The organism is Alteromonas sp. K632G (assembly GCF_017653625.1).
In the GTDB taxonomy this organism is placed as follows: domain Bacteria; phylum Pseudomonadota; class Gammaproteobacteria; order Enterobacterales; family Alteromonadaceae; genus Alteromonas; species Alteromonas naphthalenivorans.
Window position 1 is genome coordinate 1 of the sequence record NZ_JAGGDM010000002.1, and the last position, 115,343, is coordinate 115,343.

Annotated in this window: 104 protein-coding genes and 2 pseudogenes (1 of these 106 running past the window's edge); 35 read left to right on the forward strand and 71 right to left on the reverse strand. The window is 43.7% G+C overall.

Going from position 1 to position 115,343, the window contains the following annotated elements; all coding sequences use genetic code 11:
* Positions 1-77: 77 nt before the first annotated feature.
* Positions 78-2,204, forward strand: a pseudogene (locus J5X92_RS02665) (TonB-dependent receptor); the annotation flags it as partial.
* Positions 2,205-2,312: 108 nt separating this feature from the next.
* Here J5X92_RS02665 and J5X92_RS02670 read toward each other — a convergent pair.
* The 6 genes from J5X92_RS02670 to J5X92_RS02695 form a co-directional block, all read right to left on the reverse strand.
* Positions 2,313-4,166 (reverse strand): ATP-binding cassette domain-containing protein, encoded by a 1,854-nt coding sequence (locus J5X92_RS02670; protein WP_244360142.1) that lies wholly within the window; start codon positions 4,164-4,166, stop codon positions 2,313-2,315.
* The gene (locus J5X92_RS02675; protein ID WP_126873866.1) at positions 4,163-5,803 is read right to left on the reverse strand and encodes an ATP-binding cassette domain-containing protein; all 1,641 of its coding nucleotides are present in this window, start codon (positions 5,801-5,803) and stop codon (positions 4,163-4,165) included. Before J5X92_RS02675 ends, J5X92_RS02670 begins: the two co-directional genes overlap by 4 nt.
* Positions 5,804-5,931: 128 nt before the next feature.
* Positions 5,932-6,045: a cytochrome bd-I oxidase subunit CydX gene (cydX, locus tag J5X92_RS02680; RefSeq protein WP_013786436.1), complete on the reverse strand. Its 114-nt coding sequence runs from the start codon at positions 6,043-6,045 to the stop codon at positions 5,932-5,934.
* A gap of 10 nt (positions 6,046-6,055) precedes the next feature.
* Positions 6,056-7,192, reverse strand: a complete 1,137-nt coding sequence (gene cydB / locus J5X92_RS02685) for a cytochrome d ubiquinol oxidase subunit II (protein WP_013786437.1) — start codon at positions 7,190-7,192, stop codon at positions 6,056-6,058.
* Positions 7,189-8,769, reverse strand: coding sequence for a cytochrome ubiquinol oxidase subunit I (locus tag J5X92_RS02690; RefSeq protein ID WP_208804533.1), 1,581 nt, complete (start codon positions 8,767-8,769; stop codon positions 7,189-7,191). Before J5X92_RS02690 ends, cydB begins: the two co-directional genes overlap by 4 nt.
* Before the next feature lie 449 nt (positions 8,770-9,218).
* Positions 9,219-9,857: a DUF3365 domain-containing protein gene (locus J5X92_RS02695; RefSeq protein ID WP_013786440.1), complete on the reverse strand. Its 639-nt coding sequence runs from the start codon at positions 9,855-9,857 to the stop codon at positions 9,219-9,221.
* A 176-nt stretch (positions 9,858-10,033) separates the two neighbouring features.
* On the opposite strand from J5X92_RS02695, the gene J5X92_RS02700 reads away from it, so the two are divergent.
* The 3 genes from J5X92_RS02700 to J5X92_RS02710 all read left to right on the forward strand — a co-directional run bounded on the left by J5X92_RS02700 (position 10,034) and on the right by J5X92_RS02710 (position 13,979).
* Entirely contained in the window at positions 10,034-11,299 is a 1,266-nt protein-coding gene (locus J5X92_RS02700; RefSeq protein WP_041453156.1) for a sigma-54-dependent Fis family transcriptional regulator, read from the forward strand.
* Between the two features lie 86 nt (positions 11,300-11,385).
* On the forward strand, positions 11,386-11,808 hold the full coding sequence (locus tag J5X92_RS02705) for a hypothetical protein (protein WP_232363159.1): 423 nt from the start codon (positions 11,386-11,388) through the stop codon (positions 11,806-11,808).
* Between the two features lie 77 nt (positions 11,809-11,885).
* On the forward strand, positions 11,886-13,979 hold the full coding sequence (locus tag J5X92_RS02710; RefSeq protein WP_013786443.1) for a TonB-dependent receptor: 2,094 nt from the start codon (positions 11,886-11,888) through the stop codon (positions 13,977-13,979).
* 139 nt (positions 13,980-14,118) lie between these two features.
* On the opposite strand, the gene J5X92_RS02715 is transcribed toward J5X92_RS02710, so the two are convergent.
* Positions 14,119-14,889: a sulfite exporter TauE/SafE family protein gene (locus J5X92_RS02715; protein WP_013786444.1), complete on the reverse strand. Its 771-nt coding sequence runs from the start codon at positions 14,887-14,889 to the stop codon at positions 14,119-14,121.
* A gap of 255 nt (positions 14,890-15,144) precedes the next feature.
* Between J5X92_RS02715 and J5X92_RS02720 the strand changes: the two genes are divergently transcribed.
* Positions 15,145-16,974, forward strand: coding sequence for a DUF4105 domain-containing protein (locus J5X92_RS02720; RefSeq protein WP_013786445.1), 1,830 nt, complete (start codon positions 15,145-15,147; stop codon positions 16,972-16,974).
* Positions 16,975-16,996: 22 nt separating this feature from the next.
* Positions 16,997-17,443: a DUF3015 family protein gene (locus tag J5X92_RS02725; RefSeq protein ID WP_013786446.1), complete on the forward strand. Its 447-nt coding sequence runs from the start codon at positions 16,997-16,999 to the stop codon at positions 17,441-17,443.
* Between the two features lie 121 nt (positions 17,444-17,564).
* On the opposite strand, the gene yeiP is transcribed toward J5X92_RS02725, so the two are convergent.
* The 8 genes from yeiP to J5X92_RS02765 form a co-directional block, all read right to left on the reverse strand.
* The gene (gene yeiP / locus J5X92_RS02730; protein WP_013786447.1) at positions 17,565-18,131 is read right to left on the reverse strand and encodes an elongation factor P-like protein YeiP; all 567 of its coding nucleotides are present in this window, start codon (positions 18,129-18,131) and stop codon (positions 17,565-17,567) included.
* A 99-nt stretch (positions 18,132-18,230) separates the two neighbouring features.
* Positions 18,231-18,626: an MmcQ/YjbR family DNA-binding protein gene (locus J5X92_RS02735; RefSeq protein WP_013786448.1), complete on the reverse strand. Its 396-nt coding sequence runs from the start codon at positions 18,624-18,626 to the stop codon at positions 18,231-18,233.
* A gap of 16 nt (positions 18,627-18,642) precedes the next feature.
* Positions 18,643-19,149, reverse strand: a complete 507-nt coding sequence (locus J5X92_RS02740) for an AAA family ATPase (protein WP_208804534.1) — start codon at positions 19,147-19,149, stop codon at positions 18,643-18,645.
* Between the two features lie 33 nt (positions 19,150-19,182).
* Positions 19,183-19,776: a GNAT family protein gene (locus tag J5X92_RS02745; RefSeq protein WP_126874032.1), complete on the reverse strand. Its 594-nt coding sequence runs from the start codon at positions 19,774-19,776 to the stop codon at positions 19,183-19,185.
* 39 nt (positions 19,777-19,815) lie between these two features.
* Positions 19,816-19,974, reverse strand: a complete 159-nt coding sequence (locus tag J5X92_RS02750) for a hypothetical protein (protein WP_013786451.1) — start codon at positions 19,972-19,974, stop codon at positions 19,816-19,818.
* 78 nt (positions 19,975-20,052) lie between these two features.
* Complete coding sequence (locus J5X92_RS02755; RefSeq protein ID WP_126874031.1) at positions 20,053-21,192, reverse strand: VCBS repeat-containing protein; 1,140 nt, start codon at positions 21,190-21,192, stop codon at positions 20,053-20,055.
* Between the two features lie 64 nt (positions 21,193-21,256).
* Complete coding sequence (locus J5X92_RS02760) at positions 21,257-23,026, reverse strand: DUF885 domain-containing protein (RefSeq protein WP_208804535.1); 1,770 nt, start codon at positions 23,024-23,026, stop codon at positions 21,257-21,259.
* Entirely contained in the window at positions 22,998-23,156 is a 159-nt protein-coding gene (locus tag J5X92_RS02765; RefSeq protein WP_208804536.1) for a hypothetical protein, read from the reverse strand. Before J5X92_RS02765 ends, J5X92_RS02760 begins: the two co-directional genes overlap by 29 nt.
* A gap of 307 nt (positions 23,157-23,463) precedes the next feature.
* Between J5X92_RS02765 and J5X92_RS02770 the strand changes: the two genes are divergently transcribed.
* The 3 genes from J5X92_RS02770 (at position 23,464) to J5X92_RS02780 (ending at position 25,441) form a co-directional block, all read left to right on the forward strand.
* Complete coding sequence (locus J5X92_RS02770) at positions 23,464-23,961, forward strand: hypothetical protein (RefSeq protein WP_208804538.1); 498 nt, start codon at positions 23,464-23,466, stop codon at positions 23,959-23,961.
* Positions 23,962-24,049: 88 nt separating this feature from the next.
* Positions 24,050-24,439, forward strand: coding sequence for a DUF4440 domain-containing protein (locus J5X92_RS02775; protein ID WP_013786455.1), 390 nt, complete (start codon positions 24,050-24,052; stop codon positions 24,437-24,439).
* Between the two features lie 171 nt (positions 24,440-24,610).
* Positions 24,611-25,441, forward strand: coding sequence for an HAD family acid phosphatase (locus tag J5X92_RS02780; RefSeq protein WP_013786456.1), 831 nt, complete (start codon positions 24,611-24,613; stop codon positions 25,439-25,441).
* A gap of 70 nt (positions 25,442-25,511) precedes the next feature.
* Here J5X92_RS02780 and J5X92_RS02785 read toward each other — a convergent pair whose 3' ends face one another.
* The 5 genes from J5X92_RS02785 to J5X92_RS21205 form a co-directional block, all read right to left on the reverse strand.
* Positions 25,512-25,730, reverse strand: coding sequence for a DUF2892 domain-containing protein (locus J5X92_RS02785; protein ID WP_013786457.1), 219 nt, complete (start codon positions 25,728-25,730; stop codon positions 25,512-25,514).
* Positions 25,731-25,804: 74 nt separating this feature from the next.
* Entirely contained in the window at positions 25,805-27,313 is a 1,509-nt protein-coding gene (locus tag J5X92_RS02790) for a hypothetical protein (RefSeq protein WP_013786458.1), read from the reverse strand.
* Between the two features lie 5 nt (positions 27,314-27,318).
* Positions 27,319-28,233, reverse strand: coding sequence for an outer membrane lipoprotein-sorting protein (locus tag J5X92_RS02795; RefSeq protein ID WP_013786459.1), 915 nt, complete (start codon positions 28,231-28,233; stop codon positions 27,319-27,321).
* 1 nt (position 28,234) lies between these two features.
* On the reverse strand, positions 28,235-30,820 hold the full coding sequence (locus tag J5X92_RS02800; protein WP_208804539.1) for an MMPL family transporter: 2,586 nt from the start codon (positions 30,818-30,820) through the stop codon (positions 28,235-28,237).
* Between the two features lie 687 nt (positions 30,821-31,507).
* Positions 31,508-31,639, reverse strand: a complete 132-nt coding sequence (locus J5X92_RS21205) for a hypothetical protein (protein ID WP_256771023.1) — start codon at positions 31,637-31,639, stop codon at positions 31,508-31,510.
* A gap of 512 nt (positions 31,640-32,151) precedes the next feature.
* On the opposite strand from J5X92_RS21205, the gene J5X92_RS02805 reads away from it, so the two are divergent.
* Both J5X92_RS02805 and J5X92_RS02810 read left to right on the forward strand, forming a co-directional pair.
* Complete coding sequence (locus J5X92_RS02805) at positions 32,152-32,931, forward strand: siderophore-interacting protein (RefSeq protein WP_208804540.1); 780 nt, start codon at positions 32,152-32,154, stop codon at positions 32,929-32,931.
* A gap of 196 nt (positions 32,932-33,127) precedes the next feature.
* Positions 33,128-33,319, forward strand: coding sequence for a CsbD family protein (locus J5X92_RS02810; protein WP_126874026.1), 192 nt, complete (start codon positions 33,128-33,130; stop codon positions 33,317-33,319).
* A gap of 107 nt (positions 33,320-33,426) precedes the next feature.
* Here J5X92_RS02810 and J5X92_RS02815 read toward each other — a convergent pair whose 3' ends face one another.
* Genes J5X92_RS02815 through J5X92_RS02825 form a run of 3 tightly spaced genes read right to left on the reverse strand, consistent with a single transcriptional unit; the run spans position 33,427 to position 35,277 of the window.
* On the reverse strand, positions 33,427-33,954 hold the full coding sequence (locus J5X92_RS02815; RefSeq protein WP_126874025.1) for a hypothetical protein: 528 nt from the start codon (positions 33,952-33,954) through the stop codon (positions 33,427-33,429).
* A complete protein-coding gene (locus J5X92_RS02820) occupies positions 33,944-34,792 on the reverse strand; it encodes an anti-sigma factor (RefSeq protein ID WP_208804541.1) in 849 nt (282 codons plus the stop codon). Before J5X92_RS02820 ends, J5X92_RS02815 begins: the two co-directional genes overlap by 11 nt.
* Positions 34,789-35,277, reverse strand: a complete 489-nt coding sequence (locus J5X92_RS02825; RefSeq protein ID WP_013786467.1) for an RNA polymerase sigma factor — start codon at positions 35,275-35,277, stop codon at positions 34,789-34,791. The genes J5X92_RS02820 and J5X92_RS02825 overlap by 4 nt, the downstream gene beginning before the upstream one ends.
* 390 nt (positions 35,278-35,667) lie before the next feature.
* On the opposite strand from J5X92_RS02825, the gene J5X92_RS21365 reads away from it, so the two are divergent.
* Positions 35,668-36,885, forward strand: a complete 1,218-nt coding sequence (locus tag J5X92_RS21365; RefSeq protein ID WP_208804542.1) for a S8 family serine peptidase — start codon at positions 35,668-35,670, stop codon at positions 36,883-36,885.
* A gap of 29 nt (positions 36,886-36,914) precedes the next feature.
* Here J5X92_RS21365 and J5X92_RS02835 read toward each other — a convergent pair whose 3' ends face one another.
* The 4 genes from J5X92_RS02835 to arfB all read right to left on the reverse strand — a co-directional run bounded on the left by J5X92_RS02835 (position 36,915) and on the right by arfB (position 40,144).
* Positions 36,915-37,919, reverse strand: coding sequence for a hypothetical protein (locus J5X92_RS02835; RefSeq protein ID WP_013786469.1), 1,005 nt, complete (start codon positions 37,917-37,919; stop codon positions 36,915-36,917).
* Between the two features lie 161 nt (positions 37,920-38,080).
* On the reverse strand, positions 38,081-38,728 hold the full coding sequence (locus tag J5X92_RS02840; protein WP_126874022.1) for a hypothetical protein: 648 nt from the start codon (positions 38,726-38,728) through the stop codon (positions 38,081-38,083).
* 174 nt (positions 38,729-38,902) lie between these two features.
* Positions 38,903-39,580 (reverse strand): hypothetical protein, encoded by a 678-nt coding sequence (locus J5X92_RS02845; protein WP_013786471.1) that lies wholly within the window; start codon positions 39,578-39,580, stop codon positions 38,903-38,905.
* A gap of 150 nt (positions 39,581-39,730) precedes the next feature.
* The gene (gene arfB, locus J5X92_RS02850) at positions 39,731-40,144 is read right to left on the reverse strand and encodes an alternative ribosome rescue aminoacyl-tRNA hydrolase ArfB (RefSeq protein WP_126874021.1); all 414 of its coding nucleotides are present in this window, start codon (positions 40,142-40,144) and stop codon (positions 39,731-39,733) included.
* A 138-nt stretch (positions 40,145-40,282) separates the two neighbouring features.
* Here arfB and J5X92_RS02855 point away from each other — a divergent pair, with 138 nt between their 5' ends.
* A complete protein-coding gene (locus tag J5X92_RS02855; protein ID WP_208804543.1) occupies positions 40,283-41,239 on the forward strand; it encodes an alpha/beta hydrolase in 957 nt (318 codons plus the stop codon).
* Positions 41,240-41,281: 42 nt separating this feature from the next.
* Here J5X92_RS02855 and J5X92_RS02860 read toward each other — a convergent pair whose 3' ends face one another.
* From J5X92_RS02860 to J5X92_RS02875, 4 genes are all read right to left on the reverse strand, one after another.
* Entirely contained in the window at positions 41,282-41,707 is a 426-nt protein-coding gene (locus tag J5X92_RS02860; RefSeq protein ID WP_129740366.1) for a hypothetical protein, read from the reverse strand.
* Between the two features lie 86 nt (positions 41,708-41,793).
* On the reverse strand, positions 41,794-42,243 hold the full coding sequence (locus J5X92_RS02865; protein ID WP_013786475.1) for a hypothetical protein: 450 nt from the start codon (positions 42,241-42,243) through the stop codon (positions 41,794-41,796).
* Between the two features lie 183 nt (positions 42,244-42,426).
* A complete protein-coding gene (locus J5X92_RS02870) occupies positions 42,427-42,990 on the reverse strand; it encodes a CBS domain-containing protein (RefSeq protein WP_013786476.1) in 564 nt (187 codons plus the stop codon).
* A 52-nt stretch (positions 42,991-43,042) separates the two neighbouring features.
* Positions 43,043-43,336 (reverse strand): hypothetical protein, encoded by a 294-nt coding sequence (locus J5X92_RS02875; RefSeq protein ID WP_013786477.1) that lies wholly within the window; start codon positions 43,334-43,336, stop codon positions 43,043-43,045.
* Positions 43,337-43,598: 262 nt separating this feature from the next.
* On the opposite strand from J5X92_RS02875, the gene J5X92_RS02880 reads away from it, so the two are divergent.
* Together J5X92_RS02880 and J5X92_RS02885 are read left to right on the forward strand one after the other, a co-directional pair.
* Entirely contained in the window at positions 43,599-44,126 is a 528-nt protein-coding gene (locus J5X92_RS02880) for a cytochrome b (RefSeq protein ID WP_208804544.1), read from the forward strand.
* Between the two features lie 22 nt (positions 44,127-44,148).
* Positions 44,149-44,727, forward strand: a complete 579-nt coding sequence (locus J5X92_RS02885; RefSeq protein ID WP_126874018.1) for a YceI family protein — start codon at positions 44,149-44,151, stop codon at positions 44,725-44,727.
* Positions 44,728-44,824: 97 nt separating this feature from the next.
* Here J5X92_RS02885 and J5X92_RS02890 read toward each other — a convergent pair whose 3' ends face one another.
* On the reverse strand, positions 44,825-46,117 hold the full coding sequence (locus J5X92_RS02890; protein ID WP_208804545.1) for an NAD(P)/FAD-dependent oxidoreductase: 1,293 nt from the start codon (positions 46,115-46,117) through the stop codon (positions 44,825-44,827).
* A gap of 246 nt (positions 46,118-46,363) precedes the next feature.
* Entirely contained in the window at positions 46,364-48,469 is a 2,106-nt protein-coding gene (locus J5X92_RS02895; protein WP_208804547.1) for a TonB-dependent receptor, read from the reverse strand.
* Between the two features lie 366 nt (positions 48,470-48,835).
* On the opposite strand from J5X92_RS02895, the gene J5X92_RS02900 reads away from it, so the two are divergent.
* A complete protein-coding gene (locus J5X92_RS02900; RefSeq protein ID WP_208804549.1) occupies positions 48,836-49,279 on the forward strand; it encodes a DUF2721 domain-containing protein in 444 nt (147 codons plus the stop codon).
* A gap of 134 nt (positions 49,280-49,413) precedes the next feature.
* On the opposite strand, the gene J5X92_RS02905 is transcribed toward J5X92_RS02900, so the two are convergent.
* The gene (locus J5X92_RS02905) at positions 49,414-50,421 is read right to left on the reverse strand and encodes a 5'-methylthioadenosine/S-adenosylhomocysteine nucleosidase (protein WP_208804551.1); all 1,008 of its coding nucleotides are present in this window, start codon (positions 50,419-50,421) and stop codon (positions 49,414-49,416) included.
* Between the two features lie 361 nt (positions 50,422-50,782).
* Between J5X92_RS02905 and J5X92_RS02910 the strand changes: the two genes are divergently transcribed.
* Positions 50,783-51,667 (forward strand): LysR family transcriptional regulator, encoded by an 885-nt coding sequence (locus tag J5X92_RS02910; RefSeq protein WP_013786484.1) that lies wholly within the window; start codon positions 50,783-50,785, stop codon positions 51,665-51,667.
* Between the two features lie 105 nt (positions 51,668-51,772).
* Here the strand turns inward: J5X92_RS02910 and J5X92_RS02915 are convergent, their stop codons facing one another.
* The gene (locus tag J5X92_RS02915; RefSeq protein ID WP_126874014.1) at positions 51,773-53,128 is read right to left on the reverse strand and encodes an outer membrane protein transport protein; all 1,356 of its coding nucleotides are present in this window, start codon (positions 53,126-53,128) and stop codon (positions 51,773-51,775) included.
* A 335-nt stretch (positions 53,129-53,463) separates the two neighbouring features.
* On the opposite strand from J5X92_RS02915, the gene J5X92_RS02920 reads away from it, so the two are divergent.
* A complete protein-coding gene (locus J5X92_RS02920) occupies positions 53,464-54,462 on the forward strand; it encodes an NADP-dependent oxidoreductase (protein WP_013786487.1) in 999 nt (332 codons plus the stop codon).
* A 23-nt stretch (positions 54,463-54,485) separates the two neighbouring features.
* Here the strand turns inward: J5X92_RS02920 and J5X92_RS02925 are convergent, their stop codons facing one another.
* From J5X92_RS02925 to J5X92_RS02935, 3 genes are read right to left on the reverse strand one after another with little or no spacing between them, the layout of a single operon-like run.
* Positions 54,486-55,574 (reverse strand): diguanylate cyclase, encoded by a 1,089-nt coding sequence (locus tag J5X92_RS02925; protein WP_208804553.1) that lies wholly within the window; start codon positions 55,572-55,574, stop codon positions 54,486-54,488.
* 47 nt (positions 55,575-55,621) lie between these two features.
* A complete protein-coding gene (locus J5X92_RS02930) occupies positions 55,622-57,523 on the reverse strand; it encodes an ATP-binding protein (RefSeq protein ID WP_208804555.1) in 1,902 nt (633 codons plus the stop codon).
* Between the two features lie 19 nt (positions 57,524-57,542).
* Positions 57,543-58,565: an ABC transporter substrate binding protein gene (locus J5X92_RS02935; RefSeq protein WP_208804557.1), complete on the reverse strand. Its 1,023-nt coding sequence runs from the start codon at positions 58,563-58,565 to the stop codon at positions 57,543-57,545.
* A gap of 407 nt (positions 58,566-58,972) precedes the next feature.
* Between J5X92_RS02935 and J5X92_RS02940 the strand changes: the two genes are divergently transcribed.
* Entirely contained in the window at positions 58,973-59,488 is a 516-nt protein-coding gene (locus J5X92_RS02940) for a cupin domain-containing protein (protein WP_201299285.1), read from the forward strand.
* Positions 59,489-59,599: 111 nt separating this feature from the next.
* Here J5X92_RS02940 and J5X92_RS02945 read toward each other — a convergent pair whose 3' ends face one another.
* From J5X92_RS02945 to J5X92_RS02960, 4 genes are all read right to left on the reverse strand, one after another.
* A complete protein-coding gene (locus tag J5X92_RS02945; protein ID WP_208804558.1) occupies positions 59,600-60,592 on the reverse strand; it encodes an LLM class flavin-dependent oxidoreductase in 993 nt (330 codons plus the stop codon).
* A gap of 95 nt (positions 60,593-60,687) precedes the next feature.
* Complete coding sequence (locus tag J5X92_RS02950; protein WP_208804561.1) at positions 60,688-62,025, reverse strand: serine hydrolase domain-containing protein; 1,338 nt, start codon at positions 62,023-62,025, stop codon at positions 60,688-60,690.
* Positions 62,026-62,168: 143 nt separating this feature from the next.
* Positions 62,169-63,404 carry an ABC transporter permease gene (locus tag J5X92_RS02955; protein ID WP_208804563.1) on the reverse strand — a complete coding sequence of 412 codons (1,236 nt, stop codon included), beginning with the start codon at positions 63,402-63,404 and terminating at the stop codon, positions 62,169-62,171.
* A complete protein-coding gene (locus tag J5X92_RS02960; protein WP_208804565.1) occupies positions 63,404-64,162 on the reverse strand; it encodes an ABC transporter ATP-binding protein in 759 nt (252 codons plus the stop codon). Before J5X92_RS02960 ends, J5X92_RS02955 begins: the two co-directional genes overlap by 1 nt.
* A gap of 204 nt (positions 64,163-64,366) precedes the next feature.
* Here J5X92_RS02960 and J5X92_RS02965 point away from each other — a divergent pair, with 204 nt between their 5' ends.
* The 3 genes from J5X92_RS02965 to J5X92_RS02975 are packed head-to-tail and all read left to right on the forward strand — an operon-like array spanning position 64,367 to position 66,184.
* Entirely contained in the window at positions 64,367-64,954 is a 588-nt protein-coding gene (locus J5X92_RS02965) for a DUF3299 domain-containing protein (RefSeq protein WP_013786495.1), read from the forward strand.
* A 3-nt stretch (positions 64,955-64,957) separates the two neighbouring features.
* Positions 64,958-65,413 (forward strand): hypothetical protein, encoded by a 456-nt coding sequence (locus J5X92_RS02970; protein WP_129740379.1) that lies wholly within the window; start codon positions 64,958-64,960, stop codon positions 65,411-65,413.
* A gap of 15 nt (positions 65,414-65,428) precedes the next feature.
* Positions 65,429-66,184: a DUF3299 domain-containing protein gene (locus J5X92_RS02975; RefSeq protein WP_208804567.1), complete on the forward strand. Its 756-nt coding sequence runs from the start codon at positions 65,429-65,431 to the stop codon at positions 66,182-66,184.
* Positions 66,185-66,304: 120 nt separating this feature from the next.
* Here J5X92_RS02975 and J5X92_RS02980 read toward each other — a convergent pair whose 3' ends face one another.
* The 3 genes from J5X92_RS02980 to J5X92_RS02990 are packed head-to-tail and all read right to left on the reverse strand — an operon-like array spanning position 66,305 to position 68,534.
* Positions 66,305-67,441 carry a GTP-binding protein gene (locus J5X92_RS02980; RefSeq protein ID WP_126874007.1) on the reverse strand — a complete coding sequence of 379 codons (1,137 nt, stop codon included), beginning with the start codon at positions 67,439-67,441 and terminating at the stop codon, positions 66,305-66,307.
* A 21-nt stretch (positions 67,442-67,462) separates the two neighbouring features.
* Positions 67,463-67,882 (reverse strand): MerC domain-containing protein, encoded by a 420-nt coding sequence (locus tag J5X92_RS02985; RefSeq protein WP_126874006.1) that lies wholly within the window; start codon positions 67,880-67,882, stop codon positions 67,463-67,465.
* A gap of 40 nt (positions 67,883-67,922) precedes the next feature.
* Positions 67,923-68,534 (reverse strand): DUF2796 domain-containing protein, encoded by a 612-nt coding sequence (locus tag J5X92_RS02990; RefSeq protein WP_208804569.1) that lies wholly within the window; start codon positions 68,532-68,534, stop codon positions 67,923-67,925.
* A 238-nt stretch (positions 68,535-68,772) separates the two neighbouring features.
* On the opposite strand from J5X92_RS02990, the gene J5X92_RS02995 reads away from it, so the two are divergent.
* The 3 genes from J5X92_RS02995 (at position 68,773) to J5X92_RS03005 (ending at position 73,930) form a co-directional block, all read left to right on the forward strand.
* Complete coding sequence (locus J5X92_RS02995; protein WP_208804571.1) at positions 68,773-71,241, forward strand: TonB-dependent receptor; 2,469 nt, start codon at positions 68,773-68,775, stop codon at positions 71,239-71,241.
* A 319-nt stretch (positions 71,242-71,560) separates the two neighbouring features.
* Positions 71,561-73,066 carry a carboxypeptidase gene (locus J5X92_RS03000; protein ID WP_244360145.1) on the forward strand — a complete coding sequence of 502 codons (1,506 nt, stop codon included), beginning with the start codon at positions 71,561-71,563 and terminating at the stop codon, positions 73,064-73,066.
* A gap of 183 nt (positions 73,067-73,249) precedes the next feature.
* Positions 73,250-73,930 (forward strand): hypothetical protein, encoded by a 681-nt coding sequence (locus J5X92_RS03005; protein ID WP_208804575.1) that lies wholly within the window; start codon positions 73,250-73,252, stop codon positions 73,928-73,930.
* Between the two features lie 35 nt (positions 73,931-73,965).
* Here the strand turns inward: J5X92_RS03005 and J5X92_RS03010 are convergent, their stop codons facing one another.
* From J5X92_RS03010 to glmU, 11 genes and pseudogenes are all read right to left on the reverse strand, one after another.
* On the reverse strand, positions 73,966-74,637 hold the full coding sequence (locus tag J5X92_RS03010; RefSeq protein ID WP_208804577.1) for a hypothetical protein: 672 nt from the start codon (positions 74,635-74,637) through the stop codon (positions 73,966-73,968).
* Positions 74,638-74,842: 205 nt separating this feature from the next.
* Positions 74,843-75,157: pseudogene (locus J5X92_RS03015) on the reverse strand (transposase); the annotation flags it as partial.
* Between the two features lie 159 nt (positions 75,158-75,316).
* Entirely contained in the window at positions 75,317-75,613 is a 297-nt protein-coding gene (locus J5X92_RS03020; protein ID WP_208804579.1) for a hypothetical protein, read from the reverse strand.
* Positions 75,614-75,707: 94 nt separating this feature from the next.
* The gene (locus J5X92_RS03025) at positions 75,708-79,007 is read right to left on the reverse strand and encodes an HsdR family type I site-specific deoxyribonuclease (RefSeq protein WP_208804581.1); all 3,300 of its coding nucleotides are present in this window, start codon (positions 79,005-79,007) and stop codon (positions 75,708-75,710) included.
* Positions 79,008-79,014: 7 nt separating this feature from the next.
* Positions 79,015-81,117: a hypothetical protein gene (locus J5X92_RS03030; protein ID WP_208804583.1), complete on the reverse strand. Its 2,103-nt coding sequence runs from the start codon at positions 81,115-81,117 to the stop codon at positions 79,015-79,017.
* Entirely contained in the window at positions 81,107-81,625 is a 519-nt protein-coding gene (locus tag J5X92_RS03035; RefSeq protein ID WP_244360147.1) for an abortive infection family protein, read from the reverse strand. Before J5X92_RS03035 ends, J5X92_RS03030 begins: the two co-directional genes overlap by 11 nt.
* A gap of 163 nt (positions 81,626-81,788) precedes the next feature.
* Positions 81,789-83,222, reverse strand: coding sequence for a restriction endonuclease subunit S (locus J5X92_RS03040; RefSeq protein ID WP_208804586.1), 1,434 nt, complete (start codon positions 83,220-83,222; stop codon positions 81,789-81,791).
* Positions 83,212-84,804, reverse strand: coding sequence for a class I SAM-dependent DNA methyltransferase (locus tag J5X92_RS03045; RefSeq protein WP_208804587.1), 1,593 nt, complete (start codon positions 84,802-84,804; stop codon positions 83,212-83,214). The genes J5X92_RS03040 and J5X92_RS03045 overlap by 11 nt, the downstream gene beginning before the upstream one ends.
* Positions 84,805-85,051: 247 nt before the next feature.
* Positions 85,052-86,884, reverse strand: a complete 1,833-nt coding sequence (gene glmS, locus J5X92_RS03050) for a glutamine--fructose-6-phosphate transaminase (isomerizing) (RefSeq protein WP_208804588.1) — start codon at positions 86,882-86,884, stop codon at positions 85,052-85,054.
* A gap of 2 nt (positions 86,885-86,886) precedes the next feature.
* Positions 86,887-87,666, reverse strand: coding sequence for a DeoR family transcriptional regulator (locus tag J5X92_RS03055; RefSeq protein WP_126874000.1), 780 nt, complete (start codon positions 87,664-87,666; stop codon positions 86,887-86,889).
* A gap of 245 nt (positions 87,667-87,911) precedes the next feature.
* Complete coding sequence (glmU, locus tag J5X92_RS03060; RefSeq protein ID WP_126873999.1) at positions 87,912-89,270, reverse strand: bifunctional UDP-N-acetylglucosamine diphosphorylase/glucosamine-1-phosphate N-acetyltransferase GlmU; 1,359 nt, start codon at positions 89,268-89,270, stop codon at positions 87,912-87,914.
* A gap of 200 nt (positions 89,271-89,470) precedes the next feature.
* Here glmU and J5X92_RS03065 point away from each other — a divergent pair, with 200 nt between their 5' ends.
* A complete protein-coding gene (locus tag J5X92_RS03065) occupies positions 89,471-90,892 on the forward strand; it encodes a diguanylate cyclase (RefSeq protein ID WP_126873998.1) in 1,422 nt (473 codons plus the stop codon).
* A gap of 155 nt (positions 90,893-91,047) precedes the next feature.
* On the opposite strand, the gene J5X92_RS03070 is transcribed toward J5X92_RS03065, so the two are convergent.
* Genes J5X92_RS03070 through J5X92_RS03080 form a run of 3 tightly spaced genes read right to left on the reverse strand, consistent with a single transcriptional unit; the run spans position 91,048 to position 93,865 of the window.
* Positions 91,048-91,938: a DMT family transporter gene (locus J5X92_RS03070; protein WP_013786511.1), complete on the reverse strand. Its 891-nt coding sequence runs from the start codon at positions 91,936-91,938 to the stop codon at positions 91,048-91,050.
* Positions 91,929-92,414 (reverse strand): methylated-DNA--[protein]-cysteine S-methyltransferase, encoded by a 486-nt coding sequence (locus J5X92_RS03075; RefSeq protein WP_126873997.1) that lies wholly within the window; start codon positions 92,412-92,414, stop codon positions 91,929-91,931. The genes J5X92_RS03070 and J5X92_RS03075 overlap by 10 nt, the downstream gene beginning before the upstream one ends.
* A 38-nt stretch (positions 92,415-92,452) precedes the next feature.
* Positions 92,453-93,865 carry an Ada metal-binding domain-containing protein gene (locus tag J5X92_RS03080; protein ID WP_208804589.1) on the reverse strand — a complete coding sequence of 471 codons (1,413 nt, stop codon included), beginning with the start codon at positions 93,863-93,865 and terminating at the stop codon, positions 92,453-92,455.
* A 206-nt stretch (positions 93,866-94,071) separates the two neighbouring features.
* Between J5X92_RS03080 and J5X92_RS03085 the strand changes: the two genes are divergently transcribed.
* Positions 94,072-95,220 carry a serine hydrolase domain-containing protein gene (locus J5X92_RS03085; RefSeq protein ID WP_208804590.1) on the forward strand — a complete coding sequence of 383 codons (1,149 nt, stop codon included), beginning with the start codon at positions 94,072-94,074 and terminating at the stop codon, positions 95,218-95,220.
* An 85-nt stretch (positions 95,221-95,305) separates the two neighbouring features.
* On the opposite strand, the gene speA is transcribed toward J5X92_RS03085, so the two are convergent.
* From speA to J5X92_RS03110, 5 genes are all read right to left on the reverse strand, one after another.
* A complete protein-coding gene (gene speA / locus J5X92_RS03090; RefSeq protein WP_013786515.1) occupies positions 95,306-97,216 on the reverse strand; it encodes a biosynthetic arginine decarboxylase in 1,911 nt (636 codons plus the stop codon).
* A 125-nt stretch (positions 97,217-97,341) separates the two neighbouring features.
* The gene (locus J5X92_RS03095; RefSeq protein ID WP_208804591.1) at positions 97,342-97,782 is read right to left on the reverse strand and encodes an arginine decarboxylase; all 441 of its coding nucleotides are present in this window, start codon (positions 97,780-97,782) and stop codon (positions 97,342-97,344) included.
* A gap of 240 nt (positions 97,783-98,022) precedes the next feature.
* Positions 98,023-99,411 (reverse strand): NAD(P)(+) transhydrogenase (Re/Si-specific) subunit beta, encoded by a 1,389-nt coding sequence (locus J5X92_RS03100; RefSeq protein ID WP_013786517.1) that lies wholly within the window; start codon positions 99,409-99,411, stop codon positions 98,023-98,025.
* Between the two features lie 11 nt (positions 99,412-99,422).
* Entirely contained in the window at positions 99,423-99,707 is a 285-nt protein-coding gene (locus J5X92_RS03105) for an NAD(P) transhydrogenase subunit alpha (protein WP_013786518.1), read from the reverse strand.
* A gap of 2 nt (positions 99,708-99,709) precedes the next feature.
* A complete protein-coding gene (locus J5X92_RS03110; RefSeq protein WP_208804593.1) occupies positions 99,710-100,867 on the reverse strand; it encodes an NAD(P) transhydrogenase subunit alpha in 1,158 nt (385 codons plus the stop codon).
* A 441-nt stretch (positions 100,868-101,308) separates the two neighbouring features.
* Here J5X92_RS03110 and J5X92_RS03115 point away from each other — a divergent pair, with 441 nt between their 5' ends.
* Both J5X92_RS03115 and J5X92_RS03120 read left to right on the forward strand, forming a co-directional pair.
* The gene (locus J5X92_RS03115; protein ID WP_129740398.1) at positions 101,309-101,485 is read left to right on the forward strand and encodes a DUF6435 family protein; all 177 of its coding nucleotides are present in this window, start codon (positions 101,309-101,311) and stop codon (positions 101,483-101,485) included.
* A gap of 109 nt (positions 101,486-101,594) precedes the next feature.
* Positions 101,595-102,293, forward strand: coding sequence for a hypothetical protein (locus tag J5X92_RS03120; RefSeq protein ID WP_208804595.1), 699 nt, complete (start codon positions 101,595-101,597; stop codon positions 102,291-102,293).
* A 41-nt stretch (positions 102,294-102,334) separates the two neighbouring features.
* On the opposite strand, the gene ppiC is transcribed toward J5X92_RS03120, so the two are convergent.
* Positions 102,335-102,613 (reverse strand): peptidylprolyl isomerase PpiC, encoded by a 279-nt coding sequence (gene ppiC, locus J5X92_RS03125; RefSeq protein WP_129740400.1) that lies wholly within the window; start codon positions 102,611-102,613, stop codon positions 102,335-102,337.
* Positions 102,614-102,981: 368 nt separating this feature from the next.
* On the opposite strand from ppiC, the gene J5X92_RS03130 reads away from it, so the two are divergent.
* Positions 102,982-103,170 carry a hypothetical protein gene (locus J5X92_RS03130; RefSeq protein ID WP_208804597.1) on the forward strand — a complete coding sequence of 63 codons (189 nt, stop codon included), beginning with the start codon at positions 102,982-102,984 and terminating at the stop codon, positions 103,168-103,170.
* A gap of 79 nt (positions 103,171-103,249) precedes the next feature.
* On the opposite strand, the gene J5X92_RS03135 is transcribed toward J5X92_RS03130, so the two are convergent.
* Positions 103,250-105,190 (reverse strand): EAL domain-containing protein, encoded by a 1,941-nt coding sequence (locus tag J5X92_RS03135; RefSeq protein ID WP_208804599.1) that lies wholly within the window; start codon positions 105,188-105,190, stop codon positions 103,250-103,252.
* A 334-nt stretch (positions 105,191-105,524) separates the two neighbouring features.
* Here J5X92_RS03135 and J5X92_RS03140 point away from each other — a divergent pair, with 334 nt between their 5' ends.
* Positions 105,525-106,598, forward strand: coding sequence for a hypothetical protein (locus tag J5X92_RS03140; protein WP_208804601.1), 1,074 nt, complete (start codon positions 105,525-105,527; stop codon positions 106,596-106,598).
* Between the two features lie 632 nt (positions 106,599-107,230).
* Here J5X92_RS03140 and J5X92_RS03145 read toward each other — a convergent pair.
* The 5 genes from J5X92_RS03145 to J5X92_RS03165 all read right to left on the reverse strand — a co-directional run bounded on the left by J5X92_RS03145 (position 107,231) and on the right by J5X92_RS03165 (position 111,438).
* Positions 107,231-107,716, reverse strand: coding sequence for a PD-(D/E)XK nuclease superfamily protein (locus J5X92_RS03145; RefSeq protein ID WP_126874094.1), 486 nt, complete (start codon positions 107,714-107,716; stop codon positions 107,231-107,233).
* 9 nt (positions 107,717-107,725) lie between these two features.
* Positions 107,726-108,499: a site-specific DNA-methyltransferase gene (locus tag J5X92_RS03150; RefSeq protein ID WP_208804603.1), complete on the reverse strand. Its 774-nt coding sequence runs from the start codon at positions 108,497-108,499 to the stop codon at positions 107,726-107,728.
* A 217-nt stretch (positions 108,500-108,716) separates the two neighbouring features.
* Complete coding sequence (gene groL / locus J5X92_RS03155) at positions 108,717-110,357, reverse strand: chaperonin GroEL (protein WP_208804604.1); 1,641 nt, start codon at positions 110,355-110,357, stop codon at positions 108,717-108,719.
* A gap of 40 nt (positions 110,358-110,397) precedes the next feature.
* Positions 110,398-110,688 (reverse strand): co-chaperone GroES, encoded by a 291-nt coding sequence (locus J5X92_RS03160; RefSeq protein WP_013786601.1) that lies wholly within the window; start codon positions 110,686-110,688, stop codon positions 110,398-110,400.
* Between the two features lie 219 nt (positions 110,689-110,907).
* Entirely contained in the window at positions 110,908-111,438 is a 531-nt protein-coding gene (locus J5X92_RS03165) for an FxsA family protein (RefSeq protein WP_159533995.1), read from the reverse strand.
* 201 nt (positions 111,439-111,639) lie between these two features.
* Between J5X92_RS03165 and J5X92_RS03170 the strand changes: the two genes are divergently transcribed.
* From J5X92_RS03170 to accB, 4 genes are all read left to right on the forward strand, one after another.
* Positions 111,640-113,538 (forward strand): protein-disulfide reductase DsbD, encoded by a 1,899-nt coding sequence (locus J5X92_RS03170; RefSeq protein WP_208804606.1) that lies wholly within the window; start codon positions 111,640-111,642, stop codon positions 113,536-113,538.
* 224 nt (positions 113,539-113,762) lie between these two features.
* Positions 113,763-114,419 (forward strand): M23 family metallopeptidase, encoded by a 657-nt coding sequence (locus J5X92_RS21370; RefSeq protein WP_348272380.1) that lies wholly within the window; start codon positions 113,763-113,765, stop codon positions 114,417-114,419.
* Positions 114,420-114,705: 286 nt separating this feature from the next.
* Positions 114,706-115,146 carry a type II 3-dehydroquinate dehydratase gene (gene aroQ, locus J5X92_RS03180; protein ID WP_208804610.1) on the forward strand — a complete coding sequence of 147 codons (441 nt, stop codon included), beginning with the start codon at positions 114,706-114,708 and terminating at the stop codon, positions 115,144-115,146.
* A 14-nt stretch (positions 115,147-115,160) separates the two neighbouring features.
* Positions 115,161-115,343: the 5' end (the start) of an acetyl-CoA carboxylase biotin carboxyl carrier protein gene (accB, locus tag J5X92_RS03185; RefSeq protein ID WP_208804612.1), read on the forward strand. The gene runs 285 nt beyond the window's last position; 183 of the gene's 468 nt are visible here — the first part of the coding sequence; it begins with the start codon at positions 115,161-115,163; its stop codon lies beyond the right edge, outside the window.

Below are 115,343 nucleotides of genomic sequence, written 5' to 3' on the forward strand. Positions count from 1 at the left end.
GAAGCGTAGAGCTAAATCCGGAGAATAAAAAAGAAGCAGCTTAACAGCTCAGGCGACAACTACCTTGAAAAACGCCGGTACCATCGGTCAGTTTCCGAAAAGGTAACACCACTCGGAACTCCGCCATTACCGTTCGTGGTATTGGGACTATTTCATTTAGTGTGGCTGCTGAGCCGAGTGTCTCTACAGTAGTAGACGGCGTTGTGTTAGGCCGTGCCGGTCAAGCGTTTGTTGACTTATATGACCTTGAGCGCATTGAAGTATTACGTGGCCCGCAGGGTACCTTGTTTGGTAAAAATGCGTCTGCCGGTGTGGTTAACATTACTACTAAACGCCCTTCTGATGAATTTGAAGGCACTGCGGAAGTATCCTTGTTTCAAGACAATGAATACCGTTTAAAAACCAGTGTATCTGGTGCGTTAAACGATAATGTAAACGGTAGCCTAACCGTACTTAAATCACAGTTCGACGGCTATATTAAAAACGTTTATAACAATGAAATGACCAACGGCTACGATAAAGAAGGCGTTCGTGCCATGCTTGATATGGAAGCGGGTAACGACACTGATGTGCTTTTCATCTTTGAAAACGTGAAATCTGATGATAGCTGTTGTGCCGATTTAGAACTTTCACCAAGTGGTCGTCACCCTGATTCTGAAGCACTACCTAACAGTACTGGTACTGGTGACTTAGATTTAGAACAGCGCCTTATTGATCATGACTTTGAAACTCGCACATTAGATGAAACCACAGGTTTCTCAATGCAAGTTGACACCATGTTTGGTGACCATCAGTTCACTTCAATCACGGCTTACCGCGATTGGGACAATACAGAATTCCGTGAAGGTGACTTCACCTCAACTGCGGGCACCCGTCCTTTCCCTGTGTTTGGCGAACCGTTTCAGTTACATGATATTGGCGCACAAAACTGGAAGCAAACGTCACAAGAATTCCGCATAGCATCGCCTGTGGGTGAGGCATTCGATTATCAAGTGGGTGCGTTCTGGTGGACACAAAAATCTGAACGTAACTTTACCCGTGATGCAAGTTGTCAAAATAACGATTTACAATTCCCTAAGGCTATCAGCGCTTACTTAACTGACACCTTAGGTATAGCTGATCCAACTGACGATCAAGTTAACCAGTTTATTGCTGATGAAGGTCTTAGCTGTAATTCAAACGATATTGTTAGCGCAACCGCTTACATGGAAACGCAGTTTGATAACTGGGCATTATTTGCTGATGGTAAATACCATATTAATGACGACTTGCGTCTGCTATTCGGTATTCGTTATACCGATGATGAAGTTAGCTACTCACATAACCGAAGCAGTAATGACCAATACAGCCGTACTGGTGTAGGTGTACGTAGCTTCGATACTGACTACAGCGGCAAGACTGACGAAACTAATGTATCAGGCAAGTTGGGTGTGCAGTATGACTTAACTGATAACAGCATGACTTATTTCACCTTCTCACAAGGCTACAAAGGCCCTGCGTTTAACGTGTTCTACAACATGTCAGACACAGATACCTTGCCTATTGGTGAAGAAACATCGGATGCTTACGAGCTAGGTTATAAGTACGCTAGCCGCAGCGTAATCTTTAACGCTGCTATTTTCAGAACGGATATCGATGGTTTTCAAGCAAATAACTCAGAGTTACTTGATTCAGTTACTATCACTCGCTTAACCAATGCAGGGTCGGTCACCACACAGGGTTTCGAGTTTGATTTCATGTGGCAAGCAACAGATAACCTCTCGTTAACTGGTGGTTTATCGAAAGTAGATGCTGAAGTAGATGAGTTCTTATGCCCAGTTAGTGACCCAACCTGTACTGGTAGTTCAGGCGCTGACTTGCCTTTCTCTCCAGACCTAAAATACTCTGTAACCGGTGAGTACATTTGGGAAATGGACAACATGGATATCATTTTAAACGGCTCGTACGTTTACACTGATGAAATGTTCGTGGGTGCACCTGGTGCATTTGCCGCCGAAAACGACCCGGCAGTATTACCTGACTACGCTATTGTGAATGCAAGCTTTGCGTTTTCGTTCCAAGATGATGACTACCGCATCAGCCTTATCGGTAAGAACTTAACTGACGAAAGCTATGTAACCACCTACAGCGGCGATAACTTCCGTTATCAAATCCCTCGTGATGCAGACCGTTACTTCGGTGTGCAGCTACGCGCTAAGTTCTAAAAACAAGTTATACATGTGTGTTTAAGGCGCCTATATGGCGCCTTTTTTGTTCGCTTTTCACCCTTTGGGCCCAGTTATTAAGAGTGTGCATACCTTTCAACTGGGGTCTTATTTCCTTCGCGGCTTAAAACCAAAAGCCGTGTTGCGCTCGTGGTGTTGCAGCTCTGCCAAAGCCTGTTGCTGCTGTTCACTAGGCGTTAGCGTCGTGCAATTCGGCGACGTTACCTGCCATCCACCTTCGCCAACCGTGTTTTGGTGGGCATGATCTATTTGGTTATGACTTAGTTGGTTGTGTCTTGGTTGGCTATAACTTAGCTGGGTGCCATTTAGTTGAGTATGAAGACTGGGGGGAGATTTACTCTGATAACCTTTTTCATCAAGCGAGAAGGTTGTATTAGGTTGAAGGGCCGCAGGAACAACATGGGTAGCAACAATGACTAACCGCGAATGCGCACTCTCATTAATGACCTCTGCGACGCGCTGCTGTGCTTCGTAGTCTAGCCCTTCAAAAGGCTCATCAATTAACAACACATCGGGCATCGCTAGTAAGGCTCTGGCCAATGCTAAACGCTTACCTTCACCGCCAGATAACGCCCTTCCTCCTTTACCAACCCATTCAGCCAAGGTAGTAAGGTGCTGCAAACCAACCCGGGCTAAAACATTGTGCATAGCATCTTCGCTTATTCCAGACGCTGCCGGATCTAAATTGAGTTTAATAGTACCGGCCAAAATGATGGGTTGCTGTTCAACATAAATCCATTTTTCTAGCATGCCTTGCGGGGTGGCAACATTGTCTATAGAGCGTCGACCTTCAAAAGGAAGGAGCCCGCATATTGCTTGTAGTACGCTCGACTTACCGCACCCCGAATAGCCTTTAATCACATTCAGCCCTAATGCCTCAAACTGCATATTGACCGCTGGTAGGTTTCTTTCTTTAGCGATAAAACCCGTTAAAGAAAGTGACATGCTGGGTTTATGGGCATTTAGTAAGGGCAAAGGCTGGGTGTGCATTGCGTGTAGCTCTGCCTTGCTATGTCGCCACTTAGCAAGCTTCACGACACTGCTGAAAGTGGCGCTCGCCCAGTCCGGCGCAGCCAACAGCACCATTGGCGTAATGAGTGCTAGCGGAACAAAATAGGCTGCCGTATTGGCAGTCAAAACAACCAGCGCCACTAAAGTGAACACGCCACCTTGGAACAGCCACATAGCTTTAGACACTAGCGCCTGCTCTTTTAGTTGTGCATCTTGTACGCGCTGAGTAGAGGGTGCATTAAACAAGCCCTTTACCGTTTTTGACTTAAGGTGCCATAAACTACTTGCTTGAAAAAACGTCGCGCTTTGTTGCCGAAATTCAAGCTCTGCCTCAGCCGAACTAGCCACAGCTTTCAGTCCGTAAACCGCAGTAACAACGCTAATTACCAACCACACTATGGCTAGGGCTATGAAAAAACCATAACCTGGCACATTAATGAAATACCCCGTGAGCAACAAGCCTGTCATTAGCAGCATAACTGAGGCTAATGGAGAAACCCACGCAATAAAAGCTGAGGCAAGTTGCTCAGTGTGGTTCGCGAGCGCTTCAACTGTCCATGCTTTGCTTTCAAGGCGTTTTGCCGCTAATTGCTCAAACACAGCTAACCGTGCTTTGGCAATTCGGGTTAATAAATCCTTGTGTCCTAGCCACATGGTGGTGTAACCAGAAGCGATACGAAGTAGTGCGAGCCCACGAATCACCACCGCAGGGATCACGTAGTTAAACCCTAAAGGAGCTATTGCGCTAATGGCAATAAACCAAGATGAAATGATAAGAATACTCAAACCCGCTATACCATGAAGCAAGGCTAAGCCCAGCGCGCCATACGCAGCCATTGATGTCTGCCCGGTGAGTGACGAAGACGCTTTTGATGTAGCTATACCTTGCGCAGATACAGCAGGCTTTATAGATTTGGGGGTAGATTTCATTTCACGGTTACTTCGCCATCTGCAATACGCCAATGGGTGTCAAACCAATGCGCAGGCAATAATTTATGCGACGCCCAAATAACGGTTTTGTCTTGTGTGACGCGAGCAATAAGTTGTGAAAGACGGTGGTGCTGCTCATCGGGGATATGCGCAGTGGGCTCATCTAACAACCAAATATCAGGGTTTCTTAACAGTCCGCGAGCTAACGCAAGCCGCTGCGCTTCGCCACCAGAGAGGCTGGGATACTCGGTCATCAAGGTATCTAGGCCATTAGGCAGCGACGAAAGCCAATCCGCTAACTCAACTGAATTTAGCACCTCGCACAACGCACTATCGCTATAGTGGGCATCCAGTAAAAGGTTGTCTCTCACACTGCCAGGTAAAACAACTGGGGTTTGACTCACCCATACATAGCTTCCGTCAAAGCTTTGGGAAGCTTTACGCTGACCCGCTAGGGCCTCAAGCAATACCGTTTTACCGCTACCAGAAACGCCGTTTAGGCGAATATGCTCTCCTAAAGCAACCTTCAGGTGTTCGGCTTTAAGCAAGTTAGACACTCGAAAATCTTGCGCATCAAACCCCACAAACGGTTTGTTCTTCATTTCGCCTTTAGTCACTTCTCTTTCCTGGGCAGGCGCATTGTCGTTCAACGTAGTAAATAAGGGAAATAAACACTCGCTGGCCGCTTCAGCTTCAGCTTTTTGGTGATAAACCTGCCCGAGCTTTTTCATTTCGCTCAAAATCAGTGGCACAGAAAGCAACACCCAAAGCCCTTGCTGTAAGGAAATTTCAGGCCCCAAGTTAAGCTCGCCGAGCAGTGAAAAACCAATAAATACCGCAACTAAGGCTACCGATAAAGTGGCAAAAAAATCCAATACTGACGATGATAAAAATGCGACGCCTACCACCCGCATGGTGCGCTTGTTAAGTTGTTCACTGGCGTTATTAAGTAACCGCATTTGCGTGTTGTGTGCACGATAACTCGCCATTAAAGGCAGTGCATTGAGTCTATCGGTAAATAACCCGCCAAGCCGCTCAAGTGCCACAAAATGCTTGCGATGTAAGCTCGCGGCACCTTTCCCGACAATGACCATAAACAAAGGAACAATCGGCAGGGCTACAGCTAACCCCATACCTATGACAGGGTTTACGTAAAAAATAACCACTAGCGCCATCAATGGGACAAGCACAGCAACATATTGCTGTACGCGGTAATCGAAAGCCCAGTTGGCGATAGCGCGAATATGCTTCACCCAAAGTGTTTGCCAGTAAAAAAGGGAATGTTGACGAATGAGGGCGTGCTGTTGCTCGGCGAAGATAAGTTGTAAGTTTTGCTCCATAGCCTGCATTAACTGGCTTTTGTATGACAACGTTAGCGTGTTCACTAACCCTTGAACTATCCAACAAATAAACAGCGCAACGCATAAACCTTTAATATGAAACAGGCTTGCTCTATGAGTATCGACCACCCATTCGTGCATGGCATGAGCGAAAAAATAGAAAGCGACAATCAGTGAAAAAAGAGACAGACACTTGACTAAAGTAATTATTAAAACCCGTCTGCGCACGCCAAGCTTGTGCGTATTATCGAGTTGATTAAACTTAGCTTGAAATGTCTGCCTGTCTAACTTTATCATTGACTTTATCGCACTGCCTATCTTTTAAAATAGCGGGTTAAAATAACTGATTAAGTAAAGACAACGAGCCTTGAAAACACAAGGTCGTTGCCTTTTACGTTTTATATTACGCTATGAATATTAATCAGTTATTCGGCGTCTTCTGGACGGTCCATGTCTTCGGTAGACTCAAGCCACATGGCATTTAAAATACCGAATGAACATGCTAGCAGTACGCCGAGGATCCAAGTGAAATACCACATATGCTACTCCTTAATAAATAGTGTGAGATTGATCTAAGTCGCTATTTTTGACTCGGCCACGCATTACATAATAGCCATAGGCGGTATAGCACAAGATGATAGGCACAAAGATACAAGCCACAATGAACATGATATTTAGAGTTAAATGACTAGAGGTGGCATCCCATACCGTAAGACTAGCTTCTGGCATAGTGATACTGGGCATTAAGAACGGGAACATTGAGAAGCCCGCAGTTAAAATAACGCCAGTAATCAGTAGTGCACTTGAAACAAATGCCATCCCTGCATTCCCTTTGCGAGAAAACATGGCACATGCAAGCCCTGCTACCACACCTAATACAGGTGCAAGCATCATCCATGGATATCGTGAGTAGTTCGTCATCCATGCACCCGCTTCAATAGCGACTTCTTTTTTCATTGGATTTGAGGTGGCTAAGGTATCTACGGTAGAGGTAATGACAAAACCATCTAACCCAAAGGCTACCCACGCACCGGCAATCAAAAACAAGGCTACTGCCACTAGGCTTAATATAAACGACGTTACACGTGCTCTAGATTCAATGAAACCATCCGTTTTCATTTGTAACCAGGTAGCGCCGTGATTCAGTAAGATAGCCACTGACAATAATCCAGATACAAGCGCAAATGGAGTAAGCAAACCAAAGAAAGAGCCGGTGTACGTTGATTTAAGTGTGTTGTCGAATTCAAACGGCACACCTAATAACAAGTTACCAAAGGCCACGCCAAAAATAAGCGCAGGAATGAAACCACCAGCAAACAATGCCCAATCCCATGCTTTTCGCCACTGAGCATTTGGCAGTTTACTGCGATAATCAAATCCAATTGGACGCATCCAAAGCGCAATTAGCGTTAGCGCTAGGGCTAAGTAAAACCCTGAGAAAGCAGTAGCATAAATCATCGGCCAGGCTGCAAAAATGGCACCACCTGCCGTAATAAACCACACTTGATTTCCATCCCAATGCGGCCCAATGGTATTAATCATTACGCGACGTTCTTTGTCTGTTTTACCAATAATGGTCAGCAGTGAACCTACACCTAAATCGAACCCATCTGTTACTGCGAAACCAATCAATAGCACACCAATAAGGCACCACCAGGCTACGCGAAGAAATTCATAATCAATCATGCGTTTGCTCCTTTTGCATCAAAGTCGATTAGGTCGTCATCTTCATCACTATGATTATCTTCAGGCGGTACTGGCCCTTTTTTGGCGAACTTCTTCATCAAGTAAAAAGCAACAATGAACATTACAGTGTAAAACGCTGAGTAGGCGACTAACGTAGTAACAATGTCAGAAATAGACAAATTAGACGTTGATGCATGCACTGGCAGAATCTCTGCAATGGACCAAGGCTGGCGACCAAACTCAGCCACAAACCAACCGGCTTCACACGCAACCCAAGGCAGCGGCAAGCTATACAATGATGCTTTCAACAACCAGCGAGGCTGCGTAATTTTATGTTGAGTGCTGTAATAGAAGGCAGCCAAGAATACGGCTAGCATAATAAAGCCTGATACCACCATTAATCGGAAACTCCAAAATAAGGGGGCGACTTTAGGAATACTGTAATCTACTGCTTTTTTTAAGGCCGCTTCAGAAGGCTGTGTGACATCATCCGTAAATGGCTCTAATAACATGGCATAGCCCATATTATCTTTATGTGCGTCAAACAGGGCTTGTTCGTCTGCAGAAGCCGTTCCATCTCGAACACTATCGAGCAAACCGTACGCTTTAATACCATCAAGAATACGTAAGCGGTTTTCTGCTTTAATATCTTTTAAGCCTTTCACTTCCTCGGTAAGTGAACGAGTAGCAATAATGCCCATCGCCCAAGGAATTTGAAGTGCGTATTCGGTTTCCTCTTTTTCATCATTAGGAATACCAAATACGGTAAAAGGCGCAGGTGCTGGGTGGGTCTCATATTCCGCTTCAACCGCAGCCAATTTCACTTTTTGCACTTCACCTAATTCGTAACCACTTTCGTCACCAAGCACAATCACTGACAAGGTAGCCGCTAGGCCGAAGCTAGCCGCAATAGCGAAAGAACGACGGGCAAATGCGATATGCTTGTGGTTAAGTAGGTAATAACTAGAAATAGCCAATACAAACATGGCACCTGTTACGTAGCCCGCTGAGACGGTATGCACAAACTTTACTTGCGCGACAGGATTGAAGATAACCTCGGCAAAACTTGTCATTTCCATGCGCATGGCTTCAAAGTTAAATTCTGCGCCTACAGGGTATTGCATCCAACCATTGGCAATGAGTATCCATAGAGCTGAGAAGTTAGAACCAATAGCCACCAACCAAGTGGTCATTAAGTGTCTTCCCTTCGACATTTTATCCCAGCCGAAGAAGAACAATCCAACGAAAGTCGATTCTAGGAAGAACGCCATCAGACCTTCAATAGCCAGCGGTGCCCCAAAAATATCCCCTACATAGTGAGAATAGTAGGACCAATTCATACCGAACTGAAACTCCATAGTGAGGCCGGTAGCCACACCAATGGCGAAGTTAATACCAAACAACTTGCCCCAAAACTGAGTCATTTGTTTGTAAATTTCTTTGCCTGTCATCACATAAACGGATTCCATAATGGCAAGCATGAAACTCAACCCTAAGGTTAAGGGCACAAATATAAAGTGGAACATCGCAGTTAGCGCAAATTGCCACCGCGATAGCTCGACTAACGTATCGCTCATGGGTTTTCTCCCTAGTTAAAAAACAGTACGGCAAGCCGCTAAAATTCTTTTAAATCAATAACCTTAAAAATAAGGCCGCACCGTAAGACTTGTACTTCTGACGGAGGTTTAGCAAGCTTTGCGCCAGCTATGGCACGATTGCCCATCACCACCTGTATTCCCTACCATGCGGCGCAATTATTCCACTAAGTCGAACCAGCCGCGTTGATCCATCTCAAACAAGATGAGAGGAAATTGCGCCAAAAATGACAATTCCCGCCATTTTTGACAAATAAAAATTAAATGAAGTAATAGGTCAAAAAATCTGAAAGTGGAGGGTTTGCAAAAAGCACTGGAAAGGAATTAGGTGAATAGAAATAAGTAAAGAGAGTAAGAAGAAATAAGCGAGAGGCGATAGAGATGCAACTGAGCCAGTAAAGGCCCGTTGCATCTTCTAAATAAAGAAATGGCTATTCGGGTGAATAGGTAAGCGTGAAAGCCCCTCTTAAACTGCCCGGCGCTAAACCCGTGGCGGTATCTTCAGGGTATTTCTCTTTAATAATATCTAACACTGCTGGGGCCACGTTATTGCCATGACAGGCTGTACATACTTGCCCCGTAACAATCGCTGACATATAGCGCAATTCACCTGTTTCTTCATTCCACTGTGATGCCTCTAGCGGCATAGGCAATTGCTTAGATAAGGCATCTGCAAACTCGTGCAATTGGGTTTCTTCCCATGCATCTGGTTGGTTGTCTTGGTTACGCACTTGCAGCGCGGTGCGCCCTACCGTCCAACCATCCTTCTTGAGCGCTTCTGCAATAGGCCCAGCAGCCACATAGCACTCTTCTACCCCTGCTTCCAAACCACCTTTTGAAATAGCTTGCTGAAGCCTCGACTTTAACGCGCCCCCTAGTGCTTTGGCATTGCTACGTGCTTGATTTAGCTTATCTTCGGGGCCTGCCAGGGTGGTTTCAGTTGCGTGTTGTGTAGCTATGCTGTCTTGCGGCTGCGGCATTTCAGCCGCTAGCGCGGTTGATAGTACGATTAATAGTGAAGCAGATAAAAAGAACCCACTTATCACAACAGCCGTTAATCTCGTTTTCATATTCTTTTCCTCAATGGGGAGCATTACCTACCAAGATACGTACAAGGCTCGTGCCAATGTGATACCTTAAACCTAGATTAATTACCTTATGGGTGTAGGTTGTATCTATACCGCATGCGCACCCACCCCGTATCGCTAGGTGAAGCTGTTACATGAATATCTCGATTGTTCAGGCAATGATAGATGCCATCGATAAACCCGCTATTTTCATTAATCATCAGTATGTAATAGAGGCGGTTAACCAGCCTTATCGCAATACCTACCCTGTGGATATTATTCCGGGTAAAAGTCAGTGTTTTAAGGTGTCACACGGTAATACTAAGCCTTGTGATCAATGCGGTGAAAGCTGCCCTATTCAGCAATGCAAAGACACCGGCCGGACTGCAAGTGTGGTTCACATTCACACCACAAAAAGCGGTCAAAGCTATTGTGATATTCTCATGCGGCCGGTTCACGACGCTAATGGCGACCTGCTTGGTTACTTAGAAATATTAGATAAACTCGCGTTTGCATCAAATTACCCTACCAAGGGTAAAATGATAGGTGAGTCTGCCGCCTTTAAAGCCATGCTGAATAAAATTAATCGGGCCGCAAAATCCGATATAGCCGTGTTGCTTCAAGGCGAAACGGGCACAGGTAAAGAGCTGGTTTCTCATGCCCTGCACACCAGTAGCCACCGCGCTGAAAAACCTTTTGTGGTAATAGAGTGTACGGGGTTAGCTGATACGCTTTTTGAATCGGAGTTATTCGGCTACGAGAAAGGCGCTTTTACTGGCGCGCAATCAAACAAAAAAGGATTAGTTGATGCCGCCCAAGGCGGAACGCTATTTTTTGATGAAATTGGCGATGTGCCTCTTACCATGCAGGTGAAGTTACTACGGTTGTTTGAAACTCAAACCTACCGCCCAGTTGGAAGCGTGCAAGTAAAAAAAGCCGATTTCCGTTTAGTATGCGCTAGCCATAAAGACTTAAAATCCTTAGTGGAAAAAGGTGAATTCAGACAAGATCTTTACTACCGTATTGCAGGTTTCCCCATACACCTTCCGCCACTTCGTGAGCGTCAAAGCGACATTGAATTGCTGTGCAGCCACATGTTGCACGAACTGCCTTCGAAAAAGCGTTTACACAAATCCACTATTGAAATGCTAACCAACTATACCTACCCAGGTAACATTCGAGAGCTTAAAAATATTGTGGAACAAGCGTACTTGTTGGCAGATGAAAATGTAATTTACCCAACCGATTTGCCCGAGCTAGTTAGCGAACCCACTGTCCACACAAATGAAAGAGTCCTCACTCTGGAAGCTGCTGAAGCTAAGTACCTTGAAAAGGTAGTGGCAAAGCACGAAGGCAGTATAGACACTCTTGCCAATGCACTAGGTGTCAGCCAGCGGACGTTATATCGTAAGCTTCAATCGCTAGGGTTAAAGGTTAAGGGTTAAATAGCTCGCAGTAAAAACCCTTTCAACATCCTATTTTTAACGTATTATTAGATAAGTTCCGGTAGAAATAGAATACTGCTTTGCCATTGAAGTCATTATTTACACTGCTAGTATGCCTAACCCTGCTTTTGCAAAATGCGATGGCATTGGGGCTTGCGGCTGTTTCAATGGAAAAGGCCCAGCAATTTACTACCCAGTTTAACGACAGCAACAACGATATAGAACTTATCTGTACCGGTAATACCATGCGCTGGATATCATTAAGCGCGACTGAACATGCCGGTGAGTTTGTTTATGTTAGTGTCGATATTAGCAAAATACCGGTAGAACATATCGACTGTACCAATAGCCTACTTTCTGATTTACCCAACGCGGTAAAGTCACCTGAGTTTTCACTTCCCTTAATAACCTTTGTTAGTTATAACAACCTTGCTACTGCCATTGCACAGCGGCCCTATACCGCATACGCCTACGCGGCTCCGCTGTCACGCGCTCCACCCCTTTCATAGTTTTCCCATAACACTTTATTTATAACGCGCTTTTATCAGCGTTATCGCTGACGTTGTTTAATTAAAATGGACTAATTATGAAAAAAACAGCCATTGCACTAGCAGTATGTACTGCTGGCTTTTCCCCTTTTTTGTATGCTCAAGACACCGCTTCAACAGAAGTGATTACCGTTATTGGCGAGCCGCTCACCCTCACTAATAATGCGCCGGTTTCGGCCTCTACTAATACCGAAGCTGACTATGGCGATCAACTCGCTGCCCTTCCTGGCGTAACTATTTCACGAAACGGCCCCGTAACCGGGTTAATTCAATACCGTGGCCTTTATGGTGATAGAGTCGGCGTGACTATTGATGGTGTAGATATTGCGGTCGCAGGCCCTAACGCTATGGATTCCCCGCTTTCACATGTGTTACCTGAACCCGGCCTTCAGGCCGTGCTGTATCGCGGAATAGTACCGGTAAGTGCAGGGGTTGAAACCTTAGGCGGTAAACTAGACATTCGTGCCGACGCTCAGCACTTGTTTGCACAAGCTAATGGCCTGCAGTTTAATGCCAGCGCCGGTGCGTTTTCTCCCGGCGATGCACAGCAGTACCAAGCCAATGCATTTTATGGCACAGACAATGGCTTTTTTAGCGGCGCATTTACCCACCAGCAACGTGACGAGCGCGAGGCTGCCTCTAACGATGCAGGCTCAAACATAACTATCCCTAATTCTCAGTACCAAAGAAACGGCGGTAAACTTCGTGCAGGCTATAGTTGGGGCAAGCATAGCCTAGATGTCAGCTACCAAACACTGAACACTAACAATAGCGGTACTGCGGCTCTTGCCATGGATATTACGTCTATAGATGCGGCGTGGTATCGCTTAGGTTATCAATACCAAGCCGATGATGAGCGTATGTTAAAAGTCAGCGTGTTTGGAAATAGCAACCAACACGCCATGGACAATTTTTCTCAACGCGCGGTTTCGATGGCCAGCACGGCAAGACAAAACGATGCCGATTCCGTTGCACAAGGAATAGAGGCAAGCTACATCACCCCAGCCCTTAATGGTGAACTTGAAGTAGGCTTTAGTCATTTACACAGTCGAAATAGCTCTGTTATCACCAACCCGAATAACAGCGCATTTTATATCAATAACTTTAGCGATATTACCCGCGATACTTACAGTGGTTTTACCGAATGGCATAGAAAAACCGACACCGCTGATTACCTGCTGGGCCTTCGTTATACCCAAATTGATATGGACGCTGATGCAATAGACTCTAACATGGTAATGATGAACGATGCGGTGGCCACACTAGCGTCTAACTTCAACACCGCCGAACGTAGTGAAACCTACAATATGCTAGATGCGGCAGCGACTATTCAAATACCCGTAAGCGAAACGGTGACAGTCTTTACGGGTATCTCCCAAAAGAACCGCGCGCCTAATTATTATGAACGTTACACCTGGTTACCATTAGGCATTACAGGCGGCATGGCAGACGGGTTCAATTACATTGGTAACCTTGAACTCGATAACGAAACTGCGCGTCAAATTGAGTTTGGTGTTACTTACAGCAAAAATGACTGGACCGTTTCACCACGACTTTATTATCAAGACATAGAAGACTATATTACTGGCACCCCGAGCAGCAATGCAGCTGCGGTTATGTTCTCGACCATGATGGGGTCTGATACACCGTTTCAATGGACGAATACCGACGCAGTTATTAAAGGCCTAGACGTTACGATTAACGGTAAGCTATCTGACAACCTGCTTCTAACGTCTACAGCAAGTTTGAGCCATGGTAATAGAGACGATATAGACGACGGGTTATTTCGCATTGCCCCTGAGCAATTAACTACCCGTATTGAGTGGCAAAGCGAGCTTATGCAATCGCCGCTTATGTTGTCAGTTACGTCTCATTTAGTGGGTGCACAGAATCATACCTCTGCCCTACAAAATGAAAGCAGTACATCAGGTTACGGACTTATACATTTGGGCGCACGCTGGCAACTTACTCAAGCCTTTAGCGTGTCGGTACAGCTTCAAAATGCGCTTGATAAGTACTATACCGCTCATACCGCAGGTGTTAACCGCGTATCAGATGCCGATATTGCGGTAGGAGATAAACTGCCTGGGACTGGCAGAGAATGGCAGATCTCAGCGAGCTATCGCTTTTAGCGACCACTATTCACTGGCCCACTCCCAAAGCGAGCCAACATGTAAATTACGATAAAAAAGGTAAAGTGATAGGCGAAGATATTCGCCTATCACGCTTTCGTTGAGTAATTCATAGGCAAACAACATCGAACAAGCTGACCTACACTAAATCAGACACTGCCTGCACAATTAAGCGGATTGCTAATAAGGTAACGATAACCTTAAACAGCACGAGAAATTTATCGGCTGGAATCTTCTTGAGTACTTTTAGCCCCACGTAAGTCCCCACTGCGCCACTTATAATCATGGCAAAAATTAATCCTAGCCATTGAAAAAAGGAGAATCCTACAAAGGTAAACACAAACGCTTTTAACCCATGTTGAAAGGTAAGGCACGAGGCCATGGTGGCGGTTATCTGCATTTTATTGTAATTGTTCCGATGCACAAACGCGGCAACTAGCGGCCCCGTAGCCCCCACAAACATAGAGATTAACGTGGTGACCAGCCCCGCTAGACTTCGCCCAGCGGGCTGCATTTCCTGCGCTTTTGGTTTGCTGCCCCACACCAAAAATAAGATAAAACCCGCTACAGCAAATTGGATTACGACTAAGGGCAATTGCACGACTATAAACGTAGCCAGCACCGCCCCCAACAACGCCCCAAACGAAAAGAACTTCACCATAGACCAATCAACATAACGAAAGGTCATTAGTGCTCGGTTGCCGTTTGAACCTAACTGTACCAACCCATGCACAGGAATAAGTGCAGATACTGGCAAGCTTCCCGCCATTACCGCAATAAGCAACACGCCACCGCCAATACCAAAGGTGGCGGTTATCAAGGACGTCATCGTAGAGGTTGCTATTAGCACTGCGGCGGTAGTTAACGAGATAGCGCCATCAGCGGTTAGCCAATAAGTAACGAGATCCAATTACAGCCCTCCTTTTTTAATTTATTGATTTTTAGTTTCCCTCAAGCACAAACGAGGTGAAAGAAAATGGTTTTAACCTCACCTTTTTGAAGCGAAATTTAAGGCACCTAGTAGCAATTAGTAACAAATTATCTGTAATTGGAACTTGTATATACCCTGCAGCGAAGGCATATTCTGCAATCTTCATTGCGCAACGAAACGGTTTATTTTACGTCGTTGTCGCGAATTTAAATGGATTTAGTCTAGGAAGTTGCGTTGTATTCCTTTTTCACCCGCTGTTGCATAGTATTTTTGTGTACCGTAACGCTAGTTTACGCTAACGATGCGTCTCAACATATAAATAACCTAGCATCACACAAGGTGTGGAAGCAGCTATTACATGCTGAGCAAACCGCAGTAACGCTACACCACAATGGCAGTAACTTCTATTTAGCAGAAAATGGCTTTGAAAATCCACTTTCGGAACTTGAAGCGACTATTCATGCCTTCTCACAAAACCCAAAAAGCCAGTGTCAATTTCCCGCACGTAAACGTTTTATAGAAAAACAGTTACCCACACTTAGCTTCCCTGACGTGGCATGTCCAAAGTATGAAGATTATTTAGATGCTTTTTCTACCCACAGCGCCAGCCTTATTTTTGCTTCAGGCTACTTAGGTAACCCCGCGTCGATGTTTGGTCATGTATTTTTAAAGTTTAATGGCGAATCAGAAGACGGCTTACTCGATAACACCTTCTCTTATGGGGCTAAAGTACCCGATAACGAAAACAAGTTGGTTTACATCACTAAAGGCATATTGGGTGGCTATCAAGGTAAGTTCTCTAACCAGCAATACCACCATCATCATTTAACTTATAGCGAAACCGAGCTTCGCGATATGTGGGAATATAAACTTGCCCTATCCCAAGACGATATTCAATTTCTACTTGCCCATTTATGGGAGCTAGAAAATGCCACAATGACCTATTACTTCTTTGAGCAAAACTGTGCCTACCAATTAGCAAAGTTACTCAGCTTAGTTTTCGATGAATCTCTGATTGCCCCCAATAAGGTGTGGGTGATGCCATTTGATTTAGTGGTAATGATGCAACGCCATCAAACTAGCCGTACAATGTTTAATGACGTTATCTACCATGGTTCACGTCAGCAAACACTTTATGATCGCTGGCAACAATTAACCAGCAAGGAACAGCAAACCTTACTGCAAATTCTAGAAAGTGCGCCTAAAGACACGCAACAGCAACTTGCTGCTTTAGGTGACGCATCGGCGATACGGGTTATCGATACCCTTTACGACTACTTTGCGTTTATTGAACAAAAAGAAGACGACCTCACCACTATACAACAAGCACAAAAGCGGCAAGCCATGATAAAACGGTTTGGTATGGCACCCGTTAAACCAAACTGGAAAAGCATAGATAGACGCCCTCCTCATGAAGCACAAGATACCACGCGTATTGGTCTTGGTTTATACGACACACCATCAGGCGACGTGGCGGGGGAGTTGAACTTTAGGGCCAATTATTACGATCTGCTCACGCTGAATGCGGGGCGAATTCCTTACTCTGAGCTAACCACCTTTAATCTTCGTCTTCGTTACCTAGAGGGTGAAGAGTTAGCAGTAAGAGAGTTTACGCCAGTACGAATTATTAACCTTAATGCGTCTGAATCTGGATTGCCACTTGATAGCAATTGGGCTTGGAAACTGGCCTTTGGCTACAGAGAACAGGCTAACAACTGTACCCACTGCGGCGCAGGTTATATCGACAGTTTTATTGGGAAGTCTTGGGCCTTTCGTCACAACCTTGTAGGTTATGCCGCGCTCAGCACTTCTATTACCAGCTCTAATCTGAATGGCGGCTTTATCGCTGTGGGTTCAGAAGTGGGAGGCGTAGCACATGTTACGTCTGAAATAGCAATGTCATTGGCAGTAGGACAACAATGGTTTGTGAACCAGCCATCGAAGGATCAACATTACCTCTCTATTACCGCGCGATATTCAATTAATCAGCGCTGGGATGTGAGAGCCAATATTGATAACAAGCATGGTACTGACTTCGGCTTGCTCATTTCACATTATTACTAATAACAATCAGAGGAATATAACAATGTTTAAAAAACTAACGCTTGCTGCACTTCTTACGACTACTGCCATTGCTGGAAACGTATCGGCTGACGACAACATCAACCCGTGGAAACACTGTGGTATTGGCGCGGCTATTTTTGATGACAATGGCACAGCTGCTGCCATTTCAAACATCATTTGGGATTTAGGTACGACTGCGGTTTCTTCAAAAGTATCATCTGCTGATTCTTGTGAAGGTAAAATGGCTACTGCGGCGGTATTCATTCAAAATAACTTTAACAACATTATTGAAGAAACTAGCCAAGGTTCAGGCGCACACCTAACGGCAATGCTTGATATTTTAGAAGTAAACGAAGCGGCACGTGCTGATGTTGTTACTGCTGTTCGTGCTGAAATGGCACTATCAGTTGCAGCAAACGAAGCAACTAGCCCAGAAGCTTTCTACAACGCTGTTGTAGCAAACATCTAGTTATATAGGCAGTGGCGAAATGACCGCTTGCGGGAATGCCACTGTCGCATAGCGGTGATATAGCAATAATAAACGAGGGCGCAATGCGCCCTCGTTTTTTTAAATCGTACTTAAATAAATATTACGCGCGACTTTGGAATTTACGCTCTTCGGTATTTACCTTTATCCACTCGCCAGTACTGATGTACTCAGGCACTTGAACCACTAGCCCCGTCGATAACGTAGCAGGCTTAGTCCGCGAGGTTGCAGACGCACCTTTAATAGAAGGGTCGGTTTCAGTTACCTCTAGTTCTACACTCATTGGTAAATCTAGCGCCACTGGCACATCGCTTACAATTAACACCTGAATAGACTCAGTCTTTTCGTTAATAAATAAGGCTTCGTCAGCAATGCTTTCTTTGTTTAGGTGGTACGGCGTGTAATCTTCGTTATCGAGGAATACATACTCGTCGCCATCTATGTAAGAAAACATCACTGGGCGACGCACTAAATCAGCCATTTCTAGCATGTCTGAATCTTTGAAGGTTTCATCAAACTTAGCGCCGCTAACCACGTCGTACATACGCATGCGATAAATACTACCACCCGCGCGGCCCTGAGGTACTGAACGTTCGATATCTCTCACAATACACGTTTTACCACCATAAACGATGGTGTGATTCTTTTTAATTTCACTTGCCTTTGGCATGGTCTTACCCTGTTATTAATGGCCTTTAACGATTGGCGGGCCATGTTAAATTATCGCCCTATCTTCCGGTAATTGAGTGTTATAGTCAAAGCTATAAGATTAACTCAACCCTAGTTCCTTTTGTTTTTTCTTAGTAAGTCCTAGCGACACTAATTTATAAGACTCGTGTAAGTAGTAGCTCAACTCTTCGTTGAGTGCTTCTACACTTTGTTCAAATTCAATTTTAGGTTGAGTTTCATCGCCGCCAAATTGCTGGATCCATTTCATGCCCCGAGACGCAAAATAAGGCGCGGGGCGATACCCGGGTTTCTCGCTCAAAAAATGGTAATTAAGCTCTGAGGTTTTGAAAATAAAAGCGGGTTCACCGTTTTTGCCTAAACCGCCTATGGCAAATACTTTACCGCCCACCTTCCATACATGGGAGTTATTCCATTGCATTACATAAGTTGTAGCCTTTAAGCCACCACAAAACTGATTAAACTCGTCGTAGGTCACTGTGCTTCGCTATCTTTCATTGTCTTTCACTGTGGCTGTTTGAGGTGTACATGGTTTTGGTTCCCTCAAAACTATCGTACAAGACTTGATGACTTTGCTTGGAAAAGGTATCCGTTCTATTTTCATAGTCCTTTATCCAGTCTATCAACATATCTAAATTCGCATCTTGCGCTTGCTTAGACGCATACTTATGAGGTTCCCATGGGCGAGCCTTAGCATTTTCTACACAAAGGTTAATGGGTAGATTTAAGAAGATGAGCTCATCGGCATGAGGCAAGACTTCAGCGAGCAAATCGGAATAGCAACCCTCAATAACCCACGATGTATTTTTAGATAAGAAAGTTTCAATAAGCACCTTTGATTCGCTGATAGGCAAACGACTAGGTGGGCTAGAGGTCGCATTTGAGGGCGCCCAGGCCACCGAGTCCAAATCTAAATGAGCGATGTGGTGCCCCTTTACCAAATTCTTAGCCAGGGTAGACTTTCCTGAACCTGAGTTTCCAAAAACGACAATTTTTGTCATGACTCACCTTGTTATTAGCGCTATCACGTGGCTCTATTGTCGAAAACTTGCCAACTTGTACACTAAGTTATTTTTTACCGCCGCCCATTCAGAATTAATAATGGAAAATACCACTGTGTCTCTAAACGAACCATCTGGTAGACGTTGATGCTGCCTAAGTACCCCATCCTGTTTTGCGCCAAGACGAGCAATTGCCTTACGCGATTCAAGATTGTGCCAGTGAGTTCTAAACTCAACAGCAATAACGTCAAGCACCTCGAATGCATGGTTCAGTAGCGCTAATTTACATTCCGTGTTTACCGACGAGCGCTGATGACTTTTTGCATACCAGGTATAACCAATTTCTACTCGCTTGTTTGCATAATCTAGATTGCAAAAACGGGTACTGCCGATCACTTTCCCACTTAGTTTTTCAACCACCACGAAGGGTTGGGACAAGCCATCTTTTTGCTGCTGCAATGCCAGAGAAATATAAGTGTCAATAGCGTCTGGTCGTGGCACCGAAGTAAACCAGAGCTCCCATAGTTTTCCATCACTCGCAGCGTCTGCCAAATCATCAGCATGTTCTTCCCGCAAAGGCACCAGCACGACTGATCCGGCATCAAGTTCATTTTCTGGTAAAAACATTGTATATCCTGCTTCCTTTTCAGTTTAACTAAACTAGCGTTAGCATTGTTTTTTAGGTCTTTTGGCCACTTTAAGCAAAGGCATAGGACCAACGAGCATCGTCGGGTCCATTTGAAAATCTAGGTCGATAATTTCCCAGCCCTGCGAACCAAGTGAATTCAGGTACTTTTCAACATCTTCGACAGTAAGCTCTGTCAAAATATCCCTTTTATTAGCGCACGAATATTATTTCTGACGCTGTTGATTACTTAAAAGCTACACTAAATAACTCAACGCCTACAAGTCATTGCTACTAACATACACAGCAGCCCGTTTACTGTCACCATCTCCAATGACAAAATCACTTTTACCATCTTGATTTATATCGAGAATGGCAAGGCTCCAGGGGTTTGAAATTTGAGGGTGCTTGAAACTGATAGACTTAAATGACGACTTAGTTCCCAATATTGCAAGCACTTCACCTGACCAACTGCTGATTAACGCATCATCAATTCCGTCATCATTTATATCGCCCGTGGCAATTTGTTTAGCGCCTGCTGAAGCGCTAATTTCTGATTTAGCGACTTTTAGAAAATTACCGCGACCATCGCCGAGCATAATGGTAATCATACTTTCATTTGTCGCTACAATGACATCTTGGTTTCCGTCGCCATTCATATCAGCAAGTTCAATAGCAAAGGGCGATTCCGGTTGGGCTAACTTGCTTAAAGAAAAGCGCATTTGCTTATCGCCAGTATTTACCAATACGCCAATATCTCGCTGATTTGGAGTAACCATATCTTCAAAACCATCGTTATTGATGTCGCCAACAGCAAACCCTCGGTATGGGTCTCCACCTGCGTTAATAACCTTACCAGGCGTTTTAAATCTTCCTGCACTTAAGCCTTTTAGTACCAGAAGTCCATTGTGGCTTCTGTTATCTACAATTAAATCTGGCGTTTCATCACCATCAATGTCACTCAATTTCACAACGTGGGGATGAGGCTTTACGTTAATATTTAAGGGGGAATGCGGCGGCTCGACAAAGGTTCCATCCCCCTTGCCAAAGAGCACAGTAATGTACGAAGTTTCATGATTGGCAACAACCACATCAACGTGTCCGTCTGCGTTTATATCTGATATCGCTAACCCAGAAGGGCTATCCCCTGCAGCAAAAATTCCGCCGCGGTTTAGGGTACCCTTCCCGTCTGAAAGGTAAGTGATAATATTATTATCAGACGCGTTCGCGATTATCACATCTTGGTTGTCATCAGCGTTAATATCCGACGCGATAATCGATGGTTGCCCAGCCCCTACTTCAATAATGGACGATGTGTATTTTATGCTATCTATTTCAATAGTCTCTGCTGACGCGTAAACGTCAACTAAGCCAATAGTTATCAAAAGGAAATAACTTGTAGAAGTTAATACATTCATGTTTCACCTACAGATATTTATACCGCCGATCGCAGAGAAGAAGTAGGGCATTGTCCTTCTGCTATTATTGTTTAGTGTTGATGTATTGCTCTACCCGCTTTTCTAACGCGTCCAAAGGCAATGCGCCAGCACCCAGTACGCTTGAATGGAAGTCGCGAATATCGAAGTTATCACCTATCTGCGCTTGCGCTTTTTCACGTAATTCCAGTATTTTTAGCATACCCATTTTGTATGAAAGCGCCTGCCCTGGATTTACAAAATAACGCTCTACTTCCGTTTCAATGTCTTGTGGTGATAAAGGCGTGTTGGTAGCAAAGTATTCTATGGCTTGTTCTCGCGACCAGCGTTTGTAGTGAATACCGGTATCGGTCACTAGGCGAACCGCTCGCCAAAGCTCATTCTGCAAACGGCCAAAATTATGCAATGGGTTTTTATAAAAGCCCATCTCGAACGCTAATTGTTCTGCATACAAGGCCCAACCTTCTATATAAGCCCCTACACCTAAATACTTCCTAAAGCGCGGCAGCCCTTCTAGTTCTTGTGCCTGGGCAATTTGAAAATGATGGCCGGGCACGCCTTCATGATAAGTTATCGCTTTGAACACATACTTTTGAACCCCTGTCATATCAGCCAAATTAGCATAGTAAATACCAGGACGGCTTCCATCTAAACTGGGACGATTATAAAACGCAATAGACGTAGAGTTCTCACGCCAAGGCTCTACTCTACGTACTTCTAAATCCGCTTTTGGCAGAGTATGGAAATATTGATCGGCAACGGCAAAGATTTCACTGGTTTGCGCTTTTGCATCAGCCAAAAACGCCGCTCGACCCTCGTCGTTATTGGCATAAAAATTATTTGGGTCGGTGCGTATGAATTCAAAAAAAGCTTGTAGTGTTCCCGTAAACTCAACCTCATCCATTATCTGCTGCATCTGTTGATGAATACGTGCAACTTCATTTAAACCAATCACATGAATTTCTTCTGGTGACAACGCTAATGTGGTTTCAGCTTTTACTCGATTCGCGTAATAAGCATCGCCGTTAGGCAACGACCAAACACCATCATTGTTAGCTTGTAATGGCTTTTGTTGTTTCAACGTGGCGAGTAAGCTGCTGTAGCCTCTTTTAAATGGCCCTTTAAGCGCGCTACTAGCCTCTTCAAGCAATGCATTTTCTTTTGATTCTTCTAAATGCAGTGCGGCTAACTTTTCTTTGAAGTCTGCATACAAGGGGTGAAGCTTGCTACTACTCGTAACCGGGGCATCTAAAGGTGCACCGGTTAACATAGCACTCACGTCGTTGATCATTGAATCAAACGAAAATGCAGGCGGTAACACACCAAAGGCTGCCCGGTCTTTCATTCTCGCTACAATATCGTCCATGAGCGATTCAAAACCTACAAGCCTATTTATATACGCCTGTGCACCAGCTTCATTCACAATACGGTGATTATTTTTAAGCAAGGTAATGGCTGAAGTGTATTGACCTCTAAACTGATCAACCACATAACTTTGCTTACGAAAGGCTGCATTTTCAATTTCGTTAGTTAGCTCTCGCTTAAACAAATCAAAATTCAATTTACCTTCGTCGCTTAAGTCACTGCGGTCGAATTCGGCAGTTAATTTAGCCAGATCGGCCTTTGTGTTTTCTAACTGCTTTTGAGCAAACGCATCAGACGTGTCACTCCACGTAGATTGCGCGCCATTGTTAATACCTAGGTAAGATTGGAGATTTGGGCTTTGTGCCACCAACCTATCAAAACGCGCCTCTATAAACGCGACAAGTCGCTTATCTTCTTGCTGTTTAACGCTTTCTGGCTTCCTGCTGTGCATGCTTAGGCGCATCTTCAGGTGCGGGATTGCAGCCACTTAATAAAGTAGTACTTAAGCCTACTGCACATACAGCAAATGCCACCGCACTTTTAGGAAGGGCTTTTGTAACGCTACATTTTCTTACCCGCATTCGTTTCTCTCCTAAAGCATCTATATTTGTTATTTTTTAATTTCATCTACGACATTAAAACAAACCGATTCGAATGGGTAACAATTTTACATATTGCTAAAACTTGGAAGCGGAGCGCGCCCTTCCAGACATTCACAGACTTACCGATTATTACCGCACGAACTCAATATAGATGGTGTGCAAGGGCTATCGGAACCCTCCACAGCATGGATGCTGTGCCGAAGTAGCTAGCTATGTTAAGTTTCAGCGTGAGGGTGGAGCGCATGCCTTATGACCCTCTGCCGCAAGGATGCGGCAGCGGAGCCCCTTGGAACATTTACGGGCTTGCCGATTACTACCGTACGAACTCAGTATAGATGGTGTGCAAGGGCTATCGGAACCCTCCACAGCATGGATGCTGTGGCGAAGTAGCCAGCTATGTTTCAGAGTGAGGGTGGAGAGCGAGTCTCATACCCTCTGCCGCAAGGATGCGGCAGCGGAGCCCCTTGGAACATTTACGGGCTTGCCGATTACTACCGTACGAACTCAGTATAGATGGTGTGCAAGGGCTATCGGAACCCTCCACAGCATGGATGCTGTGGCGGAGCGCCCATGGATGGGTTTACCGCGCGTTTCGATTGCCCTAGCACATCATCTGTTAAGCGATGAGAATCTACCCCACAAAGTCATTGACTTTTTATTCGGCAAATTAAATACTGCGGTTATGACATTACGCACATTGCTGTTTTCAGCACCGCGCCAAGGTTTGGCGTTAAACTCAATTATCCTCCTCGCTATTATTATTAATAATTGGCGGGAAAGTTAGTGCGTACGTAAAACATCACTAAAACCCGCCGCCAAGGCGGGTTTTTCTTAAGTCTGTCTTCGCGGTAAAAACAAACGAGACGACAGCCATGAACAACATCACTCAGTTATTAGCCCGTTTGCATAACGCGGTAAACGAAAACGATCCAGCTTCGGTTAGCGCCTGCTATGGCGATAATGCCAAGGTGGTATCTACGCCGCTAAAAGGCACAGCCCAGCACGATTGTGTTAGCGCACTACAAACTTTCCAACGCAAATACATGCCGGAGCATATCGTTACCACCGGCGATGAAATTGTAATTGAAGCGGGTGATGTGGCGTTAGTAATCGCTAAGCTTTACCTAGTGCCAAAAGCCGCTCCCCACACATTACCTTGCGACGGCAAACGAGCGGTGTATGTGATGCAGCGAAACGACAGCGGTGAATGGCGATGCATTATCGATAACTTCTTTGGCACCGATTTACTCGACTTTGCCTGAGACTTTGCAGAAGCATTAGGCCCGGCGCTAGTTAGTTTTATCAGTAATACGACAAAGTGAGGCTCGGGCAAGTTACCTTTATTTTGAAGCCGGAACGTTTTGTGTCAAAGTAACGCATCAAAATTTTCATTGGCGAAGATAAACCGTTACCGCCAAGCAAGGACTATAAACATGTTTACCACTGCTTCGACTTCTCTTAAGACCGCACTGCGACCTATTGCCGTGTCTTGTTTGGCGCTAAGCGCGCTATCAGCCTGTGTTACTACCCCACAGGCTGACACCAGCGTAGCGGACGCTGCGCCAGAAGCGTCTTTTTCTTTATCTAACGCTGTGAAATACCAACGCCAGAGTAAAGAGTATCCACTTCTTAGCGCCTATGTTTATAAGCAAGCTACCGCCGCACTGCCTGCAACCTTTGAAAATCAGCAAACGCCTGCCGTAATCGTGCTAGATGTAGATGAAACCGTGCTAGATAACAGCCTTTATCAAGAAGAGCGTGAGTCAAAAGGCTTGGGGTATTCAAGCGAAAGCTGGAACGCATGGATAAAAAGGGAAGAAGCCACGTTAGTTCCCGGTGTAGATAAGTTTCTAACAACCGTGATTGAAAGAGGTGGAAAAATTGCCCTTATTACTAACCGCGATAAAACCTTAGACAGCCACACGTGGAATAACTTGCTCGCCATGGGCTTGCCGCTTACACCAAGCAACACCTGTATTATGGGCAGATTACCTGCCGACAAAGAGGCCGTTGATCATAAGTACATTGTGAACGATAAAGACCGCCGTCGTAATGCCGTAAAGCAAGGCTCGCCAGCTTGCTCGCTCACGAATGACACGGCAAGTGAGGGTTGGAACAAACCGCATAATATTATTATGCAAATTGGCGATAATATTGAAGATTTTCAAGGGGTAACGCAGGAAGATGCTTATCTGCCAGCGATACTGCCTGAAGTCGGCACTAGCTTGTTTATTTTGCCTAACCCTATGTATGGTTCTTGGTAAGCGTAGCTAGCCATCAACGCTTAAGCCTAACTAGTGCCTTCGCGAATATTTAAATTCGCTTATCGTTAAACTAGTTTTGCTGTTGAGCCAGCTCTCTTTCGCTTTTTAGCCCCAATACCTTTTTAAAAAAAAGTGTGGCGGGGCAAAAGCCGGTAAAGCTTTGCTGAAATAAGTTGGCGCCAATAAACACCGTAAACCATACAAAGTTTGGGTGAACCCATACGGTTAACACAACCGACAACAACACCATGAAGCCCGCAAAAGCGGTCAATGCTTTTTCCTGAGACATTATCATTTCCTCTTAAATAATCGCACCCAGTTAATTTGTACAAAATTTACGACTACATTTGTTTGCTGCGCAAACTAATAAAAATACCTAAACGCAAAATAGACGTTACTGGCATCTTCGAATTGAGCAAAGAAAGTATGTGTTTCTTCGCCGCTAAATAGGTTTACTCCGCCTCGAACCTGCCATTTATCAGTCGGCGAATAGCTGGCGCTAGCTTTCAAATAACCATCATTATCCGTAGGTGAATAAAATAGAAAGCTATTGATAGTGAGGGTTTGTCGCCACGCCTGCCATGTAATACGACCTGTAACCCAATGGCGATACGCTTCTTGCTCATATTCTGGGTAGAGTGAATGAGTCAATAGTGAATCATGATGTTGAATGGCTTCGGTATACCACTGCACAGCGCCGGTTACATTAGCCATCACTTCTTGGCTGTAACCCAGTAAGAAGCGGCTCTGGGAATTACTCACAGATGGATCAGTACCTTCACTATCTTCCACACTCCGGTAATACGCATACTCTGCATTTGCAATCCCTTTACCCAATGGCATAACGACGCTGGCGCCAATGGCATTTAAGCGGCTATAACGCGGCGCACCCAATTCATCTACGGCGGTGGGTTGCTTGGTATAACCTCGATATCCGTATAACGCAGCCTCAATACTCCCAATCGAGCTGCTAAATGTGCGATGCGCCCGCAACGCCACTTCACTACCACTAGGCGTATTCTCATTACTTACGGTATACGCTGGCGCGATATTTTCATCGGCTTGGGGGCTAAAAAAGGAAAAGACTTCTCCTGTAATACCGATATCAGGTTCAAATTCTGGTGTCACCACAACATCTATATTTATGGCCTCCCAATACCCAGATAACTTAATAGAAGCACTGGGCGCTTTTAAATACTCATCATCACGGCCAGAAAAAAATGACTGATAATCTTTTGGGAAAAGATCGTTTAGAAAGACATAATCACCTGTTCCCCAAGTGAGTACTTGCTGCCCAATTTTCAGGTCAAAAGCATTGCCCCATTGGCCCAAAGCAGCAAGATTGCCTTGCCATGCTAGCTCACGTATCTGAAATTCTCGTTGATGTTTAACGCCGTCGTACCACGCATCGCCCCGAAAACTAAGTTTCGATGCTGCTAGCGCGTAATCAGCGCGTAGTTGCACTCTTGCATCTCGTAAGGTGCTGCTAGCATCAATGGCAGCGTCAGTAGCTACTCGGTTTCCTGCCGCTAACTCGACAAATCCACTTAAGGTGTAAGCGGTAGCGCTATTGTCCTGCTCGCCCCAGTCTTCGCTATCCCAATTATCGTCACTCCAACCTTCGTTGCCCCAGCTGTTATCATCCCACCCTTCATTTTCCAAACTATCGTCACTAGCAGGCTCGGGGTTGTCGATTTGTTCAGTTTTAGCGGGTACATCTTGTGCAATTTCATTCTGGAGTGCTTGTGAATACACCGGAGTTGAAACACTTATTCCCAGCAGCACTATTGCAAGTAGCGCTATTCCCGGTAGCCCGACCTCAAAAAGTGCGCTAACAAAGTATTTCCCTGAAAAAAGCTGTGCTGCCCGCATCACGATTACTCCACAAACTCTCGTGGTGGCACTCGCAAGCTACGTTCGCTAAACACGCTGTCTGGCAACGCAATATCGTACTGAATACCGCGAAATTCCATTAAGGTATAACCCCCTGATGCTAAATCAGACACCTTGCTTCGTACTACCGTTGGGTACCCTTGAACTGTGTCTACTGATACCGCTTCAACTCGGCGGTAATTATCATCTCCTTTGAAAAAGTTGATTAGCGTGGGCAAGTAGGTTTGCTTGTCTATCTCTACGACATAATGAGAGAACTCTACGCTACCGGCGCTTTTAGGCGTTGCGCGTAACACATAGTGGGTATCGGTGGTATTTTGCATAGTGAAGTTGTCTTCTGACACTGCACGGCCCGACACATCTTCATAAAAAAAGTGTGAACCGACAAACGAGGTGCGTTTATCGCCAGCGGCAATGCGCTTTACTAAATCAAGGGCCGGTAAATACAACCAACGATCATCATCGGTATCAATGTTGGTGTGCTTTTCAACTCTAAACACCGTGCCTTTTACTTCGGTTGGGCGGCTGAAAAACACCAGCATTTTTTGGTCGCCGCTTTCAGTACCTTCATTGTTTAGCACGTCTTTACGCAAAATCGTGAACTGACGCATTTGTTTACGCCCTTGACTATCTACGATGATCATTCGCGCCATTGATTTACCGTCATTGCCTGCGTAATAGGCGGCCTTTTCTGACTTCGCAATAATACTCGCCACGTCTTCTTGCGCATTCGCGGTAACGGGAGTCACCGCGGCAAAAGAAAAGCAAAGTAGCAACATACTCGTTAACCAAACACGAACACTCGAGTTGGAGGTTTTAGTGTTGATGTGAGTATTAGCGCGTGCCATACCAGAGAAAACGCGATTAACATTTGTGATGTGAAGCATTGAATTACGCATATTAAGCTCCTTTAAAAACCCAACGTTTTAAAAATACCATGGCCGCGGGTAAGACCAACAAAGTCACCAAGGCAGAAACCGCCATGATACTCGCCAAGAAAACACCCACCGTTATGTAAGGCACTAACGGCGCTAGCAGTAAAGGGGTGAAGCCCAGTGCTATCACCAACGCATTTCGCGTTATTGCACTGGCAGGCTCATCGAACATAGCGTCTAAGGTGTCTGGCACACTACCCGTTTCCTTATAGATTTCACGCGCCCTAGCAAGGAAGTGAATAGCGAAATCCACAGATAACCCCAAGGTAAGCGCCGAAAGTACAGCAATAGGCATGTCGTAGTCTTTACCCACAATGCCAATAAGCCCGTAAATAAAGGTAATCGTGATGGTAAGGGGAAGCATAGCGAGCACGCCAAAAACTAAAGAACGGAACAGTAGTACCATCATCACAAATACAATGACAAAGGCGCTAAGCAAGCTTTCCAACATGCCTGTTACCATATTTTCTTGCCACACCACATTTAAGTAGGCTTTACCTGCCCAGTCGTAGCTTAGCCCTTCTGGTAGTGGGTTATTAGCAAAGTAATCTTCAACAAGCGAAATGACATTCGTCATATCTTGGTTGTCACCGCTGGTTAGCTGTAGCCAAATCAGCGTTTGGCGATAATCCGGCGTGACAAAATGCCACAGGTCTTGAGGACGGTGGGAAGACTGATATTGCATTAGGGTTTGTGCCACGCCTCGGTTGTTGGTGGGCAATGCGTAGTCTACCTCATTACCTGAGCGCAACTCACGATTCACCACTTTGACTACATCAACCAAAGACTGTGATTTACCAATTAAAGGTTGAGTATCTAGGTACGCTTGTAACTTCTCAATATGCGCAAGTACTGCGGGCTGTTGGAAGGTATTGGCATTCCCATTCGCGGCATCAACGACTTGCAATAAGTTGTCTAACGCGGTTAGTTCATCATCGTCGAGATTGCTAAATAGCGCATCATCAATACGCATGGCAAGTTCCGACATTTTGTTAGCATCGTCGCTCTGGTTTATCGACACCTGAGTTTGCTCAACCCATTCATCTAAACTTGATGGTAAATTTGCCTCATTTAATACCTTGATAGCATCAATGCTTTTATTGGTATCTGTAATGACCAAATAAGCATTGTACGTGCCCGCAAACTCTGCATTTAAGGCCCTGTCTGCCACCCTTATTTCATGGTCTTGTTTAAACCAACGCACAGGGTTGTCGTTGATATTAATTTGCGTAATTCCCCACGCTGATACTAGGGTAATTGCACCAAATACAGCAATAATCAGCGCTCTGTGGTTTAGCGCGATGTAGCGTAGTTTAGTAACGGTACGTTTTAGTAACGTGGTACTGCCTTCATTATTATCTGCTTCTTCATTTTGATGTAGCGCGACTTGAAGTTTGCTTAATGCCGCGGGCGACATACGGGAAATATAAGCAGGGATAAACGTAAGAGTAATCAAAAATGCCAATAAAATGCCAAAGCCAATATAAGCACCAAAGATCTGCACGGGCGGTATAGGGGTTAGCATTAAAGAGAAAAAGCCTGCTGATGAAGTGAGTGAGGTAAACAGCATGGGCTTAAACAGGTGCTCAACCACGTGAGTGATCACCTTACCTGCATTTTCACCTGGCTTATAACGGTCGGAAAATTCAGACAATATGTGTACTGAGTCGACTACCGCGATTGGCATGAGAAAAATAGCAATCATGGATGACATAATGTGCACAGTGAATCCCATGCCAATGAGAGCACCCATGGTAATGATAACTGTAGCCATCGCCACTATCATGGGCGCAGTAATAAGCGACCAATTTCTGAAAAATAAGAACAGAAGAATAAAAATCATGGCACCAGCCGCAGGTGCAGCGATAGCCATTTGCACAAACATTTCTACCCCAAACTGATCTTCAGCAACAGGTAAGCCTGTGATGTGCCATTGGCCTGCCGTGTCAACATTCGTTAAATAAGCGCGAATATCTTGGGCAATGCGATAACTTTCATTCTTGTCGGCAATAGGGATATAAATAGCAGCAGCGTTACCTGAAGACGCAGCCAGTGTGTCGTACAGTAACGGCAGCCTTTCGATAGATTTTTGTAGTTCAGCACTTGCGCTTGCGGTTTCAGGTGGGCTGGCCATTAACCATGAAAACTCAAGACTACCGTCACTACCCTGCTTAATGTTGTCTACCGTTGAAAACGACATGACGTCCTGGCTAATAACACCCTCTATGTCCAATACATGGTCAGTCACTTGGTGAATGGCTGCTAAGGTGTCTGGCGTGTATATACCGCTTGTGGCCTCGTCGCTTTTGGCACCCTTTTCCGGCACCACCAAACCAACCACTATCGCATCGTGCATGGAAAAGGTTTGCTTTACCTCATTATGAAAGGTACGAGAGTGATGAGATTCCGCCAGCATGTTTTCAGGATCGGTATCAATCTGAATTAACCGCATTTGAAAAGCGGCAAATGCCGTTATCACGGCGAGAAAAAAATACACCCATCGCCCTTTGTGCGTGCTTACATGCAAAAGCATATCAATTGCTAATTTCATATCAAAAACCTTAATATATTAGATTTTTATTATATTACAATTTGTGCGTTAAACAAGCATATTTTCAAGCAAGGTTACCGTGATTGTCATTGCGTATGTGCATGTCGGTAAGAAACGACACGGCAGTAGGAAAAAATTTCCCACCCATATTTTTTAACATACGCCTAATTAATGCCAAACGTTTTAAATTTAGAATAAAATAGATTTATATCAATAATTTACCATTATATTTAAACAGCTCTAAGTTTTGGCACAAGTTTGGCATTAATTAGACTAACGGATAACAACAGACGTAAACATGATGCTAGGAAGGCATACCGTTACCACGAAGGTAACCATGATATTACAGACTTTATCTGCGCAGGCTGACAACATTGGACGTAAAAGGAAATTCGTCGGCCAAGGATGCAAGGATTGATAGCAAGGTTAACGTCGCTCTGTTGTTTATCGGAAAGTTAAATACGTTTAACGCCAACACGGATGTTGAAAAAGGATGCGTCTTGATGACGAGCAAGGTTGACATTGATGTCGACAAAGCAATCCCCACGGAGTGGTTGATTTGCTTAAAGGAGTTGTTGACGTGAATGACCGATTATCTGTTTTTGCGCCAGTTGAGTGTGATGGCGACTTGGATTAAGTCGTAAAGGCCTGCAGGATGCAGAGTTGCAAACGCTATTTTCGCGATTGTTACTGGATGCCCACATCACTGGCACAGACATTGATGTCCATGTGCAACAAAGGATTGTAACCTATTTGGCTCTGTTGACTCGGCATTATGCCTTCAGCAATGGCCATATCGAGGAACACTAGTAATGTCATCGATATTATTAGTGTGCTGTCACCCGACAGCGTGCCTCTCCCCTCTAAGGCCCTTCCCGGCCTTTTATATACCTCTGATTTTAGCCCGCCTTTGGCGGGCATTTTTTTGCTTGTTAGTTTATTTTTTTTCCTTTTCTTTTAAACCCTTTCCTTTCTTTTTAAACCACTAAACCGATGATAAAAGAGGCCCTGAAAATCACGCTTTTAAAAACTTTTTATTTATTTTTATATTTTGCTGAACTTTTCTTTATTCCACCGCTCTTACTAATACATGGAGTCATTTAGTGTGTTGGCTTTGTGAAGTGTAAATGTGTTTTCCAAGTTATGTTGTGTTTTTCTTAAGGGGCTCTTTAGCCCCTTTCTTTTTGCCTATAAAAAACTTCCTCTTTTCCGTATTACGACCTACTTTTCTAAAAACCAGAATTATTAGCTAGATTTCATCCCAATCTTAGAAATGGAAATGAGAACTATTATCAAATAAGCTATATCCACTGTCGTATTTGGAGAAAATCATGTCTAAACCCGCACCTCGTGTTGTTGAAGTTATCGAGTCTTTCCGTATAACACCAAACATGCAACGTATTGTCCTTGGCGGCGCTACATTAGAAGACTTTCCAGACACTCGCCCTGGCGCTTACGTTAAGTTACTTTTTGATTTAAATGGTGACCCTGTCGTTCAGCCTGCCAAAGATAAACCCGTTGCTATGCGTACCTACACGATAAACAGCTTCGATAGACAAAAAGCACAAATGTCCATTGATATGGTAGTGCATGCAAAAGATGGAGTAACTGGCCCCGCCGCCGCATGGGCGCTAAGCGCAAAAGAAGGTGACAAGCTAACTATTGCAGGCCCTGGTAGCAGTAAAGCGTTAGCAGAGAATTATGACTGGGTACTTTTCGCAGGCGACATGACAGCGCTGCCCAGTAATAGAAACTATTTACAAGCACTTCCTAGCCATACTAAAGGCATTGCAGTTATAGCTATTGAACATGAAACCGATGCTACCACGTTAGAAAAGCCTGAAGGCGTATCGATTCAGTGGGTATCTAAAAAAGAAGCAACATTGTCTGACGCCTTGCAGCGTATTGACTGGCAACAAGGAACCCCTGCTGTATGGGTTGCCTGTGAATTTTCTCAAATGAGAAAAATTCGTTCGTGGCTTAAGGACGAAAAAGAGGTACCCCACAGCCAAGTGTACATTAGCAGCTATTGGCGTGAAGGGCGCAGTGAAGATCAGCATAAGATAGATAAGCGCCAAGATGTTGAAGCCTTTGCACAACAACTTGCCTAACTAGGGCGCGCTGAAACATAAAACCCTGTATGACTTTCAGCGCCCTGTAAATAATGCAGGGCATTGACAATAGCACCTTCTTCTAAAACAGTAAAAACCTCTATTTTTCATAATGTTAATCTTTGGAATGGGGATTGCTACTTATTAAGTGCAGTTCACAATAACCACTCGGTTATTCTTTTTAAAGGAGCAACATATGAACAATGATCGTATCGAAGGCAACTGGAAAGAAATGAAAGGTAAGGTACAACAGCAATGGGGTAAACTTACCGATGATGACCTAGACGTAATAGATGGTCGTCGTGAAGAATTAGTAGGTAAAATTCAGCAAGCATACGGCAAGAGCCGTGAAGAAGCCGAAAAAGAAGTGGATAACCATTTCAACTAGGCACTTTACCTAAGCCTTAACGGCTTGCAGCACAAAAAAAGCCCCATTCGGGGCTTTTTTTATACATAACACAACCTAACCTTTAGGGCTAAGCACCTTGTAAGTGCTTAAGGTGAAGATTCCGTATCAGGTTTTAAGTTGTTGCTAATTTCTCTTGCATCAAAACTGGTGGCCGACGTGGGCCGTGTACCTTTTCCCATCTCAATATTCAAAATACTTTCGATTTCGCTCTTTTGCGAACCACCTACGAAAATGCCAGATTCAAACTGGGTTGTAGGATGATAAGACGTTCTACAAGTAATAACGCCACATTCAGTTACCCGCGCATAGCGTTGGCTGAAGCCAACCTGAGGTGATGTTTGTACGCGCTCTTTATCTACCATGGTTTCCCGATCGGTTACTACAAACCAATCATACCCTTTCAGTAAGGTCAGCTCCGCTGAACGGTACATGGCATAGTCCATAGCCTTACTCTTATCAGACCCTCTACCTTTGAAGTGAACGCGGTATTGGGTTTCACTTAATTTACTTTCGGTATACCCAAAACCACCATTAGATGCCTGTCGATAATCGGGTTGACTCGCGCACCCCGCCATTAGCATTACTGCTAGAAACGCTATAAATTTAGTTTTCATAAACGACTCCTTCGGCAGTCTTAGACTGCCATCCATGATTAATAGCTTGCTGCTCTTGTTCTCTGTTTAATGGCGTCGATACCATTAACAAATCTATCTCTTCATCAAGTACTTTATTGGCACTTGCCGTTTGATACTCACTTTTGTTGCGACCCGCTGTCATCAGCTTACTCGCGTGAAGTTGCCAAATGCCTTGTTCATTTTTACACGCAATCATGATATTCAGTTCATCTTCACCTTGTATCTGCGCTTGTCTGCACAACTGTGATTGTTTATTCATAAACGACAGTTGTGGCACTATCTCCATGCCCGCATCGGTTACCATCATCTCACCCGTTAGATTATTATCGAGGGCTGTAGATACATTCGCCCAATGGTTATTCGTTGACGAAGTGCCAGCAGGATCTAGGGGGTCTGTATACTCTGATTGCATCAAGGTTAACCCTGCCACTAACGCCACTCCAGCCGCTAACGATAAAGGGAATTTCCACTTCCCACTACGTTTAGCGTCTTGGGCTTTGCGATTAAACGAAGTAACGTTGCTTGGCATCCTCTCACTTGCCTGGCTTGCACTTACATGGTCTGAGTCGAAATCTGCTTGCTCAAGATAGGCTTCTGAGGTCGCATCATCTGCAAGTAATGCCACTACGCTATTAGGTAAAGGTTTTTGCGTTGCAGCATCAGCCGCTGCTTTCACCATCATGTCTACCTGCGCTAAAGACGCTAAGCGGTCTGACAGTGCAAGATCACTGGCAATAGCAGTTCTGACATGTTCCATGTCGTCATCGCTAAGTTCTGCGTCTAAAAATGCACAAAGCATTTCGTCAGATATTGTCATAACACCACCTCTTGTTGTGGGTTTAGCATATTACTGAGTTTGCTTCTTGCCCTAGCAAGTCTGCTCATAATAGTCCCAGCAGGCACCTCAAGTACCTCTGAAGCATCTGCGTAGCTCATTCCTTGTATAGCAATAAGTGACAAGGTCTCTCGTTGTTCTGGGGGTAATTCCCCCATGGCTTTACTTACTTGCTTTAGCGTAATACCACCTGAAAGGGCTTCATCCAAATGCGCCTCATCCTTAGCCTGCAATTCAGGGCTAACCGCCGCACTTGTTCTTACTTTTTGCGCACGATACTCATCTATCCATAAATTGCGGCAAACTCGAAATGCCCATGCCATTAATGTGGCATCTTGTGGCAAAGGTTTAGTCAGTAGCTTCTCAATCGTATTTTGCAGTAAATCATCAGCATCATGTATATTGCCGGTAAGTGAAAACGCAAATTTTCTTAATGATGGAACGAGTTCAGTCACTTCTTCTTTCATACAACTTCCTATGAAATCATGCTTTATACCTAGTTAACGTTTGATGCCGTGATTTATTCCCAAGGAACGGGAATTTTTTACATCACCAAACGTTAATTAAGTACGAGAAAAGGGTTATCCCATCATTAAGGGCACGTTTTATGCCAGCTTTATTTATGGATAGGTTGACCGAGTCCTTCGCGGTGAGTAACAAGCACGCTGGGCCCGGTGATGCCTGTATGGGTTTAGTCGCAAAGCAAGTGAGGTAAAATTATGAAGTGCAGATCGCTTTGTCAGCGCGTAGTAGGCGGCTTAATATTTACAATGGGCAGCGTGTGAAGCTTAAATGCCAGCGCCCAGTTAACTATTGGCCGTCAAATAATCGAACCCGTCAGGCCTATCATTGATAGCGTGCCCGTTGATGTAGGCACCGTGCGAGATGTGCTTGAAACTCAGGTAACACAAGGTGTTGAAAGTAGGTTTGACACCTTAGCTAACATACCTGCCCCGCAATTTTCTGTTCCATCGCCCCTAAGCCTTGCCTCGCCTTCAGGCACTCTTGTACTAAAAGAAGTAAAAGCCCCTGATGGATTTTTAGCATTGGAAAGAGAATGGTTAGTTGTCGGTAGCGAGGCTGACAAAACTCACTTTTCTCACCCCGACATCACCATTGAATCGTCTCGCCATTTAGCCGCTATAGACCAATGGATTTACCGTTTAAAGGTTAATACTAGCCTCGATGAACTGTCTCAAATAAGAAACAGCTTACCGGAAACACTAAAAACGCAAGTAGGTCGTAATCATATTTATTTAACGCAAGGCATGGGCGCAGCAGAAAGCGCTAAAATCAAAAACAACAACCAAGACATGCTAGCTAACATTACAACTACTGATAAACCAGGCGTTTGCCAAATACCTGTTCGTATTGGAATGATAGATACCAGCATTGCGCAAAACCACAAAGCACTGGAACACCTTGTTATTGAACAACAGCCTTTTCTTCCACAAGCTTTACCAACTACCCAAGTACACGGTACGTCAGTAGCCAGCTTATTGGCAGATAATATGCGTGCAGGAAGTCACCTCTATAACGCTAGCGTCTTTTATACGCGAAACAGTATTAGTCAGGGCGCGACCTTATTATCATTAATTGATGGTCTCAACTATTTAGTCGCCAAACAGGTTGATGTTATTAATATGAGCTTAGCAGGGCCAGAAAACTCGGTACTGGCCAACGTTATACAAAAAATCAGTGAGCAAGGGGTGCAAATTATTGCAGCAGTTGGAAACGAAGGACCAGCCTCTCCGCCTTTGTTTCCCGCGGCATACCCGTCAACTATTGCGGTAACAGCAGTAGACAATAACCACGCTATCTATCGATGGGCCAATCAAGGTAACTATGTTGATTTTGCGGCCAGCGGTGTTTCAGTAGAAGTCGCACATCCAGATGGTACGACTAGCCGTGAGACCGGCACATCGATGGCAACGCCTTTTGTTTCAGCCCGCTATGCCTGTCTATTTCGCGCTAGTTCAAATCCAGCCCAAGCGTTAGTCACATTGCGCGACCAAGCTATAGATGCTGGAGCACCGGGACGAGACCCGGTTTTTGGCGTAGGTATTCTCCATTAGTTAAATCAACAGTGAATGCTATTGTGCTATCAAAAATGAAATCTAACACCAATTTCACCAATGGTTTCTTGATAGTCTGCCGATACTAAGGTTGAACCATAGTCTTTGTATTGCGTGCTTACGATAAAATCTACGTTCTCCATAGCAGCATATTCTATGCTCGCTTTGAAAACATGCCTATCATCCTCTCGTCGCCTGCCGCCTTGTTGTTCAAACTCACTGAAAGGTGCTCCTGAAGCAGTAGGCTCGCTGCTTAGGCTACCTTGACCATAGTGTCTGTTTTCCATTTCATAACCGAGCTTGATATCGAGTGCGCTACCCCACAAGCTGGCGGGGTAAGCATAACTGGCGTCAATACCATAGCTGGAATAGTCGAACGCTTGGTTCAAGGCATCTTCATTTTGATATTTCGCGCCCAATTGCATAAAGCTTTGGTTTTTAAAAAACCAGAAACCGTCAATGCGGCTAGATAGCGCATCGGCGTCGCGCTCTGGCACCGATTCAAACGACTTATCGATGGTGTCGACACTTAATCGCCAGTAACCTTGCGTAAACGCACTGTTGGCCAATGAAACACCGCTTTGTTGGTAAGTGAGAAAAGCATTGTTATCAAGGTCAGCATTTGCGTAATAGTGATGAACGCCAATTTTAGTCCAAGACAATTGGTAACTCGCCTCGCCCGACAAGGTAGTGATAGCTAGGTCAAAATTCGACAGTGCATTGTAGCGCGTTTCACTATGCTGTGCAGACGCACTGAATTGCCATTTATCGGTAGGCATTAACGCTAGCTTAAGCTTCGCATTCCCTTTAATTGCTGAGTCGGATGTGTCGGTATTCGTATCAAGTTCACTAACGTTCACATTTGAGTCGTGATGAGCACCGATATAGGCTTCTCCAGTCACTTTTATCAACTTGTGTCCGTCAGTTTCTGCGCTGTTTTCTGACTGACTCGCCATGGCAATTTTGCCAATTAAGCTTAATGCAATAGATAGACTTAATACGCTTAATAATGATGTGGAGGTTTTAAGGCTCATGCAGGTGTCCTACTAAATCGAATGCTCACGGAATTAACACATGGAAGTAAGGGCGGGGCTGGGAGTAGCGCCCCCCTTGTTTATATAACCTTCATAGTTATTGGAATAACCAGAGGTGGCGGCGGTTCAAGATTCGTCTATTACCTTGAACCGCGTGACTTTTACTGGTTCAAAATGCCAGCAATACTTCCGCTCACCGTGTTTTCAACGGTGGTGGAAACCGTATTTTCGATTTGCCCACTTACTTGGCCAGATACCTGGCTAGCCACGCTTTCTTCAACCTGCGATTGCGCTACTGCTTCAACTGATTGGGTAAGTGTTGAGGAGACTATGGCATTGACATCCGCCGCCTGCGAAACACTGCTATCAACGGCGCCTGATACCATATCTGTGGCAGTTGAAGCGGTAATATCTAAGGCGCCTGCAGCATTAGAAGCAATGGTTTGCGTTGCCGCACCGCTGCCTACTAGAGCACTTTGGGCACTGGTAAGTTGAGTAAGCATTTCGCCGCTTGCCGCATCAGATGTTTCTGATGTGTCGTTAGTAGTGGCAGTAGCATCAGCCTGGTCTGCGTTTTGCGTTTCGCTGCTAGCTTCAGTTTCTGTAACACTATTTGACTGTGCATCTGCGTTTGCAGAAGCTGAAGTTTGTGAGGACATTGACTGAGTAGCACTTGCTTGCTCACCAGATACATTGGTTGAAGCTTGGGTGCTATTGAACACTGAAACAGATGTATCGACAGCCTGAGCTAGCGCCACGTTTGAAGTAAGACCTAGTGCAACAATTAAAGCAGTATGTAGTTTGTTCATTCGTTTATTTCCTGTTTTTCATCAAAGACACTTAAATAACGAATGAACCTCAGAGTTTATTCCCAACAAGCGATAAAAAATTTTCCACAAACAAAAACACCCCGCTTTAGGCGGGGTGTTTCATTTAATTCAAAAATCTAAAAAAGCTATACAAAACAGCGTAATGAAGACATCTTAATCACCAGAGGCATTGAGTCCAGCTTCCCACCAAGGTGATGAATAATCAATATTTTCTTGAGGAAGTACATTAGAGTAACGCATTCTTACCGACTCCCAAAAAGCCGCTTTGAAAACAGGATCGTAAATGACAAACTCGCCTTGTGAGCGATATTGCTCGAACAAATCCTTATAGGCACCAACGGGGGTAAGCGGATTACTTTGCTGGAAAACAACGTCTCCACCAAAGGTTTCATACAGTGACTTAGACACCTTCCAACTCTTAGCCATGCCTTCTGCCATGGCTAAACGATAACGTTCAACTTCTTCATCTGAGTATTCAGCATTGTGGCTTAAATCGACTGTCCAGGTTTTTATAACCGCGTAAGCAGACTCAACTTCACTATTTGAAGGCTCAATATTGTTCTCGTCGGCAAAGTCAGCAATAACAGATTCGCTAATTTTAGTGCCTAACGCACGCTGAGCTAAAAGTTTACGGATCTCAACTTCAGATTTGTCACTAAGAATTGACTGGAAGCGATCTACATCACTTTGGCTAGGTTGTAGTTCGCTATTTGAAATAGTTTTACCGAAGAGTTTCGCGATAATTTCGTTGGCGGCTTGTGGCGTATTTATCCCAAGCGAGACAACGATGGCAGCGAAAAGTACCATAGGTATAATGTCAGACCGTGTCATTGAAGAAATTCCCTAATATCCACAACAGCTTGAGCGCAAAACGTATTCTTTAATCGTATATTTTTCGTATCTAACTCATTAATACGTAGAATGTTCCATTCATTTCACGAAACGACGTCGCTGAAGAGCTATACTTTAGGCTAAAGTCGCTTAAATATCCACTTTTTTCCGCATAGACTTTCTCACACTTTGTTGCTTTTTGGCCTCGCCGCGTCTTGCTTTTACCGCACGGCTCATGCGGGTTGCCTTCCTTGGTTTTTGTTTTTTGGTGGCACTGACTATCCACGCTTTCAAACGCACAATAGCATCTTCCCGGTTCTGTTCTTGGGTTCGAGAATTCTGCGCTTTTAGCACAAACACGCCATCGTTAGAAATTCGGCTGTCTTTTGTATTTAGCAGCGTATCTTTTACCTCTTGCGGCAAAGACGAGGCAGGTATATCAAGGCGCAGATGGATAGCACTGCTCACTTTATTGACATTTTGCCCACCGGCACCCTGTGCTCTGATGGCTTGCATTTCAATGTCGCTATCTTCTAGCGTAATAGTAGGGGTAATCGTAATCATAGCTTAACGGTTATATTCTTCACTTGTAAATTATTTGACAGTTTATGCGTTGCACCCAGCCTCATGGAAAAAGGCTTACATTGACTGTTTATTCATTTCTTATTAGTTTACTAATTACGCTAATAAAGGAAACATATTGTGGTGGTTATTTATTTTATTGTCGCACTTATCTTCTGCCTGTTACTGGCGTCATGGCTTTTCACTCAACATATCGATAAAAAAATCGAAAAAAACTTCCGTCCACCAGGCCAATTTTTAAATGTGCAGCATGAAAAAATTCACTACACCAAACAAGGGCAAGGCCCTACCCTTGTTCTTATTCATGGACTTGCGGGTAATGCGCTTAATTTTACAGCCTTAGCGAATCAGTTAACTAAGCACTATACCGTATACAGTATTGACCGCCCTGGAAGTGGCTTTTCTACTCGTCATCGTAACATACCAGCAGATTTCAACGTCCAAAGCGCCACTATTTTAGATTGGATGTCGCAGTTAAACATAGATGAAGCTTTTGTTGCTGGGCACTCTATGGGAGGCGCTATTGCTTTACGCATGGCACTAGACGCACCGGATAAAATTAAATCTGTCTCGCTGCTTTGCCCCTTAACCGTGCCCTTAACGAAAGGACCGGGTCCATTAACTATGCTGTACATTCCTTATCAAGGGTTGCGCAGGGTTATCAGTCGTACATTGGCCGCACCGCTGCGTATACTTTTTGGAAAGAAACAAGTCGCTCAAATCTTTTTCCCAGAGCGGGTACCCTCGAACTTTGGAATTGAAAGCGGTGGGGCGCTAGCGCTGCATTCAGAGAGTTTTTATCAAGCTAGCTGTGATATGGTAGCGTCAACGGAAAGCTTGTATAAACAGTTTGAACATTACGAAAAAATTTCCTGTCCGGTGGGTATTTTATATGGTGAACAAGACGCTATCTTATCCCCCGATGCGCATATGTCATTTATTGCTACATCGCTTCCCAACAGCATGGCAGAAATTATCCCCAATGCGGGTCATATGATAATTAATACTCAGCCTGAAGCCTGCTTCAATTTCATCAATAAAGTGAACAAATTAGACGCTCAGGGCAAGCTCGCTTAATCACGTTAAGCATTTCATCTAATAGCGCACAAATTATTGCCTTTAATGCGTAACCACTCTAGCGGTAGAGTTCGCGTTAGCACGTCGTAAATGTGACAGACTTGGTCTTAGCTCAACGGTTTGCTTTAGCTCTCGTAAGTAATCAGTGACTCTTTCAATCCCATCTGATGTAAAACACAAGTTTTTAGGCGTGGTTTTTATTTCACTTTGGTATTGCTGAAACCATGTTTGCATGGACGCACTGTCCCCTTCTGACAACGCAATGAGTAAATGATACATACGGATGAAAGAGAGCTGTCTACGATACTCTGTCGTGCCATGCTCGAACCCAAGTAGCGTCGTTTGCGATAGGGATGTTTCAGAAACGCCAAGTAAATCAGCAGCCTCTGCTTGATTCAAGCCAACTTCTTGGTAAGCCCAAGTGAAAGCTTTTATAACAACACTGGGTGGATAGGTGCTATGGATCATAGTTTGGCCTCGATTTCAGTCGTTTAAAACATCTTACTTATCGAGAATATTGCGAAAATCATTCCAACTTGCCGAGCCGCCTACAGCTACTGACAATGTTGTTTGGTTTTTACAAAATGAAAGCGCTCAGCATCTTCATCAAGAGTGTAACCTAGTTGAGTTAACCACGCCCTTGCTTCCGGGTAGGTATCAAAGAAAGTAAAGTCTACACCGGTTTGACGGTATACCGCGTCAAGTTGATTTCGGGTGGTTGATTTTACTAAGGATGATTCAAGTACCAACGCTAGATGTGTTAACCCAAGGTGACGTACTGCGGATATACGTTCAGCCAGAAGGTTTTCGGCATCGGGAATAAGCAGGGACTCCCCTTCAAGAACGACAATATCACCCCAATTACTGCCATGCATATCGATAGACTTATCTCGGTAATCAAGCACTAAGCCATTGACACACTCACTATTCCAGGGGCCATAAGCTTGAGTAAGCATAATATTACCGCACCGAGTAACTACAAATGAGCCATGTACTGGTTTCATAATTCTCCGCTCTTCAATGCTTCACAATCAAACTATAGTCAATGATTTCAAAATTCGAAATGTAGTAAACCATCGCGCCCTCAATATTGTGAGGGCATGATGGTAAAGTGAAGCAATTACAAGCGTGATGCGGGCATAGTCAAAGCCTCTGCCGTGGCATTTGGCAGGGGTAAACGGAGTAAGCTATGCAGCTAACACCCGAATCAACTGTGAAAACGTAGGCTTATCTTGAACATCAAGAGGCGCTCTTAATTCTCGAGCAATATCACTTACGCTAATAACACCGCGCACCTCGTGAGAATCTCTATCGAGCACTAAACAATGATGCTGCCCATAGTCTCTAAGGGTTTCTACCACATCCCCGACTGACGATTTTGTCAATTCTGTGAAATCAAATGACATTAGTGACGTTTTAGCCTGCATGAAATCACGCACCACTAACCCATCTCTAGGCACTTTTAATTCAGCAATTTTCTGCACAATATGCTGTTCGCTTACGTCTTGTGACGTAACAATGCCGGTGAATGCATTATTGGCATCTACCACCAGCATCATACGGACATGAGATTGACGCATGATTTTTTCAACGCGTGTAGCAGGTGCATTTTCGTCAATCACGTGTGGCATGTATTGTTTGAAATCTGTGAACACCGCCATCGCTGACGAAGTGACAGACACTTTATTTTCAACAACAGGCCAAGCTAGACGATCGGCGGCATCGGTTTTATGAAGTTGTAAGGTATGCATTACCTTCCCCTTAAAATAGTAAACAAATTAGATAGATGGATGAAAACTTTGTTTAACTAAAGTGGGGTGGCGCGCGAATAGGGTGCGCTGCATAGTCTGCATCGCTGAGAAGTGTGTAAGTAAAAAAGCGAGTATTGGGAACCTTGCTACTCGCGAAGAAAGCACTTAAAAAGTAGGCGCCATCATCAAGCTCGTCTTTATCACTGGCTTGATCTAGATTTGAAGAGGCTAAATATTGAATGCTAATGTCATTCGATACTTGTGAAATCTCTTTGCTCAATACATTGCCAGCACCATTTTCAGGTACTAAGAACGACATTGTGAGTAGCAACAGCAAAAGATTCAAAAGAAGAACTCCAGCAACATTTAAAAAACGGGTTAACTCACCCTTACCTAATACTATATGGCTTTTTTATTCACTATCACTTAAGCCCGCCTCAATTTTTAGACGATTTATCGCTTATTATCTAATTACTAAATATAAGTGACGTTACACCCTACGCATTCATTCTAATAAATAGAACGCACTGTTATAAGCTTTGCAATATTCACTCTTGAACTGTTCCAGTAGACTGATTTTAAAATTTGGTTCTATTGCTCATTCATTTATGAAAAAACGCTGGCCTCTTTGGCTTATCTTAATTCACTGGCTCACCTTTCTGGTTGTGGTAGGTATGTTTGCCTCAGGGCTATGGATGGTAGATTTGACCTACTATAGTGATTGGTACAAAACCGCGCCCCATTGGCACAAAAGTGTAGGGCTACTGTTTTTTGCTGTGACTTTAGTGAGGTTGATTTCGCGCGTATCTACCCAGCGACCAGCGACCTTTGGCAACAAGTTTGAGAAGTTGGCCAGTAAATTAGGACACAGTGCTATTTACCTTGTTCTTTTAGCGCTTTTTACCTCGGGCTATCTTATTTCAACTGCCGATGGCAGAGCCATAGATGTATTCAACTGGTTTGCGGTACCAGGGCTTGGTGAGTTTATAGAACATCAAGAAGACCTGGCTGGCGAGGTGCATTTCTACCTGGCTTGGACATTAATCGTGCTGACTTCTTTACATGGGTTAGCGGCATTGAAACACCATTTCATTGATAAAGACGACACGCTGAAGCAGATGTTGAGGCTTCGCTAAACACTGATATTAAGGAGATTTTATGAAGAAGTTAACACTTGCACTAGTGACGGCCGCAGCACTCAATACAGCGGTAAGTTCAGCTCACGCCGCTGATTATATTATTGACTCCAAAGGTGCTCATGCATCAGTTAATTTCAAAATTCAGCATTTAGGTTACTCATGGCTAACCGGTCGCTTTAACGACTTTAAAGGCACATTTAGCTACGATGAAAATAACCCTGCTGCAGCGTCTGTCTCAGTGACTATCGAGACCGATAGCATAGATTCAAACCATTCAGAACGAGATAAGCATCTAAGAGGCGACGACTTTTTAAATGCGGATGATTTCCCAGAAGCTAAATTCGTTAGCACAAAAGTGGCTGACAAAGGCAACGGTATGTTGGACATCACGGGTAACCTTACGCTGCATGGTGTGACTAAGCCCGTGACTATTGAAGCCAAAAAAATTGGTGAAGGTAGCGATCCGTGGGGCGGTTATCGTGCTGGTTTTTCAGGCACTACTACTATTGCGCTAAAAGACTACGGCATTGACTATGACTTAGGTCCCGCGTCACAAACCGTTGAGCTTTCTCTTCACGTTGAAGGTGTTAAACAGTAACGTTCTACACTTATAAAATAACAAAGCCCGCTGATGCGGGCTTTTTACGTTTACAGGCTAGATATAACTTACCCAGACATGAGTTATGCCTTGTAAATCAATGTAGCTTTAACTTAGGGCTAATCGCATAACTCAGCTTCTTAAGTAGCAGCTTTAGTGCGCCTCTTAGCTTTCCGTGTACTGCAAATTGGTGCATGTTGTATAAAGAGATATAAACTATCTTGGCTAAACGCCCTTCAATGAACATACTTGAATTTGATAACGACCCCATCAAGCTACCTACGGTGCTGTAGTTACTTAAATGCACTAGCGAGCCATAATCTTTATAGACATAGCCTTTTAATTCTTTCCCCCGCTGTAATGCAATAATATTGTTTGCCGCCGTGTCTGCCATTTGATGTGCAGACTGGGCTCTAGGTGGTACCCATTTACCGTTTTCTTGTTTGAAGCCACAACAGTCACCAATAACCCAAATGTTACTGTCGCCAGTGCTTTGTAAGTGCTTATTAACAAGAATTTGGTTTGCGCGGTTGGTCTCAAAAATACCCATTTCGGTGACGAAATCCGGCGCTTTCACCCCTGCCGCCCATACCATTAAATCAGCATCCACGCGGCTACCATCTTTCGTGATAAGGCCATTTTCATCAGCCTCAGCCACCATGGTGCTTTCTTTAATGTCTACACCGAGTTTATGCAGCGCCTTACGAGCAGAATTGGCGATACGCTCAGGTAGCGCAGGTAATATCCGCTCTCCCGCTTCTACAATAGTTATCTTTAAACGGGACGCTGACATACCCGGCATGCCGTAGGTTTTCGATAAGTTAGCAACATGATGAAGCTGAGCGGCTAATTCAGTACCCGTCGCACCCGCGCCCACAATAGCCACTTTTATAAAGCTATTTTCATCTTCTTGCTGGTTAATACGAATTAGCTGATTCAACAACCCTTTGTGAAAGCGTTCAGCTTGAACCAATGAATCAAGAAAGTAACAATTTTGCGCAACGCCTGGCGTTCCAAAGTCATTACTGACACTGCCAATCGCCAATACCAATTGGTCGTAAGGTATTTTACGTTCGGGTAATATCGACACTCCCTCATCATCGAATAATGGCGCAAGCATGATAGTTTTGGCCTCTGCATCAATGGCACACATGCTCCCTAACTGAAAGCGATAGTGGTGTGCCGCAGCATGAATAGCGTAATCAACGCCATCAGAGTGCTTGTCTATAACGCCAGCAGCCACTTCGTGAAGCAAGGGCTTCCAAATGTGAGTGCGACTTCTGTCAACTAGGGTTATTTCTGCTTCGTTCTTTCTCCCGAGGGTGCGGCTTAAGCTGCTTACAAGTTCAAGACCTCCAGCGCCACCACCGACAACAACTATTTTTTGCATGGGTTTACCTATAATTTAATCATTCCACGTATCTCATCTTTCATAATCCAAAATTATTGAAATGATATACCTGGCGCGACTAAAGGTATTCGCTGCATATGTGGGGTTAACAGTACGCCTGAACGCATTTTCTCGCAAGCCTGACAGGTTGGTTCTAGTAAGGCGTACGATAAAAAAGGCGAAAAAAAACGGTAACCGTGAGATACACGCTACCGTTTTTTATACCAGAGTAGATAATGGTTTTAACTAATACTGATAATCAACGCTGAACATTACGTTTCTTGGCCGCCCAGGGAAGTATCTATCGGCGGTAAAGGACGTGTAATCGGCCCGTTCAGCGTAGGCGGTATCGAGCAAGTTATTTACTCGTGCATACACTGAAAGTTCAGGCGAAATTGCCCAAGAGGCCCGTAGGTTCAATAAATCATGACCTTCGTACTCGTTAAGGTTTTCAGCATCGGTATAATACCCATCGACATGCTGCCACTCGAGTTCAGTCCGAGTACTTTGGGTAAAGCTGTACCCTAGGCGAGCATTGAAGGTCAGGTTTGGCGCCGTATCAATATCGTTGCCCTTAATATCGACTTCGCCCACAATTTCATTGTGCTCATAGGTGTGTTTGGCATAGCTGCCTGCAAACGCGAAATCAAACCCTTGGCTGATTTGATAGTTTAGGGTTAGCTCTACCCCTCTGTGCCAGGTTTCTCCATTGCTTACATTGAAAAAATCACTATCACGATAAATCACATTGTCTTTAGTTAAGCTATAAGCAGATACCACATAGCTAAAGGCTTTGTGCTGCCCTTTAACACCCACTTCTACGTTGGTGGCGGTGACAGAGTCTAAGTCGGCAATTTGTTGACTGCGCTGAAGTCTGTAAAGCTCAGTTGCTTGCGGGGCACGATAGCCTCGAGATAAGCCCGCATACCATAACGTTGTTTCACTGCTTTGAAAACTCACCGAGAGTTTAGGGCTAAAGTTACTGTAATCGTTGGTGCCGCTTTCAGGCCTTGCGTACCGACATCCACCAAAACCACATTCGGTGCCATCGTCGCGGGTACGCCCCGATATCATGTTGTTGGTATAATCGTAATCCATATACTCATATCGCCCACCTAAAGAAACCGCCCACGCCGCTTGTTGCCAATTTAACGCAATGAACGGAGCATAAAGGGTAGCGTCTACCTGATAATCGTAATGAAGCCCCGCCGGTACGGTTTCCACTAAGAATGCAGAGCCAGTCGTAGCGCCGTCTTGTGCTTGCACCAAGCTACCTTGGGTATATTCAGCGTCTAACCCGGCATCAAAACTCAACGTGTTGTTCACCACATGGTGATACTGGGAAAGTACACCAAACCCTTCTTGCTCATTTTCTTCAAGCGGTGTACCAGGTAAAAAGTGCATGCGAAATTCCATGCTTTGATCGCGATAATACGGCGTAATAGACAGTGCGTTGTCGCCGCTTAACGCCATATCTACTTTGCTCCATACACGTAAACTTTTCGCTTTTCGAAAGGCTTCAGGGTTGTCGTTACCTTGGGCGATATCTTCATCTTTATAGCTTTCAAATCCGGTAATGTAACCGGCGGTTTCTTGATCTAAATGGGTGTACGTCAACCCACTGGTTAGTTTTAGGTTATCAACTTCGTATCGATGCCTGAGATTAACCTTTTCTTGATCTACACTTTCTTCGTCTCGATACCCGCCGTCGCGGGTAATACTCGCGTTAATGCCTATACCAGACTCACCAAAGTCTTTACCTTGCCGCAGTTTCAGCCTGCTATAACCATAAGAACCATAATCAATTCCATATAAGGCAGTATCTTGGGTAACATCGGGGGTAATAACATTAATCACGCCGTGAATAGCGTTAGAGCCATACAAGGGGGAAGCAGGACCTTTTAACACCTCTATGCGTTCTGCCATTTCACCATGCGCTTCAAACAGCTCGTTAATATTACAAAAGCCTGCTGCGCGTAAGGGAATGTTATCTTCAGCGGCCAGTATACCGCCACACGCCCCAGCACCGGTAAGCACTGGCGAGCGTAATGCAGGTAGGTATTCCTGCCCATTACCTCGCTGAACACCAGCGCCTGCAATAAAATTCAACACTTCTTGTATATGGCTTGGCGACACAAAGTTTATGTCGTCGCTTGAAACCGTAGACACCACATACCCTGAATTTGCAGTGGAATTAGCAATTCTACTTCCCGTTGTTACCACGCGTTCTATTGACGCTATGCTTTTGCCACTGTTTGCGCCCTCTGGGATTTGCGCGGCGGCAGAAGAAGAAAACGACACCACTGTCACGGTGCTAAGGCTATGTAAAAATAACCTGAATGTGGAGCTCATTGCTTGTCCTTTCTAAAGATTTGGCAAGATTAACATACGTATAATGTGTGTCATTCGACCACAACATTGGTGCTAACTATAAGGTTAATTGTATCGTTAACTATTTAGCGATTAATAGTAAAAATAATAACTTACCCACCTAGAGCGGGCATCGCTTAAGTATGGAACTGGTTGCAGCCGTTAACTCGCCGCCTAGCTCTTATGTTAACTACTTATGTTAACTACTGATGCATAGCTCTTATGTCGAGCACTTATGTCGAGCTCTTATACTAACTACTTATGCTCGTTAGTGGGCTAAGCTATATAAGTTACGTATAAGCTTCGTATTAGCGATAGCACAGTAGTCATGCATTACCGGAGGAATTTTTGGATACCTTAATACCTAGCCTATCCCAACTTATTGAATTTGCGGTAGCTCCTGTATTTTTACTTACAGGTATAGCAGGTTTTTTAAACGTTATGTCGTCTCGGCTTGGCAGAATATCAGACAGAGTAAGAGTAGCAGAAAGACAAATTCATACCCTCTCAGACCCACATATTGTCGACCGTTCAAAGCGAGAAATAAAAGTACTTTGGCGCAGAGTAAAAGTCATCAACTGGGCCATTGGCTTATGCGTGGCCTCGGGGCTAATGGTGTGCTCCGTTATTGTGGCTTTATTTGCTGGTTCTCTGTGGTTCGTTGATTTAAAAACACCTGTCATTTCGCTATTTATATTAGCAATGATGTTTCTAATTTGTGCGCTTGTGGTGTTTCTTGTGGAAGTGAAACTGGCTACCACCACCATCAATATGGTGCGTACTATTCGCTAAAGAGCTAAAGAGAAAACAAAAAAGCGAGGCAAACTCGATAATGTAATAAGTCTGCCTCGCCCTTTGTATTTGAAAGGATGTTATTCATCCTCGGCTACTGATCTATGCAGCCTTCTGAATAGATCAGAATCTATCTATTCAGCTAACTCGTCTAGCACAGCAAATAATACATTCGCGCCTACACGAGACACTTCTTTATCATACAAATTTTCTGTATTCACGCCTTCTTGGCCACCCGCCAAGTCACTGATAGCGCGAATAATAACCCAGTCCACATCGTTGATTGTGCACACTTGGCCAATCGCAGTGGATTCCATTTCGGTGACTTCAGCCGTAAACACATCTCTAACCCATTTACGATACTCTCGGTTATCCATAAACACCGAACCAGTAACACCATTTCCACCTACATGAAGCTTGGCATCACGTTCATCCAAAATACGTTGAATTGGCATTTCTGCCAATGCTGTTTTCGCTGCGGCAAGTAGCTTTGGTGAGGCAGTGAAATAAGGCGTATCTTGTGGCTTATCCATGCCGTCTTTTACAATCAATACTTCATCTGGGTGGATAAAGTGAAAAGGCTTATATTTAGGATAATGAGGATCGGCCGCTAAACGAGAAGGCTGCTCTTCCATAAATTTTTCGTAATAGGCGGGTAACACGTATTCACCAGGATTTTCTGGGTCTTCGTTGGTATATACACTTTCGTCATGGTAGTACCAACGCTCGGGTACGATAACATCCCCCGGCTGCCATTTTGGATTCACCGCGCCCGCGATGCCCATATAGACCACTTGCTTAACAGGGAAATAATCGAGTGCCATTTGCGTAGACATTGCCGCGTTTGCAATGCTCATCCCAGTAGCGAAAACCAATATTGGCTCGTCATGATAGGTGCCAATTCGGTAAGTAATGCCTTTAATTGTGGTAGTAGTATGAATTTGTGCATCTGGATCGGACGCAATCCTACCTAAAATACCTTCCATTTCTGGCGCGTATGCAACCACAACCGCAGTAAATTCATCACCCGTGAAAGTAGCTGGCCCATATTGAGGTGTCGTGTTAGTTGAAGTTGTAGTACACCCTGATATCACCACAACAAATGACATACACAGCAGAAGCGAAATAACGCGAAGTTTCATAATCACCATTCTTATTTGATTTTTAGTGGAACGAGTGGAGAGCGATAGCATGCTCGCTCTTCGCTGTTTTATTCTTAACGTACCAGTTTTCAGTGTTAAAGAAAGTGTTATATCCGCATTTTACAAATATTAAAAACACTGGATACACCCCCCTAACAAATGACATTCTGCAAAGACTATCTTATTTCGCTTTTTAAACTAATTCTTTATCCTCAATAGAATAAAACGCGCTTAGTTGCAGTTTCATAAGCTGAATATGGATGTGTAGTTACCCTTATTGGATTACATTTATAGGAGATAAAAGGACTTAAAAAAGCAACGCGAGACCAACTGACTCGTATCGATGAGGATACAAATACCAATGAACATGAAACTACTTCGCTCTCTGCAAATTTTTGTTGAGGTCGCTGAAAGCGGTAGCATGAGTATTGCAGCCCGAAACCTGCATATGACCGTCTCGGCCATTAGCCAACAACTGAGAAAACTTGAACAAGACATTGGGCTGAGTTTATTTAACCGTAATACACGAAATTTGAGCCTTACCGAGGCTGGAAGGATCTATTACGACACCAGCAAAAAGATGTTAGATACCGCGGTTGAAGCACAAGAGCGTATTGAAACGCTTCAAGATGCGCCTTCAGGTAAAGTCAATATTATTGCCCCAGAAGGTTTTGGTGGAGGCTTATTAAGTCAGCCCTTGCAGAAGTTATGTGAGGATTTTCCAAAAATAAATGTATCGCTGACGCTAACCGACCAACCTACAGACATTATTGTTTCCGGTGCCGACTTACTGCTTGGCTTCACCCCAGTATCTGATACTAACTTCAGCAGTTTAGAGTTGGCCACATGGCGACGAATTCTTTGTGTATCGGCTGACCACCCTTTGGCAAAATCGCCTCTTGAGTCGCCCGAAATTCTTCAAGAGTATTCCTATATTTCTCACCGTCATATAGAAGAATATGTAATGAAGCACGACAAGTTTGATAAAGTGCCACTAACGTCGAGCCGTATTGAGCTTGATTCAATGCAGACCTTAATTCAGCTTACCCGTGATGGTCTTGGATATGCAGTGTTGCCTGAACCAGAGGTGCGCCACTTACTTAGTGAGGGTTCAATGAAGCAGCTATTCACTGACTGGTCGTTACCTGATTACACCGTATATGCGGTTACGCCAAAGCGGGAATTGGTTCCTGCTAAAATAAGCGCAGCTATTACATGCTTGCAAGATTGGTTCTCTGAGATTTAGGTTTTACGAATTAATCGCTTTCACTAAAAAGGCCTAAACTTGCGTTTAGGCCTTTTTCGTCAGTCAGTAGCAAACCAATACGCTGCCACTTTTTGATGATTTAGCTTAAAAGCGTGTGTTCATCTGTACACTTAAAATATGTGCTGTTGCTGACTGCGTACCTGTAAAGTTAGTGGTGAAGTCTGTATTTGGTAAAACATCGCTAAGGATAGTTCTATCTTTATTAATATACGCTTCGCGACCATCAATAAATACATACGCAGCGTCAATCGATGTGTTTTCGCTCATAGTATAAGTTAAACCACCTGATATCCAATGACGGTCAGTATCAGGAATACTCAATGAACGATTCTCCACCGATACTACTCCATCGTCGTAAGCGTAACCTGCACGTAAAGTAAACTCATCATTTAGGATATACGTTACACCAATAGATCCGCGCCATGAGTCGTCAAAGTTTTCTTCTTTAATAAGGAAATTTTCGCCATCTTCTAAGTTAGCTTCAAGTTTTTGGAAAGTACTCCAATCAGTGAAGGTAAGACTCGCTTGAACAGACCACTGGTCATCAATTTTCTGGTCGATAGCAAGCTCTGTAATAGCCGCAAGATTTAAGTCTAGGCTACCAGGCTGGTTGAGTTCTATCGGGAATACAGGCGTTTCTGATGATACGGCCCCGTCCAACTCTAGTTTTGTTTCAGCGCGATGAGACAACGCGATGTTAGTTAACTCACTAGGCTGCCAGAAAACACCTACGTTCCAACCGAAGCCCACATCATCGCCTTCCATGCTAAACAGTGACGATCCAGCGTTAAGAGAGGGAAGTGTTATACCTAAAGCCTGTGCGGTTGGTTCTAAACCTTCAATGGTAGCTGCCAATGTATTAGATACACCTGAACCAATTTCAGCTTCTGCATACGTCACGTTTAAACCAAAGCCGACCATAAGCTGCTTGTTCACTTTATATGACAAAGCTGGGTTTACCGTAACGGTTTTAACTTCTGCAGTATCAGCGAAATGTAAAGCGCCGAAGTCATCAGAGTAATCAGAACGGAGGCCATAAGTGGTGAAAACACCTACACCAGCAGAAAAATTGTCGTTGATAGGTGAAACGTAGAAGAAACCTGGAACAAATGCTGTCTCAGCAATATTATCTTCTTTAGCAACGCCACCACCAACTAGGGTATCCCCAAATGAATAAGTCACATTACCGGAAATGTCTACATTCGGGTCTATAAAGCTTACTGATGCACTAAACTCAGCTTCTTTAAATACACCAATCGCAGCTGGATTGGTTGCTAAAATAGAGGCATTCTCTGGCTTCGCCGCTTGGCCCGCCATGGCACGACCCAAACCATTCGCACTATGCTCATTTACTTGGAAACCAGCAGCTAGCACAGAAGAAGATGCCATAGAGGCTAATGCTAAGCATACAGAGGCGCGTAAAGAAAAATGTTGCTTCATAAAAATACTCTTATAGAACAGGAAATATGCAGTGGCGCATTCTACGATTACGGTATGTTTTGTTCAATGCAAGTTAACGCCATTCACGCTGTTTTATCGCATTTTTTACAATTTTAGCGGCACAATTAAAGAAGATGTAAACACTTTGAAAATAATAGATTGCAAAAATTGATATTATTTGTGAACAGGTGAGTTTGCCTATCACTATATTCAATTGGAGGAGACTTGATTAATCACGCTATTTTTGACCTTTCTAGTGATTACGCTTGTATAAGCAGTTTCTAGCCCCACAACAGTGGTACAAGATAATTTCAACAGCCTAAGGAGAAATTCACATGTCTAGCAATAAAGAAATTCTATTGGTCAATCGCCCAAACGATAGAAAAATAGGCTCCCATTTGTTCGAAACTCGTGAGCAAGATATTCCTTCCCCGGGTAAAGGTGAAATACTGATTAAACAAACTTACATGTCGCTCGACCCAGCAATGCTAGGGTGGATGAGTGAAGATCGTGAAAGTTATATTCCGCCTGTTGAGCTTGGTGAAGTCATGCGCTCAAGCGGTGTGGGTGAAGTAATTGAGTCGAACAACCCTGATTTTTCTGTTGGCGACAAAGTCATGGGAATGACCGGCTGGCGAGAATACTTGGTCAGTAATGGTGAAGGCTTCAACAAGCTACAGCCCGGTATTACCGAAGAGATGGCCCTTTGCGTATTCGCTTTGCCTGGTTTAACTGCTACCACAGGCTTATATAACTTTGGTGAGCCTAAAGAAGGTGAAACCTTAGTTGTCACTGGCGCTGCGGGTTCGGTGGGCTCAATTGTAGGTCAGCTAGCTAAAGCTGACGGCCTTCGCGTTATTGGTGTAGTGGGTAGTGACGAAAAAGCAGATTGGATTGTCAACGAGCTCGGCTTCGACGGAGCAGTAAACTATAAAACTGACGATTTAGAAGCAAAATTAACTGAGCTCACCCCCGATAAAATTGACGTATTCTTTGAAAACACCGGCGGCCCTATTCAGCACCATATTTTCAATCGTATGAATACGCATGGCCGTATTGTGGTTTGCGGCATGATTGCCGACTATCAATCTGAAAACCCGGCTCCCGGCCCAAATTGGATACCGTTAATTAAAAAGCGCATTAACGTTCGAGGGTTTGCGATGCCTGATCATTGGGGCGAAGTACCTCAACTTGTTGCAAAGCTATCGCCCTACGTACAACAAGGAAAGATTCAATATCGTTCTCACATGGTTGAGGGTATCGAATCAGCGGTAGAGGGTTTACAGATGCTATTCTCTGGCGACAATAAAGGGAAAATGATCGTTAAACTTTAAGCTTATCGCTTATGTTTTCTGCGTTAACTATCGACGTTAATTTCACTTAGCGTCGATAGTAAATAAGTCCCTTTCCCCGCAGCCTTTGCTTGATACAGCTCATTATCAGCTTGGTTGATTAAGCCTTCTAGAGTTTGCTTTTTCACATTATTAACAACCACAGCACCAATAGAGCATGAGACGGTTTTCGCTGATGCATTTGGTGCATGCGGTAAGGCTTTTTCATCCCAAGTGTCGAGTATTTGCTGGCAACTCTGTTCTACTTGCCTTGCAGAAACCCCACTGACGATAACCATAAACTCTTCGCCGCCATAACGACCCAGAATATCGGTTTGCCGTTGAAACACTGCGCGCATCACATCAGCCTGCGCCACAATGGCATCATCACCTTGCTGGTGACCAAAGGCATCGTTGTATTTCTTAAAGTCATCTAAATCGAGCATAAAAACAGCGAAAGAAAGGTTCTGCCTTTTACTAAGCGACAGTAATCTCTCGCCTTCTTTCATCAGCGCACGTCTATTAAGAAGATGGGTTAACGGATCTTCACGGCTTAAGGTGTTTAGCTTCTTATTTGTTGATTTTAGAAGAATAACAATTCTATCTAAACGATATTTTGCATAAGCACATATAAACAAAGACCCAACCACAAATGACGTTGAAATCATCACGCGGTCGCCATAAACAGGCGCGATTACCATTAACCCAATAAACCCAGCGATACTTATAGTCGATGCTGCCAACGCCAACTTGTAGGTAACACCTAATGCAAATACACAATAGAATGCATATAAAATGGTGCCCTCGTAAGGAAAAGCAAACTCGTATAGCACCCAACTTTGGTAAATAAGCACATAGTTCGCGAAGGTTAACATGACCATCAGCCCTGCAAATATCCAGCTTCTGGCAGCATAAAAGAATTTAGAGAACGAAAGGGCGATAACCGCAAAGATAACTGGAATTTGATACAAAAGGCGGTTTTGAAGATAAAACTCGTACAAAGGGGAAGGTAACAACACTATATCCGCCAATATGAAAGAGGCGAGCAACAAAGCACCGATAATAAGAGCAACTCGAAGTCTTAAAATCTCTTTATGCTTTGTTACCACTTCCACCTATTTCTCCAGACACGGGTAATATCTTTCAGTAAGTATAGACACTTCTATAGGACTAGCTTAAGTAGACTACCTTTTAATGCCTCAATGGTAATAGGTTTAGTGACAACGTCGTTCATACCGTCTTGTTTAAAGGCATCATGGCGTTCTTTAAAAGCTTCTGCTGTAAGCCCTATAATAGGGATTTGGCTTACGTCACTCGGTAAACTTCGAATACGCCTAGTGGCTTCAACACCATCCATCACTGGCATATGAATATCCATAAAGATAACGTCGAAGGTCTCTTCTTCAACTTTAACGGCCGCTTTTAAACCGTTGTCGACATGAGTAACCGTGCACCCAAGCTGTTCTAGTAGTGCCTGTGCCACCACGGCATTTATCGCATTATCTTCTGCCAGTAATACGCTAATACCCGGTTTAAGGATTGTATTTTTATCTAGGTTACTTTGCGCTTCTTGTAGTGACGCACTATCAATAGTGCGGGCGCTAACCATGGCAGACATCGTGAAACACGACCCTTCACCCACTCGGCTTGCAACTTTGACATCGCCACCTAGTATCTGTGAGAGCTCTTTAGCAATGGATAAACCTAAACCTGTGCCGCCATAACGACGTGAAATAGAAGAGTCGGATTGAGTGAACTTATCGAAAATATGTTCAAGTCTATCGGGTTCTATACCAATGCCTGTGTCTTTCACAGAAATGACTAAACGATTTTCTTCTACCGATGGACCGGCTACCTTTTTAAGGCTTGCTGTAACCGTCACCGTGCCTTTATGCGTAAATTTGATGGCGTTACTGGCTAGGTTAATCACTATCTGGCGCAGTTTAGTCACATCACTCGTGACCATTACCGAGTCCAAATTCTTACTTTTATATTCTAACCGCGTGTGGTTTGCACTCGCATTGATACCTAGCAAGGTAATAAGATCGTTCAGCATGCTATCTAAATTAAATTCGGTCACATCAACTTCTGACATACCAGACTCAATTTTAGATAAATCGAGTACATCATTTATCACATTAGCAAGAATGGTGGCTGAAGAACGTAAATCTGAAGCATATTGCTTTTGCTTGTCATCTAACGGCGTATCTAGCAATAAAGTAGCAAGCCCTTGAATACCGTTTAACGGCGTGCGAATTTCGTGGCTCATGACGGCAAGAAAGTCCGTTTTGGCTTTATTGGCAGCTTGTGCCCGTTCCACGTAATTTTCGATGTCTGCTGACATGGCCTCTACATCTTGGGCTAATTCACTCAGTTCATCTTTGCCGCTTACATCAATGCTAACCCGCTTATGATTACCGGCAATACTGCTCGTTGCATCTTTAATTTTGCCAATCGGGGATACCACAAAATACTGAGTGATTTTCCCTATGAATAAACTCACTAAAATAACCGTAAACAAGGTAATAGCGATGGTTAGCCAGGCTATTTTTGATAATGATGATTCGAGCTCATCGGTAGATTGGCTAACCGTAAGCTTCCAGTTCCAAGGGTCGAACTTGCTACAGGCAAAAAGTACATCTTGGTCTCTCCACTCAGATTCACCAAAAGCAATATCGGTAGCATTAATAGTGGTGATGGTGGCGTTAGCAGTATTGATGGGTGTCCATTCTTCATAGGTGCTAAATAGCTCAGCACCCGTTGACTTGTCACTTACCGCAAAATGCTTACCGGTTGATTGATGAAGCTCTGCTAGCTCGTCAAACACCTCTTTTTGATAGGCATCTCGAAATACAGGTACATTTTCCAAACCAGAATTCACCAGCAATTCGTGCCGCTCTCGCACGAACTCAATAAAGGTGAGTGATAAGGTTTGAGTAAGTAACTGATATTCTCGCTCTCTCACTGAGTCATAAGCCGTCAAATAGGCCCAATAGCCCGTTAGCGCCATCCCTGTAAACAGAATGGGGATATATATAGCTAAAAGTTTCGACTTAATTCGCATAGATATCTGGTACTACTCTTTATTGATAAACGTGATCTTTCGATAACTTTAAATACGACGACGGAATAGGAATATGCATTTTGATGGCAGTGGATACATTCACCCCAATTGTATATTTCTCCATTCTAGTGACAGCCATGGTATTCGCCCTCTCGCCACTTAAGATCCTCTTGGCGCGTAATGCACCTGATTTACCGATACTCTTTTCATCTGCTACAACGCCAAGTAACGCACCTTGCTGTACAGACTCTATACTTTCGGCAAAAATCGGTAATAGTTTAGTTTCTTTGTAAATAACATTAATGAGATCGTCGGCTTGAAGCAAGGGGCCAGTGGAAAGCCAATAAGCATCGAGGCCAGATGTTTCTACTTTTTCTTTAAGCACTTCCACTATACCAGCACGCATAGCACCTAACCCTAAAGTGCCTTCAACATAGGCGGTGCTCACCGTCACAAACTTCACGTTATCATACTGACTCTCGAGTGCTAACAGGCTTTCTACCGAACTTTTTGAAGATGGGTATTCTGAGTGCACCAGCCCAATAGTGATGGGTTCCTCCAGTGCAGAGGCTTTTAGTAAGCCATCAAGCATATCCAACTTCACCTTGGCATCTAATACGTGAGATTCACCGGTTATGTTTGACGTGCTATGTTCGCCAAACGCAGTGACTATGCCCTCTTTTACAGGGTCTGCCACTGTCATAAATAAAGTAGGAATCTCAGCCGCAGCGGAAAAGTTGTAAACCGCCCTAGTGGCAAGCGTAGCAATTGGTACTAACAGGTCCGGCGCTGCTTGCTCGGTGATTGTTTCCACAATAGACCTCGCCTTATCTTCTAGACCCTCTGCATTATATATTTCTACGTCTATTTCATGATCGGGCATAACCAGCGTAAGTTCATCGATAAAGGCATCTTTTGTATTTATCACTACCGGTAAAGGACCCGTTTCTATTATGACCACACGTAGTGGTTTAGCGTTAACCTGAGCGTGAAATACAAAACAAAGGAGTATACTCACAATGAGTAGTGACGTTTTTTTCATCTTTATTTAGCCCAACTATTAAGCTTGTGAGTAGGTGATTAGTTTGAAATATCATAGTGTTAATCGACTTCGCTGCATAGCTGAAGTTCGTATAATATAGGCTTAAAACACCCATCAGTGTGATTGTAGGTAGTTTGCGCTAGATTAAGCGTTAAAAAGTGCCCTAGCGTACTAACCATCTATGATTTGGAGCCCATTATAATTTAAGAGCCATATAAAATGCCTAACCCGTTACGGCTAAACCTATCAAGGATAATAACCATATTATGAGGCGAATAAAATCTCTTATCCCTAGTACTCCCCCAAATATATGTTCTAGCAAAAAAATGACAACGCTAGGTATAGGTTTAAGCCTATGCCTGGCAAGCTTTTCGCCTATCGCTAACAACGAAATGAGGAACCAGAAAATGACGAACAATAATATGAAGACGTTAACGAAAGAACAAGTCATTGAACAACTCAACCTCTCTCATCACTTCGAAGGTGGGTATTTTCGCCAAAGCTTTAAAGCGGATCACAGAGACAAAGTAACAACGGCGCGTGGTGAACGCACCACCATGACCGCTATTTATTATATGCTTACGAACGACAATAGTATTGACCATTTTCATACTAAGTATTCCGATGGCATTGAGTTTTACCATATGGGCTCGCCCATTACTTACCATATGATTTACCCAGATGGCCATTACGAAAAAGTGGTAGTAGGGCCTGATATTGCCAACGGCCAGCAGTTGCAGCTTGCTGTTCCCGGTGGCACTTATAAAGCGGCCGAATTAACTGATGGCGACTATGGTTTGGTGAGCGAAGCGGTATCCCCTGGGTGGGAGCCTGAAGATATGATTGAAGTTTTTCAGCATGAATTGTTAGAAAAATTCCCTCAGCATAAAGCGCTTATTGAGCGCCTTGCGAATAAGAAATAATGCCCGTTGCTACACGTAAAAAGCCTGCTCTTAGCAGGCTTTTCTAATTCCATTCAAAGTGTCATATCCACATTTAGAGATAGGCGCATTTCTGCTAGACGTTGGTTTCGACTACATTTTCACTTCGGCCAAAAGCGCAACGCTTTTTAGTCGTGCCTCTAGATTATGAATGGGCATTGAAACAATTAACTCATCCACTTCTGTGGCTTCTACAAACTTAGCTAACTGCGTGGTTACCGTCGCTTTTGAGCCTACTAACGCATAACGCAATACATGAGACAGCATAGCGTAATCGGCTTCGCTGCAAATATTAGATAAATCATCTACAGGTTTAGCGAAAGGCTTATTCAGCCCGCGCCGCATATTCATAAACTGCTGTTGAACCGACGTGAACAAGTACTGAGCTTCTTCATCGGTATCGGCTACAACCGCCATTAACCCCGCCATCACGTGAGGCGTTTCTCGCTGCGCTGATGGTTTAAACATAGAACGATAAACATGCAAGGCATCGAACAGCTGGTCTGGTGCAAAGTGCGACGCAAAAGAATAAGGCAACCCAACCGATGCAGCCAATTGCGCACTGTATAAACTTGAACCCAACAACCATAACGGAATATGTGTGTTGGCACCCGGCACCGCGATAATTTTCTGCCCAGGCTCTGGGGCTCCCAAATAATGTTGAAGCTCTTTTATGTCATCAGGGTAGGTGTCTACATGCGCGTTGCTACTAAGGTTGCGACGCAATGCTTTTGCGGTAGCCATGTCGGTACCTGGGGCTCGGCCAAGCCCTAAATCTATGCGACCTGGGTACAAGGTTTCCAACGTACCGAATTGCTCGGCGATAACCAATGGTGCGTGATTTGGTAGCATTACACCACCTGCACCTACACGAATGTGGTTAGTAGCGCCGGCAATGTTGCCTAACATAACGGCGGTAGCAGAACTCGCCACACCATGCATACCGTGATGTTCTGCCAACCACACACGTTGATATCCACTACGCTCAGCTTGCTTAGCTAACTCTCGCGAGTTACTTAATGCATCGCTTATGCTTTGCCCGTCTGAAATAGGGGCAAGATCGAGTAGTGAAAGGGGTAATGACATGGCTAACCTCGTAAACGTTTTTTTGCAGTGTATCGCAAACTCAATATACGCCGAAAGGCTTTGCCACGGTTCACACGAGATACGCGATATTAGGTTTACTCTCGAGTAAACCTAAACTTCCCGCCGCCTTGTTGTAACTCGAAGCGAGTATAGTCAACTAGACCGCCGGCATTTTCAAACACAATAACAATACCTGCTGGCGTGAAACGAAATTCCGAGGCTGAATACGGAGTAAGACCAAGTACCGGTTGACCTGTAGCTTTCGCCGTTAGCACACTATCATCGACTTTTAACGTGATATTCAGAGGAATGTCTGGGGAGATAAACACACCTTCGTAGTTAACAAGGTATTCTTGCGCAAGCTCCACTGGCATCTGGGTCAAGTCAGGTATTTCATAATCAAGGCCATAATAAATACTCAATACGGCTATATTGATATCGTTCAGCGCATAATTTAACCCATTGGAAACCAGGCTTAAAACAACGTTATCGTCAGCAAAATAAGCCACGACTGAATTAAAACCGTCAATTCGCCCGTTGTGTCCAAAAGCCCTTTTGTCGTGATAGGGGAATTGCAACAAGCCACGCCCTATACCTTGATTTACCTGTTTCATTTGGTTCAGCGAATCCTCAGAAACTAGCTCACCGGAAAAAAGGGCAGAGAGAAACAAGGCGACCTCGGTGGGCGTAGAGACAATTGCACCTGCGCCATGGGGGATACTCATATCGGAGAGGCTTGCAGGAGCCCAACCCGATGAGATAGGTTTATATGAGTTAGCTTGATTGCGCTTTACATCAATAGCCGCACCATAAATCGTTCTCGTTAGGTTTAATGGCATGCTAATACGCTGTTTTAGTTGATGGGCGTAAGTCGCTTTCGTAATATCTTCTATGATGAAGCCCAGCAGTAAATATCCGCTGTTCGAATAGCGCGTTTGGCTGCCTGGCTTAAAGTCACTTTCTAGCGCTTCGATAATTCCTATCATTTCACCCTTTGACTTGGGTGACTTCATATATTGACTAAATTCAGGTTTGTTAGTGAAATTATGAATCCCACTTCGGTGGCTAAGTAACATAGAGATTGTGATCTTATCGGCATTTTTAATATTGGGATAGAAGCCTGCCAATGTAGTATCTAAAGAAAGTTTCCCCTCCTCGATGAGCTGAAAAATCATTACAGATGTAAACACTTTAGTAATCGACCCTATGCGATACTGAGTGTGTTTATTGGCTTTCTTCTTCGTGGCTAAATCGGCATAACCTATTGAATTTTCGTAAACAGGCTTGCCATCTTCTACCACTGCCAAACTAAACATTGCCTTTTCATTTTCATCAAGCGCAGCTAGATACTTATCTAATTTAGCGGTATCAAAGCTTTGCGCAGACACATTAAAAATGCAGATAAAGAGAAGTAAACTAAAGCACTTTTTCATTTTTTGCTCCTTGCAGGCTCATGCTATGAGCGAATATAAATCATTCCATTTAACTAAGCGCGTAAGCGTGCTTTGTGAAGACTACGCTCGCCGCTGTAAACTAAGTTGCTGACCAGTCACCCATCAGTATACAGTACCACCCGCTACTTCGAAGAAAGTGAACTATGCAGTGCGTTTTTATACGCTTCAAAGGCTGGGATTGCCGAAGTGACAATAGCCGCCAAGGTAATCACACTTACCACTTTCAGCGTTTCCAGGGTAAGCAAATTCGCACTTAAAAATAGACCATACTGAGACGCAAGCCAATCACTCGATAAGGTTAACGCTGCGCTAAGCAACCCAATCGCCGCCACAATCGCTAACAATACTAAGATTAACGCTTCTACTAATACCAAGGTAAAGATAACGCCTGGGCCTGCACCTAATACTCGCAATACGGCAATTTCGTTTTTACGCTGCTGCATAGAGGCTAACAACATAGTCGATAAACCAAACAATGAAGATATAAGCACTAAAATGCTAATCACTCGCAGTAGGTTTTCTACCGTACCCATCATTTGCCAAAGCTCGGTTAGCGCCACGCCAGGCAGTATGGCCATAAGCCTATCTGTTTTGTAGTTGTTGATATCGCGCTGAAGTTTAAACGTTGCAAACTTTGAGGTTAACCCAAGCATGACCGCTGTTACGCTGTCTGGCGTGGTATTTACCGAGGTTGCATCGTTGAGCAATTGGCTTTGCTTTGACGCCGATAAATGAATAGCTTCAATCGCGTTTAAGCTTACATGCACGGTTTTATCTACTGGCGTGCCAGTGGCTGAAAGTATGCCGGTGATAGTGAAAGGGGTATTGTCATGATTGGTAAAACTGGTGTTACCAATACCATGAGAAATCACCACACTGTCTCCCACTTTATAACCTAGCTCTTTGGCCACATCGGCGCCTATCACCACTTCAAATAAGCTCGCGAAAGCTTTACCGTCTTGAAAACTGAGCGCTTGCTTGTTCCCAAATTTGAAATGCTGAAAATAGTTATCGTTGGTGCCCATTACCCGAAAGCCGCGATGAGAATCTCCTAAAGAAATAGGAATTGCCCACTCTACTAATTGACTTTCTTGCAGTGCTTCATAGCTTTCATAGTTGATGTTACTGGTGGGGCTTCCCATCCTGAACACTGAATACAACAAGAGATTGAGCTGACCGCTTGGGGCGCCAACGATAAGGTCAACATCTGAAATAGTTCGGTTAAAGCTCTCTTTTGCCTGCTGGCGAATATGCTCAACGCTTAGCAATACACTGATACTAATCAGCAACGAAAGAAACGTTAATATCACTGATTTTTTGCGACTACCTAAACTACTCCACGCTAACGATACTAACATTACATGCTCTCCGCTGGCTGTTTAAGCGAAGACTGTTTTAGCGAGGACATTTCTACACTGGTTTCAAAAAACTTTTTCAAATACATATCGTGACTTACAAATATCAGTGTCGTGTTGTGCTGCTTACACATATCGATAAGCATGGTCATAAAGGCGTCTCGGGCGGCGGCGTCTAAGGCAGATGTGGGTTCATCTACAAGTAATATTTCTGGTTTGTTGATTAACGCACGGGCAATGGCTACCCGCTGCTGCTGGCCTACACTCAGTGAATTAGCGGGCTGATGAAGAATAGTAGCGGGCAAATTAAGCCCTATCAGCAACGCTTCGGCCGCATCGGCTACATTGGTTTTGCCAGCTTTTGCGAAATATGTGGCCAGCTCAATATTTTTAAGCACGCTTAGGTAGGGAATCAAATTGAATTGCTGAAATACCACGCCGATATGCTGCGCGCGAAACTTATCGCGCTGCCTGGCAGGCAAGGCGGAAAATGGCTTGCCGAGTAACGATAACTCGCCGCTTTGTGGCGTTAGCACCCCTGCTAACAGATTAAGCAAGGTGGTTTTGCCAGAGCCTGAATGACCATGTAAGAAAACACGATCACCGTAATTCACCTTCCACGTAGGTATATGCAGCCCACTGCTGTTTGAACCTGCGTAATGATATTTAACGTCATTAAGCGCAATAGCATTGCCGTGGTTAGGCACTGCCTTTTTAGCGTGTGCTTCATTTTTCAAAGGTTGCTCTGGTGCTGCTGACAATGTGAATCATCTCCTTTTTGCATTACGCGATGTTTGCGTAAGAGTGGATGTAGCTGACACTAACGCTTTTAGGTCGCCATTCAAGCCAAAACTAAGCCTACTTTGCTATAAGGGCACGCTCAGTCAGACGACAAATGTACAACCCAGCCATGTTATGTTATAACGTTTTATACTAACCGTTATAATAATTCTTGGCTAAATAAAATGATGAAGTTCTTCTTACGCGCCCGCATTGGTATTTTTGTCGCGATAACAGGCATGCTTTTTTATCCTACAACATATGCTGAAGATATCGAAGCATCTGACTATCAAGAGGTGGAATGGACGCAGTTAATGCCTGAAGAAGATTTGGCGGCGCTGTTAAATCCACCAGATTATTTAGCTGGTATTGAAGACGGCTCTCAAGAAGATTCCGTGGAAGCCTTTGGCAATCAAGATTTTGATAACGAAACTACCAATCGCTTTCAACAAGCGCTGACATCAACGCAAGTCGTTAAAACCTTTGAGAATAAACCCATCCGTATTCCTGGCTTTATTGTTCCGCTTGAAAGCAGCGAATCGCAAATGGTCACAGAGTTTTTTATCGTACCTTACTTCGGTGCATGCATTCACATGCCTCCACCACCGCCCAATCAAATTATTTACGTGAGTATTGAGCAAGGTGTTGAACTGGAAAGTTTGTACGATCCATTCTGGTTCGAAGGCACCTTGGCTATCGACACCACTGAAAATGCGATGGGCACCGCGGCGTACCGTTTAGAGCACGTCAATGTGAAACCATACGAGGGATAATTGATGACACGATTTAATAAACTATTATCTGCCCTGCTAGCCTCTTTAACGGTTGTTTCTGCCGCACATGCTTGCGACCTACATGGCGGCGGTAATTTGGGCTTTGGTTTTAATCGGTTACACCCCCTTGCTCAGCAACATTATCAGGCGTCGGCGTTCAAAACCCTGTCGGTTAAACACGCTAAACAGGTAGACGTTATTGTTGATGAAGCCGCCACAGCGAAAATATCTTACGTGATACCGCTACGCTATCGTGATGTAAACGTTAGTTTTATAGGTAGTGATGGCGTAGAAATAGTGGGAGATAGCGCTGTGTTACTGGAACAAGACTCTGGCGTTTATAACTTAACGTTTACGGTAAAGCGACCAGGCCAATCGCACATCTCTATCCAAATAAATGGATTAAGTGATGGGAAGCCTTTTTCACTGAGTCAGAAAATTGAACTACGCTCAGCATAAAAAGTGGATAAAGGAGTGAGTAAAGTCGCTGCTAAAGAAAACGAGCTGGCTGCAGTTAACGCTAAGCGCAAACCATTGAAGATAGTACTACTTCTTTTCGTTTTCTTAGTGGCTGGCAGTGTATTCACTAGGCTAGTTCAACTATATTGGCCCAGCATAAAACATCAGTTATACACTAGCGAAGCACTTTATCAGACCAGCAACCCTCAGTTACAGGCCTTATTCAGCCAAGAAGTTGAACAAAAAAGTGTAATGCGCTTAGGTTGGCAAGACTTACTGCCAGAACAAGAAGAAGCCACCTTACGTCGATATCAATCAGGGAACGACAGAAGTGACTTATCGCCTACCCAAATCGGCACCGTTCAGTCTATAACGAATCAATTGCTATTATCTATTCAAGCCAGTAGCGATGAAAATTACATTTCAGCCCTTCACTCAACCAATATAGTACACACCATTTTAGGCAAAGCGATTTCTATTTCCGGCTTTATTGTACCGATAGAAGTGAATGAAGATCGCACACTACAAAGCTTTTTCGTGGTGCCTTACTACGGCGCTTGTATTCACTTCCCCCCTCCACCACCCAATCAAATTATTTTTGTACAACTGCCCGATGGATTTGCCCATCACAATTTAGCCGATGCATTTACGTTAACGGGTATTTTAGAACAGGGTATGTTTGAAGACCCCCTTGGAACCTCAGCGTATATCCTTAACGTGTTCGACATTGAGGCTTACCATGGTCAGCCTGATGACTTTCGAGCTCACTAGGTTTATCAAGAACAATAGATGCTATTTTTCACAAACGCTGACAGGTTTGCGTTAGCTATTCTCCTAAGCATTTAAAGTGAATTTAGTGAGCATTTCGTAAACATTTAATGCAGAGTGCATTTAGTTTTCATCTAGCTGACATGCAACTAATTGCTGCTCCCACAGCTCGCTAATGTCACCGGCGTTCGATTTGGAAGTATCTGCTTCACAAGCATCCAATTCATTAATAATTACTTCTATGCGGCTTTCTAAACAATCATCCAATTCTTTTTCTGATATTGCATCGTCTACAATGTTGTAGCTAAAAATACCTTCATGGGTGATCATTATTGCTTTAAACCTTTCCACCTTCAGCTTGCCTAACCATTCATGTAACGCGTTTCGGTTAAAGACAATATAAGGTGAAAAACGCCACCCCATACTTTGAAAGCCTTCTCCACTATTTTCAATTTTAACAAAGCCGGTTTCAGGTAGGGGCGCTTCGTTAATATTACTAGCTTGATTGTGCTTATGGTCGTGATGATCTTGATGATCGTGTTGAGCGCTACCAGTGTTTACATGGGTGTGATATTCATCACCATGAGAATGACGAGGTATAGGTTGCTTCATTGCTTTAACCACATCAGAAGCCCCCTCTAGCAACGATGGCGCTAACTTCCCATGCTGTGCAAAAACAATATCCGGCATGGGATAGCGGCGGTTAGCAACGTAATCAATGAGCAGCTGTTTAGATTCATCTTGGTATAAATCTTCTTTGTTACCTACGACAATATCCGCAACATCAATTTGCTGGTTGAAAGTCTCATGAAGTGTATAGCGTATATCTGTGAGCTTTCGGGCATCTACCAAGGTGATATTCTTTTGAATATTGAGCACCTCTTGATAATGATCGGCTGACAACACTTCTAAGACTTCCCTTGGGTGCCCTAGCCCCGTAGGCTCTATGAGTAAACGATGGGGTCGAGCGCGTGCAAGTAACTGATTAAGCGCAATTTGCATAGACAACCCTGAAGCACAGCACATACAGCCGCCGGGTACTTCACGCACAAACACACCGCTTTGTTCGGAATGTACGCCCTCAAAAAAGCCACCATCAATACCAATTTCACCAAACTCATTAACTAAAACAGCCCACCGCTCATGCTCTGGCTTAGCCTCTAGTAAGGATAAAATGGCGCTTGTTTTCCCTACGCCTAAAAAACCACTGATAATATTGGTTGGAATAGCACTTAACTTTTCAAGCTTGCCTGATGTCATACACACCCTTCCTGGACGCCGTTATTTATGTGTAATGATGTGCGGGTAATCGGTTTCATTATCTGTTTGGCGGCGTAGTCTTAGGTTTCGAATATGGCTAAATGCAATAAAGCTAGACCCTATTACCGTTAACACCACTTCACCGTATTCGCCCAACACATCGTGCCCTAACACTGCGGCTAAAATAAGCAATGATAGCCCTACACCACCCACCAAAAGCATGGTGTGATTTCGGTGGTAAAGATAGCCCATCATGAGTGCAATAACACTGATGGGCACTACGAAAAACAGCAACGTTTTATGAAACAACTCGTCATCTAAAGCTAATATGCCCGCTAGCGGCGGGAGAAGAAGTAATAAAACAGGAAATAATAAGCAGTGCACCACGCATAGCATAGACAGTGCTATGGCAGCTTTATCGCTTATTTTTTGAAAATTCATTCAGTATGGTTCCTTATTTTTAACCTACCAGATTTTTAGCTTACCAGCGTAACGTTGGCTGACCGGCAGATAACTCAGAAAGACCTTGTCCACGTTCAGTGATCCACTGAGCTTGGATAGCACTTAGCGATGGCATCGATTCAAATAGGGTAACGGTAATGCCAGACACCGCATCATCACAGTGAAATTGATATTCAACTTCAATATTTTGATGATTTTCTTCTTCGTGTTCATCGTGCCCTTCATGCTCGTCATGTTCTTTGTGCAAAGCATGCTCGTTCTTGTGCGCCTCGTCATGATCACCCGAGTGAGCTTCGTGAGTATCTTCATGGTCGCTTTTATGATGGTCTTCATGCGCTTCTAATGTGTGCTCAACACCCACTAACTCGCACTTACCCTCTACATCAATCACGTTGGTATTTAAGGTGAACCTTTCGGCAAGCAAATTTTGATTATTTAGTTGCTCGGTCGTTTCAGGTTCGTGCTCAAAGCCAAGAGCATCTGCGGCAGGTAATACAAGCTGAAGGTGAAGCATGCTGCCCTCTTGAGAAACTAAAAGCTCGCCTTGCCCGTGCACATGCGGCTGTGCATTTACGGCAAATCCTACACTAGAAAAAAAGAGTAAAGAGACTGCTAAACAGGGCTTTTTCATGAATCTACCTTTTTATAAATTTTTTCAATGGTGAGCGACTTTATTGTTTACCGAAGTGGAGTGTATACACTTAAGCGCCTTTTCGGGAAACGTTGATTACAACGAGTAAGTGGTTGTACTTTAAATTTGGACGCTTCTCGATCTTGAACTAATTCTTCATTTTCTTTGATTGCATTTTGATACATTATAACATAACAATAAATAAGATTAAAATTATAACTTAGTATCGGGGTTAAGAATGGTTAGGGTTACCAAGGTAGCAGCATTAGTAAGCGCATTATTGTCGACCAGCGCTTTAGCACAGAATATAGAGGGCACTGTGCTGAATAAAAATGGAAGTGCCGTAGTAGGTGCAAAGGTAGAAGTAGAAGGAACAAACCAACGTACGGTAACTAACAGCGAAGGTCAGTTCTCGCTTCGTGACGTTAGCAACGGCAAAGCCGAGTTGCATATTTCAGCACCGAACTTTGCGCATCTTCATCAAGATATTACGCTGGCTGAAGGCGAGCCGCTGCAACTTTCACTTACGTTAAATCGTTCTCCAATTGAAGTGGTGGACGTACTTGCTACGCCCATTCATTTGTCAGTGATGGAGTCTGCATCACCGGTGAGTGTGTTAGCGGGCGATACCCTTCGTCGCCAACAAACATCCACCCTAGGCGATAGTTTAGAAAAAGTGGCCGGTGTACACACTAGCTTCCACGCAAAAGTAGCCAGTACACCGGTTATTCGTGGATTAAGTGGCCCTAGAGTACTTATTGCGCAAAATGGCTTAGACGTGAGTGATGTTTCACGAGTAGGCCCTGATCATTCGGTGGCATCAGAGGCTTCAACGGCTCAGCAAATCGAAGTACTTCGTGGCCCTGCAACCTTGTTCTACGGTAGCGGCGCGGTTGGCGGTGTTGTGAATGTAGTAGATGGTCGCATACCAACTGATAGTACAACGCGAGGCGAATGGTTACTTGAAACCAACTCGGTTGATGATCAACAGCTTGGCTCTTTCAATGTAACCACAGGGAATGAGTCTTTCGCCTTTTATGCTGATGGCTATTGGCGCGAATCTAACGACTATGATGTTCCTGTTTCACCTGAAGTAGAGCACGACGATCATGGCGAAGAAGAGCATGATGAAGAGCAGTCAAGAGTTGTAGAGAACAGTAACGAAGCGTCGAGTGGCTTTACCGTTGGCACCAGTTATTTGTTCGATAAAGGCTATGTAGGGCTTTCAGTTGAGCAATTTAATCGTGAATACGGCATTCCTGGCCATACCCATGGCGAAGAAGAGCATGATGACGACCACGAGGAAGAACTTGATGAAACGCATCATGAGGATGAATCTGTTTTTGCCGACCTTGAGCAAACCCGTGTTCAACTTCAAGGTGAATACAATATTGCAGGCAGTTGGGTAAAACAAATTCAGCTACGTGGCGGATTTACCGACTACGAACACGCTGAAATTGAAGAAGGTGAAGCAGGCACCTTGTTTGAAAATGAAACCCATGAGTTAAAACTCGATGTTTTACACGCTCCTATAAATGACTGGAATGGCGCGTTGAGCTTTCATTATAAAAACAGCGATGCATCAGCCCAAGGAGAAGAAGCCTTTACTCCCCCTTCGGTGACTGAAACCATTGCGATGGCTATCATGGAAGAAAAGCGCTTTGATGATGTACTCATTCAACTCGGTGCCCGTATAGAACATGTATCGTTGGAAGCGGATAACGTTTTATTACCTTCTTTAGATACCCATGATCATGATGAAGAACACGATGATGATCATGAAGATGAGGGCCACGACGACGAGCATGAAGACGAGCATGAAGACACCTTGGTATTCCCTATCGATGAATCATTTACTGCATTAAGCATCTCGGCGGGTTTGGTATGGGACTTCGCACCAGGTTACAACGTGGGAATCTCAGTATCTCGTTCAGAGCGCGCGCCATCAGCCTCTGAGCTACTTTCATTTGGCCCCCATATTGGCACCAGTACTTATGAAGTTGGGGCTTTATTTGCCCTTCATGAAGAGGAAGGCGAAGCGCATATCGAGCTTGGTGAAGGCAGTATTGAACTTGAAACTGCGAATAATATCGACCTTACCTTACGTAAAACCGAAGGTAACTTAGGGTTTGTATTAAATGCGTTTTATAACCAAATCGACAACTATTACTACCAAACCAATACCGGCCTTTTTGCTGAAAGCGGACACGACCATGGCGAAGAAGAGGGTGATGATCACGACGAGCACACTGATGAACTGCCAGTCTATATTTTCAAAACTGATGATGTGATATTACATGGTTTTGAAGCACAAGTTGCTTGGCAAACTACAGATGAATTCAAAACCACAGTATTTGCCGACTACGTGAGAGCACGTTTGCAAGATGGAGGCGACTTACCTCGCACTCCACCGCTTCGAGTTGGTACGCAGTTTAGTTACCAAACTGAACGATTAAGTGCTCACCTAGATATTACACGTTACGAAGAGCAAGACCGTATTGGTGAAGGTGAAACCGCAACCGATGGCTATACCCTAGTAGATGCCAGCGTGTCATACGACTTAGATGTACTTAATCAAGATATTTCAGTGTATTTGAAAGGCACAAACCTGACCGATACCGAAGCCAGAGTACATACTTCATTCTTAAAAGATATAGCTCCACGACCTGGCCGCAGCTTTGCACTTGGTGTGAGGGGGTATTTCTAAAGGAAGTCGTTAAAATTTGACGCTTAGAATGGCAGTGTAAGCACTGCCATTCTTATTTTACTGATGTATTTAATTGCTTTTTTTCGTAGCACGAGCATTTGGGATTTCGCTCATTTCCTAGCTACACTCGCTTATGCCATCACTTTCTATTCAGCTGGAAGGCACACAGGCATAAGTCGGAAATATTGGCTATTTTATCGTGCAAATATCACTATACCTCTGCGGCAAGGTATAGTGAGGTATGTGGCATTTATTAAATGAATAACAACGACAAGAAAACGCGATGAACTCAATAAATTCAATAATCAAAAGCAAAGCTATGTGGTTTGTTTTAGTGGCATTGTTCGCTATTACCGCTAATGCAGCAGAAGAAACACATAAACGCACTATCGACATCGATAGTAGTGTAGTAACCGAGCATGAAACTAAAATATTAGGTAAGCGCGTGAAATACAGCGCTACAACAGGCACGCAACCGGTGTGGAATAGCAAGGATGACGCGGTCGCTACCTTGTTTTACACCTACTATCAGCGCACCGATATAAAAGACGATGGGTCTCGTCCGCTTGTCATCTCTTTTAACGGCGGCCCGGGTTCAGCATCAGTATGGATGCACGTGGCGTATACTGGCCCTCGAATTTTAAATATTGATGATGAAGGCTACCCCGTACAGCCTTATGGCGTGCAGACGAACCCATATTCAATATTAGATGTAGCAGACATCGTATTTGTTAACCCCGTTAATACTGGCTACAGCCGCGTACTTAAGAATGAAGAAGGTGAAATGCCGTCAAAGGATGCACAAAAGAGCATGTTTTTTGGCGTCAACGCTGATATCAGCTACCTTGCAGATTGGGTAAATACCTTTGTCACTCGCCATAACCGCTGGCGTTCGCCTAAATACCTCATTGGTGAAAGCTATGGTACGACGCGGGTTTCGGGTTTAGCCCTTGAATTACAAAACCGCCAATGGATGTATTTAAATGGCGTAATATTAGTATCACCTACCGATATCGGTATTGAACGCAATGGACCAGTAAAAGCCGCGAATCGCCTACCTTATTTCGCTGCAACCGCCTGGTATCACAAAAAGTTAGACCCTGAACTCCAAAATAAAGACTTAACCGAACTGCTTCCTGAAGTAGAAGATTTCACCATCAACACACTTATTCCAGCGCTGGCGAAAGGTGGCTTTATTGGTGCTGAGGAAAAACGCGATGTGCTTGCAAAAATGGCACGTTATTCAGGCTTATCACAAGACGCGATTTCACAAAACAACCTTGATGTAACTACCGCTTATTTTTGGAAATCGTTACTTCGTGATGAAGGTAAAACACTCGGCCGCTTAGATAGCCGCTATTTGGGTATAGATGCTAAGCAAGCGGGTGATAGACCCGATTACTGGGCCGAACTAACGTCGTGGCTACATTCGTTTACTCCCGCCATTAATTACTACTTGCGAGAAGAGTTAAATTACAAAACTGACACCAAATACAATATGTTTGGCGATGTTCACCCGTGGGACAGAAGTGGCAATAAATCTGGCGAAAACCTACGTCTTGCCATGGCACAAAACCCATACTTGAATGTGATGATTCAAGCAGGTTACTACGACGGCGCCACCAACTATTTTGATGCCAAATATACTATGTGGCAGCTTGATCAAAGCGGCATTATGCAAGACCGTTTAAGCTTTAAAGGCTATAGAAGCGGGCATATGATGTACTTGCGACGAGACGATTTAAAACAGTCTAATCAAGACTTACGTGAGTTTATCAATAACAGCACCCCTAAAAAGGGTGAACCCGCGATGTATCGCCGATAAAAGGCGATAGAAAAAATATTGGGTCAGTGTACTTTCAAGGCTAATTGACACTGACCCTATTTACTCAATTTTCACTTTGCGCCTTTAAAGGCGCTAACTCCATCAATGCTCGGCAAATGTGCTATTCTGCGCGCCTAGATTCAGTTCAAGCAAAAAATTGCGGTCAAAAGGAAAAGCCTTCACATGGTTCCATGGGTTAAATTAGGTACAGCTCAAATTCCAAATAATGGTGGTGAATTAACGTTTTCTCAGCGAGATGAAGAATTCAGTATTCGCCTATCTGGTATTCGTGGCGAGTTGATGAATAGCCGTGTGTACAACTCAGAAAAAGAGCTGTCTCAAATGGGCTGCGAGCATCTTAAATCCACACCTAACGCTCACGTTTTGGTAGGCGGTTTAGGGATGGGATACACCCTTGCAGCGGCGCTAAAAGCAGTGACGCCTAGTTCGCAAGTCACCGTGGCTGAGTTAATTCCTGAGGTGGTTGAATGGAACAAAGGACCACTGGGTAACTGCGCTAAGAACCCACTTCAAGACCCTAGAACGAATGTTAAAGTAGGTGATGTAAAACACCTTTTAAATACTAAAACACCCACCTACGACGCCATATTATTGGATGTAGACAATGGCCCTGAAGGGTTAACCCATTCTGACAATAATTGGATTTATTCAATCGATGGTTTAGAAGATATTTATGAAGTGCTAAAACCCAATGGCATGCTAGCCATATGGTCTGCTGGGCCTGATTACTTGTTTTCCGTTCGCTTAAAAAATGCAGGCTACGTAGTGAGTACTCGCATTGCCAGAGCACGCAAGGGTAAAGGAAGTAAGCACACCATATTCTTGGCTAAAAAGCCCGGTTAGCTCACTCATTTAATTAGCCCTTTAACTCGCCCTTTTTACTCGCCCTTTTTACTAAATCTGGCCCCATTATTTTTGATTTTACTCATTTGAATAAGTAAGCCGCCACGTGTCATTACACTGGCCCCATTAAGTAAAATAAGAGGCCAGGCGACAGCAAACGGCATGGTAAACGCGAACGCGAGTGTAGTGACATCTTTAATTAGAATACTGCGAAATAGAGTTGGCGATAGCGCGCCTATAATGCGACTGCGCCTTAGCACCATTATTTGGTGTAGCGTGCCTTGTACTAATAGCACGGTTACTACCAACATTAAGCTGTTAGCCCCGATTTTGGCCAGATTGGGGTAAGGCCGAAAACCTATAGAACAGAGCCCTATCACCAAAGCAACGGCACACAAACTGACGATAAAACCCGTTGAGATTGACCGCCTGTCTCGCCAAATCTGATAAAGGATTGCCAATATCAGAAGGAGCGCACCAAAGCGAGTCCACACGAGATAATGACTAAGCGGCTCTATCGCGATACCGAAAATAAAATTGGCATAAAACGCAAAAAAGCTTGAGGCAAACTGGTTTACCGACAAGCTTTGGGTAGCGGGCTGATGACTTTTGCGAAGCGCCTCTATATTAGCAATTTGCTTTGCTAACCCGTACCACGTCAGCAAAAAAGCGACTGCGCTCACGGTACCTAAAATATGGTACAACAAAAGAGTTCCCTTGTGCGTATACATTAATGTTTGAAACTATGCGAACCAAGGCTTTAAACAATACAAAAAATTGGTGAATCAAAGTTTGAAACTGAATAGACTAAAGTTTTGGCTCTTAACTGTACTGACAATTACTAAGAGAGTTTGCCGTAGCTTCATCACGAACCACCCTCGAGAGCCTGTAACAGATTCTGTGTAAATGCCATTAGTTAATATGCTTTTCGAGGCGTTCCTCGAACTCGATAATAAAACGACTCACCGCCTGACGCCAGTTTTGAATCGGCATCGACCATTTCTTACTGGCGCCTTTTATTGCCAAGTAAACCGTTTTTCTAGCGGAATCATCGCTTGGGAAGATTTTCCGTTTCTTGATAGCTTTGCGGATAACGCTGTTCAATGACTCAATGGCGTTGGTCGTGTAAATCGCCCTACGGATATCTTCAGGGTAGTTAAAAAAGGTGTTGAGATTATGCCAATGCGTACGCCACGACTTAGTAATTTGAGGATATTGGCCGTCCCATGTTTCAGCAGGCCTACAGGCGCTTCGTTCGCTAAGTCTAAATTGCTCAATCTGTAACCCTCCCCTTTATCGATCACATTTCAAGAGAGTTTTGTTGTTCTCAGATACAAGCTCTTTGAGTCGTTTTGCTTCATTGACTTCTAAACCTGCGTATTTGCTTCATTCATATGTAATGACTAAGTCTTCTATATAAGCTTTATCTGCTTCACTAAAGCCAAATCCAGGAGTAATAAAAACTGAATTAGCATTAAAAAATGAAACTAATCCTTCAAGGCCACTCTCAGCCAAATTAGTTTTTCCCCGCATAACATCTTTCATAGTACTAAGAACATTCAGGTCGAGAACAATTGACGTTTCAATTCTTCGTAAATTATTTAATGTCACCCACTCATTACTCAATTTAGGACTTTCATCACCTTTTCGAGATGGCTTAATAAATTTAGGTGCGTACGTCATATATATTATGAACTCTCTTTAAAAAAGTTATCAAAGGGCGAAATAAAACTGGCTACAAAAAACTGCAAAGGAGGAAAAGTCATATGTAATTTGGCTATTCGGCATTTTGCCTATTCTTCTTAAAATTCTCAGCCTGCATAAATATCTCTTGATACACCTCGTCTCGCGATACAGGCGGATATTTAAACTTAGCCAGTAACATAATCAGGTCGACTTTTAGCTCTGCTTTAATGTCATCGCGTTGACTCCAGTCGGTGTATTTGGCTTTGTCGTCTACTACTTCTTTTACTGCTCTGGCTAGCTCTAATAACTGGTCTTCTGGGTAGTTGAAGTCGTATTTTGCTGCCAAGCGTTTTAGGATGTCGTAAAAGGCTTTTTCTTCGAAGCTGATGTCTAAATCATCGTGTGCACCATATTCTTCGCGCAGGTCGTCCATCATTTTTATCAGCTCATCTGAAAAGTCTTCGAGTACGCCACTTACCAGTACATCGTCTTCTTTGCGTTCGTTGTATTTATCTACCAGTGCTTTAAAGCGCTGACTAAAGTCTATGCCTTGTGCCAAGTTCACTTTTTTCATGTCGCCAATGGCTTTGGCCAGCAGTTTTTGCAACATCATGATCTTGGTATTGGGTTGCTTCATTTTGCTGATTTTGTTGATGTAGTCTTCATCAAAAATGTCTATCTCGCCTTGGGAGTCATCCATTTTTAAAATTTCTTCTACGCCATCACTTTTAAGCGCTTCAGAAATCATTTCGCGGACTTTGGCGTTCATCTGGGCTGTGTCTGGAGCTTCACCTTTAGTTAGCTTGTATATGATCGAGCGAACAGCCAAGTAAAAATGGATTTTATCCCGCTCTAACTGGCTTAATTTTTCACTACCGCAGCAGATGTCATAGGCGGCCTTTAAACGTTTGACTAGCGCCATAAAGCGCTTTTCGCGCTTACCTAGTTGTAAAATAAATTCAGAGGCTTGATTCAAGCACTTAAGCTGTGCAAGTGGCTCGCCCGTAAAGTAGCTTGTGGAGTCAAAGGTATGAAACACATCGGCAAGCAATGCCAAATGGTCTTTAACAGTTACCACCGATTGATTGATGTCTTCGAAATTGGTTTCGTCGGTTTTACTAAATTGCGCCAAAGCTTTATTCATCGCCGATTTAATGCCGATGTAATCCACCACTAAGCCTTTGTGCTTGCCTGCAAACTTGCGATTTACCCGCGAGATAGTTTGAATAAGGTTGTGCTTTTGCAGCGGCTTATCGATGTAAATGGTATCCAAAAACGGTACATCAAAGCCTGTAAGCCACATATCCACTACTATGGCGATTTTAAAGTTGGAGTGCTCAATCTTAAATTGTCTGTCTAACTCTTTGCGATAGTCTTTGCTGCCAAGTAGATCAAACATTTCCTGTGGATCGTCTTTACCACGGGTGATCACCAGCTTCACCTGCTCTATTGGCATGCCAAACTTACCAGCTTTGATAGCAAGGGCTTTTTCATCAGCAGATAGTTTGTTCGCGTGCTCTGACTCTTTTACTTCAAACCACTCTGGGCGCAGCGCTTTTATCTCTAAATACAAGCCATAAGCAATATCGCGTGAGCTACACACGAACATGGCTTTACCGCAAATGGTAGTGCCTTCAGTAATACGGGTTTCGTAATGCTTCACAAAATCTACCGCCAGCGCCCGCAGACGATCCGGGTCGCCCAAAATAGAATTTATTTTGGTGGTAGCTTTTTTGCTTTCTTCTATTTGATGTTCGTTACTGCCGTCTTGCTCACATTTTTTGTAATAAGCTTCGATTTCATCCAGCTTGCTACTATTAAGCACTACTTTGGCGGCACGGCCTTCGTACACAATGCGCACAGTGATTTCGTCTTTCACCGATTCAGTCATGGTGTAGCTATCGACCACTTGCCCAAACACCTCTAAAGTGGCGTCTATGGGTGTTCCCGTAAAGCCAACATAAGTGGCATTGGGTAATGAATCATGCAAATACTTGGCAAAGCCATAGGTACGTTTTACGCCTTGTTCAGTGATACGTAGCTTTTGATCTAAGTTGATTTGGCTGCGATGGGCTTCGTCCGAAATACAAATTACATTGCAACGCTCAGTCAATAACTGGGTGTCTTCGGTAAATTTATGAATGGTAGTTAAAAACACCCCGCCGCTGTTACGGCCTTTAAGTAACTGGCGCAATTCAGCGCGGCTTTCCACGCTAACAATATGATCATCACCAATATAGGTTTTAGCATTCGCAAATTGATGAGCTAGCTGGTCGTCTAAATCGGTACGGTCTGTCACCAACACTATGGTAGGGCTTTCAAACTCCACACTTTTCATTAATAAGCGCGATAAAAACTGCATGGTAAAACTCTTACCACAGCCAGTAGCACCAAAGTAGGTGCCACCTTTGCCGTCACGTTTTTCATCATCTACACCAGCCACGCCTGCTGGTAACTTGCGATGCAGCTTTATGTTTTCAAATAATTTTCTAGCGGCGTAATACTGCGGATATCGGCAGGTGATTTTCACCTCACCTTTGGTTTTGTCAGGAAAGTAAATAAAGTTACGTAACACGTCACACAAACGGCTTTTATCAAACAGCCCCTGCAACATCGTATGCAGCGAATTAATGCCATCTTCGGCCATAGGTTCGTTACCCGTGACTTTTCGCCACGCATAATAAAAGTCGTAACCCGCAAACACAGTACCCATTTTATTGTTTACGCCATCACTAATCACGCACAGCGCATTAAACACAAACAACTGAGGAATATCACGGCGATAACGAGTTGTCAGCTGTACATAGGCATCATGAATGCTGGCCTGCTCTTCGCGTATGGCGCTTTTAAATTCAAACACCACCACTGGCAAACCATTAATATAGATAATGCCATCTGGAATTCGCTTAGGGTAATCAGGGTTCAAATTATCGATTTCGAGCTGGTTTACTACCTTATAGATATTGTTATCACTATAACCGGGGCTTACCTCTTGTACTTGGCCACCCACCAAAACCTCAGTCGGCTGCAAGGCACTGTGCACACCATCGTAATCAATCAGCTGAATATACAAATCTTTCTTGGAAGGTTGACCAGCCACCGCTTCACGCTTTAATAAAAAACCATCACTTAACCACTTACAAAAAGTTTTGTTGCTCTCGTATAAATCACTAGCAGGTAGGGTTTCGAGCTGTTTAACAATGTTATCAATTTCACCAGTTGTAATGTCGTCTTTGGCGTATTGGGTAAACAAGTACTGACGAAGATCATCCTTGATTAAAACCTCGTCGCCACTACTGCGCACTAATTGGTCACCCTTTAGGTAAGGATAGCCCTGCTCAGTTAAGAGTTGGATAATGGCTAATTCGAGCTTTTCTTCCGTGAATTTCATTAAATCCTTACTCAATCCCAAGCTTCTCTTTATAAACCTTAAGCCGTTGTTCCGCCCTATCTACAAAATCTTGATAGAATAAAATTTCTGAATATAGCTCCCCATACGCCTTACCAGTTTCAGGGTCTTCTAGCGAGTCTGTACTAAACCAGCCTTTATCGCTTGGGAATTTTTTATATCCTTTAAGGCGCAATGGTTTAACGGTATCGCCAATAAGGTAACCGTAAAACTTTTTAATCCTACCTTTTGATTTCGCTGCCAACAGGTGAGCATATTCCATCAAGTCACCCATGAAGTTATCCATTGATACACCGGGTGCTTTAAACTCAATAATAATCGCAGCTCCTTCTTGATTAAAAATCGCAATATCTGGTCTTTTTAGCTGGTTCTCACTCTCGTTTTTTTGAAATACCTCAGCAAGTGCAGCATCAATATCAGGTTCAAATAACCTTTCGTTATCGTTCCAAGGAATTGAAGAAAGAGGCTTATCAGAAGCTATATGTTCAAAGTAGTGATACTCTTCATTGAGCATCCATATATCGTGATCAATCTTATCGTTGCTATCTTTACCTGTAGGGAAAAAGATACTATGAATTATTTTTTCGTTTTCATTTCTGCCTTCACCAGATTGAACACTCAGTAACTTTTTGACTGCACAATTTAAAATTTCAATCATCGAAGAACGTCTGACGACAAGTTGCGAAAGATTTGCCATGTCCATCTTTTGAATTGTAGAAGTGTACTTCCAAGACATTTCGTTAACTTTATCCCTAAAGTCATCTTTTCGAGGGTCTATCTTCAGTAGTCCCTGCTTTAAGTCAAAAATAGCAGAAGTATCATCAACGATTTCTTCTTGGTATTTTTTCAACACTCGTTTAGCAATGTCATTGGCAGAGTCACCGTATTTAACCTTTACCCTCGTATCAGTAAGCATCTTGGCAGATATACCAAATTTAGTTCCTGTTGCCTTGATCAAAGCATCTCTGTCAAAATCGGTAGGAGCTAATAGATCTAATACATAATCTTCTATAGATTCGATAATGTCTTGCATTGTCGGGCCTGTAGAAATTAATTCGACATTGCTACTACATGAAACTGGGATATCAAAATTATCTCGTCTAACATTAACATTCTGTTCCAGATAATCACTCTCAATTAAAACTAAATAAAATTTCCCGTTTATTGAATTCTTTCGATCTTTTGGTACTTTTAAGAATGTTTTGGTTAATGATTTTACAATTGAAGAGTTAGCACAAAGCGCAACATCGTGCTCAAATCCAGCAAATTCGCCCTCTAAAAATTCATATGTACTGATAGTGAGTTTAAGCTCTCCGTTTATTCCATCATTGCCGTGGCTACATACAATAGGTATATCAGGTAGAGGCAATTTTTTAGGCAGGTCATGTGCCGTTATTCGTTGAACTGGTTGTTGTTCCCCAAATAACGTAGTACACAACTCAATGCTAAAATCGCCAATAACTTCTTTTAAAGCAATTAACCTTTGAAGAAAGGTTATAAACACATGGTGCTTAAGATTTGCAGCAGAAAACTCATAAGGTAAATTTTTAGACCCAAAATGTTTTTTGATAGCTTGTTCAGACAGCACGGTCAAAGAAACAAGTGTTTTAATTTCTTCGTTTGATGCGTCTTCTAATTTGAATGACGCCTCTGATATTTCCTTAGTGTTACTTGCGACATCAAGAGTTCGAAGCTTAGAAACACCACCTGCATCAAAAACGCTTTTAATGTTTAATTTGTCAAAAAAGTGAAAGTACTGAACCCGACCTGAACCAAAACACTTGCCGATACCTTTGATTTTGAGATCATCTTTGAATGTAGAATCTTTAGTTACAAACGCCTTAACTTGATTGTCACCAAGCCCAGCTCCGTTGTCTTCACAGGTAATTTTTAAGCCAATTGCATCATCTGACACTAAGTCAATAGCGTATAATTCTATGTCAAAACGAATTGCTAAAGCAGGTATATCTGAATTGACATCCTTTCTAATTAAATAGGAATCTATTGCATTCGAAATAAGTTCTTCAAATACAACAAAGCGATTGTCACTGATTCTAGTCGTTTTCTTACTGCCACGAATATCAAGAGTCATATTGTTCTCCCTCTACTTCACCTTCTTCGTTAGCCATGTATTGAATTAGCATTTCTTGATAGGCTGATATATCTTGCTCATAGAGAACCTGACTAGCTGTATATCTGAAAACAGTATCTTCGCCTACGACTATTTCATAGTCTTCACCTTGTTCATCTAACCAGTCATTAAACTCAGAAAAATCTTGGTAGTTAATTCTCGTGGCTCTTTCAGGGACAATGGTGTTTTTATGTTTCGAATATACCAGAGCCGCTAACCCGTCAACGGAAGACATCACGAAATCGGCACTCGATGCATCTATTGGATTTTCGTGATAACCGTCATCACCATGCGAGGCTGCACCAAAGTTATTCCTTAACTCAGCCACTACATTAACCAATGAACCTGCAAGCCTACCTATTAAGTTGTTTGCAGTGTCGTTGTGATTAAAAGGCACCTCATCTTTAACTTTTCTAAACAGCGGATAAAATTCACTAGGAAGCTCTTCTTCTCCAACTCGATCGTTCAAGATAGTTTTAAATATTGATTCCAGAAAAGCTTTGGACACGTCCAGACAGAGAGGAACGTCCTGTCTTAAGACTGCCGCTTCTAGTCTTTCTTTGTGTTCGACTAAATGTATAGCACTTGGGTCTGCACTTAATGCTCGTGAACTTAAGCGAAGAGGCGCTGAATTATCTTCCATAATGAACCTCAGTAAGTGATATTTCACCTGAAACAAGTTTTGGTAATAAGTAATCTCTTGTTTCAGTTAATGAATTGGTTTGCTTGATATTCTCAGTAATCTTGTCATAGTTCGTTTTGGCTATTAATGTGAAAGCATTAATTACTGGTTTTGAAGGAACAACAAGCTTAATACCTCTAAACGTCTTTTTACTGATTTCAGCAAAAGTTGTCCCGCCAGAAATACCTTTGATTTCGTCCATAATTGAATCTAAAAACAGCATCGTATATTCAGGCGTTAAGTCCTTTTCACACTGTAAGGCAATATAACCCTGATTAATTGCCAAAGGCACTTTTGCCAATGCCAAGTACCCCACAGGCGCCCTAGACGACATCAATACTGTATCAACGGGTAATAAACCAGAAGTTATTTTGGCTAATCCTGCTTCAGTAATTTTGCGGCTAGTATCAAGTAAAATTTTTGAATCAATACCAGATAAGTCTTTTGGTGATGTCCAGTGAATATCACCTCCATCCCAAAAGTCAGGATTTTTTGTACTAGGTGTTGAGCCACCTTTGATAACTAACTCGGCATCTGTACTTGAAACTCTCCAGCCTTTAGGTATCCAGCCTGCGATGCCAATACTTGCTTCATCCGTTTGTTCAAATTCGATTGGGAATAATGCGCGGATATCATCAGAAAGCGGTTTGCAATTTTTTTCAGGAGACGCAGCTAGCTCCTGTGCTTGCTTGCGCTGTTCAGCTTTGTATTGCAGAGCTTCAGGAATATCGTTGCCAGCGGCAAGGGCGTTGTCGATAACAGGATCAAAATCAACAAACCAACTTTTGAATATCGCCTGCGCGATTTGTTCTAGGGTTTTGCTAACTCTGCCACTATTGGCTAACTTTTCATCCAATATACGGAGCGTTTTGCCAATTTTAGCTTGCGCTAACTTACTTTTGGGACCTCTGAATTTGTACTCGCCTATCTTTTTTACTGGTACTCGCGCTTGATTCGCACTTCCTTGAGCAACGTTTACGATATAATTTGAGAAATTTTTATCTCTCAAAACATAGTACAAAAAGTCCTCATCTATTGCTTCCGTAGGTAATATACAACAAGTGTTTTGATTCTGAATGGAACCTTCGGCTTCATCAGGCACTCTTATTACTTTCCCTACAACTGAAGACCAATTTGGAGGCCATGAACCAACAGTTGCAATCAATGTATCTTTCTTTTTCAGCAAATGGGATGTCCACTTTACTGCGTGTTCAGCATCAACTTTTGTAAATTCAGAGATATCAACAGAGTCTAGAGTGAAATTTGAGACTTTAACCAGCGGCACTGCATCTTCTGCCTCGCTAAAATATTCTTGTTTTATTCCTGCACCATTGCGAAGTGATGTAACTTCACCAAGTACGAATTCATCCCAATCATTTTCCATAACCTAGCCCCTCTAGGGTTAGACAAATAGCTTTGTCTAACCCTTCTGCTTGTTCCATTTGACTATAAAGGGTTTGGCTTAGCTCTTTCATTTTGACTTCAAAAGGGACACCATCATCTGCCATATCGGCTGCGCCAACATAGCGCCCCGGCGTGAGCGCATAATCGTTGGCTTTAATGTCGTCTAAAGTCGCTGATTTGCAGTAGCCCGCAATATCTTCGTAAGCGCCAACTTTGTCTTTCTCTTGATTAGGAGAACGCCAAGCATGGTATGTTTGGACAATGTTGGCAATGTCATCGGTGGTGAGTTCTTTGTTTACACGGCTGACCATGCTACCCATTTCACGAGCATCAATAAACAGAGTTTCACCTTGGCGATTGCGTCTTTTGGCAATGTCTTCGCTGGCATCTACGGCTTTTTTGTTTTTACTAATAAACCATAAACATACGGGTATTTGAGTGGTGTAAAACAACTGGCCGGGCAAGGCAATCATGCAATCGACTAAATCTTTTTCGATAATCTTTTTGCGGATTTCGCCTTCACCACTGGTGTTGGAACTCATAGAGCCGTTGGCCAAAACAAATCCGGCTGTGCCATGCTCGCTAAGCTTAGAAATTATATGCATGATCCACGCATAGTTAGCATTACCTGTTGGCGGCACATCAAAGCCTGCCCAACGGGGGTCATCTACTAATTCGTTTTCACCGCGCCATTGCTTTTGGTTAAAGGGCGGATTGGCCATAATAAAGTCGGCTTTTAAGTCGGGATGCTGATCTTTAAAAAAGGTGTCTCCTGCGACTTCGCCTAAGTTTGCCGAGATACCGCGCACCGCAAGGTTCATCTTGGCCAGTTTGTAGGTGGTGTTAGTGTATTCTTGCCCGTAAATAGATACGTCTCGTTTATTACCTCTGTGGCTGTCGATAAATTTTAGCGACTGCACAAACATACCGCCACTTCCGCAACAGGGATCGTAGATCTTGCCTTTATAAGGTTCAATCATTTCGGCTATTAGACTAACAACCGACTTAGGCGTGTAGAATTCACCTCCGCCTTTGCCTTCGCTGGCAGCAAACTTCCCTAAAAAGTATTCATACACTCGGCCAACTAAGTCTTCTTCACTCATGTCGCATTCGTTAGCAGCAGTGTCGATGTTATTAATAGTATCAATCAGCGAGGCAAGCTTGCTGGTAACCAAGCCTAAGCGGGTAAAGTAATTGTCGGGCAATGCGCCTTTGAGTGACGGATTGTTCTTTTCTACCGTATGTAGAGCAGTATCAATTTTTAGCGCAATATCGTCTTGCTTCATGTGCTTTTGAATATAAGACCAACGTGCTTGTTCAGGCAAAAAGAACACATTGTCTTTGGTGTAAAATTCGACTTGCTCAACATAATCATCCATACCTAGATCAATCAAGCTTTTACGTTGGGCTTCAAATTTGTCGCTGATGAATTTTAAGAAGATAAGACTGAGTACTACATGTTTGTACTCAGAAGATTCGACACTGCCGCGTAGTTTGTTGGCGGTATCCCATAAATGCTGCTCGAAACTGGTAGTTGATGATGATTTTGTGTTTTTAGCCATGTACTTCCATACCCCGTGAGCGAAACAAGTTGCTCAATTTCTTATTGTTTTAACAAATAATCCTTTTGAGCAATGTTCCACTATTTTATTGATTTGAGCAACCATACCGATTAAAAGTGCAAAACCCGCAGAACTGCGGGTTAATGTTATTAGCTTAGTTTCAAACTTTAATGTCTAGTTTCAAACTTTAATATCCAGTTTCAAACATTAATACACTCGCACACATTCCTCAGCCGCTTATAGAGAACTACTCCACAGTAACCGACTTCGCCAAGTTACGAGGCTGGTCCACATCCGTGCCTTTAATTAACGCTACGTAGTACGACAACAACTGTAGCGGCAAGGTATAGATGATAGGAGCAATAGGCGCTTCACAGTGTGGCACGTTGATTACGCGCATGGTGTCATCACCTTTGAACGCGGCGTCTTTATCAGCGAACACATACATAATGCCGCCACGAGCGCGTACTTCTTCTACATTCGATTTAAGCTTTTCTAGCAATTCGTTATTAGGCGCAACCACAATAACCGGCATTTCATCATCGATAAGTGCCAATGGCCCATGCTTTAATTCGCCTGATGCATAGGCTTCTGCGTGAATATACGAAATCTCTTTTAGCTTAAGCGCGCCTTCCATCGCAATCGGGTATTGATCGCCACGGCCTAAGAATAAACTGTGTTGTTTATCGGCAAATTCTTCGGCTAAATCTTCAATACCTTGAGTAATGGTAAGGGTTTCTTCTAGCTTGGCGGGCAAGCTTTGAAGTGCACTAATAATATCTTGCGTGTCACTCTCTGCCATACCGTTTTTCTCACCTAACGCTAGGGTTAGCATTAAGAATGCAGTTAACTGGGTAGTGAAGGCTTTGGTTGATGCCACACCAATTTCGGCGCCTGCACGGGTCATAAAGGCTAAATCTGATTCGCGCACTAGCGATGAGCCTGGTACGTTACAAATAGCTAAACTTGCGCTATACCCAATTTCTTTGGCTAAACGTAGTGCCGCTAAAGTATCGGCTGTTTCGCCCGACTGTGAAATAGTAATAAGCAGGCTATTTGGGTGTACTACCGATTTGCGGTAACGAAACTCAGAGGCAATTTCGATATTACACGACACATTGGCGTATTGTTCTAACCAGTAGCGGGCGGTCATACCGGAATGATAGCTGGTACCACAGGCTACAATTTGCACATGTTTAATTTTACTAAAAATATCATCGGCACCGTTTCCAAACACATCTGCCGCTAATCCATTTTCGGTTAGTCTGTCTTTTAGTGTGTTACGCACCACTACTGGCTGCTCGTGAATTTCTTTGAGCATATAGTGGCGATAGGCGCCTTTGTCGCCGGCGTCGTGTTCAACGTTCGACTCTATAATTTCACGTTCAACGGCATTACCGTCTTTGTCATAAATAGCAATGGTGCGGCGAGTAATATCGGCAACATCGCCCTCTTCTAAAAAGATAAAACGGCGTGTAACGGGTAACAGTGCCATTTGATCAGACGCAACAAAGTTTTCGCCTAGCCCTAAACCAATTACTAGCGGGCTACCAGAGCGCGCTACGACCATACGGCCTGCATCTTCTTTATCGATAACTACAGTGCCGTACGCGCCATGGAAGGTTTTTACTGAACTCTGTACTGCTGCCAATAGGTCTTTGCCAACATCTAGCGCTTCGTGAACGGTATGTGCAATAGTTTCGGTATCAGTGTCGCTGCTAAACACATAGCCTTTTGCTGAAAGCTGTTCGCGTAGCGTTTGGTAGTTTTCAATAATACCGTTGTGCACTACTGCAACGCGGTCGCTAGAGAAATGAGGGTGGGCATTGGCTACAGTAACACCGCCATGGGTAGCCCAGCGAGTATGTGCAATACCGGTAGTCCCTAACGCTTCATCGTTAGCAATAATATCGACGAGCTCTTGTACCTTGCCGGTACTTCTTATGCGATTTAGTGTGCCGTCTTGCTGCAACAAGGCCACGCCTGAAGAGTCGTAACCACGATATTCAAGTCGCTTTAAGCCTTCTAATAGAATTTCAACAACGTTACGCTCGCCAACAGCACCGACAATTCCACACATAATTACTCTCCGTTTTGCGCAGCGACCAGCACCGTTACGCCTTGTTGTTCAATTAGATTTATATCTTTGTCGCTAATGCCATTATCAGTCACCAGCGTAGAAATATTTTCCCAGCCCAATTCTAAATTGGGCATTTTGTTCGAAAGCTTATTTGACGTTGCCATTACAACAACCTCATGGGCAGCACGTGCCATGGCGCGAGTAAGCCCTGTTAATTCATTAAAGGTAGTCGTTCCGCGACTTACATCAATACCCGCCGCGCCAATAAACGCCATATCAAAACTATATGCCGAGACTAATTGTTCGGCCATTGCACCTTGGAATGAACGAGATGCCGAGTCCCAGGTACCACCTGTCATTAATATAGTGGGTTCGTTATTGCTTTTGGTCAGCTGACTCGCTGCATCTAAGGCATTGGTCATCACTACCAGATTGGGTATGTCACGAAGGCAAGGTAAAAGCGCTGCGATAGTACTGCCGCAATCTAATACTATTTTTGAGCCTTGTTGAATGCGACTAGCAGCAAGCTTACCTATATTCTGTTTTATCGATGAAGGTAAATTCACTACATTGGTTTCGCCTTGAGAAGCAGGCAATGGCGCGGCACCGCCAAATTGGCGAATAAGCTTTTTTTGGTCTGCCAAGGCGGCTAAATCTTTTCGGATGGTCACTTCAGATGTGCTGAACTGGGCCGCGAGGAATTCAACTTGCGCGTAGCCGTGAGTATTTACCCATTTAATAATGCCAGCGCGGCGCTGATCTACAGAACGACTCGTTTTCAAACTCAACCCCGATATGACGAAAAGCACAGTGCTTTTTCTACAGCATCCCTAAATCATAACTTTCAAAACGAAAGTTATGATTTACAAAGTGAAAGAAATGTAAGCTATTCGACTTTATTTCGCAAGTTTTTTGCACAACTTTTATAAAGAGGCGAACGAGGGTAGAAACAAGTGGGCACAAAAAAGGACAACCTTAGTTGTCCTTCCATTAAGTGGTAAAAAGCCCTAAAGCTATTGCATACTCGCTATTTTTTAGTCGGGCGGGGCCAGTTCGCGATATTACGCTGCTTGCCTCGTGCTACTGCTAATGCCGCACTCTCTACTTCGGTGGTAATGACTGAGCCAGCACCTACCGTGGCATTGTCACCAATCGTTACGGGAGCCACTAACGAAGAATTAGAGCCCACGAAGGCATTCTGACCTATAACGGTTTTAGATTTATTCACGCCGTCATAGTTACAAGTAATAGTGCCAGCACCAATATTGGCATTAGCGCCCACTTCCGCATCACCTAGGTAAGTAAGGTGATTAACCTTCGCACCTTCACCTAGCACGGTTTTCTTCATTTCCACGAAGTTACCCACTTTAGATTTTGCATGCATAACAGCGCCAGGGCGCAAGCGGCCAAATGGCCCTACCGTGCAGCTTTCACCTACGATGGCTTCTTCGATAATAGAATTTGCCTCAATGACTGCGTTGTCTGCAATTTCACAATTTTTCAAAACGCAGTTTGGCCCGATCGTCACGTTATTACCTAAAATAACGTTACCCTCTACCACCGCATTAATATCAATGGTCACGTCCTGCCCTGTGGTTAGCGTGCCTCTTAAATCAAAACGCAGAGGGTCGGCCAATGCCACGCCATTGGTCATTAATTCGTTCGCTTGGCGAAGTTGTAATGCGCGTTCTAGATGTGCTAATTGAATGCGGTTATTTACGCCTTCAACCTCAACCACTTCTTGGGGTTGTGCTGATTGAATACGCTTGCCTTCATTAGCTGCCATTTCAATGACATCAGTAAGGTAATATTCACCTTGTGCGTTGCTATTGCTTAACGCGCCCAACCAACGTTTTAAATCGCTTCCGGCCATCATCATCATGCCCGTATTGATTTCACAAATTTGCTTTTGCGCATCGGTGGCATCTTTGTGCTCAACAATGGCGGTAATGTTGTCGTCTTGACGAATAATTCGACCCATACCTGTTGGGTCGTCTAATTCAACGGTTAGCAGGGCTAGATCACACTCGGCTTTTACGGCTTTTAGTTGAGCCAAGGTTTCTTGACGTATAAGAGGGGCATCGCCAACTAGCACAAGCACATCTTCATCATCGTTAATGTGAGGCGCGGCTTGCTGCACCGCATGACCAGTGCCTAACTGCTCTTCTTGCAAACACCAGTTTAAGTTTTCGCCCGTTAGTGTAGCCTTTAGCTTGTCGCCTCCATGACCATAAACTAAATGGATACTATCAGCCTCTAAGGCTTGAACGGTGTTGATAATACGTTGCACCATGGGCACTCCGCCCACTTTGTGAAGTACTTTTGGTAACGAAGACTTCATGCGTGTGCCTTTACCCGCGGCTAAAACTACCACTGAAAATGCCATGCTATTCCTTTACGTAAATCTAGAAGACGAATTTTGCGCTTAGTGTATCTAAGCCGTGATTATATGTCAGCGATTGATTTTTTAAGGGTTATTCTTAAGTCTAGATCTACGTTGAACAACCTAGCAGTTCATTAAATCAACGGGTATACTTTACCTTTCAACTGAATTGGATAGTAGCAGCAAAGGAGCTTGCGTAGTCAGTGAATACTTTTCGAACACTTCACCGAAGTATATTGGTGCTGTTTGCGGTCGTGGTTTTAGCGATTGTTACCCTAGTACATTTTAGTATTTCTAAGATTGTAGCGGAACAAAGCAGAGCGCAGCAACAATCACTATCGCCAGCGGTGTCTCTTATTGTCGAGCAGTTATTAAAGCCACTTCATACGTCTGAAGCATTAGGGCATTCCACTGAATTAGTCACCCTAATGGAAGGTGATGAGGTTGACGAGGCCGCGATATTTAACACCCTAAACCGTCTTGAAAGAGAGTTTGGTTTATCCTTCTTTATTGCCAGCGAAAGCGCCAAACGACAATATAATTCCGATGGTACCACCATCGATTTAATTGAAGGCGAAGTCAGTTGGTATTTTAAGTACCGTGATGGACCTCAGGATGCAGTGGCAGATATTGGTAAATGGGAAGACACCCATTTTTATATCGACCTTAAGGTCTTTGATGACGATGGCCGGTTTCTGGGCTTCTTTGGCATAGGTAAAAGCTTGCGCAGCTTCATTAATGTCTTCGATTCTTACAAAGAGCAGTACGGCTACGACTTTCTTTTTGTCGATGAAAAGGGAGACATCATGCTGTCTTCCGATCCTTCTCTTGTAGCCTCGTACTCTGATTTCACCAACCTTTCAGAGCTACCTTGGTATGCCAGCCTTCCGATTACGGTGCAAGACGAGCAAGCCCTTAATAACAAGTTAGTGACTATCGATCAAAAAGACTTTTTGATTGCCGAAGTTAAATTAAACCAGTTCGGATGGACGGTATTTTTACTAAGTCCTTTAGAAGATAGGCAGACCGAAATATCGCAAGCCTTCATTTTCAGTGTAGTAACATTGTTAGTGGTTGTTTTCTCACTCTTTTTGCTTATTTATAACTTACTTTATTATTTCAGACGAGACATGCAGCCCGACTTAATTGTGCGCCATGCTAATCGTTTGCCCGACCGCACCAACCTAGAGCTTATCTATCAATCGCTGTTAAAAGAGCAGCGCTCTATTAGCGTGATTTTAATCAGCGTAGACGACTTTGGGCACATTATTGATGCACATGGCCGAAATGCGGGCGATGATGTGTTAGATAAGGTTGTGGCGTATCTTTCTGATCACTTACGTGAGCAAGATGTGCTAGGTCGCTGGAGCAGTGAAGAGTTTATTGTATTGCTACCTCAAACAGGCCCGCATGAAGCCTTCGATACTGCACAAAACTTGCGTCATGGCATTGCCACATTAACGCCGTTAAGTGAGTCGCCGCAGCTTCAATTAACCGCCTCCCTGGGTGTATCTTTCACTGCTACCACTCGTAGCATGAATGAAGTTACTGCCCATGCAGAAGATGCCTTGTATCAGGCGAAAAGAGATGGTCACAATTTAGTGCGTATGCAGCTTATCGAATAGGTAAGCTGCTAAATTTAGATTTGAAATTTAACGTACAGATTTCAATATATAACGCTTAGCATCACCACACGTATTAGCTGTACTTAATTGTATTAAGCTGTATTTGTTATACTGAGGTGATGCCTACGCTCTTCTTAACTGGGCAAATAAATTGCTTATGCCGTTTTAGCCGCTCTGCTACGTTTTATTATGCCTATCACACCAGTGGTGAGTGCCACACCCGTTAATATCATTACCCCACCAATAATGGTTTGTAACGACAAGTGTTCTTGCAAAAACAATACACCCCAAATAATGCCAAATAGCGGCACCATGTAAGCCACAGAAATCGCTTTTGCTGGGCCCACATTGGCAATCAATTTGAAATACAGAATGTAAGCAATAGCGGTACCTAGAATGGCCAGCGCTACAGCATTTAGCCATGCATTAGCACTTGGCATCGTAGCTGGTAATGTACTTAACGCGAACGGCGCTAACATAATAGATGCCATCGCTTGGCTTCCTGTCGCCACCACTAAAGGCCGCACGCCTTGCAGCCATCGTTTCATCATGCTGGCCGCAATGCCGTAGCAGGTAGTAGCAAGTAAAGCGGTTAGAATAGGCACAAAGCTAATATCACCTTCCCCTAGCTTTTGCTGGCTAATAACCGTTACCCCTAAAAACCCGAGCGCTAAGCCTGCTATAGCAGTAGGAGTAAGTTTATCGCCCAGCCATAGCCACGCAACCAGCGCGCCAAACATTGGCGCAGTAGCGTTCAAAATGGCATTAACCCCAGCCTCTAAATGCAAACTACTGTAATTGAACAACACAAAGGGCACGGCCGTATTCGCTAGCCCTACCAGGGCAATGGGAAACCAATGCTTGAAAATTTGGCTCACGCCACCGGTCATCATCAAAATAGGCAGTAACACACTGGTAGCCAGTACGGTACGAATGGCAACCAATACATAAATACCAAACTCAGGCGCCGCCACACGCATAAAGATAAATGAACCGCCCCAAATAGACGCTAACAATAACAGTGCAGCAATATCTCTTAAGCCCATAATACGCCTTGCGCTCCTTCTAATTTTAATAAGTATTGCTTGCGTTCAAGCCCACCTGCGTATCCCGTTAAGGTTTTATTGCTTCCAATAACTCGGTGACAGGGTACCACTATCGCTATAGGGTTGCGCCCGTTGGCCATGCCCACGGCACGAACTGCTTTTGGATTATTCAGCTTATTGGCAATGTCTGCATAACTGGCGGTTTCACCATACGGTATATCACATAGCGCCTTCCATACCCCTTGCTGAAACGCAGTGCCTTTAGCATCAAAGGGTAAGTCGAATTGGGTGAGGCTTCCATTAAAATAATCTGCTAGCTGCACTTTGGCCGCTTCAGTGAAATCATTACTGGTAGTGCCACCGTCAACGTTACCATTAACGCTATCTACAAAGGCAATCGCACTAATTCCTTTGCTAGTTGCCGCTATTTCAATAAGCCCTTGTGGTGAATCAAGGTAGCTTTTGCATACTGTCATGACTAATTCCTACTGATAGATTTATACCCAACAACACGCTAACTATTACTTAACTGCCACAACTGTAGTGTTAAGTAACTTTGCCATGGCGCCGCCTTTTGCGGCAACACCGGATATTTCTCGGCCATTTTTCTTACAATAAGGTCGCCAGCCAAGTACACATCAGGGTTACGTTCACCTCGCATCTTAAGGTAATCTAAGGTCCATTGACCAACCCCTTTGATTGACAATATTTCATCATGAGTTGGCTGGTTACCGTTACAAAACAACGCCGCAAAATCACGAAGCGCAAGCTTACGGGCATTAGGCATGCGCAAAAAAGTTAACTCACTATTGGCAACCGCTTCGGGTTCAGGAAAACAATAATGTTGGTTTTGCTCGACGGGTTCCTCAGTGCCTACTGCCCCTAAATGCTGTGCAAGCAGCCCTGCTTGATTAATCGCGGCTTTCACACTGACTTGCTGCCCAACAATCGCTCTGCACCCACTTTCAAATACAGTCCATGTACCAGGAAGCCGCAACCCTTTAGTAAGAAGGTTATCAGGCAAGCCCGCTGCTAATAGCGATTTTTCTATTAACTCTGGGGCTGCATGTAAATCGAGCAGCTGCTTGATTTGTTCAACCGTTTTATACACGTAAGACAAATTTGGCAAACGCATTTTCACATCGAAGCCATTTGCGCTCTCGTTGAAAGTTGCGCTAATAAACCCCAATTCTCCCTTAACGCTGATATAACGGCAGTAGGTATCTTCACACACCTCTTCTACGCCACGAATAGCGCGCAAAGCAAGAAATTCACGTACTTGCTGCCAGTGGTAAGGTGGCCTGAAGTGCAACCTAAGAGATATTTCAGGCAAAGCAGTATGGCGTTTGCTTCGTAATTCGGTAGGCGTTTTTTTGCAATAGGTTTGCACTGCTCGCTGAAGCTGCCTTGTAGAAGCATATCCGGCGCTAAACGCGATGTCAGTAAGCTTCATGGTAGATTGTTGCAGTAGCTGCTTAGCAAACAGCACCCTTTGTAAATCTTGATATTGTTTGGGCGACAACCCCGTATGCGACACCATGAGTTTATTTAAGTAACGCTCACTAATACCCAACCGGCTCGAAATGGTGGAAATAGACTGCACGGGTATATCACTTAATAGCGTTAGCGCTCTTGTTACCGTTGTGCCTACCCCTAACCACGCAAAAGAAGAGGGTGCGCTGTCGGGCCTGCATCGTAAACAGGGACGAAAGCCATCGCTCATGGCTTTAGCAGCGTGGTTATAGTAGGCCACGTTCTTTTCATCTGGCAATTTGGCAGGGCAAATCGGCCGACAAAATATGCCCGTGGTTTTCACCGCCACAAAAAAGCGACCATCGAAACGGGCATCTCTACTTACCCTAGCTTTAGCGTAAGTATCGTGGTGCTCATTGTCTACATGCGCTGAATCTTTTATGTCAGTGTTCATACTATGGCTCGGGTTAATGTGCGGGTTTAAACAGTTACTGCGTTATTAAGATTTAATTGTATCCTGTTCCCCTTACAAGGGTGCGACAAAATCGGAACTGACAGTAAAATTTCAGTAGAGTTGATAATCGCCACTAGCAACCGCATAATGGCGTAAAAATAATAGTGCCTGCCACCTTTGGGGTGCGCCCTTACTGAGCCCAATTCATGTTGCAAACCACGCGCAATTTAGTAACGCGCCTGATTAAAATTAGCCTATTCTTTTTCACGCTTATCGTGACACTTCCCGCATTAAGCGCCGATTGGCTTTCTGATTATGCCAACTATGTGCAGCGCGAGGCCGCAAAATATAATGTGCCCGGCTATACCTTTGTTTATTACGAGCAAGGCAAGGCGCCAAAAGTGTATGTCTATGGCAGAACGCACAAAGGGGGAAAGCGCATTACTGAAGACACGGTTTTTCGCCTAGCTTCGGTATCAAAAACTTTCACCGCACTACTCTCTGCCAAACTTGTTGAGCAACAACGCTTACGTTGGGACACCCCCATTTCCACCCTATTGCCTGATATTCCTTTCGATGTGGACGGTATGGAAACATTGCAGCTTCAGCATATTGTGGGGCAATCTAGCGGTTTTATGCCCAATGCCTACGACAACTTAATTGAAGCTGATTACTCGCTGCAGCGGGTGTTAACCTCATTAAGTAAACTCGAGCCCTTGTGCGTGCCTGGCGAGTGTTACACCTACCAAAATGCACTTTTTGGTGCGCTCGAATATTACCTTACGAACAACTATTCGTCTTATTCTAGGGAAATACAAACTCAGCTGTTTACGCCACTAGGCATGAATACCGCTAGCGTAGGAAAAGGCGGATTACTTGCTTCTGGGTCTTGGGCTCGCCCACACATTGCTATTGCCAGAGACAGATGGCGGGAAGGCGCTGTAGAGAGCAACTATTATCGCTTTTCGCCTGCAGCCGGGGTGAACGCCAGCATTACCGACATGACCATTTACTTGCAAGCATTGCTGGGCGAATTCCCTACGGTGATCTCACCCGACATGATTGAGGAAGTCACCACACCACGGGTTAAAACCCAGCGCGAAACTAGGCGCAGAGGTTGGCGAAAAATGCTAAAAGACGCCCATTACGGACTAGGCTGGCGAGTTTATGATTTTGACGGCAAGCGCATTAACTACCATGGAGGCTGGGTAAAAGGGTATCGTGCTGATGTGGCGTTTGCGCCCGATTATAAAACCGGATATGTGATGCTGATGAATGCCGAATCGAATATGATCAATTCCACAACGGCTGAGTTTTGGAAGCGTTATTTTAAACAAGCAGAGGCTAAGGAATAGGCTGGCACTTAACACTCGTTTTCTCTATTACGAATACGAATTTTAAGCGCCACCGTGTGTTTGTTCTTACGTTAACCCGCCGAAATTACGGCTTTAAGTAGGTATAACCGCTTAAGCAATTTTCGTAAAAATCGGTCCAGCGAACACCTTCTTTCGGGTTAATTTTCCCACCTGATACTTGTCTGTCGATAAGACGTTTCACATCAGATGCCATAGCTCGCGGGTTGTATTGCATAATGTTGAGAACATCTTCAACTGAAGAGCCTTTCACCACTTCTTCAATGTAAAAATCTTCTGGATCGTCATCGTAGCTAAAGATGTGAACTTCATTCAAGCGACCAAACAAGTTGTGCATGTCACCCATTACGTCCTGATACGCGCCAGTTAAGAACAAGCCAATATAATAAGGCTCATCTTTCTTAAGCGGGTGCATCGGCAATACATCGGTAATTTCACGGCCTATCGAAAACTGATCAATTTTGCCGTCACTGTCACAGGTAATATCAACCAATGAGCAGTTTACCGTAGGCTTTTCGTTCATGCGCGTAAGCGGCACTACGGGAAGCAGTTGGTCGATGGCCCATGTATCCGCAGCCGACTGAAATACCGAGAAGTTACACAAGTATTGCGAAGACAAGCTGTAATCTAACTCTTGCAGTTCTTCAGGTACGTATTCTTCTTTGCGATACCATACTTGCAAACGCGCCATGATATCCCAGTAAAGGGTTTCAATTTTCGCCAGTTCTTCCAACGACAATACGCGTAATTTAAAGGCACCGAGTGCTTGTTCTTTATATTGCGACGCATCGTTGTACACTTCGTGCATATTAGTTTGATTCTCGAAATCGTCTGACAACTCACGCATATTTTTCAAAAATACGTGTTCGTTTTCATTTTCAGACGTGTCGATTTGAGCCGCATTCGACTTAATTTCGCCTACTATCTCTGTTACTACACAACTGTGGTGTGCAGTGATAGCTCGGCCACTTTCACTCACTAAGTTTGGATGCGGTACGCCTTCTAGGTCGCACATCTCTTTCATGCCGTAAACCACATCGGCAACGTATTCTTGCATGCTGTAGTTACGAGAAGACTCGTTAGTAGAGTTACTACCATCGTAATCAATACCTAAGCCGCCACCTACATCAACATAATCTAGTGGAAAGCCCATCTTGTGCAAATCTGCATAAATACGCGCGCCTTCGGTCATGGCCTCTTTTACTGCACGAATATCGGTAAGCTGACTACCAATGTGGAAATGCAATAATTTAAGGCAATGCGACATACCTTGTTCTTCAAGATAACGGGCAGTTTTAATAATTTCGGTAATGGTAAGGCCAAACTTAGCGCGTTCGCCACCAGAGCTTTCCCATTTACCACGGCCTTTCACCGTCATTTTAGCGCGTACGCCGATAATAGGGTCTATGTTCAGTTCTTTAGACACTTTTACTAACAGCAGTAGTTCACTGTACTTTTCAACCACAACGACTATTTTGCGACCAAGCTTTCTACCTAATAATGCTAGGCGCATAAACTCGTCGTCTTTATAACCGTTTAGGATGGTCAAAGAATCTTCGTTGGTGTTCATGGCAAGTACGGTAAGCAGCTCGGCTTTGGAGCCAGCCTCTAAACCATAGTTAAAAGGTGCGCCCGCCTCTACAATTTCTTCTACCACTTCACGCATCTGGTTTACTTTTACCGGATACACGCCTTGGTAAAGTCCTTTATACTCAGCTTCTTCAATAGAGCTGCGAAAGGCTTTGTTCAGACTAGCGACCTGAGAACGTAAGATGTCGTGAAAACGAACCACTACAGGGAATTGAACCCCTTCTTTTCGAATCTCTTCAACAACCGATTTAAAATCGATGCGAATACTGGGATCATCAGGAACTGGAGTCACATGCACGTTACCATTTTCACCAACTTGAAAATAGCCGCCACCCCATTGAGACACGCCATAGACGCGCTCTGCTTCTTCAATGCTCCAATCTGACAATGTAGTCACCTTTTAAAAACTATGCTGAACGCTGCTGTTCAGAAATTAATGCGAAATAGTGCGGTATTATAGACAACGTATAAAGTGGCGCTACGTAAAATATCGATTGTCTCGACTAATTTTGTTTATCGACAGATTTGCTCATCGAAATCGTGGCGTGTAGCCCACTCAATGATGTGCGCTTTTGCTTCATCGTCAAATATAGGGTCTATAGTTTTAAGGAACGCACCCGTGTTCTTGGTACGCTTTAATTTGAAATTTTGCTCATTAAAGAACTTAGCGGCGATATGTTCGGCATTTGTTGTCTCGTCCTCAAGCCACACTTCGCTTCTTTGATTACGCCTATCGAGTTGAATAGGGGCTTTCATTCGAGCAAAAGCCACAGAGTCTGGTACTTCCCATGTACGCATATCTACTATGATATCAAAGGCTCGACCTCTCCTAGCGTTGAGCGTATCGCCTAGTGCTGCTAGATACTGAATATTAGTGCTCATATCCCAGCGCCCGCGCAGTGTTACCAAAATAAGATCTTGAAACACTTCAATGTGATAATGCTGTTTTGACATCTGACTAACTGCAATCCCTTTAAAAAACTCGACAAAAGTAGCATGTGCAATGGTAAAGGTGATTATTGTCGTTGTACAAGAAATGTCTCATCTTTTTAGCAGAAAAAAATGGTGCAGGCTGATAGGTGAATTTAATAGGAAATAATAAAAATACAAAGAAACAAAAACTTAGGTATAAGAACTATCACTGGGTAGAAAAAGTGGCAGGCAGTTTTATACCTGCCACTGATATTTTATACCTTAATCGTCACCAAACTCTCTCACGATGCTGTTAATTGTTTCTTTTGCATCGCCCAATACCATACGGGTATTGTCTTTAAAGAAGAGCGGGTTATCTACCCCTGCAAAACCAGCATTAGCAGAGCGCTTGAGCACAAATACGGTTTTAGCGCGATACGCTTCAATAACCGGCATACCGTAAATTGGGCTACCTTTCATTTCTTTTGCGGCAGGGTTCACCACATCGTTAGCCCCAATAACAATCACCACGTCGTAGTTTTCCATACGCGGGTTAACATCATCCATTTCATACAGTTGGTCATATGGAACATCGGCTTCTGCTAGCAGTACATTCATATGGCCCGGCATACGCCCCGCTACCGCGTGAATGGCATAGTCTACCGTGCATCCGTTCTCTTCCAATAGTGACTGCATTTCACGTACTGCGTGCTGCGCTTGTGCTACTGCCATACCATAACCAGGTACTACCAATACCGACTGCGCCGCTTCTAATACATAAAATGCATCTTGGGCAGACAAAATCTTAATTTCGCCCTCAATTTTTTCACCCGCTTCCACCGGCTTCGAAAACCCAGACAACAACACATTCATTAGTGAACGGTTCATCGCCTTACACATAATGTTAGTGAGAATAAGACCTGAAGCACCTACCAGTAGGCCAGTAACAATCAAAATAGTGTTGCCGGTTGCTAAACCTGCCGCCGTAGCCGCTACCCCTGAATAACTATTCAACAAGGCAATAACCACTGGCATATCGGCGCCACCAATTGAGATGGTTGCCCACAGGCCGAAGCTTAGCGCCAGTGCAATCGCGCAGTACAGCCATAGAGTATTTTGAGGTTCAGTGGTAAATAAGTACCCTACCACCAGCATCGCAATTAGATGCAGTACGCTAAGCTCGCGAAGACCAGTAAAAATCACGGCTTTAGATGACATTTTGCCTGACAACTTACCCCAAGCTACCACGGAGCCAGAGAAAGTTACGCCCCCCACTAAAATCGTGAAGAACAAGGTAATGTACGTAAACGCAGTAGCAGTTTGAAGTGCCACCATGCTCATGCCAGACAATGTAGCCCAACCCAGCAATAATGAGGCTGCTCCACCAAATCCGTTAAACAACGAGACCATTTCTGGCATGGCTGTCATTTCAACCGATTTGGCTTTCCACGCCCCAAAGGCACCACCAATAACAACACCTAAAATAATCCATTGGTACGTGATTATTTGTTGGTCGAGCAAAGTCACTACAACGGCAATCAACATACCTACAGCAGAGACAAAGTTACCTCGTTTTGCTGTATCTGGATGGCTAAGCAATTTTAGCCCTAAAATAAATAACGCTGCGGCTACAACGTACGCAAGATTGATTATGGTTTCGATATCATTCACTTGCATACTCCTTATTTTTTATCTTTCTTTTTGAACATACTTAGCATGCGATCGGTTACTAGGTAACCCCCCACAACGTTAATGCTGGCAAGCGCTACCGCCGCCGTTCCTAATACCGTGGTCAACACATTGTTGTCGCCACCAGATGCTGCCAATGCGCCCACTAACGTAATACCTGAAATAGCATTAGAGCCCGACATTAATGGCGTGTGTAAAGTCGCAGGTACTTTGCGAATTAACTCAAACCCAAGAAAACCAGCAAGCAGCACAATAAACAGTAAATAGATAATCTCCATGATTACGCTCCTTTGTAGGCGTTGGTTAACATGTCGTTGGTAATTGCGCCGTTATGAGCAATAACACAGCCACTTAAAATATCGTCTTCTAGATTTAAACCAAACGCGTTGGTTTCGGTGTCGTAGAATTCATCGACCAAGTTATAAATATTATTCGCGTACATATCAGTGGCTGCGCGGGCAACCGCTTGGCTCCAGTTACCGGTGCCTATCACTGTTACACCATTCACTTGGGCTACTTCACCGGCCACAGAACCTTCAACGTTACCGCCAGATTGGGCTGCCATATCGACCACCACGCTACCAGGCTTCATTAGTGCCAAAGTCTCTTTGCTAATTAGCACTGGCGGTTTGCGACCAAACAGCTGTGCCGTGGTAATAACAATGTCTGAATCAGCAATAGCATCACGCTGTGCGTCTTGCTGCTTCGCTTTTTGTTCATCGGTGAGCTCTTTGGCGTAGCCATCTTTAGTTTGACCCGTTTCGCCAATATCGATTTTAAGAAACTTACCGCCTAGAGATTCCACTTGCTCAGCAACAACGGGGCGCGTGTCGTAGGCAAGTACGTTCGCCCCTAATCGTTTCGCCGTTGCAATAGCTTGCAAGCCAGCCACGCCAGCACCAATAATGAACACTTTGGCGGGCTTTATTGTTCCCGACGGTGTCATCATCATAGGTAATATAGAAGGTAAGTAGTTCGCGGCTTGCATTACCATGACATAACCGGCAAGGCTCGCTTGTGAACTTAGCGCATCCATTTTTTGGGCTCGAGATGAGCGAGGGATCATTTCAACTGAAATAGCCGTTAAGCCTTTGTTTGCTATTGACTCAACCAGCGGTTGCTCAAAGAAAGGGTCAAGATGGCCAACCACAATGGCCCCTTTTTTCATCACCGACAGTTGAGATTCAGCCGGTTTATTTACGCTAACAAGCATATCGGCTGTTAATAATGCACTATTCACATCATCAATAATAATTCCACCTACATCCACATATTCTTTATCAGCATATCCCGATAACAAACCAGCCCCACTTTCTATGTGAAGCTCAGCCCCTTTTTTCACCAAACGTTGCACACTTGATGGGGTTACTGCACAGCGCTTCTCCACATTGGATAGTGGCATCGGTATTTTTGATTCGTTTAATACTATGATTTTCACACGCTTCTCCTCACGTCCAGGCTCCACGAGAATGACATCCTTTATAGATGAACAAGCCATTTTATTCACTTATGCTTAACATGCCTTTTGGAAATCAAAACTGTTTTCATCCCTCATTTACGCTAAAACACTCTTTTAAAAGCTATAAAAGTCGCGTATATCATCGTCACTTTTATTACTCAGCGAAGAAACTTACGGTATTTGCACATGCTCAACTAGTATTATTTTGCTACGAGTCATAACTATAATTTATATAAGGTTGGCATAGCGGGAATTAATGCGGTTTGGCAAGAGTATTAATTTTATGAATCAACAAGTATTGAATTTAGTATTGATAGGCAGCGAAGATAAATTTCCATTACAAATATTTAAAACATGTCAGGTGATCACGCTACACTCAGCGTATGTAAAAAACCTATTCGTTTATAAAGAGAACCTACTATGTTCGGCATGTTTAATTCCAACCCTACTAAAAAAATGCGTAAGCAATATAACGCTCTATTAGAGAAAGCCATGGTGGCACAACGCAATGGCGATATGAAAAGCTACGCTAAAATAACAGAAGAGTCGGAAACCCTGTGGAGTGAAATACAGGCAATAGAGAAAGGTGCCAAATAAAAATAGGTTCGCTATCGACCGAGCACTCTTACAGGTTACAATAGCAACATTATTTTACGGTGTTGCATAATGCGAATCATGTGATGCCTTGCTGTTGCGGATTTGCGTTATGAGTAAGTGTTTTTTGTTTTGTTTAGGAACTTTGGTTAGTCTAGCCATGTTCCAGCCTTCTGCGCATGCAATGAATGCTGGGCAGTACTACTATTTCATTTCTGATAGTTGCGTTCCCAAAGGCCCGCAGGCCCCAGAAGAGCGTGGCGTAGTTACCCCGGATGTTTTGCTGTTTGAAGTGCTACCTGCCGGTATCAGCGATTACATGATAAACATGAATACCGCGGCGTTGATTAATTACAATGAAGAAGGCCAAGACTACCTGACAGGCTTAGAAGAAGAGCAAGTCTACACCGCAGGCCAAGTAGCGCAAAACGCGAATTATACCCAACATGATTTTATGCTGCAGCGCGAAGCCATTGGGCTAAAAGCATTAATTAACATTCTTAATGCGTTTTCTCAGCATCAAGCTGATAAAGGCTATTTTTATAAAAAGCTGCTCTCAATCACCAATCCCAACACTCGATTTAAAGCCGTAACGCGCGTGCGCCTTACCGATGTGGATCAAGAAAATAAAATGCAATTAACGGAGTACGCGTCACGCTACTACGTACTAGACAGCCAAGGTACAGCGTCTAGTACCCCATTTATTGAAGTAGACCACGGCAAAGCGTTGCGTGAAGATATTCACACTTTTAACAGCCCGTACCGCATTTATACCAAACATGGCGTCTGCGGCGAGCGTTGGGTGCCCTAGCTATATTGATAGTAGCTATATTGGTAGTAGCTAGGATAGCACTAGTTTCTATATAGGGTTTTTATTAAATGGTAGCCAAAGCGGGTTTTAACTGGCCCATGTACCTTTAGCACTTCTTTTTTAAACACCACATCATCAAACGCTTTTACCATTTGGCCGCGGCGGAATTCACCTAAATCACCACCTCGCTTTCCCGAAGGGCACGTAGAATGGCGTTTAGCTAAGGTACTAAAATCTTTCCCTTTCTTAAGTTGCTCTAATATCGCAAAAGCTTCTTTTTCAGTTTTAACCAGAATGTGTAACGCGGATGCAGATGCCATTAAGATACCTATTAATTAATTTTATATGGCCAAGTATACCGCATTCACCACCTTGCGTTTGCACGGGCATAAAAGTTACTTCAATAGGTTAATAATAGCGGTTCAGGCTGCCACATATTCTCATTGGGCAAGCAAACTGCCAATACCACGCTAAAATTGTATTAAGACTATAATTCAGGTTAAGGCAGGAAAAGCATTGTGAGCCAGCAAGTAATATTGCGATTTACGCGTATATGCGTCTAATTGTTTTCTTGTTATTTTTCACATTCTTTTATGTGCCTTCAACTGCGCACGCTGACAAGTGCGGCGCAACAAGCTGCTTGATCTCACGCCCCAATCCCGATGGCATTGAAATAAGAATACGCCCGGTGAATCCAGGTTCACATGCTTGCTTCATTCGCTGGGAAAACTACCAGTATATCGAAATCATTAATCTAGAATCTAAGCCTTACCTTTTAAAAGAAAAGTATGACTTAAGTGGCGTAAGATGGCGCTGCGATGATGCCAACACCTGTCCAAACTGGATGAAGTACGCCGGTTTGTGTCGTAATAAATAAGCAACCTCTTGTTCAGCGACACTTAGACAATACCTTTTTATCCAAGCCAACTGACTAAAAGCACATACCGTTTGCGCTATTAAGCTAGCTCAGGAACACTGCATTTGTATTGCTTGTAGATATCGAACTCACTAGCTGGCACTGGCCTTTGGAATAAATATCCCTGCCCATATTGGCAGTTTAGCTTCTTTAGCATTGCGTAACACATATCAGTTTCAATGCCTTCAGCTACCACCTCCATATCCAGTTCGTGTCCCATGGCGATAATGGTGCTAGCAATAGTGTTATTTGCAGGCATAAAGCTTTTGTCTATTTTTAACACATCAAAAGGTAAATTCTTAAGATAGCTTAGGCACGAATACCCCGTACCAAAGTCATCGAGTAACAGTTGCACACCCAACTCAGATAACCTATACAGCGATGCAACGCAGGCTTGCTCTTCCATAATGGCAATATTCTCGGTTACCTCAATATGTATACACTCTGCAGGCAACGATAAGCTAGCCAGAATATCTGCGAGCCTTTGCGCAAAATGCTGATCTTTAAGCTGATGTGATGACACATTAATTGCCATAGCATGATGTTTAGCACCTGCATCATGCCACGCTTTGCATTGTTCGCACGCTTGTTGTAATACCCAATTTCCTATATCAATAATTTGTCCCGAATGCTCGGCAATAGGAATAAACTCATCGGGACCAATGGCTTCGTTATCTGGGTTAGTCCATCTTAATAGCGCTTCACTCCCAACTGTCACGCCATCCTCAAGCCTAACAATGGGTTGATAAACTAAGCTAAACTCATTGTTAGCAATAGCATGATGAAGCTGACTTACCAGTTTTAGTTTGCGGTTTTGTTTAATGGCCGATAATTTATCGAATGCTTGATACTGATTCTTGCCCGCCTCTTTAGCTTGGTACATTGCCGTATCGGCGTGCTTTAGCAACAAGGAGGAATTGGCGCCGTTTTGTGGGTAGCAGGCTACACCTATACTCGCAGTGATATAGTAGTCGTTATTGCCAAGCCGCACAGGTTTACTGATAGTGTCTAATATTCTGTGGGCAATGAAATCAATGGTTTCAATTGATTCAAAACAGTCTGTTACCGCCACAAATTCATCACCACCAAAACGAACCACCACATCGGTAGCGCGAATTGCATCGGAAATTCGCTGCGCCATAGTGACTAAAAGCGTGTCGCCTAACGCGTGACCTAAGCTATCGTTAATGTCTTTAAAACGGTCCAGATCGATAAACATCACCGCGAAGGGCAAATTACTGCGCTCCGACATATTAATGGCTTTGTCTACAGTATGTTCAAGCAAGTTTCTGTTCGGCAAGCCCGTTAACGTGTCGGTATGCGCCATTTGTTTATTTCGTTTCTCGCTTTCAGCTAAGGCTTTCATCGCCTCTTCCCTGCTGGTAAGCCCCGATGACACAGCCCGAGAAATAAATGCAGCAAATAACAAAACCACTATTGATGACAAAATAATAATAGAGAGGGTAATGTTAGCCACGAAATTTACCGTTTTCTCGACGGGCATCTCAAAGTCAGAAGAGTTTGTTCTAAAATCCCTAAGCGATTTTACAATCTGGTCTTGTAATGTTTTTTGACTAACATTACCCGCTTCATAATCGGCCAGCGCAGCCAATGAACTATTAGCACTTTGAACGTCGCGAGTACAAATATCAATAACCGACTCTGTGCCAATAATTTTCATGATAAAACGCTCTGTATTACCAATCATCGACAAACAATCTAAAGGCTGCTCACGAATGTTGAGAATGGTTTGACGAATATCATCTAATTTCACAGGGTGCGCTTCTGAAAAAAGTTCTGCGGGCGCAGAAATTTGCTCGCTTAATTCAGACGTGTATTTGAAGTGCCTAACATTTAATTGATGAAAGAAATTACTGTGATTTAGGGTAAAAAAGCACCAGACGAGAATTAGCGCAAATACAAAAAATGTAAACGTTAAAACAGGTAACGCTTTCCTTATGCCACTGTTCTTCACATCCATTGTGCAGGTTGCTCTTTTAATATGTGCTCGCTGCAAGCAAGTCACTGTTACATGTATGTACGCTAGCGGTGAACGATTATTTTTCAGAGTTATACTATTGAATTTATAGCAGGTAATCGTGTTTAAGCAAACGTACAGTAAGTTTTAAAAATTTTGTCTTATAGCAAATATCTAATTCTAGTTACGTAGGGTATGCAAACAAAGACCAATACTTACTTTTACCTTTTCTTTTTAACCATCAGCCGGCAAATTTTTTCATTCCTATCCCACCCAAGTTCTTTCTAAAATCAGCAAGCATCTGATATATTTATTTTTTGACTACAAGGATGAACATATGACAATAAACGCAAGTGACAAAGAAAGCAGCAAGGACGATAGTGATGTCAATATAACTTCAAAAGAAACGCTTAAATTTTGGGATTCTGAAGACAAGATATTTTTGATAAAAGTATTTACCGCCGGGTTTGTATCGATATTACTTTCTAAGCTCTTATCTTACGTCCTTCCAAAAATATCAAGCCCAGAACTAGTAACCACAATTATTAGCTTATTCTTCAAAGAGGCTGGTGTTGCTTTAATGATTGCTGCCGCACTCGGCTATACAGTCGAGTCAATGACAAGAAAAAAACAAAATGAGGAATTTAAGGTATTTCAGCAGGAAGTTAGCAAAGATGTATTAAGTGCCGTATTTAAAAAAATTATTCCCGACCTGATTTTTAAAGAAGTTAAACGATCAGTATTAGATCAAGCGCTCATTAAACGTGATGCTTCAATGTCATATGAGCTTAGTGAAATTACTGATGAGTTAGCCGCCCAGCTAGGCCTCAGTGATTCTGAAAAAAATAAGATACTTGTTTGTGATGTAACTACTACTCATATACTTTATAACTTAAGTGATTTGGAAATTAAAAATCACCCCATCCGTTGTGGAGTATCATGTGATTTGGATCCACGGCTCCAAGAAGCCCTTGAAATACATGAAGCAACAATTGGTGACAATGAGCTTTCACATGATGAAATGAAAAAACTAATTTCCTATAGTAAAGGGCGAGGGGTCAAAGAATTTGAAACTACGGTCAACCTTCCATCAACTAAAGATGGTAAAGGTTTTAAGGTATCATTTTGCTCTAGAACTTTTAAGAAGTATGACGACACCGAGGTTTGGACAACGTTGACCCCCACAGAGTATATGGAGCTTGAAATTGGCTTTCCTCTAGGTATTGAGGTTGGAGCTAAATCAAATCACCCTGAAGATTTAGAAAGTGATCGACAGAACCCAAATGTTCGCAGAAAAAAATATAAACTAAATCACGGGGTATTCCCGTACCAAGGAATAACGTTTTGGTGGCACAAATCAAAACCAGAAAAACCTAAACAACCATTTGCATCCGCTGATGATAGGGAGTAAAATCTTGTCCCCCATTGAAGGGTTGAAATTAATCCTCAGAAGCGAACTTTCGTATAAAAAAGTTGTCTTAAATACACTGGTTTGCTATAGATATTAGGCTGACCAAGGAAAATCGGAGATTAATACATGTTAGTTACAACAAAAGATGTAGGTGTTTGGGATAACCCTGTTGGTGTTTGGGATAACCCTGTTGGTGTTTGGGATTAAGCCGTTAATAACAACACCCTAAGAATTTCTTTTAGCCCGTCTTATGACGGGCTTTCTTTTTTCATCTATTAACAACTTATTCTCTACTGATTCAAGCATAATATGAATCGACGTAGTCTATTGGATAGGCTTCGTAAGGACGAAGGAATAGCATTAAGGCTGTCAAAGAAACCCTTGCACTTAATCTAGATAAAAATGACCCTAGTAAGAATTATTGCTTACAAATATCTGTATCTACCAGCGTGTGGGTTCCATGATGCTTGAAGGCATAATAATGATAGCGAAGAAAAAAGCTTGTATAAAAGCAGTCAACAATGCATCGAATGAGAGTACATGGGGCTATTTGCGCTATCACTAGGATACAATAAGTAATCTGTATTGACGGATCGAATTCGAATAATCGTAAAGGCGTAATTAATACACTTTTACAAGCTCGAACTGCCAGTGAATTCCGATTTATTGAAGACAACGATGTCCCACCAGTTAAATTTCATGGCCAATATATGGTCTAACTCCCTCGTGTCAGCTGTTCTTCTGAAATCAGCTTCTTGCATATTACGTGGTTTTGCATAGCAAGCCAACTCATGGGCTTCCAGCATGTGCTTGACGCCTTTGCTAAAACCATCTCCGCCATAGACTACATACTTATCCATTTGCATCGACTGAGCATCATTCAAGGCATAAGGTATTTTCTCATCAGCTGTTCCGGTAACATTTTGCAGCTTACATTCCAAAGCAACTGCTACATTCTGCGCCTCATTCAAGACTAAAATATCTACCGTCCGCTTTTTGCCGATAATACTTTTGCCTACCGAAACCTCTTGATAAATCTTAATGCCTCGCCCAGAAAAGTTTTCATATATATAACCTGAAACCCAATCCCTATATTTCGTCCCTGAATCTATACTCATACAACCTCTTTAAGCGTAGTTTAGCTCTAAATTTTTCTGTTCAACTGCATCTATTTTTGATATTTCCAATGTGGACTCTTCAAACTTCGCACTATTTTTAACATTAACACATTCACCAAGTACGGACAGTTTTTCGTTAGCTAGCTCGTGAGCATCTTTTGAAATATCAGAGCCCATGAAATTCCTTTTAAGCTCAAGCGCCGCTACACCCGCGCTTCCTGAGCCAAAAAACGGGTCAACAACTAAGTCCCCCTCTACAGTGCTCTGCTCTACCAATGTTTTTATCAGTTCCGATGGTTTCTCAGTGGGGTATCCGTTCCTTATACGCGCACAGCTCAAAACATCTGGTATACCAAGGTTATTTAGCTTCCTTTTACCTTTTTCAAAGAAAAGAATAAATTCGTAGCGGGCACGATAATGATAACCCATACCAATTTTCTCTTTGTCCCACACCAATGGTTTCCAGAACTTAAACCCCAATCTCTCAGCTATAGGCTTTACATAGAACATTGTTTCTTGGTCACAAAAGAGATAGAAGTGCGAGTTCTTTTTAAGTACACGGAAAACTTCTATAAATAAGTCTTCAAATCTTTCGTTGGGGAAAATTTCAAACCACTTATTTGACGACCCTTTGCTTACTTTCAATCGAGTCGTAGTTCCTTTAGACCTATGTTTTTCCAAAGACTCGTAAGGAGGGTCTGTAATAAATAAATCTACGGACTCTGAGGGCAACGATTTAAGCCATTCCACGGCATCCAGATTAATTAATTCATAAGTATTCATTTGCGCACCAACTGATTTTTTTCACAGTATTGTATATATAGACAGTTATTTCAACACTACTGCCCAAAACTTAATAAAAAAAGGCGCTGAGTCTAAACCCAACGCCTTCCTTAAAGCTTCTTTTCGTCCTACATCACTGTCTACATTTGCGTATACTTAACTGTATACATTAAACATAAACCCTTGATTTAAAAGGACTATAAGAGGCAGCAATTGATTACATCATGCCGCCCATTCCGCCCATACCGCCCATATCAGGCATTGCAGGCGCTGCTTCGTCTTGAGGTATATCTGCAATCATGGCTTCAGTTGTGATCATAAGTGAAGCGATTGATGCTGCGAACTGTAGTGCAGAGCGTGTTACTTTAGTTGGGTCAAGAATACCCATCTCTAGCATGTCGCCGTACGTGTCGTTGCCCGCATTATAACCATAGTTTCCGTCGCCATTTTTCACTTCGTTAACTACCACAGATGCTTCTGCACCGGCGTTGCTAGCGATTTGACGTAAAGGCGCTTCCATTGCACGTAGTGCAAGCTTAATACCTACAGTTTGGTCTTCGTTTTCGCCAGTTAGGCTAGCAAGCTTAGCTGCTGCACGAACTAGCGCAACACCACCACCAGGTACTACACCTTCTTCAACCGCGGCGCGAGTTGCATGAAGTGCATCTTCAACGCGGTCTTTCTTCTCTTTCATTTCTACTTCGGTAGCTGCACCAACTTTAATTACTGCAACACCGCCAGAAAGCTTAGCTAAACGCTCTTGAAGCTTTTCTTTGTCGTAGTCTGAAGAAGAATCTTCAATTTGACCTTTAATTTGAGCACAACGGCCTTCAATCGCTTCTTCATCGCCGTTACCATCAACAATAGTAGTATTGTCTTTGTTGATAACAACGCGCTTAGCAGTACCAAGGTCTTCTAGCTCTACTTTTTCAAGGTCTAGACCAATCTCTTCAGAGATAACCGTACCACCAGTAAGCATAGCGATGTCTTGAAGCATTGCTTTACGACGGTCACCAAAGCCAGGTGCTTTAACAGCAGCAACTTTAACAATACCGCGCATGTTGTTAACTACTAGTGTAGCTAGGGCTTCGCCTTCAACATCTTCAGCAATGATCATCAGTGGCTTACCTGCTTTTGCTACGCCTTCAAGGGTAGGAAGCAACTCACGGATGTTAGAAATTTTCTTATCAACCAATAGGATGAAAGGGCTGTCTAGTTCAACAGTGCCGTTTTCTTGGTTGTTAATGAAGTAAGGAGATAGGTAACCGCGGTCGAACTGCATACCTTCAACAACGTCAAGTTCGTTTTGAAGTGCTTGACCTTCTTCAACGGTAATTACGCCTTCTTTACCTACTTTTTCCATTGCTTGAGCAATGATGTCGCCCACTTCTGAATCAGAGTTTGCAGAGATAGTACCAACCTGAGCAATTGACTTGCTGTCAGCACAATCAGTAGATAGGGCTTTAAGCTCTTCAACCGCAGCAATAACTGCTTTGTCGATACCGCGCTTAAGATCCATTGGGTTCATGCCTGCAGCAACAGACTTGTGACCTTCAGTTACGATAGCTTGTGCAAGCACGGTAGCGGTAGTTGTACCGTCACCCGCTTCGTCATTCGCTTTAGACGCAACTTCTTTAACCATCTGCGCGCCCATGTTCTCAAACTTGTCTTCAAGTTCGATTTCTTTGGCTACAGATACACCATCTTTAGTGATGGTAGGAGCGCCGAAAGACTTATCTAGTACTACGTTACGGCCTTTAGGACCTAGTGTAACTTTCACTGCGTTTGCTAGCGTGTTTACGCCTTTAAGCATTTTTGTACGAGCGTCGTTACCAAAACGTACTTCTTTAGCTGCCATGATTAAATTCCTCTCTTAATTCGTTTAACGTTAGTTGTCATTACTCAACAATCGCAAGAATGTCGCTTTCGCTTAGGATCAGAACTTCTTCACCATCCAGCTTTTCAGTTTTAACGCCGTAGCCTTCGCTAAAAATAACGGTGTCGCCAACTTTAACGTCTAGCGCTTTAACATCGCCATTTTCTAGGATGCGGCCGTTACCAACAGCGATAATCTCGCCACGTGTAGATTTTTCTGCTGCTGAACCAGTCAGAACGATACCGCCTGCAGATTTGCTTTCTTGCTCTGCGCGTTTAAGGATTACGCGGTCGTGTAAAGGACGAATTGCCATTTTCAAGTCTCCTGAAAATTTCACTATTCAAGTTAATGATTGTCGACACACAATTATTTGCATGTCGTATGCTTGGGTTGCTCGTTACCGAGCAGTTAAAATCGTGTCTGCGAGGATAAATGGGGGAGTAGCCATGTAAGTTCAAGGGTTTTTGAGCAAAAAAATGTAAAAAAAGTGATTTTAATGCTCAAAGCCTGCACTTAAGGCCAAAAGCACACACTACTTCAGGCGTCTATCTGTATCATTTTGGGTTTTGTCTGAAAATTCACCTTCAAACACATCGCCATTATCTGAGCTGCCCGACTGACCAGACTGTTGCTGATTGAATGGGTTTTCAAACGGGTTGTACTGGCCGCCGCCAGTTTGTTGGTTAAACCCGCCCGCTTGGGTCACTACCCGTAGTTTCATGTGTTTACTTAGCTGCGAAGCAATAAGGTGGCGTGAGCCTGGCAAGGCAAACATAAAGCCAAGAACGTCAGTGATTAGGCCTGGGGTAACCAATAAAATACCTGCAACTACCAGCATTAGGCCTTCTACCATCTCTTTACCTGGCAGTTCGTTGCGCTGCATTTTGGCCTGTGCGGTTTGTAATGTTGCTATACCTTCGCGCTTAACAAAATAAGCACCAATGAATGCGGTTAATATCACTAGCCCAATAGTATTCCAGCCACCAATTATCCCGCCCACCTGAACTAATAGGGCAATCTCTACTATGGGTAATATGGCAAACAATAAAAATAAAAACCGCACAACATTTCCTCTTTCATCTAGTCATAGAATAGTATTGGGGTAAAGACCATAATAACAAGCGAAGGTGCAACGCTTTGGGTTAAGTGGCAAACTCAAGCGACCGACGGTAGCTGTGTTAAACTGGGTTTGTGAAAGAATAGCGTATACATCTCGGTCTTACTTTTTATAGGCCAATAGCTTTAGGATAAAGAAAGTCGTTATATGAAGTACATCACCCGTTTATTTTCTTTTGTCGCATGTTGTCTATTTTTAGCATCGCTTGCGCTGCCTGGCTATTCGCAAACTAATACACAAATTACGGCACAAACTTCGCCTCAAACCTCCGCTCCGCCTTCAAATCAGAGCCTGGGTGGGTTCGACGATGTGTTCAGCAACCAAGAAGAATTCTTAAAAGTAGACCAAGCCTTTGTATTCGACTTCAATCAGGCAGACGACACCTTAAGCCTTTCCTTTACCATTGCCGATGGCTATTACCTTTATAAAAAGCAATTCAAGTTAGTGGCTAAGCAAGCCGCCATTGGGGAACCTCATTATCCCAAAGGCGTGATCATTGAAGATGAATACTTTGGCGAATCGGAAGTATTTTATGATGAAGTCACGATAACGGTTCCTATTACACAAGCCACCAACGACGGTATAGTAAAAATACGCTACCAAGGCTGCGCCGATGCGGGCCTTTGTTACGCACCGAATATTAAAACCGTCTATTTGAATGCCCTTGCCAGCAACGCTAACGCCAGCGTCTTGAGCAACAGCGCTGATCCCATGTCGACAGATGAACAGAGTCTCTCGCAAACGAACCCGAGTAGCTCTCAAGCGTCTCAATATTCTCTGGCCGATAAGCTCATTAACAAAGAAAACCTAGCCCTCACCTTGGTGCTATTCTTTGCATTAGGCATAGGCCTTGCTTTTACCCCCTGCGTGTTCCCTATGTACCCCATTGTGTCGGGTATTGTGATTGGCCAAGGTAAACAGGCAAAAGCCAGCAACGCATTTTGGCTCACGTTTACCTACGTACAAGGCATGGCCATTACCTATTCTATATTAGGCTTAATTGTGGCGTCGGCGGGTATGCAGTTTCAGGCTGCACTTCAACATCCGCTCATTCTAGGCATTTTTATTGGCATTTTTGTTCTGCTGGCGTTAGCCATGTTTGGCCGATACGAGCTTCAACTTCCTGCAAAATGGCAAACCCGCTTAACTAATTTAAGTAACAACCAAACGCCTGGCAGCATGGCGGGTGTATTCGCTATGGGTGCGTTATCGGGGCTAATTGCCTCGCCATGCACTACGGCGCCATTAACCGGCATTTTATTGTTTATTGCACAAAGCGGCGACTTAACCCTTGGCTTCATTTCGCTTTATGTGTTGAGTATTGGCATGGGTGTTCCTCTTGTTATATTTGGGATCACAGGTTCTAAATTGCTACCAAGAGCGGGTCAATGGATGAACGTGGTAAAAGTATCATTTGGATTTATGATGCTGTCGGTGGCCATCGTATTTGTAGAGCGTTTGTGGCCCAAAGCATGGTCTAGCGAATACATTAACTTGCTGTGGGCAGCCCTAGGTTTAGGGGCATTTGGTTATTATTTTGTGGTAAACGAAGCGAGCCAAAAAGGCATTTTGAAGTACGTGCGAACGTTGGTTATTGCGGCAGGTTTGTTCGCCAGTGCGCTGCTAGCCTATAACACCCTTACTTCATCTGAAGACACTGCCACGCAGCACAGCCAGCTGGCTCATCCAACATTTATTGTCGTTGAGAATTTAGATGATTTACGCCAACAAATTGCGACAGCCAATTCACAAGGCAAAACGGTGATGGTGGACTTGTACGCCGATTGGTGTGTGGCCTGTAAAGAGTTTGAAATATACACCTTCCCTGATCCTAATGTTATTAATGCGCTTAATAATACCGTGTGGATGCAAATAGATTTAACCGATACCTCTGCCAATAATACGGCCTTTCAGGATGAATTTTCTATTCTTGGGCTGCCAACTATTTTATTTTTCGATGAGAGCGGTAATGAGCTAACGCAGTCTCGGGTAACCGGATTTATGAAAGCGCCAGCCTTTGCTGAACATGTTGAAAATACGTTTTAACATTATGATTGGTGAGTGATTACTCTTCACCGTAATTCAAGGGTGAGCTATGCCCCTAATGTTTCAGTTTTCCCTCACACTTTTTTTTGTTTTTACCTTGTGTGCGCCACTAAAAACGCTAATGGCGCAAGAGGTCGTAAACCAAAACCCGTCTACCCAAGCGCCCAGTTGCTACGATGCCAATCGATTTTGTATCAGCATTTCAGCGCCCACGAATGGGAAGTATGAAGTCTATGCTCAGCGAAAGGTGCCACTGCCCCTTGTGCTTACTCTTTCGGCAAGTGGGCTTACGTCTACTTTACCAACCAGTGGGCTTACGCCCGGGTCGACATCCAGCGTATTTTTTAAACGACGATGACCCTATTTTAATGGGGGTAGTAAAAAGCCCGCGACGGTTTTGGCACTCAATGAAAGTAAGCTGGACTTCAGGAGTGCTGAATGCTGTGCACAATGATGAAGTGATTTATTTGCCGCCGCTGCGCCCAGCTAGTAATTACCCCGTAGTACAAGGTTTTGGTGGGGGCTGTTATGCATTAGATTTTGCGGCGCCGGTTGGCACTCCCGTGTTCGCCGCTCGCGATGGTGTGGTAATAGATACGAAAGATGATGGCCAATTAGGCGGCGCTTCTAAACGGTTTGCTAAGCACGCGAATTTTGTCGCTATTTTGCATGACGATGGCACCACAGGCGAATATTACCATTTGAAATACAAGGGTGTGGTGGTAACGCGAGAGCAAACCGTTAAAGCCGGAGAGCTCATTGGTTATTCTGGTAATACAGGGTTTTCATCACTACCCCATTTGCACTTCGCCGTGTACACAGCCAAGTACGAAGGAAAGTACATGTCGGTGCCATTTGCGTTAAAAAATGAGCCGAATTGAACTCCACTAGTTACATAAGCAGCACATAAAAGTCACATTAGCATTACATGGTCACATTCTTATACACCGCCACGCACCTGTGATAACGCATAGACCGGGAAGAGAACTTTGCGTCGAAAACACCTGATTAGACCAGTATTTTGCTGCGAAATCTTTCACTACCTCTATAATCAACGTCTAAATGAATAAACAACCGGATTAATTGTCTTTTTTTCGTGCAACTGTCATAAAATTTTGCTGAAATAGCAAATACACTGACTTTTTACCGAAGATAGCAGCAAATTTAATGAATATTTTGTTACTGAACGGCCCTAACCTAAATATGTTAGGACAACGTGAACCCGATAAGTATGGCACACAAACGTTACAGGACATCGTTGATGATCTGAGCGCGCAGGCAAAATCGTCTGATGCCACCCTTACCCATTTTCAGTCGAACGCAGAACATGCGCTTATCGACCGTATTCATCAGTCTATGGGCAATATCGACGCAATCATCATTAACCCCGCTGCTTTCACACATACAAGCGTTGCACTTCGCGATGCATTGTTAAGTGTCAATATCCCGTTTATTGAAGTACACCTGTCGAATGTTCATGCCCGTGAATCATTTCGACATCACTCATATTTCTCAGATGTTGCGGCAGGCGTCATTGTTGGCCTTGGTACCATTGGTTATTCACTAGCCCTGACCGCCGCCATCAATTTACCGCAATCAAAAAATTAACGTAGAGACTGAACATGGATATTAGAAAAATCAAAAAACTCATCGAATTAGTGGAAGAGTCTGGCATTGCCGAACTTGAGATCACTGAAGGCGAAGAGTCTGTTCGAATTCATCGCGGCCCAACTGGCGTTCAAGCGCCAATAAACTATAGCTTTGCTGCACCAGCTCATGCAGCACCAGCTCCGGCTCCAGCAGCA

Coding starts and splice junctions, on each gene's coding strand:
- J5X92_RS03135 (WP_208804599.1), bottom strand. CDS start 105,190: ATGGATGTGAAGAACAGTGGCATAAGGAAAGCGTTACCTGTTTTAACG.
- J5X92_RS03075 (WP_126873997.1), bottom strand. CDS start 92,414: ATGACAGTATGCAAAAGCTACCTTGATTCACCACAAGGGCTTATTGAA.
- J5X92_RS03080 (WP_208804589.1), bottom strand. CDS start 93,865: ATGAACACTGACATAAAAGATTCAGCGCATGTAGACAATGAGCACCAC.
- J5X92_RS02950 (WP_208804561.1), bottom strand. CDS start 62,025: ATGAAAAAGTGCTTTAGTTTACTTCTCTTTATCTGCATTTTTAATGTG.
- arfB (WP_126874021.1), bottom strand. CDS start 40,144: ATGATTACGATTACCCCTACTATTACGCTAGAAGATAGCGACATTGAA.
- J5X92_RS02755 (WP_126874031.1), bottom strand. CDS start 21,192: ATGAATGTATTAACTTCTACAAGTTATTTCCTTTTGATAACTATTGGC.
- J5X92_RS02780 (WP_013786456.1), top strand. CDS start 24,611: ATGTTTACCACTGCTTCGACTTCTCTTAAGACCGCACTGCGACCTATT.
- glmU (WP_126873999.1), bottom strand. CDS start 89,270: ATGGCATTTTCAGTGGTAGTTTTAGCCGCGGGTAAAGGCACACGCATG.
- J5X92_RS02930 (WP_208804555.1), bottom strand. CDS start 57,523: ATGCGAATTAAGTCGAAACTTTTAGCTATATATATCCCCATTCTGTTT.
- ppiC (WP_129740400.1), bottom strand. CDS start 102,613: ATGGCATCTGCATCCGCGTTACACATTCTGGTTAAAACTGAAAAAGAA.
- J5X92_RS03000 (WP_244360145.1), top strand. CDS start 71,561: ATGTGGTTTGTTTTAGTGGCATTGTTCGCTATTACCGCTAATGCAGCA.
- cydB (WP_013786437.1), bottom strand. CDS start 7,192: ATGATTGATTATGAATTTCTTCGCGTAGCCTGGTGGTGCCTTATTGGT.
- J5X92_RS02795 (WP_013786459.1), bottom strand. CDS start 28,233: ATGCGTAATTCAATGCTTCACATCACAAATGTTAATCGCGTTTTCTCT.
- J5X92_RS03095 (WP_208804591.1), bottom strand. CDS start 97,782: ATGTCAAAACAGCATTATCACATTGAAGTGTTTCAAGATCTTATTTTG.
- J5X92_RS02775 (WP_013786455.1), top strand. CDS start 24,050: ATGAACAACATCACTCAGTTATTAGCCCGTTTGCATAACGCGGTAAAC.
- J5X92_RS03030 (WP_208804583.1), bottom strand. CDS start 81,117: ATGACTCTTGATATTCGTGGCAGTAAGAAAACGACTAGAATCAGTGAC.
- J5X92_RS03160 (WP_013786601.1), bottom strand. CDS start 110,688: ATGGCAATTCGTCCTTTACACGACCGCGTAATCCTTAAACGCGCAGAG.
- J5X92_RS02700 (WP_041453156.1), top strand. CDS start 10,034: ATGATAGATGCCATCGATAAACCCGCTATTTTCATTAATCATCAGTAT.
- J5X92_RS03025 (WP_208804581.1), bottom strand. CDS start 79,007: ATGAAATTCACGGAAGAAAAGCTCGAATTAGCCATTATCCAACTCTTA.
- cydX (WP_013786436.1), bottom strand. CDS start 6,045: ATGTGGTATTTCACTTGGATCCTCGGCGTACTGCTAGCATGTTCATTC.
- J5X92_RS02835 (WP_013786469.1), bottom strand. CDS start 37,919: ATGAGCCTTAAAACCTCCACATCATTATTAAGCGTATTAAGTCTATCT.
- J5X92_RS03040 (WP_208804586.1), bottom strand. CDS start 83,222: ATGGAAAATGATTGGGATGAATTCGTACTTGGTGAAGTTACATCACTT.
- J5X92_RS02935 (WP_208804557.1), bottom strand. CDS start 58,565: ATGAAAAAAACGTCACTACTCATTGTGAGTATACTCCTTTGTTTTGTA.
- J5X92_RS03045 (WP_208804587.1), bottom strand. CDS start 84,804: ATGGCTAAAAACACAAAATCATCATCAACTACCAGTTTCGAGCAGCAT.
- J5X92_RS03105 (WP_013786518.1), bottom strand. CDS start 99,707: ATGGAGATTATCTATTTACTGTTTATTGTGCTGCTTGCTGGTTTTCTT.
- J5X92_RS02810 (WP_126874026.1), top strand. CDS start 33,128: ATGAACAATGATCGTATCGAAGGCAACTGGAAAGAAATGAAAGGTAAG.
- J5X92_RS02675 (WP_126873866.1), bottom strand. CDS start 5,803: ATGATAAAGTTAGACAGGCAGACATTTCAAGCTAAGTTTAATCAACTC.
- J5X92_RS02740 (WP_208804534.1), bottom strand. CDS start 19,149: ATGACAAAAATTGTCGTTTTTGGAAACTCAGGTTCAGGAAAGTCTACC.
- J5X92_RS02890 (WP_208804545.1), bottom strand. CDS start 46,117: ATGCAAAAAATAGTTGTTGTCGGTGGTGGCGCTGGAGGTCTTGAACTT.
- J5X92_RS02970 (WP_129740379.1), top strand. CDS start 64,958: ATGACACGATTTAATAAACTATTATCTGCCCTGCTAGCCTCTTTAACG.
- J5X92_RS02885 (WP_126874018.1), top strand. CDS start 44,149: ATGAAGAAGTTAACACTTGCACTAGTGACGGCCGCAGCACTCAATACA.
- J5X92_RS02865 (WP_013786475.1), bottom strand. CDS start 42,243: ATGAAACCAGTACATGGCTCATTTGTAGTTACTCGGTGCGGTAATATT.
- J5X92_RS21370 (WP_348272380.1), top strand. CDS start 113,763: ATGAAGTCTATGCTCAGCGAAAGGTGCCACTGCCCCTTGTGCTTACTC.
- aroQ (WP_208804610.1), top strand. CDS start 114,706: ATGAATATTTTGTTACTGAACGGCCCTAACCTAAATATGTTAGGACAA.
- J5X92_RS02955 (WP_208804563.1), bottom strand. CDS start 63,404: ATGTTAGTATCGTTAGCGTGGAGTAGTTTAGGTAGTCGCAAAAAATCA.
- J5X92_RS03140 (WP_208804601.1), top strand. CDS start 105,525: ATGACAATAAACGCAAGTGACAAAGAAAGCAGCAAGGACGATAGTGAT.
- J5X92_RS21205 (WP_256771023.1), bottom strand. CDS start 31,639: ATGACATTACTAGTGTTCCTCGATATGGCCATTGCTGAAGGCATAATG.
- J5X92_RS02820 (WP_208804541.1), bottom strand. CDS start 34,792: ATGACAATATCTGACGAAATGCTTTGTGCATTTTTAGACGCAGAACTT.
- J5X92_RS03020 (WP_208804579.1), bottom strand. CDS start 75,613: ATGACGTACGCACCTAAATTTATTAAGCCATCTCGAAAAGGTGATGAA.
- J5X92_RS02845 (WP_013786471.1), bottom strand. CDS start 39,580: ATGACACGGTCTGACATTATACCTATGGTACTTTTCGCTGCCATCGTT.
- J5X92_RS03085 (WP_208804590.1), top strand. CDS start 94,072: ATGTTGCAAACCACGCGCAATTTAGTAACGCGCCTGATTAAAATTAGC.
- J5X92_RS02940 (WP_201299285.1), top strand. CDS start 58,973: ATGACGAACAATAATATGAAGACGTTAACGAAAGAACAAGTCATTGAA.
- J5X92_RS02990 (WP_208804569.1), bottom strand. CDS start 68,534: ATGAAAAAGCCCTGTTTAGCAGTCTCTTTACTCTTTTTTTCTAGTGTA.
- J5X92_RS02725 (WP_013786446.1), top strand. CDS start 16,997: ATGTTTAAAAAACTAACGCTTGCTGCACTTCTTACGACTACTGCCATT.
- J5X92_RS02985 (WP_126874006.1), bottom strand. CDS start 67,882: ATGAATTTTCAAAAAATAAGCGATAAAGCTGCCATAGCACTGTCTATG.
- J5X92_RS02790 (WP_013786458.1), bottom strand. CDS start 27,313: ATGCGGGCAGCACAGCTTTTTTCAGGGAAATACTTTGTTAGCGCACTT.
- J5X92_RS02840 (WP_126874022.1), bottom strand. CDS start 38,728: ATGAACAAACTACATACTGCTTTAATTGTTGCACTAGGTCTTACTTCA.
- J5X92_RS03170 (WP_208804606.1), top strand. CDS start 111,640: ATGAAGTACATCACCCGTTTATTTTCTTTTGTCGCATGTTGTCTATTT.
- J5X92_RS02915 (WP_126874014.1), bottom strand. CDS start 53,128: ATGAAGCAACATTTTTCTTTACGCGCCTCTGTATGCTTAGCATTAGCC.
- yeiP (WP_013786447.1), bottom strand. CDS start 18,131: ATGCCAAAGGCAAGTGAAATTAAAAAGAATCACACCATCGTTTATGGT.
- J5X92_RS02765 (WP_208804536.1), bottom strand. CDS start 23,156: ATGCGGGTAAGAAAATGTAGCGTTACAAAAGCCCTTCCTAAAAGTGCG.
- J5X92_RS02695 (WP_013786440.1), bottom strand. CDS start 9,857: ATGAAAACGAGATTAACGGCTGTTGTGATAAGTGGGTTCTTTTTATCT.
- glmS (WP_208804588.1), bottom strand. CDS start 86,884: ATGTGTGGAATTGTCGGTGCTGTTGGCGAGCGTAACGTTGTTGAAATT.
- J5X92_RS03150 (WP_208804603.1), bottom strand. CDS start 108,499: ATGAATACTTATGAATTAATTAATCTGGATGCCGTGGAATGGCTTAAA.
- J5X92_RS02965 (WP_013786495.1), top strand. CDS start 64,367: ATGATGAAGTTCTTCTTACGCGCCCGCATTGGTATTTTTGTCGCGATA.
- J5X92_RS03145 (WP_126874094.1), bottom strand. CDS start 107,716: ATGAGTATAGATTCAGGGACGAAATATAGGGATTGGGTTTCAGGTTAT.
- J5X92_RS03070 (WP_013786511.1), bottom strand. CDS start 91,938: ATGGGCTTAAGAGATATTGCTGCACTGTTATTGTTAGCGTCTATTTGG.
- J5X92_RS02710 (WP_013786443.1), top strand. CDS start 11,886: ATGAAAAAAACAGCCATTGCACTAGCAGTATGTACTGCTGGCTTTTCC.
- J5X92_RS02880 (WP_208804544.1), top strand. CDS start 43,599: ATGAAAAAACGCTGGCCTCTTTGGCTTATCTTAATTCACTGGCTCACC.
- J5X92_RS02945 (WP_208804558.1), bottom strand. CDS start 60,592: ATGTCATTACCCCTTTCACTACTCGATCTTGCCCCTATTTCAGACGGG.
- J5X92_RS02690 (WP_208804533.1), bottom strand. CDS start 8,769: ATGAGCGATACGTTAGTCGAGCTATCGCGGTGGCAATTTGCGCTAACT.
- J5X92_RS02670 (WP_244360142.1), bottom strand. CDS start 4,166: ATGAAATCTACCCCCAAATCTATAAAGCCTGCTGTATCTGCGCAAGGT.
- J5X92_RS02905 (WP_208804551.1), bottom strand. CDS start 50,421: ATGAAACTTCGCGTTATTTCGCTTCTGCTGTGTATGTCATTTGTTGTG.
- J5X92_RS02980 (WP_126874007.1), bottom strand. CDS start 67,441: ATGACATCAGGCAAGCTTGAAAAGTTAAGTGCTATTCCAACCAATATT.
- J5X92_RS02860 (WP_129740366.1), bottom strand. CDS start 41,707: ATGATCCATAGCACCTATCCACCCAGTGTTGTTATAAAAGCTTTCACT.
- J5X92_RS02805 (WP_208804540.1), top strand. CDS start 32,152: ATGTCTAAACCCGCACCTCGTGTTGTTGAAGTTATCGAGTCTTTCCGT.
- J5X92_RS02895 (WP_208804547.1), bottom strand. CDS start 48,469: ATGAGCTCCACATTCAGGTTATTTTTACATAGCCTTAGCACCGTGACA.
- J5X92_RS02870 (WP_013786476.1), bottom strand. CDS start 42,990: ATGCATACCTTACAACTTCATAAAACCGATGCCGCCGATCGTCTAGCT.
- J5X92_RS02785 (WP_013786457.1), bottom strand. CDS start 25,730: ATGTCTCAGGAAAAAGCATTGACCGCTTTTGCGGGCTTCATGGTGTTG.
- J5X92_RS03005 (WP_208804575.1), top strand. CDS start 73,250: ATGGTTCCATGGGTTAAATTAGGTACAGCTCAAATTCCAAATAATGGT.
- J5X92_RS02760 (WP_208804535.1), bottom strand. CDS start 23,026: ATGCACAGCAGGAAGCCAGAAAGCGTTAAACAGCAAGAAGATAAGCGA.
- J5X92_RS02745 (WP_126874032.1), bottom strand. CDS start 19,776: ATGTTTTTACCAGAAAATGAACTTGATGCCGGATCAGTCGTGCTGGTG.
- J5X92_RS02800 (WP_208804539.1), bottom strand. CDS start 30,820: ATGAAATTAGCAATTGATATGCTTTTGCATGTAAGCACGCACAAAGGG.
- J5X92_RS02825 (WP_013786467.1), bottom strand. CDS start 35,277: ATGAAAGAAGAAGTGACTGAACTCGTTCCATCATTAAGAAAATTTGCG.
- J5X92_RS03120 (WP_208804595.1), top strand. CDS start 101,595: ATGAGTAAGTGTTTTTTGTTTTGTTTAGGAACTTTGGTTAGTCTAGCC.
- J5X92_RS02995 (WP_208804571.1), top strand. CDS start 68,773: ATGGTTAGGGTTACCAAGGTAGCAGCATTAGTAAGCGCATTATTGTCG.
- groL (WP_208804604.1), bottom strand. CDS start 110,357: ATGGCAGCTAAAGAAGTACGTTTTGGTAACGACGCTCGTACAAAAATG.
- J5X92_RS02910 (WP_013786484.1), top strand. CDS start 50,783: ATGAACATGAAACTACTTCGCTCTCTGCAAATTTTTGTTGAGGTCGCT.
- J5X92_RS03115 (WP_129740398.1), top strand. CDS start 101,309: ATGTTCGGCATGTTTAATTCCAACCCTACTAAAAAAATGCGTAAGCAA.
- J5X92_RS02920 (WP_013786487.1), top strand. CDS start 53,464: ATGTCTAGCAATAAAGAAATTCTATTGGTCAATCGCCCAAACGATAGA.
- J5X92_RS02815 (WP_126874025.1), bottom strand. CDS start 33,954: ATGAAAACTAAATTTATAGCGTTTCTAGCAGTAATGCTAATGGCGGGG.